Source organism: Leptolyngbya sp. FACHB-261 (assembly GCF_014696065.1).
GTDB lineage: Bacteria > Cyanobacteriota > Cyanobacteriia > FACHB-261 > FACHB-261 > FACHB-261.
The window spans coordinates 115343-230685 of the sequence record NZ_JACJPL010000022.1 but is presented as its reverse complement, the minus strand read 5'-3'; the positions used below and the strand labels follow the sequence as shown (position 1 = coordinate 230685).

Annotated in this window: 99 protein-coding genes (2 of these 99 running past the window's edge); 55 read left to right on the top strand and 44 right to left on the bottom strand. The window is 52.2% G+C overall.

Annotated elements, in window-relative coordinates; genetic code table 11:
* The 6 genes from H6F94_RS13940 to clpB form a co-directional block, all read left to right on the top strand.
* A protein-coding gene (locus H6F94_RS13940; protein WP_190802834.1) for a hypothetical protein crosses the window boundary here: on the top strand, nt 1–161 show its final stretch. The gene continues 487 nt to the left of window position 1, outside the view; only the last 161 of its 648 coding nucleotides appear in the window; its start codon lies beyond the left edge, outside the window; it ends in the stop codon at nt 159–161.
* Between the two features lie 235 nt (nt 162–396).
* Nucleotides 397–1605 (top strand): DUF2382 domain-containing protein, encoded by a 1209-nt coding sequence (locus tag H6F94_RS13935; RefSeq protein ID WP_190802833.1) that lies wholly within the window; start codon nt 397–399, stop codon nt 1603–1605.
* Between the two features lie 235 nt (nt 1606–1840).
* Nucleotides 1841–3115 carry a DUF2382 domain-containing protein gene (locus H6F94_RS13930; RefSeq protein ID WP_242041181.1) on the top strand — a complete coding sequence of 425 codons (1275 nt, stop codon included), beginning with the start codon at nt 1841–1843 and terminating at the stop codon, nt 3113–3115.
* 68 nt (nt 3116–3183) lie between these two features.
* Entirely contained in the window at nt 3184–4134 is a 951-nt protein-coding gene (locus H6F94_RS13925; RefSeq protein ID WP_190802832.1) for a DUF2382 domain-containing protein, read from the top strand.
* A gap of 116 nt (nt 4135–4250) precedes the next feature.
* Nucleotides 4251–4952: a DUF2382 domain-containing protein gene (locus tag H6F94_RS32370; RefSeq protein ID WP_313949288.1), complete on the top strand. Its 702-nt coding sequence runs from the start codon at nt 4251–4253 to the stop codon at nt 4950–4952.
* A gap of 349 nt (nt 4953–5301) precedes the next feature.
* A complete protein-coding gene (gene clpB / locus H6F94_RS13910; RefSeq protein ID WP_190802831.1) occupies nt 5302–7923 on the top strand; it encodes an ATP-dependent chaperone ClpB in 2622 nt (873 codons plus the stop codon).
* Nucleotides 7924–8154: 231 nt separating this feature from the next.
* Here the strand turns inward: clpB and H6F94_RS13905 are convergent, their stop codons facing one another.
* From H6F94_RS13905 to H6F94_RS13890, 3 genes are all read right to left on the bottom strand, one after another.
* Nucleotides 8155–8526 carry a bleomycin resistance protein gene (locus tag H6F94_RS13905; RefSeq protein ID WP_190802830.1) on the bottom strand — a complete coding sequence of 124 codons (372 nt, stop codon included), beginning with the start codon at nt 8524–8526 and terminating at the stop codon, nt 8155–8157.
* Between the two features lie 103 nt (nt 8527–8629).
* The gene (locus tag H6F94_RS13895; RefSeq protein ID WP_190802828.1) at nt 8630–9553 is read right to left on the bottom strand and encodes a PhzF family protein; all 924 of its coding nucleotides are present in this window, start codon (nt 9551–9553) and stop codon (nt 8630–8632) included.
* 28 nt (nt 9554–9581) lie between these two features.
* Nucleotides 9582–9815, bottom strand: coding sequence for a hypothetical protein (locus H6F94_RS13890; protein WP_190802827.1), 234 nt, complete (start codon nt 9813–9815; stop codon nt 9582–9584).
* 584 nt (nt 9816–10399) lie between these two features.
* On the opposite strand from H6F94_RS13890, the gene H6F94_RS13885 reads away from it, so the two are divergent.
* From H6F94_RS13885 to glgX, 9 genes are all read left to right on the top strand, one after another.
* A complete protein-coding gene (locus H6F94_RS13885) occupies nt 10400–10705 on the top strand; it encodes a hypothetical protein (protein WP_190802826.1) in 306 nt (101 codons plus the stop codon).
* Nucleotides 10702–11028, top strand: coding sequence for a hypothetical protein (locus H6F94_RS13880; protein ID WP_190802825.1), 327 nt, complete (start codon nt 10702–10704; stop codon nt 11026–11028). The genes H6F94_RS13885 and H6F94_RS13880 overlap by 4 nt, the downstream gene beginning before the upstream one ends.
* Nucleotides 11029–11093: 65 nt before the next feature.
* On the top strand, nt 11094–11672 hold the full coding sequence (locus tag H6F94_RS13875) for a TetR/AcrR family transcriptional regulator (protein ID WP_190802824.1): 579 nt from the start codon (nt 11094–11096) through the stop codon (nt 11670–11672).
* 232 nt (nt 11673–11904) lie between these two features.
* Nucleotides 11905–12540, top strand: coding sequence for an SRPBCC family protein (locus H6F94_RS13870; RefSeq protein WP_190802823.1), 636 nt, complete (start codon nt 11905–11907; stop codon nt 12538–12540).
* 224 nt (nt 12541–12764) lie between these two features.
* Nucleotides 12765–13328 carry a MarR family winged helix-turn-helix transcriptional regulator gene (locus tag H6F94_RS13865; RefSeq protein WP_190802822.1) on the top strand — a complete coding sequence of 188 codons (564 nt, stop codon included), beginning with the start codon at nt 12765–12767 and terminating at the stop codon, nt 13326–13328.
* Between the two features lies 1 nt (nt 13329).
* A complete protein-coding gene (locus H6F94_RS13860) occupies nt 13330–13776 on the top strand; it encodes a DUF6220 domain-containing protein (RefSeq protein WP_190802821.1) in 447 nt (148 codons plus the stop codon).
* 69 nt (nt 13777–13845) lie between these two features.
* A complete protein-coding gene (locus tag H6F94_RS13855) occupies nt 13846–15318 on the top strand; it encodes an efflux RND transporter periplasmic adaptor subunit (RefSeq protein WP_199320407.1) in 1473 nt (490 codons plus the stop codon).
* A 92-nt stretch (nt 15319–15410) separates the two neighbouring features.
* On the top strand, nt 15411–18647 hold the full coding sequence (locus H6F94_RS13850) for an efflux RND transporter permease subunit (protein ID WP_190802820.1): 3237 nt from the start codon (nt 15411–15413) through the stop codon (nt 18645–18647).
* A 275-nt stretch (nt 18648–18922) separates the two neighbouring features.
* Nucleotides 18923–21070: a glycogen debranching protein GlgX gene (gene glgX / locus H6F94_RS13845; protein ID WP_190802819.1), complete on the top strand. Its 2148-nt coding sequence runs from the start codon at nt 18923–18925 to the stop codon at nt 21068–21070.
* Between the two features lie 428 nt (nt 21071–21498).
* Here glgX and H6F94_RS13840 read toward each other — a convergent pair whose 3' ends face one another.
* A complete protein-coding gene (locus H6F94_RS13840) occupies nt 21499–21975 on the bottom strand; it encodes a hypothetical protein (protein ID WP_190802818.1) in 477 nt (158 codons plus the stop codon).
* A gap of 346 nt (nt 21976–22321) precedes the next feature.
* Here H6F94_RS13840 and H6F94_RS13835 point away from each other — a divergent pair, with 346 nt between their 5' ends.
* The 5 genes from H6F94_RS13835 (at nt 22322) to hpnI (ending at nt 27103) form a co-directional block, all read left to right on the top strand.
* Nucleotides 22322–23155, top strand: a complete 834-nt coding sequence (locus H6F94_RS13835; RefSeq protein WP_190802817.1) for a PD-(D/E)XK nuclease domain-containing protein — start codon at nt 22322–22324, stop codon at nt 23153–23155.
* Nucleotides 23156–23544: 389 nt separating this feature from the next.
* Nucleotides 23545–25017: a hopanoid biosynthesis associated radical SAM protein HpnJ gene (gene hpnJ, locus H6F94_RS13830; protein WP_190802816.1), complete on the top strand. Its 1473-nt coding sequence runs from the start codon at nt 23545–23547 to the stop codon at nt 25015–25017.
* Nucleotides 25018–25023: 6 nt separating this feature from the next.
* The gene (locus tag H6F94_RS32985; RefSeq protein ID WP_190802815.1) at nt 25024–25431 is read left to right on the top strand and encodes an EamA family transporter; all 408 of its coding nucleotides are present in this window, start codon (nt 25024–25026) and stop codon (nt 25429–25431) included.
* A gap of 4 nt (nt 25432–25435) precedes the next feature.
* Nucleotides 25436–25816, top strand: a complete 381-nt coding sequence (locus H6F94_RS13820; RefSeq protein ID WP_190802814.1) for a DMT family transporter — start codon at nt 25436–25438, stop codon at nt 25814–25816.
* 87 nt (nt 25817–25903) lie between these two features.
* Nucleotides 25904–27103 (top strand): bacteriohopanetetrol glucosamine biosynthesis glycosyltransferase HpnI, encoded by a 1200-nt coding sequence (hpnI, locus tag H6F94_RS13815; protein ID WP_190802813.1) that lies wholly within the window; start codon nt 25904–25906, stop codon nt 27101–27103.
* Between the two features lie 172 nt (nt 27104–27275).
* On the opposite strand, the gene H6F94_RS13810 is transcribed toward hpnI, so the two are convergent.
* Nucleotides 27276–27653, bottom strand: coding sequence for a ubiquitin carboxyl-terminal hydrolase 14 (locus H6F94_RS13810; protein WP_242041180.1), 378 nt, complete (start codon nt 27651–27653; stop codon nt 27276–27278).
* An 86-nt stretch (nt 27654–27739) separates the two neighbouring features.
* Here H6F94_RS13810 and H6F94_RS13805 point away from each other — a divergent pair, with 86 nt between their 5' ends.
* Nucleotides 27740–27964: a DUF4351 domain-containing protein gene (locus H6F94_RS13805; protein WP_199320406.1), complete on the top strand. Its 225-nt coding sequence runs from the start codon at nt 27740–27742 to the stop codon at nt 27962–27964.
* A gap of 54 nt (nt 27965–28018) precedes the next feature.
* On the opposite strand, the gene H6F94_RS13800 is transcribed toward H6F94_RS13805, so the two are convergent.
* Together H6F94_RS13800 and H6F94_RS13795 are read right to left on the bottom strand one after the other, a co-directional pair.
* On the bottom strand, nt 28019–28186 hold the full coding sequence (locus H6F94_RS13800; RefSeq protein WP_190802812.1) for a hypothetical protein: 168 nt from the start codon (nt 28184–28186) through the stop codon (nt 28019–28021).
* A gap of 79 nt (nt 28187–28265) precedes the next feature.
* Nucleotides 28266–29411, bottom strand: coding sequence for a hypothetical protein (locus H6F94_RS13795; protein ID WP_190802811.1), 1146 nt, complete (start codon nt 29409–29411; stop codon nt 28266–28268).
* Nucleotides 29412–29657: 246 nt separating this feature from the next.
* Here H6F94_RS13795 and H6F94_RS32360 point away from each other — a divergent pair, with 246 nt between their 5' ends.
* Entirely contained in the window at nt 29658–30491 is an 834-nt protein-coding gene (locus H6F94_RS32360) for an alpha/beta hydrolase (protein WP_199320405.1), read from the top strand.
* Between the two features lie 157 nt (nt 30492–30648).
* Nucleotides 30649–32034 (top strand): MFS transporter, encoded by a 1386-nt coding sequence (locus H6F94_RS13785; RefSeq protein WP_277878073.1) that lies wholly within the window; start codon nt 30649–30651, stop codon nt 32032–32034.
* 105 nt (nt 32035–32139) lie between these two features.
* On the opposite strand, the gene H6F94_RS13780 is transcribed toward H6F94_RS13785, so the two are convergent.
* Both H6F94_RS13780 and H6F94_RS13775 read right to left on the bottom strand, forming a co-directional pair.
* Nucleotides 32140–33306 carry a pyridoxal phosphate-dependent aminotransferase gene (locus tag H6F94_RS13780; RefSeq protein ID WP_190802809.1) on the bottom strand — a complete coding sequence of 389 codons (1167 nt, stop codon included), beginning with the start codon at nt 33304–33306 and terminating at the stop codon, nt 32140–32142.
* Nucleotides 33307–33381: 75 nt separating this feature from the next.
* Nucleotides 33382–35121 carry a serine/threonine protein kinase gene (locus H6F94_RS13775; protein ID WP_190802808.1) on the bottom strand — a complete coding sequence of 580 codons (1740 nt, stop codon included), beginning with the start codon at nt 35119–35121 and terminating at the stop codon, nt 33382–33384.
* 358 nt (nt 35122–35479) lie between these two features.
* On the opposite strand from H6F94_RS13775, the gene H6F94_RS13770 reads away from it, so the two are divergent.
* Nucleotides 35480–35953, top strand: a complete 474-nt coding sequence (locus H6F94_RS13770) for a TspO/MBR family protein (protein ID WP_190802807.1) — start codon at nt 35480–35482, stop codon at nt 35951–35953.
* A 70-nt stretch (nt 35954–36023) separates the two neighbouring features.
* On the opposite strand, the gene H6F94_RS13765 is transcribed toward H6F94_RS13770, so the two are convergent.
* From H6F94_RS13765 to trxA, 6 genes are all read right to left on the bottom strand, one after another.
* On the bottom strand, nt 36024–37022 hold the full coding sequence (locus H6F94_RS13765) for a response regulator (RefSeq protein WP_190802806.1): 999 nt from the start codon (nt 37020–37022) through the stop codon (nt 36024–36026).
* Complete coding sequence (locus H6F94_RS33570; RefSeq protein WP_190802805.1) at nt 37019–37351, bottom strand: Hpt domain-containing protein; 333 nt, start codon at nt 37349–37351, stop codon at nt 37019–37021. Before H6F94_RS33570 ends, H6F94_RS13765 begins: the two co-directional genes overlap by 4 nt.
* 468 nt (nt 37352–37819) lie before the next feature.
* Nucleotides 37820–38194, bottom strand: a complete 375-nt coding sequence (locus H6F94_RS13755) for a hypothetical protein (RefSeq protein ID WP_190802804.1) — start codon at nt 38192–38194, stop codon at nt 37820–37822.
* 176 nt (nt 38195–38370) lie between these two features.
* Nucleotides 38371–38628 carry a hypothetical protein gene (locus H6F94_RS13750; protein ID WP_190802803.1) on the bottom strand — a complete coding sequence of 86 codons (258 nt, stop codon included), beginning with the start codon at nt 38626–38628 and terminating at the stop codon, nt 38371–38373.
* 135 nt (nt 38629–38763) lie between these two features.
* A complete protein-coding gene (locus H6F94_RS13745) occupies nt 38764–39000 on the bottom strand; it encodes a ribbon-helix-helix domain-containing protein (RefSeq protein WP_190802802.1) in 237 nt (78 codons plus the stop codon).
* Between the two features lie 289 nt (nt 39001–39289).
* The gene (gene trxA, locus H6F94_RS13740) at nt 39290–39661 is read right to left on the bottom strand and encodes a thioredoxin (RefSeq protein WP_190802801.1); all 372 of its coding nucleotides are present in this window, start codon (nt 39659–39661) and stop codon (nt 39290–39292) included.
* Nucleotides 39662–40212: 551 nt separating this feature from the next.
* Between trxA and H6F94_RS13735 the strand changes: the two genes are divergently transcribed.
* The 4 genes from H6F94_RS13735 (at nt 40213) to H6F94_RS13720 (ending at nt 47310) form a co-directional block, all read left to right on the top strand.
* Nucleotides 40213–41013 (top strand): alpha/beta fold hydrolase, encoded by an 801-nt coding sequence (locus H6F94_RS13735; protein WP_190802800.1) that lies wholly within the window; start codon nt 40213–40215, stop codon nt 41011–41013.
* Nucleotides 40998–44324 (top strand): response regulator, encoded by a 3327-nt coding sequence (locus H6F94_RS13730; protein ID WP_190802799.1) that lies wholly within the window; start codon nt 40998–41000, stop codon nt 44322–44324. The genes H6F94_RS13735 and H6F94_RS13730 overlap by 16 nt, the downstream gene beginning before the upstream one ends.
* Before the next feature lie 4 nt (nt 44325–44328).
* Complete coding sequence (locus H6F94_RS13725) at nt 44329–46572, top strand: GAF domain-containing protein (RefSeq protein WP_190802798.1); 2244 nt, start codon at nt 44329–44331, stop codon at nt 46570–46572.
* Between the two features lie 162 nt (nt 46573–46734).
* A complete protein-coding gene (locus tag H6F94_RS13720; protein WP_190802797.1) occupies nt 46735–47310 on the top strand; it encodes an RNA 2'-phosphotransferase in 576 nt (191 codons plus the stop codon).
* Here H6F94_RS13720 and H6F94_RS13715 read toward each other — a convergent pair.
* Complete coding sequence (locus H6F94_RS13715) at nt 47307–48290, bottom strand: N-acetylglucosamine kinase (RefSeq protein WP_190802796.1); 984 nt, start codon at nt 48288–48290, stop codon at nt 47307–47309. The two genes, H6F94_RS13720 and H6F94_RS13715, sit on opposite strands and share 4 nt — an antisense overlap.
* Nucleotides 48291–48438: 148 nt before the next feature.
* Here H6F94_RS13715 and H6F94_RS13710 point away from each other — a divergent pair, with 148 nt between their 5' ends.
* On the top strand, nt 48439–48855 hold the full coding sequence (locus H6F94_RS13710; RefSeq protein WP_190802795.1) for an AbrB/MazE/SpoVT family DNA-binding domain-containing protein: 417 nt from the start codon (nt 48439–48441) through the stop codon (nt 48853–48855).
* Nucleotides 48856–49142: 287 nt separating this feature from the next.
* Here H6F94_RS13710 and H6F94_RS13705 read toward each other — a convergent pair whose 3' ends face one another.
* Entirely contained in the window at nt 49143–49910 is a 768-nt protein-coding gene (locus H6F94_RS13705) for an aspartate/glutamate racemase family protein (protein WP_242041179.1), read from the bottom strand.
* A 380-nt stretch (nt 49911–50290) separates the two neighbouring features.
* Between H6F94_RS13705 and H6F94_RS13700 the strand changes: the two genes are divergently transcribed.
* A complete protein-coding gene (locus tag H6F94_RS13700) occupies nt 50291–50662 on the top strand; it encodes a hypothetical protein (protein WP_190802794.1) in 372 nt (123 codons plus the stop codon).
* Nucleotides 50663–50689: 27 nt separating this feature from the next.
* Here the strand turns inward: H6F94_RS13700 and H6F94_RS13695 are convergent, their stop codons facing one another.
* Together H6F94_RS13695 and H6F94_RS13690 are read right to left on the bottom strand one after the other, a co-directional pair.
* Entirely contained in the window at nt 50690–51484 is a 795-nt protein-coding gene (locus H6F94_RS13695) for a pentapeptide repeat-containing protein (RefSeq protein WP_190802793.1), read from the bottom strand.
* A 213-nt stretch (nt 51485–51697) separates the two neighbouring features.
* A complete protein-coding gene (locus H6F94_RS13690) occupies nt 51698–51901 on the bottom strand; it encodes a hypothetical protein (RefSeq protein WP_190802792.1) in 204 nt (67 codons plus the stop codon).
* Between the two features lie 520 nt (nt 51902–52421).
* Between H6F94_RS13690 and H6F94_RS13685 the strand changes: the two genes are divergently transcribed.
* The 6 genes from H6F94_RS13685 to H6F94_RS13660 all read left to right on the top strand — a co-directional run bounded on the left by H6F94_RS13685 (nt 52422) and on the right by H6F94_RS13660 (nt 60384).
* Nucleotides 52422–52682 (top strand): hypothetical protein, encoded by a 261-nt coding sequence (locus tag H6F94_RS13685; protein ID WP_190802791.1) that lies wholly within the window; start codon nt 52422–52424, stop codon nt 52680–52682.
* A gap of 227 nt (nt 52683–52909) precedes the next feature.
* Entirely contained in the window at nt 52910–54280 is a 1371-nt protein-coding gene (locus H6F94_RS13680) for an SWIM zinc finger family protein (protein WP_190802790.1), read from the top strand.
* A gap of 13 nt (nt 54281–54293) precedes the next feature.
* Nucleotides 54294–55796, top strand: coding sequence for a DUF5691 domain-containing protein (locus H6F94_RS13675; protein ID WP_190802789.1), 1503 nt, complete (start codon nt 54294–54296; stop codon nt 55794–55796).
* Nucleotides 55793–56878, top strand: coding sequence for an ATP-binding protein (locus tag H6F94_RS13670; protein ID WP_190802788.1), 1086 nt, complete (start codon nt 55793–55795; stop codon nt 56876–56878). Before H6F94_RS13675 ends, H6F94_RS13670 begins: the two co-directional genes overlap by 4 nt.
* Nucleotides 56875–59193, top strand: a complete 2319-nt coding sequence (locus H6F94_RS13665; protein ID WP_190802787.1) for a DUF5682 family protein — start codon at nt 56875–56877, stop codon at nt 59191–59193. Before H6F94_RS13670 ends, H6F94_RS13665 begins: the two co-directional genes overlap by 4 nt.
* Nucleotides 59194–59199: 6 nt before the next feature.
* Nucleotides 59200–60384, top strand: coding sequence for a VWA domain-containing protein (locus H6F94_RS13660; protein ID WP_190802786.1), 1185 nt, complete (start codon nt 59200–59202; stop codon nt 60382–60384).
* A gap of 244 nt (nt 60385–60628) precedes the next feature.
* Here the strand turns inward: H6F94_RS13660 and ahcY are convergent, their stop codons facing one another.
* From ahcY to H6F94_RS13645, 3 genes are all read right to left on the bottom strand, one after another.
* A complete protein-coding gene (ahcY, locus tag H6F94_RS13655) occupies nt 60629–61906 on the bottom strand; it encodes an adenosylhomocysteinase (RefSeq protein WP_190802785.1) in 1278 nt (425 codons plus the stop codon).
* 85 nt (nt 61907–61991) lie between these two features.
* Nucleotides 61992–62204 (bottom strand): hypothetical protein, encoded by a 213-nt coding sequence (locus tag H6F94_RS13650; protein ID WP_190802784.1) that lies wholly within the window; start codon nt 62202–62204, stop codon nt 61992–61994.
* 247 nt (nt 62205–62451) lie between these two features.
* Nucleotides 62452–64821: an ATP-binding protein gene (locus tag H6F94_RS13645; protein WP_190802783.1), complete on the bottom strand. Its 2370-nt coding sequence runs from the start codon at nt 64819–64821 to the stop codon at nt 62452–62454.
* Between the two features lie 310 nt (nt 64822–65131).
* On the opposite strand from H6F94_RS13645, the gene H6F94_RS13640 reads away from it, so the two are divergent.
* Nucleotides 65132–65536 (top strand): response regulator, encoded by a 405-nt coding sequence (locus H6F94_RS13640; RefSeq protein ID WP_313949287.1) that lies wholly within the window; start codon nt 65132–65134, stop codon nt 65534–65536.
* Nucleotides 65537–65596: 60 nt separating this feature from the next.
* Here H6F94_RS13640 and H6F94_RS13635 read toward each other — a convergent pair whose 3' ends face one another.
* On the bottom strand, nt 65597–66076 hold the full coding sequence (locus H6F94_RS13635; protein ID WP_190802782.1) for a pentapeptide repeat-containing protein: 480 nt from the start codon (nt 66074–66076) through the stop codon (nt 65597–65599).
* Between the two features lie 13 nt (nt 66077–66089).
* Nucleotides 66090–67892, bottom strand: a complete 1803-nt coding sequence (locus tag H6F94_RS13630; protein ID WP_190802781.1) for a hypothetical protein — start codon at nt 67890–67892, stop codon at nt 66090–66092.
* Between the two features lie 74 nt (nt 67893–67966).
* Here H6F94_RS13630 and H6F94_RS13625 point away from each other — a divergent pair, with 74 nt between their 5' ends.
* Complete coding sequence (locus H6F94_RS13625) at nt 67967–70996, top strand: alpha-mannosidase (RefSeq protein ID WP_190802780.1); 3030 nt, start codon at nt 67967–67969, stop codon at nt 70994–70996.
* Nucleotides 70997–71408: 412 nt separating this feature from the next.
* Here H6F94_RS13625 and uvsE read toward each other — a convergent pair whose 3' ends face one another.
* A complete protein-coding gene (gene uvsE, locus H6F94_RS13620) occupies nt 71409–72362 on the bottom strand; it encodes a UV DNA damage repair endonuclease UvsE (protein ID WP_190802779.1) in 954 nt (317 codons plus the stop codon).
* 176 nt (nt 72363–72538) lie between these two features.
* A complete protein-coding gene (locus tag H6F94_RS13615; RefSeq protein WP_190802778.1) occupies nt 72539–73882 on the bottom strand; it encodes an aminotransferase family protein in 1344 nt (447 codons plus the stop codon).
* Between the two features lie 58 nt (nt 73883–73940).
* Here H6F94_RS13615 and H6F94_RS13610 point away from each other — a divergent pair, with 58 nt between their 5' ends.
* On the top strand, nt 73941–74771 hold the full coding sequence (locus H6F94_RS13610; protein WP_190802777.1) for a GNAT family N-acetyltransferase: 831 nt from the start codon (nt 73941–73943) through the stop codon (nt 74769–74771).
* Between the two features lie 131 nt (nt 74772–74902).
* On the opposite strand, the gene H6F94_RS13605 is transcribed toward H6F94_RS13610, so the two are convergent.
* Nucleotides 74903–75721, bottom strand: coding sequence for an SDR family NAD(P)-dependent oxidoreductase (locus H6F94_RS13605; protein ID WP_190802776.1), 819 nt, complete (start codon nt 75719–75721; stop codon nt 74903–74905).
* 261 nt (nt 75722–75982) lie between these two features.
* On the opposite strand from H6F94_RS13605, the gene crtW reads away from it, so the two are divergent.
* Nucleotides 75983–76786 (top strand): beta-carotene ketolase CrtW, encoded by an 804-nt coding sequence (gene crtW / locus H6F94_RS13600; protein WP_190802775.1) that lies wholly within the window; start codon nt 75983–75985, stop codon nt 76784–76786.
* 46 nt (nt 76787–76832) lie between these two features.
* Here the strand turns inward: crtW and H6F94_RS13595 are convergent, their stop codons facing one another.
* Together H6F94_RS13595 and H6F94_RS13590 are read right to left on the bottom strand one after the other, a co-directional pair.
* Nucleotides 76833–78449 (bottom strand): GH39 family glycosyl hydrolase, encoded by a 1617-nt coding sequence (locus H6F94_RS13595; RefSeq protein ID WP_190802774.1) that lies wholly within the window; start codon nt 78447–78449, stop codon nt 76833–76835.
* A 272-nt stretch (nt 78450–78721) separates the two neighbouring features.
* Complete coding sequence (locus tag H6F94_RS13590; protein WP_190802773.1) at nt 78722–80368, bottom strand: DEAD/DEAH box helicase; 1647 nt, start codon at nt 80366–80368, stop codon at nt 78722–78724.
* A gap of 34 nt (nt 80369–80402) precedes the next feature.
* On the opposite strand from H6F94_RS13590, the gene H6F94_RS13585 reads away from it, so the two are divergent.
* The gene (locus H6F94_RS13585; RefSeq protein ID WP_199320404.1) at nt 80403–81329 is read left to right on the top strand and encodes a histone deacetylase family protein; all 927 of its coding nucleotides are present in this window, start codon (nt 80403–80405) and stop codon (nt 81327–81329) included.
* Between the two features lie 98 nt (nt 81330–81427).
* On the opposite strand, the gene H6F94_RS13580 is transcribed toward H6F94_RS13585, so the two are convergent.
* A complete protein-coding gene (locus H6F94_RS13580; protein ID WP_190802772.1) occupies nt 81428–81916 on the bottom strand; it encodes a Dps family protein in 489 nt (162 codons plus the stop codon).
* Between the two features lie 104 nt (nt 81917–82020).
* Complete coding sequence (locus H6F94_RS13575) at nt 82021–83451, bottom strand: cytochrome P450 (protein WP_242041178.1); 1431 nt, start codon at nt 83449–83451, stop codon at nt 82021–82023.
* A gap of 183 nt (nt 83452–83634) precedes the next feature.
* Here H6F94_RS13575 and H6F94_RS13570 point away from each other — a divergent pair, with 183 nt between their 5' ends.
* Nucleotides 83635–85089 (top strand): aldehyde dehydrogenase family protein, encoded by a 1455-nt coding sequence (locus H6F94_RS13570; RefSeq protein ID WP_190802771.1) that lies wholly within the window; start codon nt 83635–83637, stop codon nt 85087–85089.
* A 57-nt stretch (nt 85090–85146) separates the two neighbouring features.
* Nucleotides 85147–86004: a diaminopimelate epimerase gene (gene dapF, locus H6F94_RS13565; RefSeq protein WP_190802770.1), complete on the top strand. Its 858-nt coding sequence runs from the start codon at nt 85147–85149 to the stop codon at nt 86002–86004.
* Nucleotides 86005–86259: 255 nt separating this feature from the next.
* On the opposite strand, the gene H6F94_RS13560 is transcribed toward dapF, so the two are convergent.
* Complete coding sequence (locus H6F94_RS13560; protein WP_190802769.1) at nt 86260–86514, bottom strand: GlsB/YeaQ/YmgE family stress response membrane protein; 255 nt, start codon at nt 86512–86514, stop codon at nt 86260–86262.
* A 462-nt stretch (nt 86515–86976) separates the two neighbouring features.
* Between H6F94_RS13560 and H6F94_RS13555 the strand changes: the two genes are divergently transcribed.
* The gene (locus tag H6F94_RS13555; protein ID WP_190802768.1) at nt 86977–87564 is read left to right on the top strand and encodes a CHRD domain-containing protein; all 588 of its coding nucleotides are present in this window, start codon (nt 86977–86979) and stop codon (nt 87562–87564) included.
* 599 nt (nt 87565–88163) lie between these two features.
* Here the strand turns inward: H6F94_RS13555 and H6F94_RS13550 are convergent.
* Nucleotides 88164–88367 carry a hypothetical protein gene (locus H6F94_RS13550; RefSeq protein WP_190802767.1) on the bottom strand — a complete coding sequence of 68 codons (204 nt, stop codon included), beginning with the start codon at nt 88365–88367 and terminating at the stop codon, nt 88164–88166.
* Nucleotides 88368–88815: 448 nt separating this feature from the next.
* Here H6F94_RS13550 and H6F94_RS13545 point away from each other — a divergent pair, with 448 nt between their 5' ends.
* The 4 genes from H6F94_RS13545 to cobA all read left to right on the top strand — a co-directional run bounded on the left by H6F94_RS13545 (nt 88816) and on the right by cobA (nt 94688).
* A complete protein-coding gene (locus H6F94_RS13545; RefSeq protein WP_190802766.1) occupies nt 88816–91620 on the top strand; it encodes a PAS domain-containing sensor histidine kinase in 2805 nt (934 codons plus the stop codon).
* A gap of 114 nt (nt 91621–91734) precedes the next feature.
* Nucleotides 91735–93000, top strand: coding sequence for an ABC transporter substrate-binding protein (locus H6F94_RS13540; RefSeq protein ID WP_190802765.1), 1266 nt, complete (start codon nt 91735–91737; stop codon nt 92998–93000).
* A complete protein-coding gene (locus H6F94_RS13535) occupies nt 93001–93630 on the top strand; it encodes a molybdenum cofactor guanylyltransferase (RefSeq protein ID WP_190802764.1) in 630 nt (209 codons plus the stop codon). It abuts the gene before it with no gap.
* Between the two features lie 308 nt (nt 93631–93938).
* Nucleotides 93939–94688, top strand: a complete 750-nt coding sequence (gene cobA / locus H6F94_RS13530) for a uroporphyrinogen-III C-methyltransferase (RefSeq protein WP_190802763.1) — start codon at nt 93939–93941, stop codon at nt 94686–94688.
* Here cobA and H6F94_RS13525 read toward each other — a convergent pair.
* Nucleotides 94685–97618, bottom strand: a complete 2934-nt coding sequence (locus H6F94_RS13525; protein WP_190802762.1) for a CHAT domain-containing protein — start codon at nt 97616–97618, stop codon at nt 94685–94687. The two genes, cobA and H6F94_RS13525, sit on opposite strands and share 4 nt — an antisense overlap.
* Nucleotides 97619–97922: 304 nt before the next feature.
* On the opposite strand from H6F94_RS13525, the gene H6F94_RS13520 reads away from it, so the two are divergent.
* The 4 genes from H6F94_RS13520 to cysK all read left to right on the top strand — a co-directional run bounded on the left by H6F94_RS13520 (nt 97923) and on the right by cysK (nt 103101).
* The gene (locus H6F94_RS13520) at nt 97923–98876 is read left to right on the top strand and encodes a LysR family transcriptional regulator (protein ID WP_190802761.1); all 954 of its coding nucleotides are present in this window, start codon (nt 97923–97925) and stop codon (nt 98874–98876) included.
* A gap of 42 nt (nt 98877–98918) precedes the next feature.
* Nucleotides 98919–100004 carry an anthranilate phosphoribosyltransferase family protein gene (locus H6F94_RS13515; protein WP_190802760.1) on the top strand — a complete coding sequence of 362 codons (1086 nt, stop codon included), beginning with the start codon at nt 98919–98921 and terminating at the stop codon, nt 100002–100004.
* An 86-nt stretch (nt 100005–100090) separates the two neighbouring features.
* Nucleotides 100091–102082 carry a tetratricopeptide repeat protein gene (locus H6F94_RS13510; RefSeq protein WP_190802759.1) on the top strand — a complete coding sequence of 664 codons (1992 nt, stop codon included), beginning with the start codon at nt 100091–100093 and terminating at the stop codon, nt 102080–102082.
* A gap of 59 nt (nt 102083–102141) precedes the next feature.
* Complete coding sequence (cysK, locus tag H6F94_RS13505) at nt 102142–103101, top strand: cysteine synthase A (protein ID WP_190802758.1); 960 nt, start codon at nt 102142–102144, stop codon at nt 103099–103101.
* A 447-nt stretch (nt 103102–103548) separates the two neighbouring features.
* Here cysK and H6F94_RS13500 read toward each other — a convergent pair whose 3' ends face one another.
* The 8 genes from H6F94_RS13500 to sufC all read right to left on the bottom strand — a co-directional run bounded on the left by H6F94_RS13500 (nt 103549) and on the right by sufC (nt 110719).
* Entirely contained in the window at nt 103549–103824 is a 276-nt protein-coding gene (locus H6F94_RS13500) for a hypothetical protein (RefSeq protein WP_190802757.1), read from the bottom strand.
* 59 nt (nt 103825–103883) lie between these two features.
* The gene (gene rpsU / locus H6F94_RS13495; RefSeq protein ID WP_190802756.1) at nt 103884–104063 is read right to left on the bottom strand and encodes a 30S ribosomal protein S21; all 180 of its coding nucleotides are present in this window, start codon (nt 104061–104063) and stop codon (nt 103884–103886) included.
* A 115-nt stretch (nt 104064–104178) separates the two neighbouring features.
* Nucleotides 104179–104484, bottom strand: a complete 306-nt coding sequence (gene rbp, locus H6F94_RS13490) for an RNA-binding regulator (protein WP_190802755.1) — start codon at nt 104482–104484, stop codon at nt 104179–104181.
* Between the two features lie 268 nt (nt 104485–104752).
* Complete coding sequence (locus H6F94_RS13485) at nt 104753–105697, bottom strand: GNAT family N-acetyltransferase (protein ID WP_190802754.1); 945 nt, start codon at nt 105695–105697, stop codon at nt 104753–104755.
* A gap of 41 nt (nt 105698–105738) precedes the next feature.
* Entirely contained in the window at nt 105739–106995 is a 1257-nt protein-coding gene (locus H6F94_RS13480; protein WP_190802753.1) for a SufS family cysteine desulfurase, read from the bottom strand.
* Between the two features lie 20 nt (nt 106996–107015).
* Nucleotides 107016–108290 (bottom strand): Fe-S cluster assembly protein SufD, encoded by a 1275-nt coding sequence (sufD, locus tag H6F94_RS13475; protein WP_190802752.1) that lies wholly within the window; start codon nt 108288–108290, stop codon nt 107016–107018.
* A 138-nt stretch (nt 108291–108428) separates the two neighbouring features.
* Nucleotides 108429–109859 carry a Fe-S cluster assembly protein SufB gene (sufB, locus tag H6F94_RS13470; protein ID WP_190802751.1) on the bottom strand — a complete coding sequence of 477 codons (1431 nt, stop codon included), beginning with the start codon at nt 109857–109859 and terminating at the stop codon, nt 108429–108431.
* A 107-nt stretch (nt 109860–109966) separates the two neighbouring features.
* Entirely contained in the window at nt 109967–110719 is a 753-nt protein-coding gene (gene sufC, locus H6F94_RS13465) for a Fe-S cluster assembly ATPase SufC (RefSeq protein WP_190802750.1), read from the bottom strand.
* A gap of 192 nt (nt 110720–110911) precedes the next feature.
* Here sufC and sufR point away from each other — a divergent pair, with 192 nt between their 5' ends.
* The 3 genes from sufR (at nt 110912) to H6F94_RS32355 (ending at nt 113634) form a co-directional block, all read left to right on the top strand.
* The gene (gene sufR / locus H6F94_RS13460) at nt 110912–111589 is read left to right on the top strand and encodes an iron-sulfur cluster biosynthesis transcriptional regulator SufR (protein WP_190802749.1); all 678 of its coding nucleotides are present in this window, start codon (nt 110912–110914) and stop codon (nt 111587–111589) included.
* A 238-nt stretch (nt 111590–111827) separates the two neighbouring features.
* Entirely contained in the window at nt 111828–113051 is a 1224-nt protein-coding gene (locus H6F94_RS13455; protein WP_313949286.1) for an AI-2E family transporter, read from the top strand.
* 292 nt (nt 113052–113343) lie between these two features.
* Nucleotides 113344–113634 (top strand): hypothetical protein, encoded by a 291-nt coding sequence (locus tag H6F94_RS32355; RefSeq protein WP_242041177.1) that lies wholly within the window; start codon nt 113344–113346, stop codon nt 113632–113634.
* Nucleotides 113635–113650: 16 nt separating this feature from the next.
* On the opposite strand, the gene H6F94_RS13445 is transcribed toward H6F94_RS32355, so the two are convergent.
* Both H6F94_RS13445 and H6F94_RS13440 read right to left on the bottom strand, forming a co-directional pair.
* On the bottom strand, nt 113651–115309 hold the full coding sequence (locus tag H6F94_RS13445) for a sensor histidine kinase (protein ID WP_190802748.1): 1659 nt from the start codon (nt 115307–115309) through the stop codon (nt 113651–113653).
* A gap of 17 nt (nt 115310–115326) precedes the next feature.
* Nucleotides 115327–115343, bottom strand: partial view of a response regulator gene (locus H6F94_RS13440; RefSeq protein ID WP_190802747.1) — the 3' portion only. It continues 643 nt past the right edge of the window; the window shows 17 of its 660 coding nt (coding positions 644–660); the start codon falls outside the window, past its right edge — the gene reads right to left on this strand; its stop codon occupies nt 115327–115329.

Below are 115343 nucleotides of genomic sequence, written 5' to 3'. Positions count from 1 at the left end.
CTAACCAAGTCCGCAATATTGCGAGTGCAGGGGCAACAACTGGTTGGTCTTTTGTGTTCGGCTCTCTGCTAGGTCTAGCAGCCTCTATCTTTGGCACACTAAGTGGCAACAAAAAGCGGGTCGTTCGTTCTCAAGTGATTGACAATCGTCCCTATAGCTAACTCTTTATCAGTGGGTTACCAACAGGGTCTTTAACAGAATCTTGAACTCGGAGAGAAATATCTAGCCAGGCTGTCGTAAGAACGTCTGGCTTTTTTGTTCTGTTTTTTAGGCCGTTTTTTTGGTAGACCTGCAAAGCAGAATGTATGTTATGCCCAGGGCAAGATGGAGCCAAGCCCCTGACTTCTTAGCATACAGGCATATTATTAGCCGATTCAGAAGCAGAGGGACTAGAACATGGCTCTACTTAAACTCAAAGATTTTGACCCCAATTATCGAGAATTTTTTGGTGGGGGCGACATCAAGGGCTTAGATGTCTACTCGGATGATACCCAGGAAAAGGTCGGCAAGGTCAATGATGTTCTAGTCGATGAAAACGGTCGGTTTCGCTACCTCGTCGTCGATGTCGGTTTTTGGTTTTTTGGCAAGAAAGTTTTAGTGCCTGTAGGCCGCTCCCGCATTGCGATTGACCACGATGCACGCCGAGTTTATGTGATGGGGCTCAGCAAAAAGCAGGCAGAAGATTTGCCTGAGTTTGATGAGCATCAGGGCATCAACGACGACTACGAAGAACGAGTGCGCGGGGTTTATCGCACAACTCCTGCAACGCCCGCTACTGAGCGCATGATTAGCCCAGTGGTGCCCATGGATGCATCGCCGGTCCCAATGATGGATAGCAGTGCCTTTCATGAAAACCCCCTGCGGGAAACCACCCTCCACAGCACCTCAGTTCAAGATAATTTCATCCAGCCCAGCCCAATTCAAAGTGCTCCAATTCCAAGCGAGCCTATCCAGCTCACACCAGTGCAAGCCTATTCAACATCTCCACGCAGTCTCTATCAGGAACGGCAGGATGGAATTGCAATTCCACCGCAAACCCTACCTCAATCAGCACCTACCACTCCTCAAGTAGATACGCTTTCTAGGGGAGAAACTTATGACTATCACAGTGACCCTGGGTTGTATAACCTCAATAGCCCCGATCATGAAGTGCTTAGACTGTATGAGGAACGGCTGATTGCCAACCGTAAGCGTCAGAAAGCGGGTGAAGTAGCAATTGGCAAGCATGTTGAAACTGAAACGGCGCGAGTTTCGGTACCAGTTGAAAAGGAGCATGTGATCATCGAACGTTCTACCCCAACTAACAACACTGTGTTTGAAGCCACTGACAATGATTTCGTGGATGGTGAAGTTGCGCGCATTGAAGTCTATGAGGAAACGGCCCGTATCCGCCGTGAGCCTTTTGTTCGTGAAGAAGTGAGGCTGAAGAAAGAGGTATATCAAGACACGGTCGAAGCCGAAGAAACCCTTCGCCGCGAGAAATTGGACATTGACACCCAGGGCCATCCAACTGTGGATAGAAGGATTGAAACTCAGGGTAACTCAGTTGTAGAGCAAAGAATGGATCGAAAAGTGAGCCGTTTTCCGGAAGACTGGACCAAATAGCCCTTTTAGATAACTCTTCGGCAAGGCGATTGCAACCCTCAAGATTGCGGCAAGCACTCAAATGCTAGCCCTTTGCGCCCTTGCTGTTGATCTTGATCTTGATACATTAAGATGCCTAGCCTACACCTCAGCCGTATCGGCTGGCTATGGCTTTTGTGCTTGCAGACCACAGCTGCAAGCAGCCTGTAAAACGGCAATGTCTCTGTTTCTTGTACCTTCAAAACTGGTTTAATCTATGTTCTCCCAAACACCTTCCAGGAGCCCACGAACCAGGAAGCATGAAGCTAATATTCTTGCTCTTCTGGCAAAATTGAGGCAAAAACTCCACAATTTTGCGGTTTTGGACCGCCAGGGTCGTTTAGTGGGTGAGGTTCGAGACTTAACTTTAGATACTGACCGTCGCCTCAACCTCATTGTCTCCCAGCCAGATCAGCACCAGGGCTCACGACTGTTCTTGATAGCTAGTCGCTTGATTCAGAACGTTGAATCCTCAACTCGTGCACTATCGGTGAATATGAGCCAGGAAGATATTCAAAATCTTCCGCCATACAGTCGGCTGGATGCATTAAAGGCCGAGCGTCTGGAATTGCCTCGTATTCCCATTCAACTGGCTCGCGAGGCGGTGGAGCAGGTTTCTACACAACCTCCAGCCCAATCTGCTGCTCCAGAGGCAACTAACCTAGAAACAGCCACCCTGAGAATAGCTAGCCCAGAAACAGCTAGCCCAGAAATAGCTAGGTCAGAAATAGGCAACCTTAAAACAGTTAGCTTTAAAACAGGGGCAACAGCAAACTCAACCTCTGTACTAGGGGCTAGTACAGTTCGCGCTGAAGCTAGAAACTCAGAAACTAAGAACGTAACAGAAATTACACCTGCTGCGGACACCACTGTAGTAGCAGCCGCTCAGGAGATCAACGAGCCGCGATCCCCAGAATCGCAGCTACCCGAACCAGTAATTCAGGCGACGCTTCTAGAAACTCCAGCTACCTCAGCTTTAGAAGCCACAGATGCAGCAGTTCCAGTTATAGAGCCTTTAACCGCAGAAGCGCCAAAACCTAAGTCGGAAATTGTCTCTGAAGAGATTGTTCGTCTTTTGGAGGAGCGCTTAGTCGTCAACTCCAAAAAGCGCAAGCTAGGTGAAGTTGTCGTTCGTAAGCAGATCGAAGTCCAGATGGTGCAAGTGCCTGTTCGGCGCGAGAAGCTGATCGTTGAGCAAATTAGCCCTGAACACAAGCAGTTAGCGACAGTAGATTTAGGGGAAGATGGCATTCCTGATCTGACACTGGCTGAGCTTAACAACTCAGAAGAAGCTAATTCAGAGACTCATAACAGCGTCATTGGTGAATTCTTATCCCCTAAGGCTGCTAGCTTGCTCTTGGACGCAATTGCTCACCGTTCTGACCATGGTTGTGGCAGAGTACGGGTTGAATTAATAATTGATGATCCTGAGCTTAAGAGAACTTATCAAGAGTGGTTCGATACCTGTTCTGCCCCTGGGAAGAGGGTCTAGTGCGATAAGTTTTCTACGATACTGAGTAAGTTAGTAAGAACAAGTTGATTTGGAGCTTCGGAGCTTATATGGCACTCGTAAAACTCTCGGATTTTGACCCGAATTATCGCGATCAATTTGATGGGGCTGATGTTAAAGGTCTAGATGTTTATGCAGAAACCACCAACGAGAAGGTTGGTTCTGTCAGTGACGTTCTGCTTGACGAAAACGAAGGCCGTTTTCGCTACATGATTGTTGACCTGGGCTTCTGGATTTTCGGTAAAAAAGTATTGCTGCCAGTAGGCCGCTCTCGCATTGATTACAATGCTCACCGGGTTTATGCCACTGGCTTTACCAAAGAGCAAGCCGAGAACTTACCTGAGTTCAAGGAAAACATGAAGATCGACTACGACCATGAGGAAGAAGTGCGTAACGTTTACCGCACCCCCATGGCCGCTAGCACCGCAGCGGTAGATCCGATGCTAACCAGCGGCACCGCTGTAGACCCCACCGCAACGTCGGCTTACACCAACTCTGACTTTGCTGGGGCTTCAACGACGGCTCAAACTGACTACACCAATTACGACCGCGATAGCTACAAGTACGACTACGACGCGGATCTGTACAACCTGAACGATCGTGACCACCAAACGCTTCGTCTCTATGAAGAGCGTCTAGTGGCGAACAAGCACCGCGCCAAGACCGGCGAAGTTGCTGTTGGTAAGCACGTTGAAACCGAGACTGCTCGCGTTTCAGTGCCGGTCGAGAAGGAGCGGGTTGTGATTGAGCGTGTGACCCCCACGGGCTCTACCGTAGTCAATCCTGGTGAAGCTGATTTCCGTGAAGGTGAAGTAGCTCGCGTGGAAGTCTACGAGGAAACTCCAGACATCCACAAGGAAGCCTTCGTCCGCGAAGAAGTGCGCATCAAAAAAGAAGTTGACCGCGATGTGGTTGATTCGGAAGAGCAGATCCACCGCGAAAAGCTCGACATTGATACCCAGGGCAACCCTGTTGTTGAGCGGACTGGCGACAATCTGTAAGTAGAGCAAAGCTTAGCTGGGGCTGAACCGTTCGATCGCAACTTTAAGTGATTGGGTTCAGCCCCGTGCTAGCCCGAAGTGAGCTAGTTCAAAGCTGAGTTAAAGGTACAGGTGGGGTGGTCCTTAGCTCCATCTGTACTTGCTCTAATCCGACTCAGTGCATCGACAAAGTAGCAGCAATTAACAGTGCGATTAATAGCACACCCCTGGTAGGCATGGAAGGCATAGCAGAAGAGAGCATTCGGTTGCTAGATGAGCGATTAGTAGTTAATCGCAGCAAGCGAAAGACTGGCGAGATCATTGTACGCAAAGAAATTGAAACTCGCATCGTCGAGGTTCCGGTACGCTACGAAAAATTGATTGTTGAACAAATCAATCCGGAATCTAACTCAGCACCTCAGCCCTTAGGGGAGGTTGCCCTAGGCCGATCTGAGCTTCACTCTAATAGTCTTCAGCCAGAAAGTTTCCAACCAGAGAGTTTCCAGGTTGGTATCGCTCAAGCTGCCAGTCCTCAAGTTGGCACTGCTCAGGTTGGTAATGCTCACGCAACACCGTTTGTTACTAGGACTGAAACCTCTGCACCTCTACCCATGAACGAAGAGGTCACTCGCCTACTCGGCGAACGCTTGGTGGTTGAGCGTGGCAGGCAAAAAGTGGGCGAGATCGTTGTACGGAAGCAAACTGAAACTCGGCTAGTCAGAGTTCCCGTGCGCTACGAAAAATTGATTGTTGAACAGCTCAGCCCTGAGCGCAAAATCTTGGCAGAAGTTGAGCTGGGGCAGGGTGAAGTCCTCGACGAAGATTTGCCCAACTTTTAAATTCTGGTCTAGCTCTCGTCTTCCTTGGCTTTTTGCCCATATTCCCGTATTCACCCTTCCCTTACTGACCTAGGAGGGTCGAGTACGGGAATCGCGCTTTTGGGCTACAAACAACCGAACTCTGAGCCTTGATAACTCTGATAATTTGGTCATAGAGGCTCGGAGGCAATAGATTGCCCTAGTTAGGCGGGAGCTGCTTCAGACTCTCAGCATTCCCGAATCAGCTTTGGCAGAAAATATCCACAGCGCTGCTTCTGCATTGGCTGTTGGTCTAGGGAAAACCTCCGGGGTAATTGACCTTAGGTTTGAAACTCAAGATCTAGGGCTTAAGGCTAACGGAGACTCTGACGTGCAACCCACTAACCCAAACCAATTTACAGAAAAAGCCTGGGCAGCAATTGTCCATACCCCCGATATTGTTAAGCAGAGCCAACAGCAGCAGATTGAAAGCGAACACCTACTGAAGTCTTTGTTGGAACAGGACGGCCTTGCTAGTTCCATTTTTACCAAAGCAGGGCTCAGTATTCAGAAGCTACGGGACCGAATCGACGACTTTATTAGTCGTCAACCTAAAGTTTCTGGAGCCAGTGATATTTCTGTCTATTTGGGGCGCAGTCTTGATACTTTGCTAGATCGGGCAGAAGGCTATCGCAAGCAGTTTGGCGATGACTATATCTCGATTGAACACCTGATTCTGGGCTACGCTCGGGATGATCGTTTCGGCAAGCCAATGCTGCAAGAATTTGGCTTAGACGAGAGCAAGCTAAAGGCTACGATTGAACAAATCCGCGGTAGTCAAAAAGTGACGGACCAAAACCCCGAAGGCAAGTACGAATCGCTGGAAAAATACGGTCGCGATCTGACCCAGCTAGCTCGCGAAGGCAAGCTAGATCCGGTCATTGGTCGGGACGACGAGATTCGGCGTACTATCCAGATTCTCTCGCGGCGTACCAAAAACAATCCGGTTTTGATCGGTGAACCGGGTGTCGGTAAAACAGCGATTGCGGAAGGTCTGGCTCAGCGTATTGTCAGCGGTGATGTGCCCGATTCTTTGCGCGATCGCAAGCTGATTGCCTTGGACATGGGCGCTTTGATTGCGGGTGCAAAATACCGCGGTGAGTTTGAAGAGCGGCTCAAGGCTGTGCTCAAAGAAGTGACCGATTCTCAAGGTCAAATCATCCTGTTCATTGACGAGATCCATACCGTCGTCGGTGCAGGAGCAACTCAAGGCGCGATGGATGCAGGTAACCTGCTCAAGCCGATGTTGGCGCGGGGTGAACTGCGTTGCATTGGGGCTACCACGCTGGATGAGTATCGTAAGTACCTCGAAAAAGATGCCGCCTTGGAACGGCGCTTCCAGCAGGTCTATGTGGACCAGCCTAGTGTCGAAGATACGATCTCGATTCTGCGGGGCCTTAAGGAACGCTACGAAGTCCACCACGGTATCAAAATCTCGGACAGCGCCTTGGTTGCGGCAGCCACACTCTCGACCCGTTACATTTCTGACCGTTTCCTGCCCGACAAAGCCATCGATTTGATGGACGAAGCGGCAGCACGGCTCAAGATGGAAATCACCTCTAAACCAGAGGAACTAGACGAGATCGACCGCAAGATCCTGCAAATGGAGATGGAGCGTCTGTCTCTAAATAAGGAGAGCAACGCGGCAGCTCGAGAGCGCTTAGAAAAGCTAGAAAAAGAACTGGCAGATCTTAAAGAGTCGCAGTCAGCGCTGAGCGCCCAATGGCAGTCGGAAAAACAGCTCATCGATCAGATTCGAACGATCAAGGCTGAGACTGAGCGCGTCAACGTCGAAATTCAGCAGGCTGAGCGCGACTATGACCTCAACCGAGCCGCTGAGCTGAAGTATGGCAAACTCACCGACCTCCAGCGCCAATTGGAGCAGGCCGAAGCTCGTCTGATGGAAAACCAGACCAGTGGTCGTTCGCTGCTACGCGAAGAGGTGACTGAGGAAGACATCACCGAAATCATCTCGAAGTGGACGGGCATTCCAGTTAGCAAACTCCTGGAGTCTGAGAAAGAAAAGCTCCTGCACCTGGAAGAAGTGCTGCATGAACGGGTAATTGGTCAGGAAGAAGCGGTGACAGCCGTGGCCGATGCGATTCAACGCTCTCGTGCTGGCTTAGCTGATCCCAACCGCCCGATTGCTAGCTTCATCTTCCTGGGCCCAACCGGTGTAGGTAAGACCGAACTGGCCAAGGCCTTGGCGTCTTACCTATTCGACACCGAAGAAGCGATGGTGCGGATCGACATGTCGGAGTACATGGAGAAGCATGCCGTCTCGCGCCTGATCGGTGCCCCTCCTGGCTACGTCGGCTACGAAGAGGGTGGCCAGTTGACCGAAGCGATTCGTCGTCGTCCCTACTCAGTGATTCTGTTCGACGAAATCGAAAAGGCGCACCCGGACGTGTTCAACGTCATGCTGCAAATCCTGGACGATGGCCGCGTTACTGATGCCCAAGGGCGCACAGTGGACTTCAAGAACACTGTGATCATCATGACCAGCAACATCGGTTCGCAGTACATTCTGGATCTGGCTGGCGATGATACCAAGTACGAGCTGATGCGCGACCGGGTGATGGATTCGATGCGGAGCAGCTTCCGACCGGAGTTCCTAAACCGTATCGACGAAATCATCATCTTCCACGGCTTACGCAAGTCACAGCTCCGCGAGATTGTTCGCTTGCAGGCGCAGCGTCTGGCGCAGCGGTTAGCAGATCGCAAGATGACGCTCAAGCTCTCCGAGGCTGCACTCGATTGGATCGCCGATATTGGCTACGACCCGGTGTATGGAGCTCGTCCGCTCAAGCGAGCGATTCAGCGCGAACTGGAAACCCAGATTGCCAAGGCGATTCTGCGGGGCGAGTTCAACGATGGTGATACAGTCTTCGCTGATGTTAGCAACGAGCGGCTGGTGTTTAAGCGCCTCTCCAATGAGTTGATCAATGTCTAATTAATAGCGTCCAGTTTCTGTAGAAGCGTAAGAAGGGGTAGCTCTAACAGGCTGCCCCTTTTTTTATCTGAAATTCGTCAGTATTGATTCAGGATTGGTAGAGATATGGCAGACCATATCGCTACGGTTGGTCTATCTTTTGGAGGTCAAGTTCTGCGCAGGCCCTAGACGTTAATCCGTAGAGAAAGCTTCAGCAGCGGCTTGTCCTACGCAATAGGTTATGAAATGGGATTACGAAATGGGTTGACCAACTCGAATTAGATTGCCACTGGGATCGACCACATAAAACTCACGCATGCCCCAAGGTTTTCCCTCTATAGTTCCCAGGCGAGGAATGCCTAAAATAGGCAGACACTGCTCAGAAAACTCAGAAAAAAGAGTATCAACATCAGACACACGCAGGTAGCAGCCGCCGTAAGATTCGGCTGGGACAATCTCAAGTAGCTGAAAGAAGTGCAGCTCAATTGTGCCCCGACGGAGAATAACATAAGGATTCAAAGGAGCCGGGTCAAAATGGACCTGAAAGCCAAGTTGGCTGTAGAACTCAATGGTCTCATCTAAGTCCCGAGAGGGAAGAGTCGGGATTGCAGTGTCGCTCAACATCTAATTGCCTATTTGTATTGCTTTGCAATGATTGCAAATGACTGTAAATTGGCCTCTACACTCCAGATCAGCAAACTGTTTGGCGCTGATTGTACTGCATGGCTCAATGATCAATTGCGGGGATTTCCAGTAGCCCTTCGCCTGTGAGAACTGAGGCTCCACCCACTCGAATTGCCACTATTTTACCTTGCTGTTTGTCAGCTTCCACTTCTAAAATGCTCGGGCGCTCCATCTCGAAGCCTTGCTCAACAATCCAGCGAAAAGTGCCATCTTCTACAGTTTCCTGGCTGTCTAAGTAACCTGCAAATGCGGTAGCCGCAGCTCCTGTAGCGGGATCTTCCTGGATGCCCATTGCCGGTGCAAACATGCGTGCCCGAAAATTAGAGCCTTCCAATTCTGGATCAGGCGTAAAAATATAGACATGGGGAGCCCAATAGGACGCAAGCAAGGTTTTCCATTTAGCAACATCCAGTTGGGCTTGCTGTAGAGCTTTGCGATCTCGCAGGGGAATAAACAGAAACGGCACCCCACAAGACACTGCCTGAGTTGTAAAAGTCTCTTCCAAAATCTGGTCTTCCTGGAGCGATAGTAGAGCTGCTAACTCAGCTCTAGCAGGAGGTTCGGGTCCAAATTCTGGCATTTGAGCGGCTGAGAGCTGAGCAAAGGTCGGCTGTCCCCCAGTCGCTTGCACCAGGACTTTGACCGGTCCAACACCTTCTTCAAAGACAATTTGTGTTTGCTCGCCGTCCAATGGAATTTCACCAATTGTCGTGAGGATATAGGCTGAGCCAATAGTGGGATGGCCTGCAAATGGCAGCTCTGTGCCTGGGGTAAAAATGCGTAGGCGACGCGTATGTGTCGACTCTTGGGCAGGAAACACAAACACTGTTTCGGAGAGATTGAGTTCTCTAGCAACTCGCTGCATTTGTTCAGTTTTCAGTCCTTCGGCTTTAGGAAAGACAGCTAACTGGTTCCCGCCAAAAATGGTCTGCGTGAACACATCAGCAGTGTAGTAGCGATAGCGCATTCATCTCTCCTGGCTATGTTGATTCTGCCTACCCTGGAAAGCTGGCAGCTTCCTCTGGAAGTTTAACAGCTCGCTCTGAGAGGCTAACAGTATCCTCTGGAAGCCTAACAGCAGACCCTGGAAGCCTTTCAGAGTTGATTGAAAACCTAACAGAATAGCCTGAGAGCTTTTCAAAGTTCATTGAAAGCCCAACAGAATAGCCTGAGAGCTTTTCAGCCAACTCTGGAAAGCTCTCAGCCGACTCTGAAAGCTTCTCAGTCAACTCTGAATCACTGAACGCTTATGTTGAATCAACCAATGCTTAAGCGCCGCTTATCTATAGCAAGGCTAAATAACTGCACATTTAGACCTTCCCCCTGCCTCGCTTGCACAACACCCGTTGCTCTGCTAATCTGGGCTGCATCGCGCTGAGCGGAGCTTTTGCCTATCGTCAATCACGGTTAATAAGCTGCAAAAATTTAGCGCTGCCGAGAAGTTCTACGACAACTCCTGGGCAGCTAACCCCTCAACTGGTACGAGGCCAGTCAGGAGGCTAACGGGTGATTTTAACACCCTCCTAGCCGCCCCGACTTTGCATGGTCAACGTTGAAACCAAAAGCAGGGTGGCTAATCATTTGGCGGTATCCCGGTAAGGGCGAGGCAACCTCGCCCCTAACCACGACCGCGAAATTTCAAACCTTTTGATTTCAACCACAAATCCCGGTAGGGGCAGGGTCCCCCTGCCCGGTGAAATACTCTCGCAACTTGCATCCCCATACGCAAACTTTTGCACGCCATCAATCCGCGTCAATTTCAAATCTCGCTCTCGTTCTTGCCACCTGCTTAGGCATTCCCCCGGACTGCATTTTGCGCTTCGAACAGTGGGCCAATGTCCTCTTTGTTCATCGCAAAGATCGCGGTGGTCAATTCATCAGCTATCGCAACTTAATTCATTGGCTCGAAGCCTGCGTTCAGGCCATTCGTACCTGCAAAACGCACCAAGCCTTACAAGAATTCGGCCAACTGCTCAAAACCAAAATCGAGCGGTTTACCTACGCGGCTGATGCCATTGCCTATCTTCGTCGCCTCTGGCAACAACGCAAAGCCCAATTGGATTTAGACCTCAATCTCCGCAGTTTCTATACCCCTAACCCTTGCCCAAATCCCCAATGACTTTCTCTCACTTATCTCCTTGTCAGCAACACCTAAAACTCTGGAACCACATCAGCCGTCAACTTAAGCTAATGCCCTCACTCAAACTCATTTTGCTGGTGTTAGCCAACTACACTGACTGCCACAGCCACAAAGCCAACCTTCCCGCTTCTTTGATCGTTCGAGATTCCGGTCTTAAAGATGAAGAGATAAAGCGCTTATTGGTGAGTTTAGAAGCCGCTAATTGGGTTGAAAGTGGGCGGGTGCTCTCAGATGCTGGACGTTCCGTTATCCTTTACAACCTCTCTGCTCATCTTGTGCAGCAAGCTCTGAGTTTAGTCTGAGGGTTACACAAGAGCTTGTCTCTCAGTTCCTTGACAGACCCGTCTACCTAATATAAGTTAGGTGGGTGAGTCAACGATCCGGTGAGGCATCATCCCGCGAACTCGTCCTTGAAGCAGCCGAGCAGTTATTTGCCTCTCGCGGCTATGCTGCCGTCACGCTCAAAGATATTGCCAAGCAGCTTGGTATTAAGCAGGCTTCCCTGTATTACCACGTCCCTGGTGGAAAGGAGGATTTGTTTGTTGAAGTGATGGTCCGTCACTTAGAGCGTCGTAGGGAAACTCTGGAGCAAATTATAGCGACAGGGCCACCAAGGTTAGAAGACTGCCTAACGCAAATTGCAACCTGGCTTTTAACCCAGCCCCCTCTCAATATCAGCCGCTTAGTTCGTACAGATCTGCCAGATCTGGCTCCGGAAAAAGCTGACCAAGTGGACCAGGCCATCCGACGTTGTGTGCTCACACCTATGGAACAATTCTTTGGTCAATATCAAGAGCAGTTACGAGGAGAGGCTGGTTTCACTGCCGGCATGTTCCTAACAGCCGTTGAATCCCTGCACGTCGTTAAACAGCTCGGTCCCTTAAATCAAGAACAGTTGATTGCAGGCGTTATTGACCTTTTGCTGTACGGTAGTCTCAAGCAATAACTTCTAATTTTTGCCTACCAGAAACAGGGACTAACTCAGGTAGATCAATAAGGTAGGCGACAACTGCCAAGGCTTACTCTATCCTGGATTGGGCTGTTCTTGGTTGAACTCTTTAGTTGAGCTTTAGTCTAGTTTGGTGATGGTCAGGCGTTGAGACTAGAAAGCCTTGATTTCCCTTGCTGTTGGTTGTTGCTCTCCTTGATTCGGATTGATGTTACCTAAAGGTTCTGAAATGATTCAGGCTCGCGTATTTTTAGGATTGTTGCTCAGTGGCAGCTGCTTGCTAGTGGGCATGGTTGAACCTGCCTTTGCTCAGTCCAGCTTATTCAATGGCCCAGTAGATGCCCTCCCTCTGCAAGAGCGAGTCACCCTACGCCAGGGAAGACCAATCATCACTGGTGAAAATGGTAGTTATGTTGCTCGCGTTTTAGTCAACACCACTCCTGCCCAGGCCTGGTCTGTACTCACAGACTACAGCCGTTATTCAAGCTTTCTGCCCAACATTGCCAGTAGCCAAGTCTTATCTTCTAAGGGCAACGAGCGAGTGGTTGAGCAAGTTGACCGGCGTCGAGTTGCTCTATTCACAATCACCTCTCGCATTCGCATATCGATCGTTGAGACCCCTCAGAGCAGCTACCGCTTCCAACTCGTTGAGGGCGACCTTCAGAATTTGCAGGGCAGTTGGACGATCCAACCAGTTTCTGCCTATCCCGGTGGCCCAGCGACTCAAGTTCTGATTACGCATCAGATTCAGGCTGAGCCTAAGTCAGGAACGCCAAGAAACATCTTCTATAATCTTTTCCAATCGCAGTTACGGGCTAACTTAGATGCGATTAGTCAAGAGATCCGGCGACGCGGCTCGGTATAAGCTCAGAAATAACCTCAACGGCAGTATTACTGACCTCAATCAAGAAATCCGGCCTATAACTCCGTACAAAAGCTAGGACAGTAGGCTTATGAGCAATCTTTTTGACCTTGGTTCCTAAGGTGTACTGAACCCAACGGTTTCACTAATCATTAGCATGAGCGTAATAGATTGACGGAAAAACGTTTCTCAAGCTAACGTTTTCTTATCAAACGTTTTTGCCATTAATGAAGCGTCGAACACCGTCAGCTCGGCCCTCGGCCTCCTCGGCCCCTTCGCCGGCTGTCGCCGAGGAGCTTCAAAAGGAGGTTGAGAAGGTTGAGATCGACTGGCAGCCCATCCCCGAGTGCCTCAGCCACTGCACTGGCTACGTTCTGCACTGGGTCTCGGATCTAGGTCACCAGGTCTTTGCAGGGGCACTAGCCACCCTGAACCTCATTCCTGACCAGTTGGCCATTCTAGAGGTGCTGAGATCAGAAGGTCCGATGGTGCAGTCTCGGCTCAGCGATTGGCTCCGGATCGACAAAGCGACGATGGTGAGCCTGTTGAACGGACTGGAGTCGCAAGGCTTGGTCGTACGGACCCCTCATCCAACGGATCGTCGGGCCTTCCAGGTACAGCTGCTGGCCGCAGGACAACAGCGCGTCGATGAGGCAGAGCAAGTTTGCACGGTTGTCACGAACCACTTCTTTGCCCCGCTCTCACCTGACGAGCAGCAAACGCTCCACGAACTGTTGAGGCGACTAGCTGCTAGCAACGCTCCACGGATTCAACCGGAGGGATACCCCTAGCGTGACAACGAACCTCAGCTCCGATGGCGTCCGGTTACCTGGGCGTTGGAGTAAGATTGTTTTTCTCTCAACTTCCGCGCTCTACACCTTTTGCTTGGTTGCCCAGCTCTTGACCGTTGGACTCGCAGTGTTCTACGGTCCTGAATGGTGGAACGTTCATGTTTGGCTTGTTCGTGGCTTCGGTGGTTTAGCAGCGGTCCTACTAGGATTGGCATTCCTAGGACCATTTCCTCAAAGAATACGGATCCTCACAGGTAGTTTGACAGTGCTGCTCGGCTTGCAATTCCTCACAATTCACCTGCACCCTGCGCTGAGCGTGCTGCATCCTCTCAGTGGGTTCTTACTGTTCACCGTTGCCACGACCCTAGTTCACCGGGCGTCCAATTTGGTATTTCCCAAGTCGGACGTGGTAGTCATTGGTGCCTCGCAGCCCTCACCCCAGGCTTGACACGGGTCTAACCCCTGACGAAGTAGAAACTAGTGACGATTCAGAGCCCGCGCCAACAGCAGTCAGAGTATGACCATGAACGTTGAAGATACTAACCGAGACCGTACTGTCAAGTCTTTACCTGAAGAAAAGTTAGACCTAGTTCACGAGACAGAACCTTCTGGCGATCATCGGCCTCCAAAGCGAGGTTTCGGTCGGTTCCTGGTACCCGCGTTGATTGTGCTGGCCCTTCTGGGAGGAGTCGGCTGGATTGTCTTCAACCGCGTCATCATGCCTATGATGATGGGCGGTCAGATGGCACCTCCGGCGACCCAGGTTCGGCTGGCTAGCCCGAAGAGCGGCACGATTTCGGACACGTCAGACTATGCCGCCACGCTTGATTCGCGTCAGGCTGTAACCCTACAACCCCGAGTTGACGGTCAGATCAGAGCCATTTATGTGAGAGCAGGCGCTCGCGTTCGGGCTGGGGAACCCATTCTTCAAATTGACGCGGCTGAGCAACGGGCTACTGTAGCCAGCAGCGCTGCTGCTGCTGAAACCAGTGCAGCCGATATCCAGACAGCGCGCGCAGATGTCACCACTGCCAGAGCCACGCTCAGGTCCCTAGAAGCTCGCCGTCAGTCCAATCTATCTACTGTGCAGCTTGCTCAGCGTGAATATGAGCGCTTTCAGGTGCTACTGACTGAGGGCGCAACCAGTCAACAGGTTATGGATCAGCGCTTAAATGCCTTGCAAGAGGCCCAGGCCGACCTAGCGCAGACTGAAGCAGAAATGCGTGCTCAGCAGGCAGCCATCACCAGGGCACAAGCCACTGTGGTTCGCAATCAACAGGCCCTTAAACAGGCTCAGGCCACTGTGAATGCAGGCTCAGCTCAGCTCAATTACTACACGATCACCGCGCCCTTCACCGGCGTTGTCGGCAATATCCCCGTGAAAGAGGGTGACTTTGTTAGTACGTCAACCCAACTGGCCACCGTTGCTCAGAACGAAGCTTTAGAAATTGAAATTCAAATCCCTCTAGAGCGGGCGTCTGACCTACGGCGAGGCATGCCGGTGCAACTGCTAGATAGCGAGGGCAAAGTCTTGCAAACTGGGCAGATCTTTTTCATCGCGCCCAACGTTGACCCTGCTAGCCAGTCTATTGAGGTGAAGGCATCTTTCAATAATCCAGGTGGTCAGTTGCGAACCGAGCAATTTGCTCGCGCCAGGGTGATTTGGGCTACTAGCCGCGGAGTGCTGGTACCGACTACAGCGATTTCGCGTTTGGCAGGCAAAGATTTCATCTTTGTTGCAATGCCATACCAAAACTCTGGGTGTGAGGCCGCCGGTCAGGCAGCAGGTGGTCCTCCAGCTCAGATTGAACCCAATCAAACTGTGGCCGTCCAAAAAGAGATCCAGCTCGGCAAGATTGTTGGCAACGATCAAGAGGTTGTAGAAGGTGTAAGCGCTAAGGATCAAATTGTGGTTTCTGGCATTCTGCAACTCCAGAACTGTTCGCCAATTGTCGGCGAGACTCAGGCCCCTGCACCCCAAGCGAAATAACCATTACGGGTCATCCGCCATGACTGGCTGATAGCAGTTAGCACTAGGCGCGATGACCAACAGCCAAACATCAACGAATTGGCACCTGACTTATGATTCTCTCCATTTCTGATTTCTTTATCAGGCGCCCCATCTTCGCGACGGTGTGCTCGATCATGGTCACCCTGGTGGGGATTGCCTGTATTCCAACCCTGCCGATAGCCCAGTACCCTGATATTGCGCCACCCCAAGTGAGCGTGACTTCCAACTACATTGGTGCCAATGCTGAAGTGGTGGAGTCTACCGTTACCAACATTCTGGAGCGGGAACTGAATGGCATCAACGGTCTGAAATACATCAAATCCACCAGTGCCAATGATGGCACCAGCAGCATTAACCTGACCTTCGATATAGGGCGCGACCAAGACATTGCCGCCGTTGACGTTCAGAACCGAGTATCAACGGTTGAATCACGATTGCCAGGCCCTGTGACTCAGACCGGTGTGCAGGTCACAAAAACCAACAATAACTTCTTGCTGGCGATTGGGGTTTATTCCGACCGAAATGAAAAAACTGGCCAGGACACCTACGACGACACCTATCTCAGTAACTACGCCGATCTCTACATTGTTGATGCGATCAAACGCCTCAATGGGGTCGGTGGGGTGCAAATTTTCGGTGAACGTAAATACGCGATGCGTCTCTGGCTTGACCCAGAGCGCCTTGCTGGTCGGCAGCTAACGCCCCAAGACGTTGTTGCTGCGCTACAACAGCAGAACCTGCAAGTGGGGGCTGGACAAATTGGTCAACCGCCCGTCAATTCTGAGCAGCAATATCAGTATTCAGTCACTGCTCAAGGGCGACTCAGAGACGCCCAAGAATTCAGTGAGCTGGTCATTAAAAGGACCGAAAATGGCACACTGGTCAAGCTGAAAGATATTGGCCGGGCGGAACTAGGCGCAGAAAACTATAGTTCTCTCCTGCGCTTTACAGCAGACGGAATCACGCACCGGGGCATTGGCTTAGGGATTACCCAACAATTCGGCAGCAACGCTTTAGACACAGCTAAAGTTGTCAAGGAAGAAATGCAGCGGTTAGCTGCAAACTTCCCACCGGGTGTTCGCTACGCTGTTGCCTTCGATACAACTACCTTCATTGAAGCTGGAGCTGAGGAGGTCTTGATCTCCCTGTTGCAGGCGATCGGGTTGGTCGTTCTGGTTGTTTTCATGTTCTTACAGAACTGGCGAGCGGCTTTGGTCACCTCAGTTGCCATCCCAGTTTCTTTGCTCGGTACCTTTATCTTTGTTAAGCTACTGGGCTTCTCGATCAATACTCTGACCCTATTCGGTCTGACCCTGGCAACGGGTCTGGTGGTGGACGACGCAATCGTGATTGTGGAAGACATCAGCCGTCGCATTCAGGAGGATGGGCTAAAGCCATTGGAAGCGGCACTCACTTCCATGAACGCCTTATTTGGTGCCGTCATTGCGACTTCGCTGGTATTGATCACGGTGTTTGTACCTGTGGCTCTTTTCCCAGGTACAACCGGTCAGCTCTATCAGCAATTTGCTCTTACCATTGCCTTTTCTGTTATCGTATCAACTTTCAATGCCCTGACCCTGACCCCCACTCTCTCGGCTATTTTGCTGAAGCGAGGACAAAATCCAGACAACTGGTTTTTCAATGGCATTAACTGGGGAATTGACAAAACCCGTCAGAGTTACGGTCGGACTGTTAGTCAACTAACTCGGCGCAAAGGCATTGTTCTAGTGCTATTTGCTGCGTCACTGGCTCTTACCTATTGGGTATACACAATTGTGCCAGCGGCCTTCATTCCAGAAGAAGACCAGGGCTATTTTATTACGGTTGTCCAGGGTCCTGAGGGGGTCTCACTAAACTACACCGAAGAGGTGCTGGAGCAAGCTGAAGCAATCTTAAAAGAGCGGCCAGAAATCCAGAATATCTTTGCGGTTGGTGGCTTTAGTTTCAGTGGTGCTACACCCAATAATGGCTTGATCTTCTCGACCTTAAAGCCTTGGGAAGAACGCAGAGGTGCCGATCAGTCTGTAAAAGCTATTATCGGTGGTTTCTTCCCGCAGCCTTCTGGACTATTTCCCAAGCTTCTGTCAATTAAAGAAGCAGCGGTAATTCCCTTTCCGCCTCCACCCATTCAAGGTTTGGGCAACTTTGGCGGCTTTGAGTTTCACCTTCAAGATGAAAGAGGTTTAGGGTTTGACACACTCGGTGAAACTCTAGGCAAGTTCCTCGGGCGAGCCAATACCTATCCATCGCCTCAAAAACCACAATTAGCTGGCCTGCGACCTAACTTTAACGCCAATACCCCTCAAATCACGGTAGAGGTTGATCGCACGAAGGCAACTTCGTTGCAGGTTTCCTTGGAGGACATCTTCAACACCCTGCAAATCTTCCTCGGCTCCGCTTACGTCAACGATTTCAACCAATTCCAAAGGGCCTATCGAGTTTACGTCCAGGCAGATCAACAATTCCGCTCTAACCCCGAGGACATCAATAGCCTGTATGTGCGCTCGCAAACCGGGGACATGATTCCTCTTAGTAACCTGGTCAAGGTTACGCAAACAGTTGGCCCCTCGATCATCAGTCACTACAACCTATTACGGGATGTAGAAATCAACGGTTCCCCGGGCCAAGGCGTCAGTTCCGGACAAGCTATCGCTGCAATGGAGGCCGTGGCGAGCGAAACGCTGCCCAAGGGATTCAGGTATGAATGGTCGGGTCTATCGCTTGAAGAAATTGAAGCAGGTGGACAGGCAGTATTCATCTTTGCTTTGGGCGTTGTCTTCGTGTTCTTGACCCTGGCTGCGCAATACGAAAGCTACATTGACCCATTCATCATCATGCTCACTGTGCCTCTGGCAATTCTGGGGGCTCTGATTGCGATACTTCTGCGTGGCTCAGCTAACGATGTCTACACCCAAATCGGTTTTGTCATGCTGGTCGGGATGGCCAGTAAGAATTCCGTTCTGATCGTGGAGTTTGCCAACCAGGCTCGGGATGAAGGACTGGGCATTGTCAAAGCAGCCGTAACTGCGTCTCGGGAGCGGTTGCGACCAATCTTGATGACGGCAATTTCTACGGCGATTGGTTCTTTCCCACTCTTGGTTGCGACGGGGGCGGGTGCCGCAGCTCGTCAATCTCTGGGTACGGCAATTGTGGGCGGCATGTTTGTGGCAACGGTGCTCAGCTTGTTTGTGGTCCCGATCCTATTCATCGTGATCAAGACAGCGGAAGCCCGTTTCCACCAGAGACACCACAAACCTGCTATGGCTGGAGAAGCGCCTGTGCCTGCTAGAGATAAGGTGTCTCCCTAGAGTGTGGGAAACATGATCTAAGATTCTGACCCAGCATCTAACCAAATCTGATGAAGCAAAGAGGCTGTAGTTCTTTCCAAACAGAGCTACAGCCTCTTTGCTTTTGGGGGCTCTCAGTTTTTAGGGCCTCCTTTTACGACCTCTCGGCTTTTACAGCCCCTCAGCTTTTAGGGCCTCTTAGCTTTTAGGGGCAAAACGTGAATTAGGTCATGGGCTGGTTTAAGGTGGGAATTGCATTCGCTGCTTGCCTTAAACCTCTTCTGCCTTAAACATTCATGACGGTCAAGGTATTACCCGGTCAGCCCTTTCCGCTCGGGGCAACTGTTGCTGCTGGTGGAGTGAACTTCTCAATTTTCTCCAATTGCACAGGGCTGGAGCTATTGCTTTTTGACCAGCCAGATTCGCCTCGGCCCAGTCAAACGATTCAATTTGACCCCCGGAAAAACCGAACTTTTTACTACTGGCATGTATTTGTGCCTGGAATTGGTGCTGGCCAAACCTATGCCTACCGTGCCTATGGAGCCTATGCGCCAGAACGTGGGCTGCGCTTCGACCCTAGTAAAGCGCTATTAGATCCCTACGCACGGGTGATTGTTAATTCAGAAAACTACGACCGGGAATCGGCCAAAGTGCTGGGCAAGGATAACTGCGCCCAAGCCTTGCGAGCTGTGGTTGCCGACCCGCATACCTACGACTGGGAGGGGGACCAACCCCTGCAAACCCCACTCGCTAGAACGGTCATTTACGAATTGCATGTTGACGCCTTTACCCGCCATCCCAACTCGGGCGTGACGCCTGAAAAGCGGGGAACTTATGCTGGCCTGATCGAAAAAATTCCTTACTTGCAGCAGCTAGGGGTCACCGCAGTTGAGCTATTGCCGATCCATGAATTTGATGAACAAGACGCGCCGCCGGGTCTAAAAAACTATTGGGGATATAGCACGATTGGCTTCTTTGCTCCGCACCAAGGCTACAGCTCTCGTCCTGAGCCAATGGGTGCGATGGATGAGTTTCGTGACCTGGTGAAGGCACTACATCGAGCAGGGATTGAAGTGATTTTGGATGTGGTTTTTAACCACACAGCAGAATCCGATCACAAAGGTCCAACGCTGTCATTTCGAGGGCTAGCCAATCAGGCCTATTACATTCTGGAACCGGACCCAACCTACTACAGCAACTACAGTGGCTGCGGCAATACCTTAAAAGCCAATCACCCAATGGCGTCGCGCATGATTGTGGACAGCCTGCACTATTGGGTTTCGGAAATGCATGTGGATGGATTCCGCTTCGATTTAGCGTCGGTTTTGTCACGCGACGAAATGGGCCACCCTATTCCCAACCCTCCAGTGCTCTGGGTGATTGAAACCAGCCCGATTCTGGCGGGCACCAAGGTGATTGCTGAAGCCTGGGATGCGGCTGGGCTTTATCAGGTGGGTGGCTGGTTTGTGGGAACTGCCGACCGTTTTGCCGAGTGGAATGGGCCTTACCGCGATGAAGTGCGCAGTTTCATCAAAGGCGACACGGGGACGATTAAGCGCTTAAGCGATCGCATTTTGGGCAGCCCAGATCTGTATCCTCGCTTAGATTACGAACCGAGTCGTAGCATTAACTTTGTGACCTGCCACGATGGTTTTACGCTGAATGATTTGGTCTCCTATAACGTCAAACACAATGAGGCGAATCGGGAGGACAATCGCGATGGCAGCAACGACAATCACAGTTGGAATTGCGGTGTAGAAGGGCCGACCGATGATCCAGAAATAGATGCGTTGCGTCTCCGACAGATCAAGAACTGCTTCACGATCTTGCTCTGCTCCCAAGGCACCCCAATGCTGTCGATGGGAGATGAGGTACGTCGGACGCAATTGGGCAACAATAATACTTACTGTCAGGGCAATGAACTGAGTTGGTTCGATTGGAGCGCTACCGAAAGACAGGCTGGTCTACTGCGTTTTGTGCAGGGTCTAATTCGCTTCACGCAATCGCTAGAGATCTTCCGGCAAGAAAGCCTGCTCACGGTGACCTACGGGAGTCATGAACCCCACATTGTCTGGCACGGTGTCAAGTTGGGGGAACCGGATTGGTCTGCGAATTCTCACAGTGTGGCCTTTAGCCTGCGCCATCCTCAGCAGGAGGAGCATCTACACATTATTCTCAATGCCCACTGGCAATCGCTCAAGTTTGAACTGCCGCTGCTGAGCGGGGGTGAGCGCTGGCATCGGATTGTGGATACCTCGCTGCCTTCACCCGACGATTTCTGTGAGCTGAAATGCGCTCCGCCCATTGGTGCAGAAGCTTACCATGCTGGACCACGCTCGGCGGTGGTGCTGATGGTGCCCACGCCAGCAACGATTAGGCGGCAGGCCGTTACAGCCAGCGACAGAGAGAAACTGGCTGCGGAGATGGAGGTGCGGCAAGGCTAAGCTCATGGCTTCGCGTCCTGCGCCTGTGTGTTTGGTGAGAAAGTTGGGAGTTAGCTGGAGGACGTGAATGAGGCTCAGAACCTCGTGAATGAACTTCCGAGCTTCTTTTAGAGAGCCTTTGATCCTCTTTAATGAACCTCAGAACCTCATTAAAGAGCCTTTGATCCTCGTGAATGAACCTTCCAAGCCTCTTTAATCAAGCTCGGAACCCCATTAATGAACCTTTGATCCTCATTAATGAACCTCAGAGCTTCATTAATGAACCTTTGATCCTCATTGATGAAGCTCCGAGCCTCTTTAATGAGTTCCTGAGCCTCTTGGGCGAGTATTTACGCTTAAGCACTCGTGTTTCGAGCATTTCGGAACTCAAAAAAGAACCCCTGATCCTCGCACAGAAGGATCAGGGGCTTGATGAAGGGTATTCAAGCTCAAACTGCGTCTTTGGCTTTGGCGGTGCGGCCTCGGATAGCTTTGAATCGCTCACCTAACTGCTCGGCCAGTGCTTTTAGGCCAGGTCTAGTTTTGGCTGCGGTCTTGACATAGTCATAAACAGTTAGGCTGCTGCGCATTGCTTCACTGCTGACGGCCATGAGGGTGTCGTCTACCTGTTCGGTCAACTGCCGCAAACCCCGCAATACTTCGGAAAGGGCAATGATGAGCTGGTAGTCGCGTTCAAATTCTTCCAGGTCAAAGCTAGCGGGGAGGATGTCTGGATTGTCTTGGCCTGCCGCCAGACTATTGTTGACAAAGGCAAGGCTTTTGTCGCCCATTTTAAGCAGGGCACGACGTTCTGCGGGCGAGAGGGTAATAAGGAAGGCCAGCTTTTTCTCGATGACCCGAAGGGCGGCTTTCATCTCTTGGCGGTCGGTGTCGGAGACGGAAGCACTAATGTTCTGATAACCCATGAGATTTCCTTGCGATAGTAGAGTCACTAACTGGCAGGGCTGCGACGCGAACGGTGCAGCCTTAAACCATTAGTTGCCAGAGTTCCCCTCCGGATTAGATGAGGCTCAAATTGACCGACATCCTGCTTACTGACTGCTAACGGGCGAAGAAGCCTGTACTTTACGGTCCTAAAATGCTTGCCCTGCATGAGCCAGCGTCTATACTGGCAGCAAAGAGACGGGGATTGGGTCAGCCAACGAGCGTTGAAGGCTTCGTCCGTGCTCATGAAGATGAGGGGCTACGCAATGAGCTGCAAACACCTCAGCACACTGCAGCAGGAGAGCGGGATCACCGCCTGACATGACGATGGAAGCAGAAGAATATCCAACTCTGTATTGGCACTGTGCCGTAAAACCATTTGGAGGCGAGACATATGTCGTTACCGACGATTTATGTTTCGAAGATCTGCAACAGCAGATTGTACAACCCTGGCTTCAGTCAAGATTATTTACAGTGGCTGGAACAGTTATTAGCTCTACAAACCAGTCTGTAGAAATTAGAATTAGCCACACAAGCCAGCCTCAGAAGGCTTTCCGCAAACGGGCTTATTTTGATCCACTGAACATGAGTAGCATAGAGCTTGCAAGCCTCTCTAATTATCGTTTGCTGCCAATTGTAGAAGGGAAAGACTACACTTTTGAGTTACTCTTTAGCCGTAACACTGGATCGGTGACCAATGCCGATACTATGCTTGTAGAAAAAGTCTGTAGGCGTATCTCACATTCAGCCCGAATACTGGCGAATAGACAGCGGAAAGACAAAGTTCCGTACCAGGTGCAAGATGAATATGATGTGCAAGACTTGCTTCATGCAGTGTTGCGTGCTCATCTAAAATACTCTGTGCAAGAAGACCCTTTGCAAAAAGTTGTCGGAACTCGTGCGGGAAGAGCTGATATCTCAATTGAGGACTTAGGCATTCTTATCGAGTTAAAATACGTGCGTGGACCTAATGATCAAAAAAAGATATCCAATGCCTTCTCTCAGGATCTAGTTCTTTATTCTCGATGGGTGCCTCTAAAGACACTATTGTTTGTAATCTACAATTCTAGTGATTTGCGAGATCCAGAAGCTTTGGAAGAACTTAGCCGTCCCTATGAAGTTAGTGGCAAAAGGTTTGACGTAAGGGTTATTCTTACATAGGTTCTGCTCATCGAGCAAATGATCGAGATGATTGTGCTGTCTCGGCTGTTCTGTGGAGCGGCCTGACAGATACTTGAAGAGAGAATAAGAGCGGTTGAAGTGCTGGGAAGCATTAACGAGTTCCCCATAGACTGCATATCTTAATGAAGAGATATCGCAGTATTCTCGTAGACATCTAGCCAATTGTTGAACCGCCGAGAAAGCAGTCAATGCATCTGCTAGACCCACTCATCCTTTTCTGGTGCTTTAAATTAATGATTTGACAAGTTTGAAGAATAGTTGTACTAGTCTTGTTGACACTAGTTCTGAACTTCAGTCCAAAGTTTCTCAACCTTGAACTGACTTTCTATTTTTATAAGTTTCGGCAGTACCAGCCAAGAGAGAGGTCAGTGAAAAAAACTCTATTCCTTAGCCCGCCTTCGTTTGATGGGTTTGATGGCGGTGCTGGCTCACGGTACCAAGCCAAACGTGAAATCACCTCTTTCTGGTATCCCACCTGGTTGGCCCAACCCGCCGCACTAGTGCCTGGGAGCAAACTAATCGACGCTCCGCCCCACAACCAGACCGTCGAAGACATTTTGAAAATTGCTCGGGACTACGAGCTGGTCATCATCCACACCAGCACCCCGTCCTTAGCCAATGACGTGAAATGCGCTGAAATGCTCAAGGCGCAGCAACCCGATATCCAAATTGGTTTTATTGGTGCCCATGTGGCAGTGCTGCCAGAGCAAACGCTGCTCGCTAGCCCCAGCATCGACTTTGTCTGTCGGCATGAATTCGACTACACCTGCAAAGAACTAGCAGAAGGCAAAGCCTGGGACCAGATCAAGGGCTTAAGCTACCGCGACCGACAGGGCAACCTGCACCACACCGAAGACCGCGAATTAATACACGACTGGGATGCCATGCCCAGCGTCCTGCCCGTCTATGCGCGGGACTTGGACATCACCAAATACTTCATCGGCTACCTGCTGCATCCTTACGTTTCCTTCTACACCGGGCGCGGCTGCCCCGCTAAATGCACCTTCTGTCTGTGGCCCCAAACCATTGGCGGACATCAGTACCGCACCAAAAGCCCAGAGGTAGTCGGACGCGAATTAGAAGAGGCCAAGGCCATCTTTGGCGACCGCGTGCGCGAGTACATGTTCGATGACGACACATTCACGATTGATCGCCATCGCGCCATCGAGATCAGCAAACACATGAAGCGGCTCAAACTCACCTGGAGCTGCAACGCCCGTGCCACCCTCGACTACGACACACTCAAACAATTGCGCGATAATGGCCTGCGCCTGCTGTTGGTGGGCTTTGAATCCGGCAATCAGGAGGTTCTGAACGGCATCAAGAAGGGCATTCGCTTAGAAGCAGCTCGCGAATTCATGAAGAACTGCCAGAAGCTGGGCATCACCGTGCACGGCACCTTCATCATCGGCTTGCCTCTGGAAACGCGAGAGACCATCGAAGAAACGATTCGCTTCGCCTGCGAGATCAGCCCGCACACCATTCAAGTTTCGATAGCCGCCCCTTATCCAGGCACCGAGCTTTACGAACAGGCAAAGGCGAACGGCTGGTTTAGCGATCAGGCCCTAATCGCCAGTTCTGGGATTCAAACCTCAACGCTGCAATACCCAGACCTATCCAGCGCCGAGATTGAAGATGCTGTGGAGCGCATGTATCGCCAGTTCTATTTCCGCCCCCAAGCGATCCTGCCCATCGTCCGCGAAATGCTCACCGACCGGCAAATGTTGGTGCGACGCCTGCGCGAGGGTGGCGAATTTTTCTCCTATCTCAAGGAGCGCCGCACTCGGGCCACGCACACCACACCGACAAGCCTAAAGGCAGGCCAAGGCGTAGGAGTCTAGAGCTGAGTGGCTAATCTAATCACGCTCTCCTTGTTGGTTGTCCTGCAAGTTTTAGGCAATAGCTTACTCAGCCACGGTATCCGGCAGTTGGGCGAGGTCAAAAATATAGCCAATCCACTGGTGCTCGTGCCCTTTGCCTTTCAGGTGCTCACCAATCCTTGGGTCATTCTGGGCATTGTCTGCTTAATTGCGGCGCTGCTCCTGTATTTGGCGGCAGTCTCCCGGCTTGATTTGAGCTATGTGCTGCCGATGATTGCGTCAAGTTATGTATTGACCACGTTGTCCGCTTGGTTGTTTTTGGGCGAACAGGTCGCTGTAACCCGCTGGGCTGGCACCCTGCTGGTGACCATTGGCATAGCACTAGTGGGCTTTAGCGAAAACCGCCGGCGTAGGCAGAGATCTTCGAAGAGGTGATGGGTTGAGGACGTGGCTTGCTCTGAGTGTGTTGGTATTAGCAGACTGTGCCGGTAGCTTACTGCTGACTCAGGGAATGAAGCAGGTGGGCGAAGTCTCCACGCTTCAACCGCGAGCGCTGTTGCGACTTGCCCGTCGGGCTATTTTCAATCCAAAGCTGGGATTAGGAGTCCTATGCATGACGGTTGCCTTTTTTATGTTTATTTCTCTGCTGAGTTGGGCTGATCTCAGTTTTGTCCTACCCGCGACAGCTCTGACCGAACCGATCAATATGTTGGGAACTCAGTACATCCTGAAAGAGAAGGTCACACCTGTTCGCTGGGTTAGTATCGCCTTTATCTGCGTCGGTGTTTTTCTGATCTCGCTCAGTAATGGAACTCGTTAGCTTGCTGCAAAAGTTCCACATTTCTTTGCTGTAAGCATCTCTCAAACAAGGATTTCTGATGCCTTTTTATCAACCATGAGTGTGTCTATGACTGGTTACAATACCTTGACCAAAGACACTGCCTACTATGTGCCGCTGCTAATCTGGTGCCTATCAGCAATTTGGTATTACTGTTACGGCATTTATGCAGCGATTACTTTCGCTGCGCGCCCAAAAAAGTTGGTCTCAGGCTTTCATCCACCCGTTACGATCCTGAAACCAATTTGTGGTCTCGACAACGAAACTTACGAGAATTTCGCCTCTTTTTGTCGTCAAGATTATCCGCAGTATCAGATTGTCTTTGGAGTCCATAATCCAGGCGACCCCAGTGTGGCAGTGGTCAAGCAGATCATCAATGATTTCCCCGAAATCGATGTGCAGCTCGTGGTCAGCGATCGTCTGATTGGCACCAACTTAAAAGTCAGTAATCTAGCCAATGCAGAGGCCGTAGCAAAATATGCCATCCTACTGCTGGCAGATAGCGATGTTCGAGTTGGACCCGACTATCTCAAGCGAGTCATCCAGCCGTTAAGTAATCCTGTAGTAGGGGTTGTCACCTGCCTATATCGTCCCCGGACTCAGGGATGGGTCGCGACCCTAGAAGCCGTTCGGATTTCAACCGAGTATTTGACGGGTGTTCTGGTTGCGAATCAGCTAGAGGGGATTAAGTTTGCGCTGGGTCCAACGATTGCCATTCGCAAGTCGGCCCTGGTTGCCGTGGGCGGTTTCGTCGCGATTGCCGATTATTTGGCGGATGATTACCAACTAGGCAATCTGCCAGCCCAGGCAGGCTATAAGGTGGTGCTGTCTGATTATGTGATCGAGCATTTCATTACAAGCGAGCGTCCCAGCGATTTAATTCATCGCCAGATACGCTGGGCTTTCTGCACTAGAGTTTCTCGGCCTTGGGGCTATTTAGCGCTTCTGTTTACACATGGAACAGTCGCCAGTCTCTTGTTACTGCTAGCGACTAGTGGTTCAGTGCTGGCATGGGTTGCCCTCAGTGCAACATGGACAACCCGGCTAGCAATGGCCTGGATTGTTGGAGCCAGATGTCTCAATGACCCAGTCACCAAGAAGTTTCTGTGGCTTGTGCCTTTGTGCGATCTGATTAGCTTTGCTCTGTGGTGCTACAGCTTCAGTGTCAACACGATCGAATGGCGTGGCCATCGATTCAAACTCAAAAAGGACGGCAAGCTCGTGCTACTGAAACCGAATCTCCCCAATCCAGCCTTGAGAACCGCCTGAGTGAGCCTAGCCCAATTAAATTAGCTATCTGCTGAGGGCAAATTTCCAAATTGCTCGCGATACTGTTGCAGCAGAGCCTCCATTTCTTGTGCCCGTTGCTCTGATTGCTCAGCTCGTTTTGATACCAACCAAAACTAGCCGTGAATCAAACGTGCAAAGCCTTAGACGAACGCTAGACAAATGTTTGATCGACATAGCACCAGCGCCAGTCTTCACCCCGCTCAAACGACTTCACAATCGGATGAGCCGTAGCCCGAAAGTGTTTCGTAGCGTGCTTGTTCTTCGACGAATCGCAACAACCCACATGACCACAGCTCTGACAGATCCGGAGATGTACCCATCTGTCTCCCATAGCCAGACATTCCTCACAACCCTGAGCACTAGGCGTGACCCCTTGAATCGAATCGGCATGAGTACAAGCTGGCATCGTGAGCTTCTCCTGAGATGGAACTTCGGGGGCGATGTTAGGACATTGCTCTGAAGTGTAGCGACTCAAGCCAATAGAAGAACTGATTTGTCTCAAGTTAGGACGGGATAAACAGCCCCTCATGCAAATTCTCTTGGCATTCTTTGCTAGTTTTTTGCTGGATGCCCCTGTTGTGCAGCAAATCATGAGGTGGGATATAGCTGTGTTACATGAGTCCCCCGGCATCAAGAGATTCTGCGAGAAGGAACCAGCAAGGAGCCGAGCGTCATTTATTGCAAGTGCTTCAATTTCGCTTTGGTGATGTCTCTACAGAAGTGGCTGTCGCATTTCAAGCCATGAACTTGGAGCAGTTGGAGGCTTTGATGGATGCCACTCTAGCTGCGCGTTCATTAAATGAGTTCAACTGCTCATTACAGTCCAAGACTGTAGAGTAAACCGGGCTAACCAACTGGCTATTCGCTTTGTCTAGGACCTCAGTAGCCGGACCCCTAATACTTTTCTATTTCCGGCTCTGCAGGCATGTCAATTGTGTCGGATAAAGTGGGATTGCCTTTGTCCCCAGCACCACCAAAATTAGTAGCAATGGGTTCATCAAGCGGTTCGCCCTTCGGTTGAAGAGAAATGCTTTTTGAGAAGCTTAAAAATGGACTTCGCATATCTAGTAAAAAACTGCTCCTTCCCAAGCTTGAGAAGGAGCAGTTTTACAGGATTCCGTGTTAAGCCGAGTTACGCATTTTAGGCTGATGGAGCAGTCAAATTGAGATCGCTAACCAGTTGTCCCAAGTCAAGCGTGCCTTGCAGAGGGCCTGTCGGTGTGGTGAGATTGCTAACCACTACACCATTACTGAGAGTCAGGGTGCCTGAGACTCCAGGAACATCTGAAGCCGCATCATTGACCAATTGCGCCAAATTCACTGTGCCGTTGACAGGGCCAAACGAGGTATTGAGGTTGCTGGTCAATAGCCCATTACCAAAGGTTAGGGTGCCGTTCGCGCTTTGAGTCGCGTCTACGACGAAATCACTGACTAGAGGAGTCAGGTTAATGGAGCTTTCAACCGGACCAACCGCCGTGTTAACGGTGAGGGCGGCTTGCCCATCATTGAGTACTAAATTCCCGGATAGGGAATTCAGAGGGACAGTCAGATCGCTGCCAGGAAACAGCGGAACTAAATCGATCACCACCTGCCCAGCTGCGAAGTCCAGAGTTCCAACTGCATTGCCAAAATTGGGAGGCAGATTGAAGGGAATCTGAGCATCATCAGGAAAATCGAACGTTCCCTGAATCGGGCCGAATGGTGTGTCAAGATTGCTGACCAACTGCCCATTGCCAAAGTCCAAGGTGCCTTCGATATCACCAAAGGCTGTCGGGAGATCAAGGCTGGCCTGCCCATTGGTGATGGGGATAGTCGCGTCGGTAGATTCTAGGGTTGTAACTATGAAGTTGCGGGCCAGTTGCGAGAAGTCCGAGTTGACAGACACCAAGCCATCCTCGGTGCTCAAATCGCCGACTAACACCCCGTTATTGATGTTTAAAGTGCCCTGCAACGTGCTCACAGAAGTTGCCAGATCACTAGTCAATTGTGACAGATTGAAGGTGCTGTCTAGAGGACCAGCAGGCGTATCCAAATCGCTAATCAGCAAGCCATTGCTCACGGTCAGAGTCCCCTGCACGCCTTCGATAAAAGTGGCAAGGTCACTACTGGATTGAGCGTCTGTCGTGAGAACTTGGAGAGGAGCCAGCAACAAGCTAGAACCAAGGGCTGCGGAATTTGTTTGAGAACCAGTTTCAGAGATCGTTTCGGAGATCAGGGGGCTGCTTCCAACCCCAGTTAAGCTAAGGGCTTCCAGGCTAAGGACTGGTGATAGTGCATCCGGCGACATGGTTGCTTCTCCTGTTCAGTGAATTGCAGCTCTTAGGACGATTAGGTTGCAAATAGATTGCGAAAGGGGTGAGTTGCCCTTGTCAGGCTAGCGCGCTTCTCGGAGCTAGGACCATAATGCCTGTCTTATCATCAGCTCGAGTTCCGAACTTTGTATCGCCCAGCACAGCTCCAGGATAGTTCTTGCGCTTGATGTAGCCTTCTGGCCACTTTTTGAAGGTAGAGAAGAAAGGCGCAGGACATTAGGGTGAAGCAGCACAGCATCCGTCGACGGCTGACTCGGCGACATCTACTGAGTCTTTGGCTGGGAGGACTGACTGCACCCGTTCTAGCCGCCTGTATTACCGAGGGCAGTAGGAGTACAGCGATGACTAGGGAGCAACCCAAGCAACAAAACCGAGACCAGGCTGCTGCGGAGGGACGTCTCTTAGCAAGGCCCAGTCAGCCTAGTGGAACGGCCCCACTCGGTTTGCAACGGCTAGATCTGGATGCAGGCCGTGACGCTCTACTCTATGTGCCTAAAGGCTATCGAGCAACGCAACCTGCCCCCCTTGTGTTGATGCTACATGGCGCGGGCGGTGATGCTCGCGGTGGCTTGGCGCCATTGCTCAATCTGGCCGATGCTGCTGGCCTAATTCTGCTCGCCCCTGCCTCTCGTCGCCAGACTTGGGATGTGTTGTTTGGTGAGTATGGCCCCGACATCGCTGCGATCGACCAGCTCTTGGCACAGACCTTTAGTCGTTACGCGATCGATCCAACTCACCTTGCTATCGAAGGTTTCTCTGATGGAGCCTCCTATGCGCTCTCGGTCGGCCTCACCAACGGTGACCTATTCACTCATGTCATCGCTTTCTCGCCTGGTTTTATGACTCCTGCCTCACAGCAAGGCACTCCACGTCTCTATATTTCGCATGGCACTCGCGATCGAGTTCTGCCCATCGACCGCTGCAGCCGCAGAATCGTGCCGCAGGTGCAACGTGCGGGTTATGACGTGCTCTATCGGGAGTTTGACGGCCCACATACGATTCCCCCTGAGATCACGCGGGAGGCGTTGGATTGGTTTACTGGGTCGCGGCAGTAAGGCTGCTTTCAGTCTGAGTTAACTCTTGGGTCCAGACACAGGGCTGCGTCCAAAGATAGGGGCAAAAGTCGCTGCCGAATTGCTAAGTTCTGTGAACAAGTCGCTCATCAGCTTGTTTTTCAATTCGTGCTTTGATGTGAATTCCTCCTCATAAACCTTGCTTCAATCCTCCTACAACCCGATTTTTGAACCTTGTTTCTCAAGCTCAGAAATCGGAATTATTGTTGTAGCAATTGTAAGTTTGGGCTCAGAAAAAACAAAGGGTAAGGTTGTGACTCGGAAGGAAGAGAAAAAAGGCCTGCGTCTGATGCTGCGGGCGCTAAGCTCTAGAAACTATCGTCTTTTTTTTGCAGGTCAAGGACTTTCTCTTATTGGAACCTGGATTACTCAGGTCGCCACGATCTGGCTTGTTTATCGTCTGACCAATTCAGCTTTATTGCTAGGCATTGTTGGTTTTGCCAGCCAGATTCCTTCGTTCCTGTTGACTCCCATAACTGGTGTTTTAGCCGATCGCTGGAATCGCCATCACATGCTGATTGTCACACAGGCGTTGGCGATGGTTCAGTCTCTGACTTTAGCTGCACTGGCACTGTCTGAAATCATTAACATCTGGCACATCATTGTCCTAGGTGTTTTTCAGGGTGTGATCAATGCTTTTGATGCGCCTGCTCGTCAAGCCTTAGTGCCAGATTTAGTTGAAAACAAAGAAGATTTGGGTAATGCCATTGCTCTCAACTCTTCGGTTTTCAATGGGGCCCGTTTGGTAGGACCAGCGATTGCCGGTTTGCTGGTTGCTACGGTTGGCGCTGGCGTTTGTTTTCTGATTGATGGTGTGAGCTACATTGCTGTGATTGCTGCTCTGTTGGCAATGAAGCTTCGTCCTACCAAGAGTGCAGCGGGAGCCAACCAACCCTTGCGCTGGTTAAAAGAAGGCTTCACTTATGCCTTCGGCTTTCCGCCGATTCGTGCCATTCTGCTGCTGCTCGCTCTGGTTAGCTTAATGGGTATGCCCTACACGATTTTGGTACCTGTTTTTGCTCAAGATATTCTCCACGGTGGTCCCAACACGTTTGGTTTCTTGATGGCCGCCTCTGGTTTAGGGGCTTTGATGGGTGGCGTTTATTTGAGTTCCCGAGCTACTGTCGTTGGCTTAGGCTATATCATTGTTTCCTCGCCCGCAATTTTAGGTCTAGGGCTAATTGCTTTTGCTCTCTCAAGAGAGCTTTGGCTTTCTTTAATCATGATGCTAGTGATTGGCCTTGGTTTAATTCTTCAAATCGCCTCTAGCAATACAGTTCTGCAAACCATTATTGAGGACGAAAAACGAGGGCGAGTCATGAGCTTGTACACCATGTCATTCCTTGGCATGGTGCCCTTTGGTAATCTGATAGCGGGTAGCTTAGCGGAGAGGATTGGAGTGCCTACCACACTGATCCTTGGCGGTGTGTTTTGTATTCTGGGTTCGCTCCTATTTTCCAGGCAACTACCAGCTTTGAGAAAGTTAGTGCTACCTATTTACAGACGGGCGGGCATCATTAGCTGACTTACCTCCTATTCTTTAGAGAAGAGCTGTCTAAATTCTGACGCCTGCTTCTCTAGGAGAAACAGGCATGTACTTGTGCGATTCTCAAGCTCAACTAGGGATATCTCAGACTCGGCTATGCACAAATGCTTCTAACCGGTCCATGCCTTTCTCGATTGTGTCTAGATCTGTGGCGTAGGAAAGGCGGATATTGGTGTCGTTGCCAAAAGCAATACCTGGAATAACAGCTACTTGCTTTTCCTCGAGCAGGGCATCGCAAAAAGCCATAGAAGTCAGGCCGGTTGCACTGATATCCGGATACAGGTAGAAAGCACCATCCGGTTTCGGGCATTTGACCCCTGGAATTGTGCTCAGCCGCCCATACATTACCTCACGGCGTTTAGCAAAGGCGAGACGCATTTCTTCAACGCAATCTTGCGAACTCGTAAGCGCAGCAACTGCCCCATATTGAGCGAATGTGCAGACATTCGAGGTGCTGTGTCCTTGCAGTGTACTAGTTGCTTTGATAATCGCTAAGGGAGCTGCTAGATAACCAATCCGCCAGCCGGTCATGGAGTAGGCTTTAGCGAAACCACTGCTGACAATCGTGCGTTCGAAGGCTTCAGGGCTAGCTGCTCCAATGCTTAGATGCTCAATGCCGTCATAGCGAATTTTCTCGTAAATCTCGTCAGAAACAACCCAAATACCCGCCTCAACCACAACTTCAGCGAGCGCCCGCACCTCATCAGGTGTATAGACCATACCCGTGGGGTTTGAGGGAGAATTGAGGATCAATAGCCTTGTACGCTCAGTAATGCTGCTGCGCAGTTGAGCCGGTGTAATTTTGTAGCCAGTTTCTTGCGTGGTTTGAACGATGATTGGCACGCCATCTGCAAGTTTGACCATTTCTGGATAACTCAGCCAGTACGGGGCAGGAATGATCACCTCATCGCCTGGGTCCAGCAGCGCCATCATCAGGTTGTAGAGGGAATGCTTCCCACCGTTGGTGACCAGTACTTGCTCTGGGCCGTAGCAGAGGCCGTTATCGTTCTGCAATTTCTGTGCGATTGCGGCTCGCAATTCTGGTTGCCCAGCAACAGGGCCATATTTAGTTTTGCCCTCGGCCAACGCCTTGGCTGCCGCTGCCTTAATGTGCTCGGGAGTATCAAAGTCAGGCTCGCCCGCACTGAAGCTACAGACTTCAATGCCCTCTCCCTTCATAGCTTTGGCCTTAGCCGAGATCGCGAGAGTCAGGGAAGGGGTAATCTGGCTGAGACGGGCCGCGAGTTTCATAGCTACTCAACAGACAATTCAGCCTACAGCTTAGGACACCTCAGCCAGTCTCGGCGCTAGAAAATCAGAAAGTGATCACTTCAGTTGTCGGGCCAGGGGTAGCAATAGATAGTGAGCCAGAGATAGGGATAGGCCCAGTGCGATGCCCATCACTGCGAAGAAGCTGCACACAGACAGAAACTCCTCAAATCGAAGGGCTGAAATATCTGGTTGGAGGAGCAGGGACTGCCACAGACCTACAGCCGTGGCAAACGGTCCAGCAAAGCTGGGGAACAGCAGTAGCATGCTACTGAACCCTGTCGTGCCAGCCGCTGCCAGAGCGCCATAACTGAGCGCATCACGCTTGAGTCCCAGACCCAGCACCAACAGCAGACTGGCAATAAAGGTAAAGGATGGTAGGGCAAGACCCGGCAGGCCCAGGGCTAGAAGTCCGTGCAGCGCTAGCAGCCCCAGTAGGTAGCCACTGCCACCAGTTAGCGCCGAGAGCAGATAGCGTCGGCGCTGCTGAAAGCCACCCGCTTCGGTTAAACCAATGGCCGTTGCAATGCCAGCTAACAGAAAAGGGGTGACCTCACGCCCGACCAGCAGCGCTGGATCGCCCAGCTGCCCTTGGAAAAGGGCCAGTACCCCATTGATCAATCGAGGCCCCACAGGAATGGCATAGGCTAGCAGGCAGCCTAGAGCACCGCCAGCTAAGCCACCAAAACCGCCTAAGAGAACGCTCCAACCCGTATCCGTAACCACTCGTGCCGCCTTCAGGAGCCCTCGACTGGCTTGGGCAAGAAACTCATGGGCGCGTCGGGGGGGTTTGGTTGCAGGCGCAACTGGGGGAGGTTGGGGCAGGGGAAACGGAGCAGAAGGACTGGGATGAGGGTTGGGGATAGAGGGCTGAGGCTTGGAGAAGAAGAATTGGAGCGGTTGTAGGCGCTGCCGGATCTCAGTGGCACTAGTCGGACGTTGGCGAACATCCAACCGAGTCATGTCTTCTAGCAAGTCCACGAGAGGCGCATCGAATTTTCCCCGGACCTGCCAGTCTAGACCTCCAGTGACAACGTCTTCTAACTCAGTAGGAAAGCGCCCTGTCAGCAAGTGCAGCATGGTGCGTCCCAAAGCAAAAAAGTCTGCTTGAGGTCGTACAGCAGCGCCAGTCACTTGCTCGGGTGGGCTGTAGCCGAGGGAGTAGAGCCGGGTAGATGCGGCCTGGTTTTCGGCTGAGTGCTCCGATGTGGTCTGCATAATCTGTTTGACGCCACCGAAATCGATCACAACCAGGCTGCCATCCTGTGAGCGCAGCATGAGGTTGGCTGGTTTGAGGTCGCGGTGAACGATATGGCGACTGTGAAGAACCTCCAGGATCTCGGTAGCCTGAAGTAGCCAGTCGATGATTTGCTCAGGTGAACAACCCTGAGGATGGCGCTTGAGGACTGTTTGCAGAGTCACCCCTTCAATTTTCTCCATCACCAGGCAGGGCAGCGACTGCGAGGGTGTCTTGACCACAAAGTAGCCGTCTGACTCAACCCGGGGTACCCCTCGGTGCCGGATGCTAGCCAAGACTTCGGCTTCCTGCTGAAACAGGGTCAGGGCTTTTGGTACCGAGTCGGTGAGCACTTTTAAGACTCTTTCGGTCTGGCCTTGTAAATCTAGTACGGTGTAGGTCAGAGCAAAGCCCCCCTCCCCCAACAGCTGAAGCGGCACGTAGCGCTCGTTCAAGCGCAGCGTCGTACCGCAACTTTGACAGAAGCGGTCTTCCCAAGGACGAGGAAAGGGCTGCCGACACTCAGGATTGATACAACGGGAAACTTGGGGAGAAGACATCGAGCAACAGGCAGCCAACGTCTGGTTCCCCTATCCTAGCTGTCGGCTGAGGTGGGGCTTGAATAGCAATAGGACGCGCTGGCCTTGCCCTGAGAGGCCTCTAGACATGTTCCATTCACGTGGAATTGTGGTGCAGATTAGCCATTGGATCCAAAGCAACTCACTGAAAATAGTTTTCTTCAAGCTCAGCGCAGCTCAACTTGCAGATCGAGCTGCGCAGCTGAGGACCTAACAAAGCACTCACTGTCATAGCTTGGCTGATCTAACTACAGGCTGATTAAAGCAGCTTTTTCAATTGCGAGTATTTGGATCTAAACACTTGATTTAAATACGCTTTTAGTAGGTTGAGGATAATTTTATGAGCACATCCGGGCTAACCATCGGAGCAATCACCTTCTTAGTTGCCCTAGGGGGAGTGTGGCTTAGATTGCGAGATGTGCAGTGGTTCGCGCACCTAAAACGGCCCGATTGGTTATCTTTCGAGCCTGCTATTCCTTTTATATGGACTTTTATCTTTGCCTGTGGAGCCTGGTCAGCAACCCAAGTTTGGGAAAGTGATCCGGGCAGTTTCGTCACCTGGCTACTGATGGGACTTTATCTACTGCTTGAGATCTTTACAGTGGCCTATATCCCTGTGATGCTACGGCAACGTAGTTTAGCAGTAGGAACTATCCTTGGGGCCATTGGGGTTGTTCTAGGAGTTGTTCTAACTCTGTCAGTTTGGCCGCTCTCGGGTTGGGCTGCGCTGTTGCTACTGCCTTACGTACTTTGGAGCCCAATTGGCACTTACACAACTTGGGAAATGATTCGCCTCAACCCTCAAGCGGTTTGATCTAGAACTCAGCACCACTGAATCGCTTGATACTTGATACTGGCAACTATTCGGCAATCCCTCACTGGTTCTAGATATTTATTTGGGTTTGCCACAGTGGGAGTGGAGTTAAAGGCAATCTTGGAGAAGCCCTGAGAATGGTTCGATTGCGACCCTCTGCTTTAGCTTGATAGAGACCTTGGTCTGCGGCAAGAATTAGCAGCTCAGGGGAAGAATTCGGTTGAGGCAGCAAGCCAGTAACTCCCAAACTGAGGGTTACAAACTCATTGACTTTAGAAGCCTTGTGTTTAAGCTGCAGGGATTGAACAGCCTTGCGAATCTCTTCGGCAACATGAACCGCTCCCTGCGCCTCTGTATTAGGTAGAACAATTGCAAACTCCTCACCACCATAGCGAGCTACTAAATCAGCAGGACGTTTAACAGCTTGTGCAATTGCCCTAGCGACTTCTTTCAAGCAATGATCACCCGCCTGATGTCCGTAGGTGTCGTTGTAGTTTTTAAAAAAATCGACATCAGCTAAAACTAGTGACAGCGGCTGCTGTTCTCTTGCTAAGCGCTGCCACTCTCGCTCCAAAATCTCATCAAAATAGCGACGATTAGCAACTCCTGTCAAGCCATCTGAAGTCACCATCCGTTGTAGTTCATGATTCGCCGCCTGCAACTGCTGGTGGAGTTGCGATTGTCGAAGCAGTCGTCGGACCCGCTGGCGTAGCACAGCCCAATGAATGGGTTTAGTCACATAATCAGCAGCCCCGGCCTCGAAGGCCAAATCGACAGACTTTTTGTCCTCAAGCCCCGTAATCATCAAGATGGGGGTATGCTCGCTACCGCTCACAGTTTGGAGCTGGGTACAGCAGGTGAAGCCGTCCATGACTGGCATAAGCGCATCGAGCAAAACGATATTTGGCTGCAGCTGTGAGTAGAGAGCCAGGCATTGCTCACCATCAACTGCCTCTACCACTCGATAGCCCTCTTGCTCCAGGCCCCGTCTCAGTTGAAGCCGCATAAACTTGTCATCATCAACAATAAGCACTAACGGGGAGCTACTGGAAAGAGGACAGGCGTTCATCGCTGCTCTCCTTGCAATTCTTCCTGTAGAGCTAACTTGACCCGTTCGTATTCTGTCTCTAGTTGGCAGATGGTTAAAAACACCGCAGCTTCGGATATACCCGTTGTGTTATCCGAGTGGGTCATAATTTCTAGCTCTTGGCATAGTCGCGAGAGTTGAATCGCTCCCAGGCTGCCACTACTAGAACGTAAAGAATGAGCTGTTCGGTTCAATAATATGTGATCTGAATTGATTGCGGCAGCCCTAATAGCTTGCAGCATTTTAGGCGTCTCTTCGAGGTAGCACTCAATCAGTTCTATCAGTAAATCGCTGCTACCATCGTCAGCCATTTGTCGAAAAGTTTCTAGCTCTTTCCTGTCAATCGCGCTGCTAGAGTTATTAGATGAATTTTTTGGCTGTATCATAATGTAGGGTTGCTCCACAGGCAATATGACTACTGCAGAATCAGCTTGGTCTAGATCTGTAGTATTCCCATCCCTAAACTTTGATAACCTAGCTGAGAGCCTCGTCTGTAAGGCTCTCAGCTAGGGAAATTTACGGAAGAACTGAGGAGAAACAGTTAGCAGATATACGTAGGTTAGTGGAGACAAAAATGACAAGTCATTCGACTGCCTAAGTGTGACCGAAGTGCGGCAGAATCACGGTCAAAATTGTGATTCAAAAGTATGTTTTGCTGAGTCAGTTGCTACTTCAGTGATCAATTGATTCAGGCTGGTCCAATCAGTAAGAGTAACGTCGAGACTGGAGTTGTTAATAGGCTACTGCACTAGCCAAGAGTCTCGAGTTCGATCTCCTTCTTAGTCGCCTTTGGTCGAGCTGTTTTTGCCAGTTAGATAACCCACCCCGCCGGAGACAATCAGAGTCAAGGTCGATGTCGCCCACTTTTTGTCATCAGCAGAGGCCTTAGGGTTGTTGAGGATAGGCAAGCACACGAAGCCAATGATCACACCGACGCCGCTTAGTACAGAAACGAAGAGCAAAAACTCCCGCAACCGCCCGAACCAAGCATCTGTAACTTCTCGGGTCAGACGAGCTTGCATCACTAATGGGTGTTCTGCACTTTTGATCTCAACGGTTAGATTCTGAGCGCTTGCTACCTCATTGAGATCGATATCTGGTGGGCTCGGGGGCGATTGGAGGTCTGGCTTGGACTGTTCAGAACTGAGGTTCATAATGAGAAGAAGCGACGGACTCAGGGCTTTTGAGCTAGCCGCAGTGCGGCTAGCAGAGCAGGCGAACCGAAGTTCGCCTGTGCCAATTCGGTAGTTCCAGTTGAAGCCGAAATTAAATCAAGTTCAACCCAGCCTGTAATCAAACAAGCCTACAGGCTGGGCCGCCTGGGTCTACCCTAACGACGCCCCATTGGCGTCCGAGTTCCGGGATTGAGTTCAACATCGAAGCCCAAGCGGTCAGCCTCTTCATCCAAGTTCAACGGCTCGCCCCTTTTAAGCTTCAGCCACCTGACTGCCTGAGTAAGCCTGAGCCGACTTGCAATTCTAATGAGGACCAAACTGGCTGTCGGCCCTCTCAGTTCGACCTTTAGGTTTAACCTATCGGCCACTTCGTTGAGGTCTAAGACCTCCGGATAGTCATTGTTGAGGGTCATCGATGCAACCGGCCTGGAGCCCGGACCAAAGCTAGGCTCTCCCTACGCTTTCCTAGACTCCACAACTGTTAACCGGAAGAACCGTGAGAAGTTGTAGCCTTCGTACCTTAAAGAATTTGATGAAGAATTCAGGGCTCAGATACCAACAATTTCAGTTACCAAATGCTGGTTCTCATCAACAATGCCAACCTTGAGACCTTTATCCCGAGCGTCCGTCGCCACTTTCATCAAGGTAATCGCCTTACGCAGCACATCACTCTTGGTCCCATTGCTTCTAGCTGCTAGCTCTTCGAGCACGTCGTTGAGTTCAGGAGATACGTCGAGACTGAGGCGAACCTTGCCTCTCTGCGAATGAGCAAGTTGGGCAGTCATGGGGGTAGTCCTTAAAGTGCGTTACAAAGGGATATGTGCAAGATTTACGTAAAATCTACTGCACTGTCATGACGAAAGTATCCTTGACCTCGCTGGAGTGAGGCATCCGTATTTATACTCATTTACGTAAAATCTACGTAAGCCACTCTTCAATCTAGCCCATGTGAGCAGGAAGCTCTAAGAAAAAGGTGCAAAACAGAAGAGCCCCCACAGTCGTGGTGAGGACTCTTGTATCAGAGGACAGTCTTAGGAGGATTTGAATCCTGGCTTAAGCTACTGGCGAGGCCCCTCAAGCAGCTTGACTAGATTTGGATTGGTCAAGTAGAGCGCTTAGCTTGTCCGCGAGCATGCGCTGAGGGATCAGACCAATTACCTCGTCCACGACCTGCGCATCTTTGAATAGCATCAGGGTTGGCACAGCTGTGATCCCATACTCACTGGCAACCTCTGGGTTCTCGTCTATGTTCAGTTTGCCAACTTTCACTTGACCTGCAAACTCCACTGCCAAGGCCGTGATTATAGGAGCAACCAAACGACAGGGACCACACCAAGGAGCCCAAAAGTCAACCAGCACAATCTGTGAACTCTCGAGGACCTCCTGGTTGAAGGTTTGAGCGCTTAAAGTAACAACTTCAGTGTTATTGGAAGTGTTATTGGACATGGCTTGCCTCCTAGAGGCTGATGAAATTAGAGCTAGTACAGCCTGACTGCCTCGAATGAAAGCTGTCTAGACGAGAAGCTATTCAGACGGCAAGTCATTGAAGCCATACAGCTGGACATCAAAACTATAGCATGCAAACAGTCTGAGCATCAACTGTCTACCTTTTCGTTTGTTCCTGACTAGGAACTCTGTTGATTAGCCATATTCCTTAGGGCTGAGGGCAGGCAACAGCCGTAGCTGAAAGACCGTGAGCCTCCTTGGGTATGGCAAGGCAGAATAAAGGAGTTTCGCTGTTCTAGAACTTGTGGAGTCGCTCCGGTTACATGAGTTGTCGCAACGCTCAGGTCTTCTCCTCGCGGTCCAAGCTACTTTGTCTCAGCACTTTTGAGAAAAGTGAGTGAGCCATTTTCTTCCGTTTTCCTTGATGCATTTCTGAAAAGAACACTCACGATGTCATAAAGCTTCATAACAGGAAGGCAGTAATGGATACTTCAAAAAAACTTAAGATATCGGCCTTTCTTTTGTGTGTTGCTATCCTAAAGGACTAGACTATGGCAACTTCCGTCCTGCGACGTAACAATGTACAGCTTCTAGGTCAGGGCGAGCAAACCATTGTCTTTGCTCACGGCTTTGGCTCAGATCAAACGGCTTGGCGACATCAAGTTGCAGCCTTCAAAGACAGATATCGGATTGTTTTGTTTGATCATGTAGGTGCTGGCAAGTCCGATTTTGCGGCCTATAGTCCGCGCCGCTACAGCAGTCTGTACAGCTATGCTGAGGACCTATTAGACCTCTGTGCTGAGTTGAAACTGAGGCAGTGCACACTGGTTGGGCATTCCGTGAGTGGCATGGTCAGCTTGCTAGCTGCATTGATTGAGCCGCAGTACTTCAAGCTGCTGATTTTCATCAGTGCATCTCCTCGCTATCTCAACGATGTTGGCTACATCGGTGGCTTTGAACAAGCAGATCTAGATAGCCTCTATGCGGCAATGTCTGCGAACTATCATGCTTGGGCTAGTGGCTTTGCTCCTATTGCAATGGGAAACCCCGAGCGACCAGAATTGGCAACTGAATTTGCCAATACGCTTGCTGCGATTCGGCCCGATATTGCCCAAGCCGTTGCTCGAGTCATCTTTCAGTCGGATCACCGAGCTGAGTTGCCACGGCTGAAGATTCCAACAGTGATCTTGCAAGCCAGCAATGACATTGCTGTGCCCAATGAGGTGGGAAAATACCTCGCCGCCCATATTCCTCAGAGTCAACTCGTTCCGATCGACGCGAAGGGTCACCTACCTCATCTGAGTGCGCCTGACGTTGTGACTCAAGCAGTTGCTACATGTCTCGCTGTTTAGCTCGCTGCCGCCTATGGTTGCTTTCTACTCGGCCTGATCGCCTGCCAACGTTCAGACCCGCCTTGCTGGGGCTGGTGCTCTTGCTGGTTGGCTTAGGTTGGCTGGAAGGCTGGAACGCAGAGTTGCTAGCCCTGATACTTTCGTTGTTGTGTGTCCTCCTACCAGCACCAGTTTCAGGCCTGTTGCTACTGTTTGGCATTGGCAGTTTAGGAATTGAACTCCACAGGATAAATGGTGGCTCAGTACGGCAGTGGGTTGAACTGACTGGCATATTGGCCTTTAGTCCATACACTCGCCAAGCACTGCTGAATATTGAATGGCGTTTGGCCTCCCAGTCAGTCCTAGCCAGGATGACCAACACCAGCTTAGGAACTACGCCTGACACGCTGATCACTTATGCGCTGAACTCACTGCGTAAGTTCACCTGTGCCGATGTAGCAGTCGCTTTACGTCAATTGGATGAGGTAACGGCTGAAGCTCTGGTTTCTCTGCCATCAGCTGCGTTTCCTGATCAGCTAACAACCCCTGCTCTGTTTACAGAAGCTCTGACGCAGAATCGCTGCCTTTACTACGAAAACTACAAGACTGCTCCAACGGCAGCTCGTACTTTATTGGCGAGAGGTGTTCGCTCTCTTGCTGTCTTGCCACTCCAGCATCTAGCGGGTGCAGAACTGAGCAGCTCAACCTCCGGTGCGATTTTATTGATCTGGAATCATCAAGTGATGATTCCGTTACACCTACGGCAGTTTATCGAATCACTGCTGGGCGAGTTACGCGCGCTGTTACAGTTCCATCACACAACTTTAAACCTAGATAAGCTACAAGTTCGCTTCGAAGCCATGCTCGAAACGATTCATCAAGGCGTGGTGTTTGTGGATGAAAGTGGTGAGCAAGGTTGGCTCAATCAAGCAGCTGCAGAACAACTAGGTCTACCTCCAGGCGCGGTAGAACCTTTGTGGCTGGCTCAAGCGATGGCTCAGCTACGAACTAATGCAGATAATCGTGAAGCGATTGCAGCGCAAGGAGCTGAATTGTTTTCACAACCTCAGGCAGAGATTCGCAACTGGAATTGGATTTTTAGCCAACCTCAACCCAAGGTGCTGAGTATTGCCAGCACGCCCACTCGCGTTCGCGATGTCCCTGGTCGCCTTTGGCTCTTGGACGATGTAACCGAACAATATTTCGGGCAGTTAGCTCTGGTTGAACGAACTCAAGAACTGTTTCAAGCAAATCAAGAACTAGAGCGGGCAAAAGCCGTTGCGGAAGCTGCAACCTTAGTCAAAAGTCAATTTCTGGCGAACATGAGCCATGAAATCCGTACCCCGATCAACGGCATTATCGGTATGACGGATTTACTTTTAGACACAGAATTAACTCCCCGGCAGCGCGATTTTGTCGGAACAGTTCAGAACTGTGGCAACACTTTGTTGGCTTTGATCAATGATATTCTTGATCTCTCAAAAATCGAATCAGGAAGGCTAGAACTAGAACGACGTTCTTTCGACCTCAGAAACTGTATCGAACATTCACTAGATCTAATCGCCCTCAAAGCTGCTGAGAAAGGCATCGAGGTTGCCTACTTAGTGCCTCTAGAAGTTCCTAACCTACTCACCGGGGATGAAACACGGCTACGCCAAATTCTTGTAAACCTGCTTAGCAATGCCATTAAGTTTACAGAGGTGGGGGAAGTAATTCTCTCCGTGTCTGCAGAACTGATGCCGGGTCCGAGTTCTGAAGCTGACTGCACGCTTTCGGCAGTAAAATACAAGTTTCAATTTGCGGTTAAAGATACTGGTATTGGCATCGCTGTAGATCGCATGGGGCGCCTATTCAAATCCTTCAGCCAAGCCGATGCCTCGACCACCCGGCAGTATGGTGGAACTGGTTTGGGATTAGCGATTGGCAAACAGCTAAGTGACATGATGGGTGGGCAAATGTGGGCCGAAAGCCGGGCTGAGATCGCAGGCAATCCTCCTCCTGACTGGCAACCCTCTAGCGATTCTGATAGTGTGGGATCCACCTTTTATTTCACTATCGTCACTGAGGCTCAGCCGGAGCTATTACCTAGTGACGCAGCCCAATCCTCCTCGCAGTTGTCTGAGAAACGGTTGTTGATTGTGGACGATAATAGAACCAGTCGTCAGATTTTGACCTTGCAAACTCAGGCTTGGGGGATGATTGCGCAAGCTGCTGCGTCAGGTAGAGAAGCCCTTGACTATTTGCGTCAAGATAAGTTCGATATTGCTATTTTGGACCTGCAAATGCCTGAAATGGATGGTCTAACTCTAGCTGTAGAAATCCGCCAGCAACCAGACTACCAGACGCTGCCCTTGGTGATGCTGACCTCTCTCAGCAGAGCGGGGTTTGAAGGGTCCAATTCGACGGTGAATTTCTCGGCCTTCTTGACCAAGCCAGTCAAACATTCCCAGCTCTACAAAGTTCTTCGGCAAATTTCAAGCAAAGCAGCTTCTTCTACCCTGCCGGTTCAAGCTGACCTACTTCAACCCAATTCAGAACTTTCTCGACATCATCCTTTACGGATTTTGCTAGTTGAAGACAATGCAGTGAATCAAAAAGTCGCTTTGCTGCTATTGAACAGCCTAGGCTACCAGCCTAATGTGGCAGGCAATGGCTTAGAAGCTCTAGCTTTGCTCAAACAGCAGCAATACGATGTTGTGCTGATGGATATGCAGATGCCAGAGATGGACGGTCTAACCGCAACACGTTGTATTCGGGCTCAATGGCCGGAGGCTGAACAGCCTCGAATCATTGCGATGACAGCGAATGCCATGTATGGCGACCGTGAAATGTGTCTGGAAGCAGGCATGGATGATTATATTACTAAGCCCATTCATGTAGAGACTCTAATTCGATCGCTCAGCCACGGCAAACCTGAGTCTCAATCTGAGCTTCAACCTGGAGGCTCAAAGCAACCGGCTTTGGTCCCAGTCAGCATTGACTTTAAGGTGATTCAATCGCTAAGGAAGGCTTTGGGTCAGGGCGCCTCAGAAGTTCTAGCAAGGGTGATTAAGCTGTATCTCAAGGATGCGCCAGAGCTGATTAAAGGGATGCATACTGCCATCACTCAACGCGATTCAGCAGGGCTCAAGCAGGCTGCCCATACCCTTAAGGCTAGCAGCGCGACTCTAGGTGCGGCGTTGCTAGCAGAATACTGCAAAGAGCTAGAACGGATGAGCCGCTCTGAGACGGTTTTCATAAATTTAGAGACTACTTTAGAGAAAATATTTCAGCTTGAGGCTGAGTACGAAAAAGTCAAAGAAGTTTTACAGAAGGAATATCAAAGTCCCTAAGAAGATGAACACGATTTCTAAAACTGATTTGCCCTTGATCCTGGTAGTAGACGACGACAGCGCTATGCGGCTGCTTTTGGTTCAAGTACTTAAACAGGAAGGATACCAGGTTGTTGAGGCTAGCAATGGAGAACAGGCCTTAGATGCTTTCACTCGTCTCAAGCCAGATATTGTGCTGTTGGATGCAGTGATGCCAGTGATGGACGGCTTCACCTGCTGTTCAAAGCTGCGCAATCTGACGGATGACGATGGCACACCTGTCCTGATGATCACTAGCCTTGAAGAGCAGGAGTCAGTGGACCAAGCCTTCGAGGTGGGTGCAACTGACTACATTACCAAACCCATTCATTGGGCAGTTCTTCGCCAACGTGTACGCCGCTTAACTCAGGCCAGACGGGCTACAAAGGATTTACGCCAGCAAGCTGAGCGAGAACAACTTATGGGCACTGTAGCCCAACGCATTCGTTCTTCTTTAAACCTGGAAGAAGTTTTAAATACAACTGTGGCAGAAGTTCGTCAATTTCTTCAAGTTGACCGAGTGCTTATTTACCAATTTGTGCCAGAGCAAAGTGGTGTAGTTGTTGTGGAGTCAGTTGAGAAACCCTGGCCATCCACACTCGGTCAAACTGTGGCTGGTCTTTGTTTTCCTCAAAATTGTATTCAGCTTCATAGACAAAATCAGGTTCAAGCCACAAAAAATATTTGTGCTGAGAGGTTCGATTCTGGTTACCCTGACTTTCTGGCTAAATTCCAGGTTAAAGCCAATTTGGTGGTGCCCATCTTACAAGAGGAAGAACCCTGGGGTCTTCTGATTGTTCATCATTGTGCTACAAATCGTCAGTGGCAACCACTGGAAGTTAATCTGCTTCAACAGTTAGCAACCCAAGTCGCGATCGCAATTCGACAATCTCAGCTTTATCAAAAGGTACAGCAGCTCAATACTGGCCTTGAGCAGCAAGTACAGCATCGCACTCTCCAATTGCAAAAGGCTTTGGAGTTTGAAGCAACCCTAAAACGGGTTACTGACAAGGTGCGGGACAGCCTTGATGAGAACCAGATCCTACAAACTGCCGTACGAGAGTTAGCGCTGGCGCTTAATGTCGATTGTTGTGACACTGGGCTGTATAACCTGATAGAAGCAACTTCTACTATTAGCTGTCAGTATACAAACTCACTTTCCTCCTCTCAGGGGCTGGTAACCAGAATGGCAGATTACCCTGAGATTTATTCTCAGTTATTGCAAGGGCAATTTGTGCAATTTTGCAAAACTTTTTACAGTCCTACTCACAAGCAAGTGACTGCACTGGCTTGTCCTATTTTTGATAATCAAGGAACCCTAGGTGATTTGTGGTTGTTTAAGCCAAAAGATTGCACCTTCGATGAACAAGAAACCCGCTTGATTCAACAGGTTGCAAATCAATGTGCAATTGCGATTCGCCAAGCTCGACTTTATGAAACGGCACAAATTCAGGTTAGAGAACTAAAAAAACTTAATCAACTTAAAAATGATTTTTTGAGCACAGTTTCTCACGAATTACGCACACCTGTTACCATCATTAAAACAGCACTTCAGATGCTGGAAATCACCATTGATCGAGAATATAAATCTTTCTCAGGGATGGCAAAGCCTACGGTGGAATGTGGCCCAGCAGCTCGTTATTTTGAGATTTTGAGCAATGAGTGTGAGCGGGAGATCAAATTAATCAATGATCTGCTGCGTTTGCAGGAACTGAACGCAGGCACTCGGTCTTTAGAGCATGCCGTTATTGACTTGCAAGATTGGTTGCCTCGGGTTGTGGAACCTTTTTTCAGACGGGCACAAAGCCAAAATCAAAGATTGCAACTCAATCTGTCTCCGAATCTGTCTCCTTTACTCTCGGATTCCTTTGGCTTGGAACGCATTCTGACCGAGCTACTGAACAATGCTTGCAAGTACACGCCACCCGAGGAAACGATTATTGTTGCTGCTTGCACCGAAGGGGGGGTTACGAAACTTAGTGTGAGCAATTCTGGTGTGCAACTTTCTCAACAGGAATTGAGCTGTATCTTTGACCAGTTTTACCGTATCCCTTGTGAGGAGCCAGGGAAGCATGGTGGAACTGGTTTAGGTCTCGCTCTAGTTCAAAAATTGGTGGCCTCTCTAGGGGGCTCGATTGACGCTGAAAGCACAACTGAGTGCACCTGCTTTCGGATCGAACTACCCCTGATTGCCTTGACTACCAGAAGTAATGGTACGGCAGCACTGTGAGCTTACAGGATGAGCATAACTCCTATTGAGCCCTTGACGAGTCCGTAGCAGTTTTGTAGCATGCCTGTAGTAGACAGCTTCTTTTGTGAACCAGCATGAACTAAACCTTTGCAGCGCAGTTTCTCTTTCTAATGGCCAGTCCATGCATTAATCACAAGTCCAGTGTCAGCTAACCCTCGACTGATCAAAATTAGTAGGTATCTGAGTAAGCACCTACGGCATCAGCCTGAGGCCCTCGGCCTTACCCTAGCCCCGGGGGGTTGGGCCAGCGTAGAACAGCTTCTAGCTGCTTGTGCACAGCATCATTTTCCAATTACGTACTCCGAGTTAGAGAACGTAGTCGCGACGGACGATAAACAACGCTTCTCATTTGATGCAACTAGGTCACTCATCCGAGCCAATCAGGGTCATAGTATTCCAGTAGATTTTCAGTTAGAGCCTGTAGTTCCTCCTGCGCTGCTTTACCACGGTACAGGGGCAAGTTCAGTAAAGCCCATCCTACGTTCGGGTCTGTATAAAATGTCGCGGCATCACGTCCATTTATCCTTGGATAAGGTAACAGCCCAAGCCGTAGGCGCGCGGCATGGTCAACCGGTAGTATTTGCTGTCGATGCGGCTGCGATGTACCAAAACGGCTTTCAGTTTTACTGCTCTGCCAATGGGGTTTGGCTGGTTGATCAGGTGCCACCTGAGTATCTGCAACTAATATCTGCAACTAATTTAAATCCTTCGCATTAGCCTGAAGGTTGTACTCCACGGTGCAGAGCTTGCAAGGCAAGTAATCCTGCTCCATAAGCAGGAGCATGCCGTGGCTGCACGATCTGAATTGTGGGTGTGAATCCAACCAGCGCAGCTTCAAATTGCTGCTGCATTTTGGCCCGTCCTTGCCAAACCTTGCCAGTCAGGACAACCTCACAACGGGCAGCTTCACTAAATAGATCTTTGACAACAACCTGAGTGGCCAGAGCTAGTTCTCTGATCGCTGCTTGGATGATATCTGTCGCAATTTTGTCCCCTTCAGCTGCTGCCTCATCAACAAGCGGTGCTAGGGCTGCAATCTCCTTGGCTCCCCAGCCTCGGCGATAGACAACTTCTACCAAGTCTGCCAAATTGCTTAAGCCTAGGTGCTGCAGTAGACGATTTTTAAGGCTGGTTGGGCCTAAGCGGCCATCCTCAGATTTAAGGACCGCCCTCAGACTAGCAATGGCAATATCATAGGCGCTACCTTCATCTCCCAACAGATAACCCCAACCTCCAACTCGCCGCGTCATTCCTTGCTGATTGCGCCCAAATATCGCAGAGCCGGTACCGGCGATGACCACGACTCCTACAGAATGGCCAAGCCCTCCCATCAATGCAATCTCAAAATCATTGCAAATGACCGTTGTAGACGGTTGGAGCGACCAGAGCAGTGGCAACGCACTATTGATCACTAATTGTTGTATCCAACAATGAGCTAGTTGGACATCTTGCCATCGCCCAACCCCTGCTAGGCCCAGGCAAAGAGCCTTAATTTCTATAGTACTGATTGACTGTGTAACAATTGGCTGTGTAGCTTGTTGCATTGCCGAAATAATCGAATTGCAAGCTATCTCAGCACCAACGGTCTGATAATTTGAAGGGCCTGCCATGCCTTGACCCAACAATTGACCTGTATCATTTAGCAGGAAGCAAGTGGTTTTGGTGCCTCCTCCATCAATTCCCAAGACATAGCTCATGGGCAATTTGGATTAAGCTAATAGCAGTAAATCTGTGGAATGGCCTTTGGCAACAATCCTGCTCATCTCTTGGGGTAGCCGCAAACTCTTCTGAGATGATGTCATCAATACTTCCAATAATTTCACCAAACCTATTACAACGTGAAACATGCCTAGAAAGAAAGCAGAACCAGAAACCTCCAAGCCTGAAACCGCTCAACCGTTGACCGGACGTGAGTTGTTAGACAAAGTCAAATCCCTCACAGGCTTATCGAAAAAGGAAAAAGCTCGTGCTTGTGGTTATGTTTCAACGACTCCCAGCCGAGGCGAACAGGTTAACCTCATTGAGTTCTACAAGGCACTGATTGAAGCAGAAGGAATTGTCCTTGATGACAGAGACAAAGTGGCTGGGCAGAGTCGCGGAGGACGCAGCGCTAGCTACAATCTGAAAGTGCAGAAAAATGGACAGGTAATGATTGGTGCGGCTCATACTCGTCAGATGGGACTTGAGCCAGGTGATCAGGTAACACTCAAGGTTGGGCGCAAGTACATTCAACTGCTGATCGATAACCAGGAAGAAGATTGACGTTGATTGTCGCTTGGGATATCGGCACAAACTGATTGCTTCTTCTGAGCCGGAGCTAGAGTGGTTGTGTTAGCAATACGGAGCTCCGGCTCCAGCATGTCTAAAGTTTGGAGACTATTACCGATCCAGGCTTGCTTGGCAAAGCTAAAAGCAGGCCAGAAATGGTTGGGTCTGATTGTGGTATTTGAGGTTACAGAAACGGAACGCTACCAGCACCCGATGATCGTGGTTTCAAAACTGGCTGGGTATTGCTCCACTAGCATGTTCATCGAAAGTAGGTTTTGCTCTCAGTGAAGTCCGACTGTAGATCGACGTGTTTGCATGTGTTCGGGGAAGCCCTTGATTAACTTAGTCTCCGGTGATTTATACGTTAACGCCTTGCTCGTTTGTTTACGAAGGGCGACCAGAGATTCAGCCATTTTGATCGCTGCAGCAACTGAATCGATCACTGGAACGCCTAAGCGTTGCTCTAGTTCGGTGTCTAGCCCACTCATGCCAGCACACCCTAGACAAAGAGCCTCAGCACCATCCTGAATAGCCTCTCGTCCAGCAACTTCCAACGCCTTGAGCGTAGCTTGCCGTGCCTGCTCGGTTTCGAGAACTGAGAGTTCGGTGGTGCGCACTGCAACACAGCGGTGACCAAAGCCTGTTTTGTGAATGGTTTTCTCAACCATGTCCCGAACCCGATGTAGGGTTGTCACTACGCCCCAACGGGCAGCTAGCATATTAGCCACATACATACTGGCTTCGGCAATGCCAACGACAGGCCGAGTAGTGAGCTCTCGGGCCCCTTCTAAACCCGGATCACCCCAACAAGCAATCACAAAGGCATCAGACTTGCCATTGTCTAGAATAATCTGCTCAAGAATGCCGGGAATGGCTAAATATTCATCGTAAAAACCTTCAATAGATTCAGGGCCGGCTTGGGGTTGAACTGTGATCACTTCAGTTCCAGGCAGCTTTGCCGCCTGAGCTGCTTGATCAATGCCGCGCGTCATTGGCTCAAACGTATTGCCATTAATGACTTTAATCCGCATTGGGCGCTCAGGCAGCATAGCCTTGTTCCTCGTTTTTTTGCTTTAGTAAACGGCAATTCAGAATTGTCCTCTGAGAACTTCGAAGATATTTTCTAGCACTCCACTCGAGTTCTCAAAAGGACGTGGCTTCATAACTGGGTCTATCCCTCATATCTGCTCTGCCTGAGTTCTGCTCTGCCTAAGCAATGTGTCCTTCATTAAAATGTTTCCCGAGCCGTAAACTGTATCTCTAGACACCTTGCTAGCCAAGACTACTTGCAAAGTAGCAGTGGCAAATGAATTTGTGGCCCAAACAGTGCCAAAAAGCGTATTCAACAAGGTCCAGATCAAGTACTATCTGCTCTAGTGGACCCTGACTGCGAACGTCACAATTAGCACACCGCACTACCTAAATTGCTTTGCTTCTGCCTACTAAACTCGACCCTCAGGTCAAAGCATTGATCGATGCAGCCTATGCTCTTAACCCAGAGCTAGAGGTTTGGCAACTCCTTCAATTTATAGAGCGCACACTTCGCGTCAAAGACCCGCTTAGGAGCAGTGCTCTCAAAGCCTACGTTGAGGAGGTCGCCTTTCTTCAACTTAGGGCAAGGACTCGGGAGCAATGGCTGATGAAGCAAAAGAGCCGTGCCAGCCTGCGCAAAGAAGTGCGTCTGTGGTTGGAGAGCTTTCTAGAAGATCCCTGTCCTGAAAGCCGAGAGGCTTTCGATCAGGCTCTCAGCTCCTACGTTCAGGCTTGCTACCCTCAACCTCAACAAGAACCTGCTCCCTAAAGTAGGCCCGTACAGCTACTGTCAAGCTCAATCGTGAACACTGCCATCGGGCATTGTGGCTCGATGTAGATTAGCGTCATCGAAGTCGGCATCAATCAAGTAAGCCTCACTCAAGTCTGCCTCTAGCAGATTGGCCTCCCTAAGATCGGCACTCCAGAGATTAGCTCTGTTGAGATTAGCTGCTTTGAGATCTGCCTCTCGCAGATCCGCTCGTCGCAAATTGCTGTTGCTGAGGTTGGCTTCTTGCAAGTTGGCTGCCATCAGATCCGCTTCAGTCAAATCCGATTGCCGTAAGTCAGCCTGTGATAATTCAGCCTGATTGAGTTTGACCCGCCGCAAATTAGCATTGTTCAGCTCTACCTGCTGCAATTCAGCATGGTTCAAGCTGGTTCGTCGCAAGTTGGCACCGTCCAAATTAGCCTGGGAGAGGTTAGCTCCGTCTAGCTCTGCATCAGTTAAATTTGCTTCTTGCAGGCTAGCCTGTTGCAGTTGTGCTTCGGGTAGTTTCGCCCAATTTAAATCCGCTCCTGCTAAACTGGCACTCTTCAATTGAGCCTCTGCCAATTCAGCACGATTCAGCTTAGCACCGCTGAGATTTGTTTGGGTCAAATCAGTATCAGTGAGATTGGCCTCGCGTAAATCAGCCCAACTCAGATCGGCGTGACTGAGATTAGCGCTGTGCAGGTTCGCCGCTTTGAGATTTGCCTCACAAAGATTAGCACCGCTGAGGTTAACGCCGCTCAAATCAGCTCCCTTCAGGTTAGCGGCTCGAAAATCGCGTTCCCCGCTGCTGTAACGCTCTAACAGTTCTCTAGCCAGCATTCCTGAAGCCTCACTTGCCTAAACTCTACAGGGCTCATCGTGGTCGCTGCCAATGATATTCACATCCCCTGCGGGTTTGAATCTATAAAAAATACGGCTCCAAATACTGGAGCCGCAACTTCGTTCTGTCGTTCTATCGGTCGTTCTATCAGATGTCGTCTCTTGTTCTCATCTCACAGATTCACTGGAGATTCACTGGAGGATGCACCAGGGTCAGAAGCTCATTGTTGTTAGATATTGGACGAAAGCATCACACTCAGCATCGAGCATTGCCGTCGCTAAGTCTCGGCCTGTACCTAGGCCCGCAGAATCTTCATCCAAATATTGCACCATCCACCAATTCTCCTCCTCCCGCTTCGCAAGATAGAGGGCATTGGGGTTAGCAAAGTCGTAGTCAGCCGTGTTGATCTTGAACATCACAATTCACCGTTGCAGGGTCTAGTGAGTGAGCTGGGCAAGGTCTATGCCTTGATGCAGCTCAGGTGGGAGATTGACCCTTGCTGTCCCAATCAGTTGCCATGCTTTAACTCTGTTCCCTACAGAGAAATCTAGAATCCGGGAGGTAACTGAAATTGCTTTGTTTATGTTGAAGACGTAATTACGTGTTTACACTTGCTTTGGCTTGCTTCTGGGGTAGTAGCGTTGCTTCGGGGTCCAATCCCCCATCTTCCAAACCCTGCCAAACCTAATTTTCCAAAGCTCCAACCTCCTCTTCGCCTTGTCTCAGGCTTCTGCTGACGTGCCAAGGACCGGTAGAGGGACCATGTCCCTAACCCAAGCTCGACACAATGCTTGACCAGCCGCTGCAATAGGTTCAAGGTCCAGTAGAGGTAGACAGGATTCTACCCATATACAGACGGGATCAACACCTTAGCTTAGCTAGACTATGTTTACAAAACTTAAAAATTGACTTAGTTCGCCCAAAAGAAAGACTGTTATGCCTCACTTATTAGAAGCAACAAAAGAGTACTGGAAAAAGCTAGATGAGCTAGAAACTGCCTATCAGCGTGGGGAAGTTTCGCTGGAAGAAGTAGATGCCAAGGTGCCCAAATTGATGGCAGAGCTGGGGCAGGAACGGCGGGCTGCATTGGCTGCGATTGTCAGTAGCTGGAGCCGACTTTGGGATGAGCAAAGAGAGACAGTAGTGGGTATGTCTCTGCTTGGAATCTTTACTTGGATTTGGCTTGTACTTCGCTAGGAAAACTTGAGAAATCTTAGCTACAAACACAGATGAGCAATAGTCATATTAGAAGCAGCCAAGCTAAAGCTAGCCTAGCTGGGACTCTAGGGTTCTAAACTTGAAAACTGTGAAATAGTGCAGCTGTCCTCGGCCCCATTGCCGGGAGCGATAAAGGGAGCCAGTTTTTGGGCACCCTTGTTAAAAGCAGGTGCCCAGAAACCTGCTGGTTGAAATACCTGACAGGTATGCCTGCAACTTGGACCACCGAACAAATTCTGGCCCTTGCTCCTGATGCCAGTTCTGCTAAGGCTGGCAAGAGTCTGGCAACTCTACGCAAGTGGCAGGTGCTGGGGCAGAACGAGCAAGTAATTTGGGGAGAGTGCCAGGGCAGCGGTAAGAATCCCTACCAAGCCCAAATTGAGCTAAGCGAACCAGCCTTCCGCTGTAGCTGTCCCAGCCGCAAGTTTCCTTGCAAGCATGGCCTGGGGCTACTTTTATTGTTTGAGGCTCAGACCAACGCCTTCATCTTCAATTCACCGCCCGCATGGGTCACGGCTTGGCTGGCCAGTCGCAGCCAGCGTGCCGAAAAGCAGGCTCAGAAACAGGCCCAGAAGGAGCGCTCCGATGCTGTTGCAGACCCTGCGGCTCAAGCTCGAAGGCTGGCACAACGGCAGGCCAAGCTGACAGCAGGCTTACAGGATCTCGAACGCTGGCTTCAAGATCTCATCCGGCACGGGCTAGCTACTGCTCAGAACCAGCCCTACAGCTTTTGGGATGGGCCAGCCGCTAGGTTAGTAGATGCCCAAGCCCCCGGTCTAGCCCGTCAACTGCGGGAAATGGCAGGAATTCCTCGCTCAGGTACAGGCTGGCCGGATCGGCTGTTGGAACGGCTTGGCCGTGTGCATCTGCTAATTGAAGGCTTTCGGCGTTTGGAAGCCCTGCCCCCCAATGTGCAAGCCGACATTCGCGCTGGCATTGGTTGGACCCAAAAGCTAGGAGATGGCGACCAAGGACCGAGTGATGGCGTCCAGAGCCAATCCCTAATCCCTAACCCTCAATCGCTTGTAGATCGCTGGTCTGTTTTGGGACAGCGCACCGAAGACCAGGAGCGTTTGCGGGTTCAACGCACTTGGTTGTGGGGACAAAACAGCGGGCAATCAGCACTCTCGCTACACTTTGCCGTTGCCAACCAACCCCTCGATACCAGCCTAATACCAGGGACTTGCTTAGAGGCAGAGCTGGCATTTTATCCCAGCAACTATCCCCTACGTGCCCTGGTTCAACAACGTCAGGGTTTGCCTCTACCTCTGGATGACTTGCCTGGGTATTCCAACCTTGGAGTTGCCTTGGCAGAGTACGCCAAGGCTCTGGCCTGCAATCCTTGGTTGGAGCAGTTTCCTCTCGCGCTCAACCAGGTAATTCCCCTACGCCAAGCCGAGACTTGGGCAGTGCGCGATGAAACCGGCCATCTACTGCCACTGGCCCCTAACTTTGTGCAGGGCTGGCAATTGCTGGCCTTGAGTGGTGGTCAGCCGCTCAGTCTCTTTGGTGAGTGGAATGGGGAAACTTTACTGCCCTTAAGCGCCTGGGCCGAGGGGCGATTCATACGGTTCTAGTGGGAGGACAAGCATGGGGCTGTGGCAGGAGATCATCAGCGTTGCACTAGTGGGTACCGAGCGGCAATCTTTAAGCTTGGCGGGCGCTGATGCTGCGCTTGGGGACTTTTTGAGCCACTTAGAGGCAAAGGAATCAGCGCCGCAGCTACTCAGCGCGGCAGCAGTAGTTGCTCATTGGCAGCGAGCAGGACAATTGCCAATGAGCGCTCCACCAGCTCTGCTAGAACCTTGTGAGCGAGAAGAGTTGCCTCACTGTAGTTCTCGGGCGGGGCAATACCTGACTTTGATGTTGCAAGGGCAGTACAAAGAGCTAATTCCCGAATGGTTAGCCAGAGTGGCTGCTGCAGGGCAACGTGTGCCCGAACAACATCTGCCGGAATTGCTGGAACTGGGACGTACCCGCCCTGAGTTGCACGAGCTGATCCCGAATGTGCTGGGCAAGCGGGGCCACTGGTTGGCAGCACAGAACCCGGATTGGAACTACGCAGTTGCAGGAGATGACGAAACCCTGTGGCAAACCGGTAGCCGAGCTGCTCGACTGTTGATCCTGGAACGACTGCGGTTGGCCGAGCCGGAGCTGGCCCGTGAACGGCTAATTACGACCTGGAGCCAAGAGCTTGCAGACGACCGAGCAGCGTTTTTGGGAACCTTGCGGGCTGGGCTGAGTTTGGCGGATGAGCCGTTTTTAGAACAGGTGCTGGACGAGCGAGGAAAGCAGGTACGGCGGATCGCAACGGATTTGCTGGCTCGCTTGCCAGAGTCACAACTGTGTCAACGGATGGCCGAACGAGTGCTTCCCCTACTCCAACTGACACCTGAGCCGAGACTAGAGGTGAGCCTGCCGGAGGCCTGCGACAAAGCCATGATCCGCGATGGCATTGAGCCGCAACCGCTTCATTCCAGCTTGGGAAAGAAAGCTGGGTGGTTGCGTCAAATGCTTGCAGCTACAGTACTTTCGCGCCTGGAAGTAAACTTAAATGCCACGCCTGCTCAGCTAGTGCAAGCAGCAAATGCAGGGGAGTGGGCACAAGCACTGCTAGAGGGGTGGGTTACAGCCGCAGAACGGCAGCAGAATCAGGTTTGGGCGGAAACACTGCTGCGTGAGTGGCTCAGTGGAAGAACACCAGGAATTGCGGTCGAGGGGCTGATGGCCGTGTTGCCACCTGCAACGCGAGAGGCAGTCTTGTTGCCTTTGTTGCAGAGGGATGGGGGCCAGCAGCCTAACAAGCGTTCGATTGCACTGCTCATCCAAGGCTGTCAGCATGCCTGGAGCCCTGAGCTGAGCCGCATCTACCTGCGCATCAGTGCGGACTCTACTAATGCAGAATTGTTCTCTTGGCTAGCCCAATCCCGTACTCAGATCATCCGCTGTTTGGATCCAGCCTTGCTTGAGGAAGCAGCTACTGCTTGGGCTCCAACCGACCAGACGCGACCGGCCTGGTGGCAGCGCCACCTAGATGAGGCCCTTGCTTTGCTGCAATTCCGCCACGACTTGATCAAGGAGATCACGCCATGACTGCAACTGTGCTGCGCCAACATGCCGAACAGCAGTTTGCCGAGGAACTACACGAACTCGTCCGAGCTGATAGCCGCCAACGTCCTCCTAGTTGGCAGCTTTCGCCCTGGGCGGTGTCCACTTACCTGTTGGGCGGCAAGCTCGACAACGGCTTTGAGATCTCGCCCAAGTACATTGGCAGTCGAAGGCTGATCGAGATTGCCGTGGCGACCCTGGCTACTGACCGAGCCCTGTTGTTGTTTGGTGTGCCTGGTACTGCTAAATCCTGGGTGTCTGAGCACCTAGCCGCCGCCATTTCAGGCAGTTCCACTCTGATCGTTCAGGGCACCGCAGGCACCAGTGAGGAGGCGGTTCGTTATGGCTGGAACTACGCCCGCCTGCTGGCAGATGGCCCGTCTCTACAAGCCTTGGTGCCTAGCCCCCTGATGCGAGCGATGGAAACGGGCAAAATCGCTCGGGTTGAGGAACTGACTCGCATCCCTGCTGATGTGCAGGACTCGCTAATCACGATTCTGTCGGAGAAGACCCTGCCCATCCCCGAACTCAATACAGAGGTGCAGGCAATCAAGGGCTTTAATCTGATCGCAACGGCAAACAACCGAGATAAGGGCGTCAACGAACTCTCCAGCGCCCTCAAACGTCGCTTCAATACAGTCATTCTGCCGGTGCCCAGTAGCGCTGATGAAGAAGTCGAAATCGTGCAGCGTCGGGTTGAAAGTCTAGGGCGAGCCTTAGAGCTGCCTGCCGAGCCGCCTGCCCTAGAAGAAATTCGTCGCTTGGTCACGATCTTCCGAGAGCTGCGCAATGGCATCACTAACGATGGCAAGACCAAACTTAAATCCCCCAGTGGCACCCTGAGCACGGCCGAAGCCATTTCCGTACTCGGCCATGGTTTGGCACTGGCCGCGCACTTTGGCGATGGTTGCCTGCGATCCGGTGATCTGGCGGCGGGCCTAATTGGCGCTGTGGTGAAAGAGCCTGTGCAGGATCGAGTGATCTGGCTGGAATATCTAGAAACCGTAGTCAAGGAGCGCGATGGCTGGAAGGCTCTGTACCGAGCTTGCCGGGAAGTCACTGAATGAGCATCCATCTCTTCGGCATTCGCCATCATGGTCCTGGTTCAGCTCGTAGTTTGCGACAGGCGCTAGAGGACTTGCAGCCGGATGTGATTTTGGTCGAAGGACCGCCCGATGCCGAGTCTGTGCTGCCTCTGCTGGTCCACGCTCAGATGCAGCCTCCTGTGGCGCTGCTGATCTATAACTCCGAGCAGCCAAAACTTGCGGCTTACTACCCCTTCGCTGTTTTCTCGCCTGAGTGGCAGGCCATCCAGTTTGGCTTGAGCCGAGGTCTGCCAGTCCGCTTCATCGATTTGCCCCAGATGCATCGGTTGGTTCCGCCAAAACCGCAAGAACTAGCGGAAGCGAACTCGTCTCTAGAGGCAGAACCCTCAGAATCACAACCTTCAGAACTAGCTCAGATAGAACCAACCCCTGAACGCCTCAATTCCCTTCGCCACGACCCATTGGCCTGGCTAGCGAAAGCCGCGGGCTATGGCGATAGCGAACGCTGGTGGGAGCATATGGTCGAGCAGCGCCAGGACAGCAGCGATCTGTTCGCTGCCATCCTCGAAGCCATGACGGCTCTGAGGCAGGAAGTAGAAGACGAGCCCTTGGAGCCTTTGGAGGCTCAGCGTGAAGCTTACATGCGCTCCTGCATTCGCGCGGCCCAAAAAGAAGGCAAACGCATTGCTGTAGTTTGCGGTGCTTGGCATGCCCCTGCGCTAAGCGAGCCTTTTCCCCCAGCAAAGGCAGATGCCGCTGTCCTCAAGGGCCTCGCTAAAGCCAAAGTGCAAGCCACCTGGATTCCCTGGACCTACGGGCGGCTTACCTTGAGCAGCGGCTACGGCGCAGGCGTCGCCTCACCGGGCTGGTATCACCATCTCTGGCAAACCGCCTCGCATTCTCTAACTCCGCACGAAACCCCATCTCCCAGCGCTCAAGCCACGATCCGCTGGCTGACCCAGGTGGCTCGGCTGCTACGGCAGGCAGATTTAGATGCCTCCTCTGCCCACGTGATTGAAGCCGTGCGGCTAGCGGACTCATTAGCGGCACTGCGAGGTCATCCCCTGCCAGGATTAACCGAGTTGAATGAGGCAACCCAGGCAGTACTCTGCTTCGGCGACGAGACACCGATGCGCCTGATCCACAGTCAACTGATTGTGGGTGAAAGGCTAGGCGAAGTACCAGAAGCAACGCCTCTGGTGCCTTTGCAACAGGACTTGCTCAAGGAGCAAAAGCGCCTGCGCCTGAAGGCCGAAGTGCAAGTGCGTGAGCTCGATTTAGATTTGCGCAAAGAGAATGACCTTGCCCGTAGCCATCTTTTGCACCGATTGAATCTCCTGACTATCAGCTGGGGAAAACTGCAGCGGGTCAGCGGCAAGAGTGGCACTTTTCATGAGCTGTGGCACTTGCAATGGCAGCCGGAATTGGCTCTGGGCTTGGTTGAAGCCGGGATTTGGGGCAACACGATCCATGATGCTGCTACTGCCTTTGCCTGTGATGCTGCCCAACGCACGGCAGACTTGCCCAGCCTGACTCGATTGCTTGACCAAGCGATGCTGGCCGATCTACCCCATGCCGTCACCGAACTGATGGCCCGATTTCAATCTGAAGCGGCGCTGGCCAGTGACATTATTCACTTGATGGGGGCGCTACTGCCTCTGTCCAATGTGCTGCGCTATGGCAGTGTGCGAGCTTACGACACCGATTTGCTGAGTCACATCGTTGATGGCTTAGTCGTGCGTATTTGTCTTGGTTTGCCGGGTAGCTGTGCCTCACTGAATGACGAGGCCGCAGCCGCAATGTGCAGCCATATCAATGAAGTCCACCAGGTAGTGAGCCTGCTGCAAAACAGCGAGCACCTCACCGCCTGGCATGGGATTTTGGCCCAATTGGCAGATCAGCAGCGCCTCCACGGTTTGCTGGCAGGGCGCTGCTGTCGTCTCTTACTAGATGTAGGTCAGTGGACTGTTGAAGAGGTCGCACGGCGGATGAGCCTGTCTCTATCCACAGCCAATGAACCGAGTCAGGCCGCCGCTTGGGTCGAAGGATTGCTCAAGGGCAGCGGCCTCTTATTGCTGCATGACGACAAGCTCTGGCAAGTCCTAGATGCCTGGGTTGTCGCGATTCCCGACGACATGTTCACAGCAGTTGTGCCTTTGCTGCGTCGCACCTTCAGCAGCTTCTCGGCAGCGGAACGGCGCCAGATGGGCGGACGAGTGCGCCAAGGGGCGGTTCGTGCCACCCGGTCTGTCGCCACTGCCGACTTTGATCCAGAACGAGCCAACGCGGTCTTGCCGCTCTTGGCTCAACTGCTCGGCGTAGCGCAAGTGAGGTAATGGAGCGTGCAGAACTTTGAGACCGAGCGGCTAAGACGTTGGCGACTGATTTTGGGTCAGGATGGGGCCAACAGTGCGGGTAGTGCGGCAGAAGACTGTGACGGGCTGGGGATTGCGTTAGAGGGAACTGATTTGGCGATGGACCAAGCACTGGCAGCACTCTATGGTTCGGATCCTGGCAATCGCAAGGGCAGCTTGGGCAGTTCTGCGCCCAAAGTCAGCCGGTGGCTAGGCGATATCCGTACCTACTTTCCCAGCTCCGTGGTGCGGATCATGCAGCAGGATGCCTTGGAGCGGTTAAATCTGCGGCAGATGCTCTTGGAGCCGGAAATGCTAGAGGCTGTGGAGCCGGACGTGCATTTAGTGGCTAATCTAGTCGCTCTGGGTAGCATTATGCCCAACCAGACCAAGGAAACGGCGCGACTCGTGGTGCGCCGGGTCGTTGAAGAACTAGAACGCAAGCTTGCTAGCCCAATGCGGCAGGCAGTGATGGGTAGCCTCAACCGGGCCAGCCGCAACCGTCGGCCGCGGCACAACGAAATTGACTGGCACCGCACGATCCGAGCTAACCTCAAGCACTACCAGCCCGAGTACCGCACGATTATTCCAGAGACTCGCATCGGCTATGGGCGTAAACGCTCGGCGCTACGAGACATTGTGCTCTGTGTAGACCAAAGCGGCTCAATGGCAACCTCGGTTGTCTACGCCAGCATTTTTGCGGCGGTGTTGGCTTCACTCCCTGCCGTGCAGACCCGTCTCGTAGTTTTTGACACCGCTGTAGTTGACCTGACGGAGCTATTGCAGGACCCGGTCGAGGTTCTGTTTGGCACCCAATTGGGCGGCGGTACCGACATTAACCAGGCGCTGGGGTACTGTCAGGGTTTAATTCGGCAGCCTCAGGAAACGATTTTGGTGTTAATCAGTGACCTCTACGAAGGGGGCAACCAGGAGGAGATGCTCAAACGGGTGGCTATGCTCTTAGGGTCTGGGGTGCAAATGGTTGCCCTGCTCGCCCTCAACGACGATGGAGCTCCATCGTTTGACCACAATGTCGCGGCGCAATTTGCAAGCTGGGGTATTCCAGCTTTCGCTTGTACGCCAGAACTATTTCCCGAACTGATGGCAGCAGCAATTAGTCGCCAAGACATTTCGCAATGGGCTTCAACTCACGACATTGTGACTAGGCGCTAAATAACCATGAGTTATACCAACCCACTGTTTAATCGCTACTCATTGATCCTTCCCAACCTCCCCTTAGCAAGGGGAGAAGCCGCAGGTAGTGGGGTTTCGATTGGTAGCTCTCATTTAGAAAATTGGTATTAGAACAAAACCCCCATCTCTCAAACAAGCTCTGACCAAATTTGGTAGAAGCAATCTGAAGAGATGGAGGTTTTGAGCCTAAAGGCGATGCTAGAGGCTTAGAAGGATTTCAGGCTCAGGTGCCAGAGGTCCAGCTATTCATGTATTCGATCTGGCCTGAAGTCAGGCTGTCAACTTGGACGCCCATGCTTGCCAGTTTGAGACGGGCAATGTCTTTGTCAATGGCTTCTGGGATCGAGTGCAGGCCAGGAGCCAGTTGGCCCTTATTCTTGACCAGATATTCGCAAGCTAGCGCCTGGTTAGCGAAGCTCATATCCATCACTGCTGAGGGGTGACCTTCAGCAGCGGCCAAGTTCACCAAACGGCCTTCGCCCAAAACCACCACAGACTTACCGCTACGCAGTCGATACTCCTGAGTGAAAGGACGCACATCGCGCACTTCGGTAGCCTGTTCGCCTAGAGACTTGAGGTCAATCTCGATGTCGAAGTGACCTGAGTTGCAGACAATAGCGCCGTCTTTCATGGCCGCAAAGTGCTCGGGCCGGATGACATGCTTGTTACCAGTTACAGTGACGAACAAGTCCCCCTCAGCCGCGGCGTCTGCCATAGGCATGACTCGGAAACCATCCATTACCGCCTCGATGGCCCGTACTGGGTCAATTTCGGTGACGATGACGTTGGCTCCCATGCCTCGACCGCGCAGAGCGACTCCCTTACCGCACCAGCCGTAACCTGCGATCACCAGGGTCTTGCCTGCCAACAAAAGGTTAGTCGCCCGGATAATGCCATCTAGCGTAGATTGACCTGTGCCGTAGCGGTTATCGAAAAAATGCTTGGTGTCAGCATCGTTAACATTGATGGCTGGGAAGCTCAGAACTCCATCCCTAAACATCGCCCGCAGACGAACGATGCCTGTGGTGGTTTCTTCGGTGGTGCCAATGATTTCGCTGAGCTGGTCTGAGCGCTCTTGAACCAGGGTGGCGGTGACGTCACTGCCGTCATCAATAATGATGTTGGGACGATGGTCCAGCGCAATCTGCACATGACGGTGGTACGTATCGTTGTCTTCACCCTTCAAGGCAAAGACAGGAATGCCGTGATCAGCAACCAGGCTGGCAGCTACATCATCTTGGGTTGACAGCGGATTGCTGGCGATCAGTAAGGCATCCGCACCACCGGCTTGCAGGGCCAGAGCCAGGTGAGCCGTTTCAGTTGTGACATGGCAGCAGGCTACTAGACGAATTCCAGCCAGCGGTTTCTCGGTTGCAAAGCGTTCGCGAATCTGACGCAGCACCGGCATCTCACGTCCAGCCCACTCAATGCGCTGCCTACCCTGGGCAGCCAGGCCGAGGTCACGGACTTCGGAGCGGGGCCGGAGGGGGGTGGTCGTCATAAAAAATCTTTCTCCACAGTCGTGTCAAGGGGTGCAATGACCTACTGTAACTGACTGTAACTGATGAACACGAGAGCGCAGAGGGTTACCAATCTGAGGAGCTGCCCCACTCAGGCTCAGAAGAGACGGAGGCTTGCACTGGGGCAGGCTTATAGCGTTCTAGAATTGCCGCTGTGCTAACCAGCGTCACCGATGCGCCACAAGCTGCCCAACAGGGGCTTGGACCTGAATCGGACAATAAAGTCAGGGCCACACCGCCAAAACTAAGACAGATTACTAGCAGGGTACTGCGGCTCATGCTAAATCCTGTAAGCGAACTTAAGGCAGTGGCAGATCGCCATGCGAATTATCAAGGCAAACAATAGCGGTTCAAGGTGCTGGGCACTACATATCGAAAGACTGAGTTTATTTAGTGTTGTGCATCTGGCGTTTAGGGTGAGCCTAGGCCAGTTAGGTGATGGTAGATACTATCTAATTAGTCGCTAACTGCCTGCGCCAATCCTTTGATAGTCTACCCTCAGAGTTACAAGACAGGACCAGGGATGTCAGCCTACACCAGGAGAGCGACTACCAGTCCAACGGTCAACCGCAGTCAGCAAGACCTGCGTTCTAATTGGTTTCATTAAATAATCTGAGGCACCTAAGGTGGCACCGAGGCCTGAGTTCTCGGCTTGGCTAATCAAAATCACCGGGATTTGCGCTGTTGGGGGGTTGAGCTTGAGACGGTAGAGAGCCTGCCAACCATCCAAGCCGGGTAGCGCCGGGTCTAACAGAACCAAGATAGGAGACTGGCTCTGCGCTAGCTGCAAGCATTCCTCAGCTGAGTCAGCCCTCAATACTTGATAACCCGCCTCGCACAGGATATTTACCAAATCTAGACTGTTATCCAGGAGTAAAACTTTGGGTGAGGCTGGCATTGGCGTTGCGGTGCTTAGGTTAAGCACTGGCAGGGATGGCAAAGCCGGGTCAAGCTCGTAAGGCAGACGGTAGGGTAGTCTGACTGTAAAAGTTGAACCCTGCCCTAGAGTGCTCTCGACCTCAATCGTGCCGCCCATCAGTACCACCAGCCGTTGGGTGATCGCTAAGCCTAAGCCAGTGCCGCCGTGACGCCGCGTTGAGGACTGGTCGACTTGGCGAAACTCTTCGAAGATGGTGGCTTGATGCTGCGGGCTAATGCCAATGCCTGTGTCCCGCACGGTCAGAATCACCTGCTCTGCCAAAGCTCCACTGGTCTCCAGACAGATCTCAACCTCGCCGGTATCAGTGAACTTGAGCGCATTCGATACCAAATTGGTGAGGATCTGCCGTAAGCGCAAGGGGTCATGGTAGAGCAGACAGGGTTCGCGCTCAACCGTGACCGTTAGCCGCAGTTGTTTGCTTTGAGCTAGGGCATCAAAGCTGTCACAAACGGAGCGTACTAGCCCTGCTAGACAAAAGTCTTGCGGTTGCAGTTCTAGCCGTCCTGACTCGATCTTGCTCAGGTCCAGCACGTCGTTGATCAGATCGAGCAAATGGTTGCCGTTGCGTAGCACTCGATCCAGTAGGTCTGATTGCGAAGGGGTTAGAGGGTCTCGACGCTGACGTAGTAGGACTTGAGAGAAACCAATAATCGCATTGAGGGGAGTCCGGAGTTCGTGACTCATGCTGGCTAGAAACTGGCTCTTCAAGCGGTTGGCTTCTACCAGCTGCGTGTTTTGAGCCTCGATTTGGGCGCGCTGACGCTCCAGTGCCAGGTTGCTGGCTTCTAAGGCATTGATCAGTCGGGCATTCTCGATGGCCGTTGCAGCCTGACCGCCCAAGGCGCACAACAGGCCGATCAATTCTTGTCGGTCCACATCTTGAGCGTCGCTGTAGCCTACTAATAAAACGCCCAAAGCTCCAGCATGACTAGATTCCACCGGTACACACAGAGCAGCTGCCACGGGTGGCAGCCCAGTCAGCTGGTTGTGCTGGGGACGCAACTGTACCGGCTCTCCTCGCTCAAAGACCTGGTATAGCAGGCTCTGTTGGTCATACTTCCAAACCCGGTCAATCCAAGCGGGCTCGCCGGGTTGCGGCTCGGGGAGACCCCGAGCCGCCGCTAGAGAAAGCTGGGCGGTTTCCTGGTTGTAGAGCAGCAACACCGAGAATTCAGCCCGGTCAGTAGCTTCACTAGCCGAATTGACAATGGCCTCTAGCAGAATAGCCAGGTTGCCTAAGTGTTGATTGAGCAGACTGGTGAGATTCTGCAAAATGGCCATGCGTTTCTGCTGCTGGGCCATGACCCGGTTGGCATCTCGAATGATGCGCTCCCGCTGATAGGATTCAGTCACCTCTCGGAAGGTCATTACTGCTCCCCAGATCTGACCTTTCTGGTTGATCAGAGGCGCAGCCCGAGAACTGATCACTCGGTTCTCCATCTCTGGACCTAGCAGCAGCCAGTCTTGCTCAATGGTGCGTCCCGTGCTCAACGCCTGATTCAGGGACAGTGCTTCTAAAGGCAGGGCCTGCTGATTGAGCGTGCGTAGGTTGCAGGAACCTAGCAGTTCAGTTAGAGGAATCGGCTGGGATAGTGGTTGAGCTTTGAAAGTGCTCTCGCTGTCGTTGAGATTGAGGATGCGACGCCCCACCGAGTTGAGACGCAACACCCGTCCCTGAGGATCGCTGAGCAATACACCATCGGCCAGTTGTTCAAATAGATCAGCTAAATCATGGGCAGGCTTGGATGAACCAAGCCCCAGCATTGACCAGGGAGCCATCATGCTCATACAGAGCAAACTGCCCGACAGGGATAGCAAAGCTATTTCCTGAGCAGCTGGATCGAGTAATAGGCTCCCAACTGCTAGAACAGACAGCAAAGAGCCAGCGCTCAACCCGAAGATCATACGTCCGCTGGCGTACTGCTGGCTTCCTGTGCCCACAAAAGCAGTCATCATAGTTCTTCGAGGGAATCGCAACAACCGAATCGAAAGCAGACGCTTTAGCGTCAATTCCCCAAGGACTTGTCCTTTGAATATAAATAAATGTATAAGAAGCATAATCTTCGTGACATATCCAGAACGATAGATCCTAGAGTTCTAGGCTCTATGTCCTTATGCCAATGTTTTTAGGCTCTAATGTTGTGGTTTAGCCTCTGCAACTATCCAAATCTAGAGGCAATTTGTTAACATCAAGTTTGCAATTCTGCCTTTGCAGGTACGCGATCTCTAAAACGATGATTGTAAAATTCACCCTCGTGCTGATCTAGTGACTACGCCCCGACAAATCCTGATTGTTGAAGATGCAATGGACAACCAGGTACTCCTGGAGCATGTCTTAAGGGATGCGGGGTACTCGGTCTCGGCTGTGGACGATGGCCTGTCCGCTCTAGCATGGGTGAAGCAGCAAACGCCGGATCTGATTCTGCTAGATTTATCGTTGCCAGAGATTGATGGCTGGGAGATTGCTCGCCGCCTTAAAGCAGATCAAGACACCGCCGCAATTCCGGTGATTGCAGTGACGGCTCATGCGATGAAGGGCGATCGAGAGCGAGCCTTAGCCGCAGGCTGTAATGACTATATTTCTAAGCCAATTGATATCGAGCAGCTAGAAGAGCGAGTCGCGCACTGGCTAAGTAACCATCCTTCGCCCACGCAGCCCAACGCCCACTAGGCTAGTTAGCCCTTACCTCCAGTAGCTTATTTAGCAAGGTAACCCTTAGCAGCGCAGCGACTATAAGTCAATCCGAGCGCCCTGCCGGCGTAGCATGGATTGTTCTGCGGCTGTCAGCCCTTTACCGGGAGATAGGTCAGCACCGCTTACTTGACACAAGTGCCAATCGATCTCATTCAGGGTTGCCTCCCGCAAGTTTGCCCCACGCAGATCGGCTCCCTGGAGGCTTGCCAAGATGATATCAGCTGCTTCTAAATTGGCGTTTTGAAGCAGCGCATTAGTTAAATTTGCCCGGATCAAATTTGCCCGACGCAAGTCTGCTCCAGCCAGATCGACACCACGCAAGTCAGGAAACTTTGCCCGTTGCGGCTGGAGCAGAAACCGTTCGAGGCAGGCCAAATTTTCTGGTGTAGGGCGACTGAGGGCAAGTAACAGCTGGGCATAGCGCCCCATGCCTAGCTCACGCAGAAGTTGTTGTTTTTGCTCAGCACTGCGCTCTAGAAAGGCGAGGCCCACAGCTCCATCAGGACTTGATGCCATCACTTTGCGTTGATTAAGGCCAGAACTGAGCACGTAGCCAGTCCAATAGGGTCAGCAGGCGCGACTCTAACTTCGCGATCCACTGGTCGATCCAGTCCAGTAAGCGACTAAAGGGGCTTTTGACATAGCCCATCAGGGTTGCTTGAGCCTCGATCCAATCAGGGGACCAATCGCGGTCGATCTCTGGGGAGGCTGTTTTGGTTTGAGTCGCGACCACAGGCTGTTGAACCTGTACTTTGGGACGCACCAGCGAGGTCTGCCGGGTCCGGCTAGTCTGGCTAGTCTTGTTTAGCGGTTGAGCAGCCTCACGCCGTTGCAAAGGAGCCGCAGGACGTTTGGTTGCCCGACCACTCAAGGCTGGCCTTTGCGGTCCGGCTAGCCGAGGTCGCTCTAGCGTCGCTGCACCAACTAGTACGGGTTGGGCTAGTACAGGCTGGGCGTTGGCTTGAGCCGTGGCCTGAGTTGCAGATGGTTCACCCCAAGCCACCGGTTCAGTCTGGAACCCTGGTTCAACTGGTTCAGCAACTGGCTCAACAAATAAATCCGCCATGCTCAACCAGGGATCTGGCTCGGCTCCCAAGGGCAAGAGCTTGGATCCACCCAGACCAGAGAGAGCTTGCTGAACTGAAGCTGCGAGGGTACGTCGTCGGGCAGCTAGACCCATGAAATAGCGCAGCGCAGCCTCTACTAGGCCACGGATGTAGCTGGCATCAGGCTGCTGTGTTCCCTGGCCTAGCTCAATCTCTAGCTCAGGGTTATTTTTGGGGTCAAGTTGAGTTAAGGGAGCCGAGGGATTAGGGGCTAGCCAAGCCGGTGCTTTAGGCAGTGCTAATCCTTGCACCCAGCCAGGCAAGTTCGGTTTGTTAAGACTAACTCTGGCAACTAGATTGGCTTTGGCTAAATGAGCTTTGGCAACCAGCTGGGGTTTAGCGACCTGTTCTACCCAGCCTCTGACCTTATGAACCAGTTGACCTCCAGGCACTTCCAGCTCGTTCTGATCTTGTCTTGGGGGCTCCTGGCCTGTGTGCTCCTGGTTTAAGCTCTGGTTTTGAGCGGAAAGAGCCTCAACTAGATGATCTTGTACAGGAACTTGCTGCTCCCCGAACAAATCCACAGCTCTGGCAACTGGCCCGCGTTGCATCCAGCTCATCAGTTGCTTGAAGACCTGAACTGGAACCTGAACTGGCATTGGCAGCGCAGACCTTATGGCGGCTATTGGGTTGCCGGAACTTGGCTCTAGTTCCGTTGATGTCTCCGTTGGTGTCTCTGGCAATGTCAGTGAGGTTGCTACCGGTGCCGAAACTTGCAAAGCTCGCCGAGCTGATTTTTGCCGCCGGTGGTACTCAGCAACTTCCAGGGCAATCAGCTGACGAAACTGCTGCTGCTGCTCGGGCGTCAGCAGGTCAAACTGCTTGCCCTCAGAAGATACCAGCACCAGTTGTCGCGTTTGCAAATCCGCCGCCAGGTTACAGGGGGTTGCACCAGATTGTTCTGGGGGCAAGCTTAGCGTCTCAAGCGCTTCAGTCTGGCACTGGACTTTTTTCAGCACACTATCTGCAGCGGGCAGAGCCACAGCTTTGCGGTCCTGAGCAGGCAGGGGAGTCAATTGCTGATACAGCTGACGACCGCCCTGGTAGACCAGGTAGACCGGGTAAAGCAGCACTTGAGCCGCAATGACGGTGGCTGTTTGAGCATGCCAGGCTAGCCAACGGCTTCCTGTTCGTAGTTGGTCAACCACGCGAGCAGGCCAGCGCCAGTGAAGGGCGTTGAATAATTTGCTCTGAAATCGGCCTGACGAAGAAGGCTGAGGAGTCATGAAGAAATTCGCAGCAAGCTAAGAAGCCGCAAGGGTTTGCAATACCGTTGAGATGCCCTCAATCTTAACGTCAGATGAGTTTTGAGTCTGTACTGCATCTGAAGCGCATGACCTATCAGGAAGCTGCTACGCGCCTCACGGCTCTGAGCCAGGTTTCGGTTCAACAGCATTGGCGACAGTGCCAAAAAGACTGCCCTGTGTATCCAGTGGTAGATGCCGCTTATCGAGACGCAGACTGGCCACTAGCGCTACCCAACGACCGAGAGCATCTTAGCTGGCCGAAAGCTCGTAAGCCCCTATGGTTGCGGCAAACGTTCATCTGGCCGACGGAGCTAGAGGGTTATCCTCTCAGCGGTTGCATGGCGCGGCTGTGCCTGGTTTGGTGGGCGGAACACGCTCAGGTCTACGTTGACGGTCGGTTGGTACAGGAAGGGGACCTGTTTGACAGTACCGTACGCATTCCTCTGGGGACGGTGCAGCCCGGACGAGCCGTTACTGTGGTCCTGCGCTTGACTAGCCCGGCACATGTGGATGGCGCTTTGGTGCGTTCTGAGCTTAATTTTGCTGCGTCTGCCCCTCAAGTCGATCCAGGAATGCTAGCGGCGGAATTGTCAGTACTGGGCAATTATCTTCAAGCAGCTGAGCCTAAGCGTGTGGCCGAGCTAGAGCGAGCTGTGCAGCGAATTGACTGGAAGTCCCTTCAGGCTGAACCGGAGCGTTTTCAGGCTTCACTTGCGACTGTGCGCCAACAGCTTGCTCCTTTCGGTGAATGGTTGAAGCAACGCACCTGTTCATTGTTGGGACATGCGCATCTAGATATGGCTTGGTTGTGGCCTGTGGCAGAAACTTGGGAGGCTGCCGAACGCACGTTCAAATCGGTTTTGAATTTGCAAAAAGACTTTCCCGAATTAATTTTTTGTCACTCTACGCCTGCTCTTTACGAGTGGGTGGAACAGCACCGTCCTGATTTGTTCGCACAGATCCAAGAGCAAATTCGTCAGGGCACTTGGGAACTGGTGGGCGGCATGTGGGTAGAGCCTGATTTGAACTTGCCCGATGGGGAAGCGCTGGTGCGACAGGTGCTCTACGGACAGCGCTATTGCCGGGAGAAGTTTGGCATTGAGGTCAAAGTGGCCTGGGTTCCGGATACCTTCGGCTTTACTTGGCAATTGCCACAGATTCTCAAGCAAGGGGGGCTCGATTACTTTGTCACGCAGAAGCTGACCTGGAACGACACGACCCAGTTTCCCCACACTGCATTTTGGTGGCAAGCTCCCGATGGCTCTCGCATTTTTAGCTACATGAGCCCATTGGTGAACCAGCAAATTGAGCCGGTCAAAATGGCCGAGTCGACCTGTCAACATGAGCAGCGACTAGGCTTTGCTGACACGCTCTGGATGCCAGGGGTTGGCGACCACGGCGGCGGTCCCACTCGGGACATGCTGGAGACGGCACGTCAATGGCAAGAATCGCCCCTCTTCCCCACTATTCAGCACACCACTGCCCAAGTCTTTTTAGATCGATTACAGCAGTCCCGCTCAGATTTTCCGATCTGGAATAGTGAGTTGTATTTGGAGTTTCATCGCGGCTGCTACACGACGCAAGCCGCTCAAAAACGAGCCAATCGCTCCTGTGAAGTGCTGCTAGCTCAAGCTGAGATCTTTGCGTCCCTGGCCTCACTAGTTTCTGGAAGAAGCTATCCGAAACAGGCTCTAGAAACTGCCTGGAAAAAGCTGCTGTTTAACCAGTTCCATGACATTTTGCCGGGTTCTTCGATTCCTCAGGTTTATCATGATGCCGACCGGGAATGGCAGGCAGTGGAGCAGACAGCCCAGCAAATTCTCTCAGATTCTCTAGCCTCGATTGCGGCTCATATTGCTGCCCCTTCTTCACGTCTGGTTTTCAATTCTCTCAACTGGGAGCGATCGGAATGGCTGGAGGGCAACCAAGTTTCGATTCCTGCAATCGGCTATGCAGCCTTATCGCCTGTTTCCTCGCATAACGAGGGCAACGAGAGCTTTGAGAACGCAACAAATCTAGCTCTAGAAGACTTGATTCTAGAAAACGAATTCTTGCGGGTCAGGGTTGATCCTGAAACCGGCAATTTGAGCAGTGTTTTTGACAAAACCCATCAGCGCGAGGTACTGAGCGGTCCTGGCAATCAGTTGCAAGCCTTCAAAGATGAAGGGCAGTATTGGGATGCCTGGAATATTGACCCTAACTACGAGCAGCATCCTTTACCGGCTGCCCAGTTGCTAGTACCGCCTCAGCGCCTGAGCCCTGAAAGCATTGAAGTGCATCGTGCCATTGGACAATCGCAGTTCTGCCAGCGCTACTATCTGGCTCCGGGTTCGCGTGGTCTGAAAATTAGTACGCAGTTCATTGATTGGCAGGAAAAGCACGTGCTGGTCAAAGCAGCTTTTCCCCTCGCAACTAGCAGTGACCGGGCAAGCTACGAAATCCCCTGCGGCGTGATTGAGCGCTCGACCAAGGCCGAGACCCCAGCGGAGAAAGCGCAATGGGAGGTGCCAGCCCTGCGCTGGGCTTCCATTAGCGACGGTAGCTACAGCGTCAGCCTGCTAAATAACAGCAAATATGGCTACGACTGCAAACCCAGTCAAATCCGGCTGACCTTGCTGCGGGGTCCAGAATGGCCCGATCCCCAAGCAGACCAGGGAGTTCATGCACCCTTTGACTATATGCTTTACCCTCATCCTGGGAACTGGCAAACGGCGCAGGTTGTGCAGCGAGGGCAGGAACTCAATGCACCTCTCCATCAAGCTGAAACTCCCGCTCAGTCCCAAGCAGTCGAAGCCTCTCTGACAGGGCAGGTGCAATTGCCAGATCAGGCTAGCCTGTTGGACCTAGGGGCAGATAACTTGGTCCTGATGACCCTCAAGCAGGCTGAAGATGACCCCAATAGCTTTATTCTGCGCTGCTACGAGAGCCAGGGGCGACCGGCCCGCTTGGTGCTCACTAGCCCTTTGCCGCTGCGGCTAGCCGAACGGGTGGACCTGATGGAGCGATCTCTGTATTCACTGGAGCAGGACCCAGGCATTCAACCCTGGCAGATTGCCAGTTACCGACTGGTTGCTGAAACCTAAATAGTCCAAAATCTGCCTAAGAGCCTAAACCCGGTAGAAGGCTACCGGGTTTATAGGGTTGGTGAAATCAAGAACTGGTTACTTATAGTTTTGGACAATCAGACGCCCACAGCGTTGAGTCTAGAACCTTAACTTTCATCCTCTAAGTCCAGTAACCTGGTAGCTTTAGTGCTGTAGCTAAATCCATAAGCCTAACTAGCAAGGATTCAACTTTTTAGGCACTCTACTGCTGAGGTATTAGGCTCTACAAGTCTAAGCTGCGAGTGGTTCAGGAGAGCGGGCACTGTCCTGAAACCGAGTTAACTTTGTGCCCACCCTTAGATTAGCAAACTCCTTAGCTGTTGCATTAGTCGTTAACAGAAATTGATACTTTAAAGAGGCTATTGCAATTAGCTCAATTTGTGTTATCGGGCTACTGCTGAGCTGCGTTCACTGCGTAAGGGGTGCTTAGTGTAGGCAACCAGTCTGTACGGAGTTTCTCGATCGCCTGCTCTTTAAGCTTGGCTTCTATTTCAATCCAGGGCGCATGACGGTAGGCGCTAGGCATGACCGTAATCAAATCACTGTGGCGCTGGTCATTGAAGGAATCGCTGCCATTAGAGATATGCACCAGCTGCCACTCGGGAACCGGCCAGGTATCGCGGGCGGCCAGCAGTATCTCGCTGACACTGGGGTCTTCGTAGCTGAGCAGCTGTTCGTGGATGACGTGGTGGTGGGCGTCGAACACCATCGGGACCTCAGCAGCCTGACAGACGGCCAAAATCTCGGTGGCGCTATAGGCATACTCGTCGTTTTCTAAGGCCAAGCGCGAACGAATAGCCTCAGGCAGATCCCGAATCACCTGAATCAGACGCTCGGCACGGCCAGACTTGCCGCCGTGGATTTCCATCATTGCCCAAGGGGAACGGGGCAGCCCTAACAGATCGAGGATGCGGGCCTGTGCCGCCAGAATCTTGATACTGTTCTCAATCACCTCAGGCCGGTCAGAGCTGAGCACCACAAACTGGTCAGGGTGCAGGACCAAGCGAATGCCTAGGGCAGTAGCGCGGTCGCCCGTGCTCCGCAGTTCGTCGCTGAACTCTGCCAGGATGGTCTCGCCTAGGGCATCATCAGCAAAAGGAAACAGCGCCGAGGTCATGCGGTACAGCCGAATCTGATGCTCAGCACAAAAATCAAGGGCCCTATTGAGCCGAGCCAGGTTCTCGGTGTACAGCTTACGCAGCGTGTTCTCCTGCTCCTCAGGACTAAGCTGCAACAGCCGTTTGCGGGTCACCGTGCGGTATCGCACCTGATCCGATGCCGTAATGCACACTAACCCCAGTTCGGGAAGCCTTTCGAGGTTGTCCTGCCTAACTGCCAGGTTCATATCCTGTCCCTTGCTGTGAACCTTCCCTTGTGATCATGGTGAGGTCAGGGGGAGCTTTACATCCCACCCGCAGCAGAAGGCATCGGCGCGAACCTGGGTCTACAGTACCGTCTATAGGTTTAGCTAAGACCGGTTGACCCAAGACTGTCTAGCAGAGATTGTCTACCCAAGACGATCTACCAGAGACGGTCCAGAGCTTTCCTGAGGCTGGTGAACAGGAAATCGACTTCGGTTTCTGTGATCGTCAGAGGCGGAGACAGCGCGATCAAATCTCGAATGCCCCGTACAATCACGCCTTCCTCGCGGGCCAGCACCGACAGCTTCACGCCCATTGGGTCTTTGGGATTCAAGGCTGCTTTGCCGCCGCGTGGCAGAACCTCCAGCGCACCAATCAAGCCATCACCTCTGGCCTCGCCGACCGCAGGATGTTCAGCCAAGGCTTTGAGCTGGCGCTGGAAGTAAGGACCGATCTGGTCACGCACCCAGGGCAGAATGCCTTCCCCCTCCAGGATGTCTAGGTTCGCTAGGGCGGCAGCGGCGGAAGTGGGATGACCGCTGTAGGTAAAACCGTGGGCAAAGTAGCCGTTGCGAATTAGTACCTCAGCCACTTCGTCGCTAACCATCGTGGCTCCCAAGGGCAAATAACCACTGGTAATGCCCTTTGCCATTGTCATCAGGTCGGGATCCAAATCCCAAATCGTGCTGGCGAACCAATCACCCAGACGCCCAAAGCCTGTGATCACTTCATCCGCCACGAACAAAATGTTGTGATCCCAGCAGAGTTGGCGGAGCGCTGGTAGGTAGCCTTCGGGTGGCACAATTACCCCACCCGCGCCTTGAATCGGCTCGGCAAATAGGGCCGCGATTGTATCTGCTCCCTCTCGCTCGATGATGCGAGCCGTCTCCTCGACACACCATTGACCATAGGCCACCGGATCTAAATCAGTATTGGCACCGTAATGGTAAGGTCCAGGCACCTGCAAGAAACCGGGGAGTGGCAGATCAAAGGGGCCGTAGCAAGCAGGCAAGCCCGTCATGCTAGTCGTCGCCAAAGTAACGCCGTGATAGGCGTAGGTTCGAGAGAGAATTTTGTATTTCTGCGACTGACCTTGTAGCTTGTAATAGCCCCGAATGATCTTCAGCGCTGTTTCATTGGCCTCTGAACCGGAACAGGTGAAAGTTGTATGGTTAAGTCGGGCAGGGGCCAAACGAGCTAAGCGTTCGGCCAGCAAAATTGGCGGTTGTGTAGTCGAATTTAAGAAGGAGCAATAGTAAGGAAGCTCCTGCATTTGCCGCGTCACCGCTTCAACAATTTCGTGACGCCCATAACCGACATTGACACACCAAAGACCAGCGATACCATCGAGCAAACGATTACCGTCCTGGTCAATCACAAAGCGCCCTTCTGCCGAGCGAATAATGTGAGTACCAGCGGCGTGCATCTCCTCATGATTGGTGAAAGGATGCAGATGGTATGCCTGATCTAGCTCTCTTAATTGTTCAGAAGGTTGAATAATCATGATGAGTTAATAACAACTTCGCTACTCTCTAAGGTGATTGCTAAGCTGACTTGCTGATATGTTCACCCCAACTCTAATCAAAAGTGATCTCAGTCCTGGAGATATCCTTAAGTCTACAACGCGGGACTGGTCGGACCTGGTTGTTCATTGTCTTGAGTCGACGGATAACCCGCGCTTTGAATTGGCGTATGACCAACTTTGGGCAGAATTTGGCCAGCAGCATGAAATGGAGCAGCGCGAAACTCTAAGCTCTCGCTTTCAATGGCAGCCCCAGCAACGGCGACGGGGCTACGCTCTGCTCTATCAGATGCTGTTGTTGAGCTTGAAGGATGAATTTGTAGGTGTGCGGGACCACACGGCAATTGCTGACGAAAACCAAGTGGTGGTCCATCTCTCCCATGCCCTGGTCAGCCCTCAATGGCGACGAACCGGCATTGCCGGTTGGTTGCGGGCGTTGCCGTTGCAAACTGCCCGCGAGTGCCTGAAAAGGGCTGGGCTGCCTCCCTTGCCGATCACCCTAGTCGCGGAGATGGAACCGCTGCATCTAGACCATCCAGGACGGCTAGTGCGGTTACTCGCCTACGAAAAGGCCGGTTTCCAAAAGATTGCTCTGCCTATTGCCTACGCCCAACCTGATTTTCGACCTTTTGCCGAAATTGATGCTACCGGACCTCAGCCCCGGCCCCTCTCCCTGATCGTGCGTCGGGTAGGCCGAGAGCACGAATCAACCATTACGTCAGCTGAGGTGCAGAGTTTAGTGCGAGCCCTCTACGAAATGTACGCAACGGAATTCCGCTCGCAAGACATGGCTGAGTTGTTTGCCCAACTCGACTGCTATCCACCTGCCTCGACTCCCGTTCCTTTAGTTGCACCTAGCCAGCCAGAGTAGATTAACCAACTAGAAAGCAGCTACAAATGGTATTGGCCCATTCATAGCTGCTTATTTGCTGTTACTTAAAGAGCCAATTAAAGAGCTACTTAAAGTTAATTGACTAAGACTAGCTTCTACCCTAAGCTTTCCTAAGCTTTGATTGGCTTCTTGAACGTTTGTCTAAATAACCATTGCATAAAGCCAGGAAACAGTTGATAAGAAGCTTTGGACATATTGGCAGAGCCAACCAAAACCTCAGCCCGCTTGTTCTCAACGGCGTCCCAAATTGCCTTAGCCACGTCTTCTGGCTTTTCGACAACAGGCACGGAGAGCACCTGCTCTAGTTGCTCACGGCGATCTTTTGCATCCTGTTCATCTTCGCCCCGGAAGATAGCCCGCTGCATAAAGTCACTTTTAATCAGGTTTGGATAAATACCAGCGACATGAATACCTTTAGGCTCTAGCTCCGAGTGTAAGGATTGGGTTAACCCGGCCACTGCAAACTTGCTAGTGCAATAGGGAACTAGATAAGGCACAGGTACTTTGCCACCAATCGAACTGAGATTAACGATTGTGCCCTTGCCTCGCTCTATAAAGTGGGGCAGCAGGGCCTGAATGGTATGGATGTAACCCCATACATTGAGATCGAGAGCCCGATGCCAATCCTCTAAAGAGAACTGATGGACTGGACCCGAAATGTATAAACCCGCGTTGTTGATCAGGACATCTATGGAGCCATAGTGGTCTAGAGACTTTTGGACCAAGGCTGCAACCTGATTAGGATCGGTTACATCAGTGGGAACGGTCAGGGCTGCACGACCCAGAGCTTCTATCTCTTGTGATACAGTTGCCAAGGGGTCAGCATGACGGGCGGCTAGCACCAGGTTATACCCCTTGCGGGCAAACAAGAGGGCAGTCGCTTTGCCAATACCCTGAGATGCGCCTGTGATCAGTACCGTGGAAGTCATACTGTGGGTTGGAAAAAGGGTTTGAAGAATGCGACCTTTGCTACTGTTAGTCTGTCCAACAAAAGGAGGGTTAATCCTCTAGCTTTTGCCAGATTTTGAAGCCGAGATCAAGCGCTGAGTTAGCGTTGATACAGCTAAGCCTGGGGAATCTTTCCTGCGAACGATTTAATCAAGCAGCACTTCTCGAAAAATGAGTAGTGTTAAATCTTGTGTTTCTATGCTTTTTTTGCTTGAGAATGAACGCTACGTAGGAGTCACGGTGTGGTTGAGTTAGAACAGGCTCTCAGTAGCAGGTGTTTGCAAACGGTGAGAGCTGAAACTAAAGCGTATGGTCTTACCATCGCCCTGACGGTTATCTTACTTTGGGCAGGTAGCCTCGCCTTCTTGCTCTCGTTAGATGTTCCTAGTGCTCAGACCTGGTGGGTGTGGCCTGCCATGCTCTGGCAAACGTTTTTATATACAGGTTTATTTGTAACTGCGCACGATGCTATGCACGGAGGGGTTTACCCTCAAAACTCTACAGTAAATCGGTTTGTAGGTTCTTTAGCAGTTCGGCTCTATGCCCTCTTTTCTTATGAGAAGTTGCTAAAACGGCATGGTTTACACCATCAGCATCCAGCCAGTCAGACTGACCCTGATTTCCATGATGGCGAAAATCAAAACGTAGTCATCTGGTACCTCCAATTCATGAAGCGATATTGGAGCTGGACACAGATTTTTGGTTTGATGATCGTTTTTAATATCTTCAGTCGTGTTTTACATGTTTCTGAACTGAATTTAACGCTGTTCTGGGTTGTTCCCTCACTCTTAAGCTCGGTCCAACTATTCTTCTTTGGTACCTACTTACCCCACCATGAGCCCGAGGGTGGATACCAAAATCAACAACACCGTACCCAGAGCAGTGGTTTCCCGATCTTTTGGTCATTTGTCACCTGCTACCACTTTGGCTACCACGAAGAACATCACGAGTATCCTCAAGTGCCTTGGTGGCGGCTGCCAACTGTCCACAAAGTGTTGAGTCAGCAGCCTGAGGTGCCTCTACCCGCTTACTCGGTTGAGGTATGAACCTAAAAACCCTAGTTCTGGTTCCAGAAGACTAAGCTAGATAAGCTCAATAGGCAAAACTGAGCAGGGTCACTGAGTTGTCCGGTAACTGGAAGGAGTTAGAGCTGACAGTAGCCCAATCAGTTGTTTTCTGGCTGTAGCCATTAGCAGATACTTCATATCGAGCCAGGGCTGATCCAGTAGGGGTCCAGCCCTGGAATGTTGTTTGCACTTGTTGAACCTGGTTGCTGCGATTGATTAACAGATAACTGTGCTGAGCCGAGGTTGGGTTGCTAACGGCAAAGGCGACTACGGATTGATTGTCACTGCTCGTAGTAGCTACCCGATTACCTACGAGTAACTGGTTGAATAGATGAAACATATGGGCGCTAGGGCGTAGGGCATTGCGGCTGTCTGTCTTGCCGTAAATTTCGTCCTTTTCGTTCCAGGCTAGAGTTGCATCAGCCCCATTGTTAATGGCTTCAACCATTGCCAGCGCATCGAAAACAGTGCCTTTGTTACCGGCCATGCGAGCATCACGAGTTTGCCAGGTCCAACTAATGTTGTACTCATCAAGAAACACAGGAATATGGCGATTAGGGCTAGCCTGATTTAAGGTATCCACAATCGATTTAGTGTACCGACCAATCGAGCGTGTACCGTCATAGACGTTAGTGTCTGGTGTATCCCGGCTGCCACTGGCATAGGCGTGGAAAGAGAAGAAATCCAAATTTTGGGTAGTAGCGTTAATGAATCGAGAATAAAAGGGCTGTAAATCTGGACGGGAGAGCGCTGGCCCACCGATTTTAATCGTGGGATCCATCTGGTGCATAGCGGTAGCACATTTGTTGTAAATGGTGCTCAGCTCGTCTAGACGGTCTGGTTTGCTAGGGTCTTTTAATGGTCCCCAACCACTGTTGTTGCGGAATTGGGTGAAATACTGGCCATCTTTTTCGTTAGTCACTTCCCAGTGAGTGACACCGAACTGATTGTCTCGATTGACGATCTTGACTAGCTCGGCACAGAAGGCTGCATAGTTATCGAACTGGTTAGTATCTAGAAAACCATCGCGGTTAGCATCCATCCAGGCCGGCCAATCAGGGATATTAATCAACCTCAATGGTTGATTAGTAAAGGCACCTAGAGAGGCACTGAGAGCCTGGGTAATTTTAGTCGTATCCCAGCGTCGATTAGCTACGTCAATTAAGCCATCAGGATTAATAGCTGAATCGTTCATCATCCCAGCATTGTGGTAACGAATGATGCCGGGATTCATATAAGCCAGGTTGCTGTTGTAAGCCGGATTAGTTGCATCTTGAGGATTGAAGCCACGGAAGGCGTTGAGGCCAAAATGCAACTGACTAGTTGTGCCTTGAACTGTGCCCCAGTCTACGTTAACTTGAACGGGAGTTTGAGCAGTAGCAGCTATTAATCTAGCGTTTGAATTGCTACTAAATTGTGAACTTCCAGATTGAATAGAAGCCGCAGAGTTGCTACCCTCAGCCGAGTTTAGCGGTGCAGCATTGGTAGAAGAACTGCGCGAAAGATTGCTGTATTGCAGCCATAATTGAGCATCGGCACTTAACTTGTTGACTAATGAGCCCGAATGACTTAAGTCACTAGAGTGCAAACTATAGCTTTGACCAAGGTAATTTTTGTCAGCAAGACCATTATTGCTCGACATTGTCTCCCCCATTTTGCAACCTCAAGTATGAGCCGTGACTGCACATTCGCTGCCCCTAGTACGTAGAGATCATGCAGAGCATTCACTCTCAGGAGTAAGGTGGTTAGCCCTTGACAAGTTCACTTAGGTCGAGAGAAATGTCAATCGTATTTTCACTGAGGTAGTTCAGAGTTACTTTCTTGAATTAGTGAAATTCTACAGAGAAATCTCGACCGTATGAAATTCATTTGGATCTAGTGACTGTATTGCTACTGAGATTTTAGCTCCCAACTTTACAGCAGTTTGCCAAATTCAAAATCCATATAAACCTGAATCCAGGCACTATTTTTACTCTCGCGTTGAGCTATTTCCTGTAAATAAGCGCGATAGGCTAACTGACTTTCATCAGATGGGCCGCTTTCAAACACTGCGTTCTGGCGAAATTCCTTAGGTGGCCACTCACCAAACTGTTCTTTAAAACGAATTGCCGCGTGATCGGGAATCCGACGTTTACGAAAGGCTTCTTTGGCTACTCTGCGATAGAACAGCAACTTCTTCTTCTGTTCCTTGGAAAGTAACTGGACAAAATCTTCGGTTGGCTCTGCCTTAGCCGAGGGCGGGAATTCGTAACCGCAGTTGGGGCAAGCGATCTGAAAGCCGTAAAGGGTTGCACCGCAGCCGCCTTGATCGATCGGGCAGTTTTTGGTGGAAGCCGGTTGGGCGCTAGCGTCACCGCCTCGGGTTAAGTGAATCTCTTTCAATTCTTCAATGAAGCCAAAGCGCTTGACGTTGCCAGCCTGATCGAGAACCAAACAATCGGTTTTTCCGGTCTCTGGTGAGAGGCGCATACCGCGCCCGACCATTTGAAAAAACAAAGCCTTCGATTGAGTGGGACGGCACAATACCACTGCATTTACCGAGCCAACATCAAACCCTTCAGTCAGGGCCATACAACTGGATAGCAACAGGGTTTGCCCAGTTGCCAAGCGGTTGTAAATAGCCGTGCGTTCCGTAATTGGCGTCGTACCATCGACATGCTCTGCCGTGATACCCGCTCGTAAAAACGCATCACGAATGTGCTTGGAGTGCTCCACATTGACGGCGAAGGCGATCGTGGTTCGACCAGCACAAAGGCGCTGCCACTGCTGCACAATGTGCTCAATCAATTCAGGTTTGTCGCAGGCAATTGCCAGGTCAGGCTCGGAGTAGTCCCCGGCAACCGTGCGCACGGCCGACAAATCCAAATCGTCATCGAAGCCGTAGTAGCACAGAGGCGCGAGATGCCCCGCCTGGATTAGCTCACAGGGGAGGGGAGCACAGACCAGGGCATCAAATTTATCGCCCATGCCCTCGCGTCGGCTAAGCCGCCAGGGAGTGGCTGTGAGACCCAAATAAAGGGCATCTGGGCAATCCTGCTCCATCATGCGCTCAATGACCGCAACCCAGCCGGTTAGATGGCTTTCGTCTAGGAAGACAACATCCGGGTCGAATTCTTTCCACCAAGGCCGCCGATGGAGCGTTTGCACGGAGGCAATTTGAACAGAGGCTTTGCGGTCTTCCTGCCAACCACTTTTGATAAACCCTGCCTGGAGACCAAACTTCTGAAACTTGTCCCAGGTCTGACCCACCAAGACATCCCGATGGACCAAAAATAGAACACGCTGGCCGCTTCTGGCGGCATAGGCCACCAGTTGGCTAGCGATGATCGTTTTACCTGATCCCGTTGGAGCCACGATCAGAATGCGCCTCGTTCCTGCCTGAATATGACCGTAAACCTCGCTGATCACACGCTGCTGATAGTCACGTAGCTCAGGGGTTTTGTGTGCAGGCGTTGGCTCAGAGGGCGTTTGAGCTGGGGGAATTTTGTCTGAGTTTGACGAGGAATCGGCGCGGATCTCCAACATGCACTGGCTCTGTTCGGCTGTTTGAAGGTTTAGCATACAAGCCTGTGGATCTCACGGGCCTGTCCTTGCTGTGATTACCGTCTTTCATCATCCTGGCTTTGCGGCTCCGATCGGGCAACACATCATGCCCATGCGCAAATTTGCCCTGGTTGCCGAGGCTATCCGCCATCGCCCAGAGGCTCGCTTGCTGGAACCAGAGCCAGTTTCAGAAGCCGATTTGTTGCGCGTCCATACTGCTGAATACATCGCTGCTATTCGCACGGGTGAACCAAGAGCTTTGGCTGAGTCGCAAAAATTTCCCTGGTCGGCGGCGCTCTTTCCCTCGGTTTGCCTCACCAATGGCGGCTGCCTAGCAGCGGCGCGTCAGGCACTGCAGGATGGCGTGTCTGCTTGCTTAGGCAGTGGCTTTCACCATGCTCACGCTGATCATGGGGAGGGCTTTTGTACCTTCAATGGTCTGATTGTGGCGCTTGAAGCCTTGCGCGCTCAGGGACTAATTCAGCGAGCTGCCATTTTGGATCTCGATTTGCACTACGGCAATGGCACTGCTTCACTGGTGCAAAATCGCCCTGGCTTCTTTGCCCTGTCAATCTACGGCAATGATTACAACAACAACACCGCCTACAAAGATGTGTCAATCAAGCAGCATGCTGACGGTGTCAATCATCGCTCTTTTGCTTTGTCTGCTGGCGCTACGGGTCAAGACTTACAAACCGTGTTGAGTCGTGCCTTACCTCTGCTGCTGAGCGAAGGCAAACCCGATTTGTTGTTGTATCAAGCTGGAGCCGATCCTTTCAAAGCCGATCCCTATTCTCCGCTCAATCTGGACCACGCTGATTTACGCGCTCGCGATCAATTGGTGTTTGAATTTGCCCATGAACACCACATCCCTATTGCCTGGGTGTTGGCCGGTGGTTATACCCCAGATATTACCCAGGTCGTTCAAGTGCATGTGAACACTTTTGAGGCTTGCGCTGAGGTTTTCGGGCCTCATTAGCTCGGGCTTAATCAACCTAAATTCTAGTGATTTCTATTGCCTAATTTAGAACCCAACTTGCATCTAAAAACTACCTTGCATGTAAAACTAAGAAATCGCTACTCCAGCAAGCTTCGCATCATCCAAGCTGTCTTCTCGTGAACCTGAAGCCGTTGTGCTAAGAGATTCGCAGTGCCTTCATCGTTAACTTGCCGCGCCTTGACCAGAAGCGCACGGACCGTTCTGGCAACAGCTTCTTGGCCAGCCACGATCAAACGAATCATGTTCTCCGAGTCAGGAACTCCTAAGGTTTCTGCGACAGAAGTGAGCTGAGAAAATTCGGTATAGGTTCCTGGGGCAGGAAAACCTAGAATCCTGATCCGCTCAGCAATCATCTCAATCGCTGTAGCGAGTTCAGCATATTGCTGTTCAAACATAAATTGTAAGATTTGAAACTGAGGCCCAGTAACGTTCCAATGAAAACAATGGGTCTTGAGGTAAAGAGAATAGCTGTCTGCAAGCAGATGAGATAGCCCATAAGCAATTTCTCGCCTTGCCACTTCGTCAATGCCAATGTTGATTTTTAAGGTTCTATCTTGAAGTTGCATAGGCTTCTCCTACGTCCCGTTTAGAATTGCGTGAGTCATCCGATGCACCAGCTTGGGCTCCAAACTGGCTTACCACTCAGTGCCTTGCCCAGGTCAAAGCCTGCTCACTTCTTGCTCACTTCTGGTTGCTCGCTTTTCAAGTGGGGACGTTTTCCCTTCACGACCATTTGCAGGCTGCTTGGGGGCGCCAGTGTCACGCCTCGACGCACGGGCCTCAGTGGCTGGTGTTGAACCAGTGACAACTGCCATTGCGACAACATCGTCGCTAGTACCAGCTTCATCTCAAATTGAGCGAAGGCTAAACCAATACAGCGACGATTGCCGCCACCAAACGGTAGGTACTCATAGGGTGAAAACTGCCGTTCCAGGAAGCGCTCTGGCTTGAACTGTTTGGGCTCAGGGTAGGTGTCCGGTCGCTGGTGGGCTAAGTAGATCGAGGCGATCAAAACCGTGCCGGGTTCCAGGTGATAGCCCATCAACTCCATGGGCCGTTTCACAATTCGGGGAAAGGCATTCAGCGCAATCGGGTAGATGCGCAGGGTTTCCTGGCAAACAGCACTCAAGTAGGGCAAGCGGGCAATTGCATTGGGCTCAGCGTTAGGGCCCAGGGTATCCAGTTCGACTAGCAGTTTGTCCCGCACCTCAGGCAGGTAGTCAATCCAGTACAGTGCCCAGGCCAAGGCTGAAGCTGTGGTTTCATGTCCCGCGAATAGCAGGGTGACTAACTCGTCGCGCAACTCGACATCGCTCAGGGGCTGCCCCGTTTCGTCCCGCGCAGCCAGCAGCAACGCCAAGATATCCTCACGCTCGCTCTGGCTCTGGGTGTGACTTTGAGCCCGGCGTTCAGCGATTTCAGCGTAGAGCAACTGGTCGATTGCTTGCCTGCGGCGCAAGAAGCGCCCCCAAGGGCTCCAGGCCCCTAAATCTTGCTGTAGCGAGCGATAAAAGAGCACTGCTGAACCCAGCGGAGAAGCAAAGCCATCCACCAATTGGCTGAGCAACTGTCGTAACTGTTCGTAACGGGCTCCCTCGCACAAGCCAAAGACGGTGCTGAGAATAACCTTGAGGGAAATATCTTGAGTTACAGAACGAACCGTAAAAGGCTGCCCTAGAGCGCACTGGCTCATCACTTCGGTTGTGATTGCGCAAATCAGCTCACCATAAGCGCGCATGCGTTCGCCGTGAAAGGGGGGCATCAGCAACCGTCGCTGGCGCAGATGTCGCTCGCCCTCCAGCAAAGTCAGGGATTGCTCACCAACCACCGGTTTGAGCACCAGGTTGCCCTTGCTGGTATCGAAACGCTCGGAGCGTTCCGTCTCGCTGCCTAAGATCTCTTGCAGTGCCGCCGGGTTACTGAAGTAGAGGATAGGAGGCCAGTGGGGACTGAGCACTCTAAAAGGGTCGCCGTAACGCTGAGCACGCTCGTCCAGATACTCCAGAGGACGGGCAATCCACTCGATCGTCTGCAAAAAAGGGGGCGTTTTGGGACCGTCAGGCAGCTTCATGGGGCGAGTCTCTTCGGAATGCTTTCTCATCTTGCCTCCCCAACTGAGCTACTGGATTGAAACCCGAAGCGCAGTGCTGCTCAGCACCAGGCAGTACAACCTGTAACAAGTACAACCTGTAACAATTGCCGACACCAGCAAGTCCAGCTCCGTTCCCTCCTAGCAATAGCGATACTGAAAAGCAGAGGTAACAGCAGGGGTATCGGTACCAGGATGGCAATGAATCAAGCCACGAATCAGGCGACAAATCAGGAGACCAATCAACCGATCACCTCGTGGGTCAACCGCAGTCCTGGTGATCTTCGCGTCGAACTGGCTGAAGTCGCAGCCACAGCCGTAGAGCCAGTCGTGAAAAGAGCAGTGCAGGCAGCGCCAGACTGGGCGAAACAGCCCCTTGCCGACAGAGTAGCCTGCTTGCGTAAAGCGCAAAGCGCCCTAGTGAATGCTCAAGATTCGTTGGCCTATGGCATCGCCCTGGAAACTGGCAAACCTTTGCGCGAAGCGAAGGGGGAGGTCGGAGCAGTCATTGCCAAAATTGACCTGACGATTGCTGATGCCGAGCGCTATCTGCCGCCGCGTGCAGTGACGGATGGCCCCCATCCAGCTCAGGTTCGTCGTCGGTCCAAAGGTCCAGCAGCAATTGTGGGACCCTTCAATTTTCCGTTGCACCTACCCCACGGTGCTGCCGTTGCGCATCTGCTGGCCGGTAACCCCGTTGTGTTTAAGCCATCGCCGCTGGCTGCCAATGTTGCCGCTCAATACAGCCAGCTCATCCAAGCCAGCTTGCCCGAGGGCGTATTTGGTCTGGTGCAGGGTGGCGCGCCTGAGGGAGAAGCGCTGTGTTTGCACCCCAAAATTCGGGCAGTTAGCTTCACTGGCTCGGTTCCAGTGGGACGGTCATTGGCACAGGCGTTGGCCGCTGATTTCTCTAAAGATCTGGCCCTCGAGTTGGGCGGCAAAAACGCCTTGATTGTCTGTGCTGATGCTGATCTCAGTGCAGCAGCTAAAGCCGCTGCTGAAGGTGCTTGCCTCACCGCAGGCCAGCGCTGTAACGCCACCAGTCGAGTGCTAGTCCAGCGGCAAGTTGCAGAGCCCTTCTTGGAGCTGTTTTTGGCGGCCTTGGCTCACTATCAACCTGGCGATCCACTGAACATTGAAACCACACTAGGACCGTTGATCAATCAGACAGCCGTTGAGCGCTTTCAACGGCTCCTGGCGCAAACCGGCGGACAGTGGCTGCTGCCTGGCGCGGTAGAGCCTGAGGTCAATGGCAAGCCAGGGTACTATGTGCGACCGGGCGTGATGCTCTGGCAGGAGCGTGCCGTTGGCTTAGCCTCAGCTCTGCACTGCCAAGAAGCCTTCGCACCCCTAGTGGAGGTGTTCATCGTGGAGGATCTAGAAGATGCTTTGGCAGTTCACAACTCCACGCCTTTTGGCCTGACGACCTCAATCTTTACCCGTTCTCAGGCGCAGTTTGAGGCACTGGCGGATTGCCTCCAGGTGGGTAACGTCTATGCCAACCTAGCAACCACCTTCTCGCCCTCAACCTTGCCCTTTGGCGGCTTGGGTGAGTCGGGTAACGGCAAGCCAGGTGGACGGGAATTCATTCGTTTTGTCACCGATGAGCAGGCGGTGCAAATTGCAGCTTCTAGCTTTAGCTCGCCCTAGCTTTAACGGGCCCTAAAATGATTGGAAAATCATTAGAAACTGCGAACCCATTGCCCTATGGCTCCAACTGTTGCATTCACGAAATATCACGGCCTCGGCAACGACTTTGTGATGATCGACAATCGGCACAGCCCGGAGCCGGTGCTAACGCCTGAACAAGCAGTTCAGGTGTGTGATCGCAATTTTGGTGTAGGGGCCGATGGTGTAATTTTTGCGCTGCCAGCTCAAGAGGGCGCAGACTACAGCATGCGGATCTACAACAGCGATGGTTCCGAGCCCGAGATGTGTGGCAATGGCATTCGCTGCCTGGCCAAGTTCCTGCACGAGTTGGGGGCCGAGGCGGAGCAAGGACGCTACCGCATCCACACGCTGGGCGGCCTGATTGTGCCTGAGTTGACGGCGGATGGTCAGGTGACTGTGGATATGGGAGAGCCACGCCTCCTAGCCACTGAGATTCCAACCACTTTGGCCTCCGAGAAGGTGGTTAATCTGCCGCTAGAGGTCGCAGGACAAACCTGGCAAGTGACCTGTGTGAACATGGGAAACCCCCACTGCATCACATTTGTGGAAGATGTCGATGCGATTTCCCTAGCTGAGATTGGGCCGCAATTCGAGCACCATGCCGTATTCCCTCAACGCACCAACACCGAATTTGTGCAGGTCGTTCGCCCCGATTATCTGAAGATGCGGGTCTGGGAACGAGGCGCAGGCCCAACCTTAGCTTGTGGGACTGGTGCTTGTGCCACGGTGGTCGCTGCCGTACTCAATGGCCGCAGTGAGCGACAGGCCACGGTAGAACTGCCTGGTGGCCCTCTACTGATCCACTGGTCAGCAGCAGACAACCACCTTCATATGAGCGGTCCTGCCCAGGCTGTATTTTCTGGGACATTAGCGAGTGACTTCCTCAAGAGTTAAATCTTAAAAGCTAGACCTTTCACTCTCTGCTAATCTCAACCGGCCTCACTCTAATCAGGGTGAGGCTGGTTGGCGATACTAGACCTATTAACCTATTCACTAATTCACTAAGGTTACTAAAGAAAAAGCCCTAGCTTCTCAAACCACTAAAAAGCCCAAAATAAAACCCCCGGCTGTGCCAGGGGTTACTTACTCACTCAGGGAAGAATACCCGTCAATTCACAAGACTACTCAGGGGAACTACCTAGCTTGGGCTTAGGCAGTCCGGGTTACCAAACCGTAAAGGAAGATAGCGATACAAGAGCCAACGATGGCGACTAACAGACCTTGGATGCTGAAGCCTGTGAAGGCAATCCCCAAGAGAGCGCTGCCGACGAAACCACCAATCAATGCACCGACAATACCTAAAACGATGGTTGCAATAATACCGCCGCCTTGGTGACCAGGATAAATGGCCTTAGCGATAGCACCAGCAATCAAACCAACAATAATCCAGGACAAAATATTCATTGTTTTTCCTCTTTTGCTATCAACGATTCAATTGATACAAGCATAAGCTGAGATACGAGGTCTGGTAGTCCATCTGTAGACCAGTGTTAGCCTCTGCCATAGGAAGGACTGCAGAGCTTAAACTGCTTAGCTTGAATTCAGTGAATTCGCCTCCCCACCTCACTTCAATGCCAAAGTTCTATTGTTTTTCTTTCTGCTTTTTTCTTTCTATATTTCTGCGAATAGTTGTGTAAACAATAGTGAGAAATCTCTTCCATTCAGAACGCCAGAGCTTCCGGAACTCCCTGCCACAACTTTCTACTACGACTTGGGACACTCATGTTCTCCAACTGAGCAGGCTGAACAGAAACTGAGCAGTTCTTAGCCTGGTGAATCTAGATCGCTTTCGCCACCCTTTAAGAGGCAACGGTTTGAATGCCGTTAAGTATGAGCCCCTCTTTAAAAGGCCCCAAGGACAACTCTATGCAACGACTTTGGACAGCTTCCCTACTCGGCGCAGTCTTGACCTTGCTGTCTCCTATCGCAGCCCATGCTGCAACGTTCACATTTTCCACACCTCTCAGCGGGGAGCAGCAGGTACCGCCCAATAGCAGCTCGGCTTCTGGCTTAGCCACCTCGATCCTGGATGGAGAACCGACTGCCTGGACTTTCCGTTACGATCTGAGCTTTTCTGGTCTGTCTGGGCCTCTTGCCCTCGCCCACATTCACGTCGCTCCGCTGGGTCAAGCAGGGCCAGTTGTGCACGACTTGGACAGCCCACCGATTGGCAGTACCAGTGGCCGAATTGCAGGGGATTGGACTTCTGCCGAAGTCGTCGCCGCTGGGGTTGATCCTAGTAAGGTCTTCAACCGCTTCTTAGCTGGTCAATACTATTTCAACATCCACTCCAATGCGCCTGGTACGACATTCCTGACTGGTGGAGAGATCCGGGGCCAGATTGAGGACCCAATGACCAGATCAGTCCCTGAACCGTCATCAATGTTAGCGGTGCTAGCCTTAGGGGCATTCAGCGCAGGTTCAGTGCTGAAGCGCGCCAAAGTAGCAGGATAAACCTGCAAACTGAGCTTTTCACACTGGCTTGATGTTGACCGCAAGCAGCTTGGTTCACTAATCGCTATACATAGCAAGTCCTTTACAAACGGCTAAGGGGCTTGTTATGTAGGAGTTAATATAACCCATGTGAGCTTGTTAGAACTTGCCAAACTTGCTTACCAAAATTGTCAAAGCATTATAAGCAAGCCTCAGAAATCTTCTAAGCTAAGGGTTCTTGGATCAGACGGATCAAACTCTTGGTTTCTCTCGGATAGAAGAGTATGGTCTTTCAGCTCAGCTAAGTCGTGATCTCTGGCCTCTAGTTCCACTGCGTACAGCAAGGCTTCTTGGCTATTCGCGCAAGCAACTTGATAAGCTCTATAGGTTCCGTCAATCTTCTCAAAAACAAGCCGATAAATATTCATCTAATACCTACTTCTTACTTAATCTTGCTCAGAGGCAAGAGTTTAATCCGAAATTTTGCTTTATGTTGTTCACTTTAGTAACTCAAGAGCCACATGTGACAGGCCCCGACCTCGTCTCTTTTACCAGCACTGGCGGAAGAGGCGGGGAGAGGGCCTGTAATGGTGACCATAAAACCGGACTGATGGAAACCTCTAGCTGGGCTGAGCCTGAACTGCGTTCACTGGTAGAAGAGAGGGTTTTGCAGAGGCACTCTGGATAGAAGATTGAGGCGAGGGAAGTTCTTCCAACAACCCTAGTAGCTGAGCTTCAACATCAGGGATTGTAATTTCTGCACCACCGGGGATATGTACGACGAGCCCCAAGCCTGGTCTGTGAACCAACTTACCGTAAGTCATTTCAGATGCACCTTTGTTATACGCGCTTGATGTTCCAACAGTGAACCTAAGCTGCTCGCTTCGACTCTGTCTAAAGATCAGGTCGGCAAAAATCTTTAGAGCGAGATTCATAAAAGTATGCATGAGAGGGTGAAAGAGATTAAGGCTTATTTTAAGTTTTGTTAAGAGGTGTAGCCAAAAGAGCGATTAGCTGCTGGGCTTAAACCCCCGCTCCCCACTAAAAGCAACAGTTAGAAGCAACAGAAATAACTTAATAAAACGGCAGCTTGTTAAGTGAAATTAATTTACAGAGCTGTGTCTTAGCAGAGGGTTGGCTAGCATAGCGGGAAGACTCCTAGCCTGCAACTATACCTGGAGATACTTGAGCCGGTCGCCATATTTCCGCTTCCTTTGGACGGTAAGTAGGTGCTGACCCACTGCATTCGACCTACTGTTTCTTGGCGCTCCTATGCCGTTATGGATTTGGCAACTCCCCATCATGCACCCCTATCGCCTGCGCCAGTACAGTGTTTCAGGGTTGACTGTAGGGCTGGCGCTTCTGGCACTATTACAGCTCGACCCCTGGCTTAACTGGCAAAGTAGGCCTTTTTTGGTTCTCTTAGCAGCTGTTTTGTTGAATGCCCATTTGGGAGGTGTAGGCGCTGGTTTGCTCGCCACTGTCTTATCAGGTTTGGGCTATGTCTTGTTTTTGCTGCCTGCCTCGATTGGTTGGTCGTCCAGTTGGCCTTCTACCTGGCTATCCAGCGAAACCTTACAACTAGGATTATTTCTCTTAGAAGGCGGGCTGCTCAGTATTTGGCTAGGGGGCTTGAATCAAAAACGGACCGAGTACAAGCAATCGGAACAGGTTTTACCAACTGCCCTATCTACTAGCGAAACCTCGGGTCGGCCCCAGTTTGTTGAACTCAACCAGATTTATAAAGCTGCACCGATTGGTCTGTGCTTCCTAGATACTGAATTACGCTTCATCTGCATCAATGACTGGCTAGCGGCGATCAACGGTAGATCGGTCGCTGAGCACATTGGGCGACGGCTAGGTGAAGTGGTGCCAGAGTTTGCCGACGCAGTAGAGCCGCTATACCGGCAAGTGTTGGCCTCGCGACTGCCCGCTTTAAATGTAGAACTTTGTAGCTGCACTGCGACAGAGCCCCAAGTTGAACGTACCTGGCTGGTGAGCTATTACCCAGTTATCGACGCTCAGGATGTCTTACTCGGCGTCAGTACAGTGGTCCAAGACATCACTGAGCGCAAGCAGGCTGAAGCAGCCCTGCGCAAAAATGAGGCTAAATTTCGTCGGCTGGTCGAAGCCAACATGTTTGGTGTTGCTTTCGGCGATTTCAGTGGTCGCATTACCTATGCCAATGAAGCGTTGCTACGCATGATTGGTCACACCGAAGCCGATGTCCTGAACGGCCAATTGCGCTGGGACAGGCTCACACCGTCCGAATACCTGCCCCTAGATGCGCACGCAACTGAGGAGCTGCGAATGCGGGGCGTCTCCACGCCATTTACCAAAGAGTACATTCGCCAGGATGGCAGTCGTGTTCCAATTTTGCTTGGGTCAGCTTTACTGGCTGAGCCTTATGACCAACAGGAAACTATCATCAGTTTCTATCTAGATTTGATCGAGCTGAAGCAAATTGAGTCAGCGCTACAGCGACAGCAAGAACGGCTGAATCTAGCTCAAAAAGCGGGCAAAATTGGCACGTTTGAGTGGGATATCGCAACCCATAAAATTACTTGGACTCAAGAGCTAGAAGCGCTCTATGGTTTATCTCCAGGTTGCTTTGGCGGGCAGTATCAAAACTGGCTCAAGGCGCTGCATCCCGCTGACCGGCTCAGAACTGGACAAGCGGTGCGCAAAGCCATGCGCACAGGCACTCCACTCGATACCGAGTTTCGGATCTACTGGCCCGACGGTAGCTTGCACTGGATGCTGGCTAAGGCGCATGTGTTTCAGGATGGCAGCAACAGCCGGTTGATCGGCGTAAACGTAGATATCACCGAACGGAAACAAGCTGAGGAAAGCCTTCAGGAAACCAATCAGACTCTGCAAGCGCTGATTCAAGCTTGTCCATTGGCGATCGCCGTTTTTAGCTTGGACAATGGGCAAGTTAAGCTCTGGAATCCTGCCGCTGAACTTATTTTTGGCTGGAGCGAACAGGAAGTATTGGGCTGTTTTTTGCCCTCGGTTCCACCTGATAAGCGCCAAGAATTTCTTGGTAATCTTGCTGCAATTCGCCAAGGGCAGTCTTTGGTCGGAATCGAAACTCGACGGCAGAAAAAAAACGGTCTTCCAATTGAGCTCAGTGTTTGGGCCGCTCCCCTTCAAGATGCCGAAGGCCGTTGCAACTGTGTGTCCATCGTGGCTGATATCACCGAGCGCAAACAAGCCGAGGTAGAACGCAGTCTGCTTCTGGCCCGCGAACAAGCTGCCCGAGCCCAAGCCGAAGCCGCTAACCGTCTGAAAGACGAGTTTCTGGCTACCTTGTCCCACGAATTGCGCTCGCCCCTCAATGCCATGCTGGGTTGGGCACAGTTGCTACGCACCCGCAAATTCAACGCTGCCACTACCGAGCGGGCCTTAGAAACGATTGAGCGCAATGCCCGCCTGCAAACGCAACTGGTCGAGGATTTACTGGATGTCTCCCGGATTATTCAGGGGCGGCTCGGGCTAAACCTAAGCCCGGTCGACCTGGTGCCAGTAATTGAGGCCGCTATCGAGACTGTGCGTCCCGCCGCTGAGGCCAAAAATATCCAGGTGCGAACTGAGTTGCCGGCTGAGGCCAGCCTATTAGCAGGCGATGCTGCTCGCCTGCAACAGGTGATCTGGAACCTGCTCTCCAACGCGATCAAGTTCACCCCAAGCGGCGGGCAAGTAGAAGTTCAGCTCAGCCAAAATGACGAGGCTGTGCAATTGCGAGTAAGCGACACGGGCCGAGGTATTAGTGCCGATTTCTTGCCCTACGTCTTTGACCGCTTTCGTCAAGCTGATAATTCCTCAACCCGAACCTATGGTGGTCTTGGCTTAGGATTGGCAATTGTCCGGCATCTCGTCGAATTGCATGGTGGCATGGTAGATGCCAGTAGCCCCGGTGAGGGCCAGGGGGCAACGTTTTCTGTGGTGATACCTTTACCCAAGGGTGCTCTGAGTAGCCGTTTGCAAGCGAATACGCAAACATCGCTACCCACTAATCCGGAAGCACCTCAAGACTTGCCTCAAGACCCAGGGCGTAAACCGCTCGAATCTTAATTGCTCACTGTAATTGCTCAGCTGGCAATCAGCAGTTAGTTAATCAGCACTTGAGACTGAAGGCAGACAGGGGTTACCTACGGGAGTAGCACAGCTGAACTCTAGAATAGGGGCATGATTGTACGCCGCCTATTTGTTGCGTTGTTGCTGTTGAGTTGTCTGCTGCTGGGCAGTTGTACCAGTCAACAGTCAGACGTGATTCGGTTAACGCTTTGGCAAGGGGTCAATCCGCCGCCTAACCGAGACGTGCTGAATGAGTTGGTCAAGCGCTTCAACGCCACTCACCCTGACATTCAAGTTGACTCGTACTACGCCGGTCAGGCCGACCAGCAAATTCCCAAGATTCTGGCGGCGGTTGTAGGCGGCGCCCCTCCTGATTTGCTGTGGTTCACGCCAATGTTGACTGGGCAACTGGTCGAGCTAAATGCCATTCGGCCTCTGGATGATTTTCTCAACACCTCAAGCACTGCCCAAGAGCTTGATCCAGCGCTACGCGAAAGCATGACCTTCCAGGATCAAGCTTGGTCTGTACCCTTCGGCGTCAACAATGTCGGTGTCTTCTATCGGCCTGACCTGTTTGCTGCAGCCGGAATTACAGAACTCCCCCAGACTTGGCAGCAATTCCGTGAGGTGGCTCGTCGGCTCAGCCGCGACACCAATGGGGATGGACGCATTGACCAACACGGTATTTTCCTGGCCCTGGGCAAACAAGAATTTGCTGTGTTTACCTGGCTACCTTTCCTATGGAGTGCGGGTGGAGAATTGCTCAGCAATAATCTGCCCAACCTGGAAACTCCAGAAGCTGCTGCCGCTCTGCAACTGTGGGTTGACCTGCTGCAAGACGGTTCGGCGGTTCTCTCGCAGCCTGAGCGCGGCTATGAGACCGACTACTTCTTTGCGGGTAAGGTAGCAATGCAGATTACGGGCCCCTGGACCCTGGGGCAGTTCAAACAGGTCGGCGTCGATTTCGGCGTGATGCCTATCCCTACGGGAACTAAGCCTGCGACTGCGATTGGTGGCGAAAATCTGTTTCTGTTCAAGACTGACGCCAAGCGTGAAGCCGCCGCCTGGAAGTTTGCTGAATATGTGATCAGCGAAGATTTTCAGACTTATTGGGCCACGCGCACCGGCTATTTGCCGGTCAATCTCAAGTCGCGTCAAAGCCCTGAGTACCGTGACTTCATTGCTCAACAGCCGGCCCTCAAGGTTTTTCTAGACCAAATGCAGGCCGGGCGCGTGCGGCCTTTGGCGCCCACCTATCCTTATCTCTCTAGAGCCCTGGGACGCGCTTTGGAAACCTCACTACTGCAGAAAGCCACACCGGAACAGGCATTGACCACCGCCCAAGACAATCTGAATCTAGTACTAGCAGGGCGTTAAATGCATTCAGCGAATGCTCAGGCTGCCTCCACTGCCTCCATCACCGCTCTGGTCTTAGCGGGTGGGCAAAGCTCGCGTATGGGCCAGGACAAGGCGCTCATTCCTATCCAAGGCGTGCCCTTGCTGCGCCGAGTTTATGATGTGGCAAGCCAGTGCAGCTCAGCCGTTTGGGTCATAACGCCTTGGCCAGAACGCTACCGGCCCCTGCTACCGCCCTGTCACTGGGTTCAAGAAGTGCCCTTGCCGGGGGAAACAAAGCCGCATGGCCCCCTGGTGGGCTTTGCTCAGGGATTGGCTCAAGCTGAGACCGAATGGGTGCTGCTGCTAGCTTGTGACCTGCCACGGCTGCAAGCTCCCGTGCTGCAAGCTTGGGCGCAGAACCTCAGTCCCGGCAATTTAGCCGTTGTGCCCCACGAAAAACAAGGCTGGCAACCTTTATGCGGCTTCTACCACCGAGATAGCTATCCTGCCCTTTGTAATTTTCTGGCCCAAGGCGGACGTTCGTTTCAGGTTTGGCTAGAGGAAATTCAGGCCAAGCCTTTGCCACCTCTCAGCTCAATTGCAGGTGCAGATCCTGATATGCTGCTGAACTGCAACTTGCCTGAAGATTTAGCCCGCGCTGAACAGTAGAGCTGAGCAATAGGGGAGTGTTAGGAGACCAGGGTCAGGCCACGCTGACCCAGAAACAAGCTTGACTGAATTTCTAGATGTATTTTCCTGGATCTATCGGAGGTCTCTTGCCTTTTTGTCATCGGTTTAATGCAAATTTGTAATATTCAATACGTTTGTAAGATTAAGCTTCGTTAGACTGGGAGGCTAAATTGAAGCGACAGGTAAGCTTTTTGCGACCTCAATCTCCCCCTACGTCTTTGCCGTCTACTGCTCCCGTCTCTCCCCCAGCTAACTCCCAAGCTACCTATCAAGACGCGTATTCGGATATGTCCTACATAACTCCGGGCAAGGTCTATCTAGTAGGAGCCGGTCCTGGTGATCCGGGATTGATGACCCTGCGAGGCAAAACGCTACTAGAGCACGCCAACGTTGTAGTTTACGATGCCCTAGTCAGCCCAGCGATCCTCAGCATGATTGGGGCTCAGGCTGTGCAAATTTACGGGGGTAAGCGTAGTGGCAGGCATTCTGCCCCTCAAGCTGAAATCACCCAGCAGTTGATTCAACTGGCTCAAGAACACGCTGTTGTGGTCCGGCTCAAGGGAGGAGATCCCTTTATGTTTGGGCGGGGTGGGGAAGAGATGGCCGATTTAATCGCCGCAGGCGTTCCGGTCGAAGTCGTCCCAGGGGTTACCTCAGGCATTGCGGCCCCCGCCTATGCAGGCATTCCCTTAACCCATCGCGACTATAGTTCCTCAGTTGCCTTCATCACTGGCCATGAAGCAGTCGACAAATATCGCCCTAGCGTTAACTGGCAAGCCCTAGCTAAAGGCGCGGAAACCCTCGTAGTTTACATGGGCGTGCAGAACCTGGGCCGGATTGTTGAAGAGCTATTGCAGGCCGGACGCTCTCCGGATACTCCTGTTGCTTTGGTCCGTTGGGGCACCCTGCCCGAGCAGACTGAATTGTTTGCAACCCTTGCTACGGTAGTGACTCAGATCCAAGTTCAGGACTTCCAACCACCTGCAGTTGCGGTCATTGGTGAAGTTGTCAACCTACGCCAACATCTCAAGCCCTAACGGGAGACCCAGCGTAGCCAGACGGGGCCCCGGTCGTAAACATACACGTCGGAGTTGCCTTGGCGGTTGGAGACGAAAGCAACATAGCGGCCATCAGCGCTGAGTGTGGGCGAGGACTCAACTGCTGGGCTATTCAATCCGGGTAGCCCCTCGGCGTTGAGCAGTTTTTGACGTCTCAAGTCGTAGAGGTAGATATTGCCCTGAGAGACGAAAGCCAGGGTTCGACCATCGCTGCTAAGGCTAGGCGACTGCTTAGGCACTCGGTTGTTCAGCCCGGGAAGGTCACTGGGCTCAGTCAGACGCTTGCGCCGCAGGTCATAAAGGTAGAGGTCAGGAATGCCGTTGCGCTCCGAGATGAAGGCGACTAGCTGCCCATCCCCACTGAGACTGGGCCCTAGCTCACGTTTAGGGCTGTTGAGACCTGGAAATTGGGTCGAGGCTGGAGGGCGTTGACCGGCTAGGTCGTAAATGTAAATATCAGCATTGCCAGTGCGGTTAGAGGTAAATGCCAGACGTTCGCCCTCGGCGTTTAGGCTCGGTTGCTCCTCAGTCGCGCTGGTGTTGGGTCCTCCTACCGCTGGAAAGTCTAGCAACTCTCCCTGACGCAGGTTGTAAAGGACAAGGTTTGGGTTGCCGCTGTGGTCAGTCACCAGGGCCTCGATGCGCCAGTTAGCGCTAACGGTGGCCTGGCTGCCCCCTGGTAGTGCTCGGTCGAGAAGCTGCTGTTGGGCTAGATCGTAGATGCGGGTTTGAGAGCCGCTTTGCCAGAGTAAGCGTTTGCCGTCCCCACTGAGTACGGGGGCAGAGTCATTGGCCGGTGTTTGCAGTTCCGGTAGGTCGGCTAGGCCAGGTTTGAAATGACGATACTGCCAGAGCGTTGCGATTCCAGCCCCGGTTGTGATCAATCCCAGCAACACCGCTAGCAGCAGTAGCGGACGGCCAGCGGTTCCCGACCAGTAGCGCAAGCTCCGCGGCTGCGTCCGCTCAACCTGAATCAGCTCCTCCCGACGGCGACGGGCAATCGACAGGCTGTTGCGGATTTCTGCGTTAAATGGGTCGAGTTCGATGGCATGGGTCAGAGCGTTAATGGCTTGCTCTAGCAAAGACAGCTCGGCGCTGCCATTGGCCTGCTCTAGCAACACCAGCCCCAGTTCTTGATAGGCCTGTGCCTTGGTTCCGTCCTCCGCCAGTAAAGTTGCAGCCCGACGAAAGGCAGCAGCAGCCTCGTCGAAGCGCTCGACTCGCCTGAGCGTCTGGCCCAGTTGCATCTGGAGCTCACCGTGGGTGGGAGCCAGCCGCAACGCAGCCTCTAAGCTAGCTAGGGCCTCCGGAAACTGACGGGCCTGGTTAGCTCGCTGGGCCTGCTCTAGTAACTGACCGAGCGTTTCCCGGTGGCGCTGTCCTGCTGTAATTGTTTGGCCATCGGCTTGAATGACCTCCACGGTGAGTGGGTAGCGCTGAGTTACCACCTGGCTCTCGCCGCGAACCGTGATCGTATGCTGAGCGATCAGCTCAAAGTGAGTAGTGTGGTCGAGCGCAAAGGCCATCTCAGAGCGTTGCAATGGCCAGGTGTAGCGGTCTCGCCCCATGTGCAATTCTAGGGAAGATGCCCCAGCAGGCTCAACCTGCAAGCGCACCGTCTGCCCTGGGCCAATCTGCAATTGTGAAGCGGAGAACGAACGCACCAAGGGCTTGAAGTAGCCCAGGCCCAAGTCAGTCGGGTCAGTGGTTTCCTGAAGAACTTGAGGGTGCTGAAAGACAGAAGGAATCAAGTGAACGCTGGGATACTCGCGCTCACAGTTGCGCAAAACCGCACAGGCCCGGCGGTTGGCGGCATGCAGGTCTTCGCCTTGAGCGAAATGAACTAAGAATTCTTTGAGAAAGACCTCGGCTAACTCGTTGTGGATCGGCTCGCGCATCACTAGAGCTTGCGGCAGCCCCAATCGAATTAAGCTGCGGGCAATATCGACGCCTGTGCAGGAGTTAAAAATGGCAACACGTAAGCCATTGCGACAAGCTACAGCAAACTGTTCAGCAATGCTCTCAAAGGGCACCGTTGTGTGCGGCGCAATCGCAATCTGTCCCCCCATGTTTTCAGAAGCATCACTGTGACCTGCAAAAAACAGCAAGTCCCAGCCCTGCGGATCGCATAAAGCCTCCCGAATCGCCCGCAGCATATCCTGTGGACGCAAAGGCTGTGGTGCCTCGCTGCTCTGCGCCAGGGTACGCAGACTCAGAAAGCGAATCTCCCCGTAAACCGTCTCCCGTAGAGCCTGCTCATCTCCAGCGAGGTTAATGCCAAAGTCATCGCCGAAAATCGCCAGAATCCGAACCGGTTGGCTCTCGTCTCGCCGCCGCGCTGGGGCTAACTGGCAATATTCCGGTTGGGCTCTGCTGACCCGTGGCAGGCGTTGGGAGCTGTGTCCATCCGGCCCCAGAACGTTCCAAAGTTCCCAGGGTAAGTATTGCAGCTCGCCAGCTAGCTCTAGTGAGAGGGTGAAATCGCCTGAATGTGAATGCCGCAACTGTTCGCGTAGCAAGTCACGAACGGGCACAAAGCTACTCTGTAGGAGCCATCGGTCAAACTGCTGTCGCAAGCGGCGTTCCGCCCGCTGCAGCTCTTGGCGCTGGTGGGCCATCTCCGCCTCGGTGGATGGCGGGGGTAGCGGTTGGCTAGCGGTTGATAGTCCGGGAACCGGCAAGGCGGTTGTGGTCAGGGTTCCTTGTCCAGCTCGTCGTGCTCTCGTGGTCGAGCGCACATCACGGTAATAGGTTGAGTAGAGTGCTCGCCACTGGGCGCAGGCTGCCATCAATTCTGGTGAGGATTTGAGGCGACCATGCTGAACGCCAAAAGGCGTGCGCAGGTTGAACGTGCAGTCTAAACTTCCCAGCTGAACCTGTTGAACAACGAGTGTGAAATGTTGACTCATGAATGTACGGAGCTACCGAAAAGGCAGGCAAGCTCTCAACGCTCTGACCAAGCTCAACAGGGAAGTTGTTTACGCCCGGTATTATAGCGGATCAAGTCGATCGACAAGCTCAGTGTAGCTCTAGGAATTTAGGCTCTGGCATTGTGACGCATATTCCTAGCGTTCCCCAAACGGATCTGTTAACGCACCTCGAACGGATCCAGTGTCCTGATCAGGGTTTTCGGTATTCTTCAGCACTAAAACTAGCCTCTTGTTACGTTAATTTCATAGCGTTCATGTAGAAATGTAATTAAGGGCACCGCCCATGCGACTGGAGCAGTTGCAGGCTTTTTTAGCAGTGGCTGAGTCTGGGAGCTTTCAACAAGCAGCTCGCAAGTGTGCTTGTTCTCAGCCGACCATAAGCCGCCAGATCCAGTCTCTGGAGGAGCAGTTGGGCCTGTCTCTGTTCCACCGCTCTAGTCAAGCGCGTCTGACGGTTGGCGGGGAGCGATTTCTTGCCCATGCCCGTCGCATTTGCCAGGAGTGGAGCAGTGCTTGTAATGAACTCAGTGATTTGCTGGCTGGTCGTCAGCCGGAGCTTTGTATTGCTGCCATTCACTCGGTCTGTGCTGGCTACTTGCCGCCTGTGCTGCAACAATTTTGTCAGAGTTACCCTGATGTGCAACTGCGGGTAACTTCCCTGGGTAGCGACCGAGCCCTCAAGGTACTGCGGGACGGCCTAGTGGATGTCTGCATTGTGATGCATAACCGCTTCTTGACCAGCAGCGCCGAGCTAGTGGTCGATGTTCTCTTTGAGGAGCCAATCCTGGCCTTAATGGCGGCTGACCATCCGCTGGCTCAGTCCTGGGCCTGGACCGACGGTTTGCCCTGGAGCGAGGTGGCAAACTATCCGCAGGTGGTCTTCAAAGATGGCTACGGGATGCGACGATTAATTGAGGAGCAGTTCGAACGGCTGAGGCTGACTTTGCACTCAGCGATGGAACTTAATACCTTAGATGCCTTTCGAGGGGTGGTGCGCCAAGGTGACTTGGTGGCTCTCCTACCCCAATCAGCGGTTAGCGAAGCGCTTAACGATCCAGGGTTAGCGGTGCGCAAGTTGGGAACTCCCGCACTCAAGCGACAAGTTGTATTGGTAACGACGCGGGACCGTCTTGCCATTCCGCCCATCCAGCACTTCCGCGAGCTGGCAAATCACTACATCCGTTCTCAGTTGCTGAATGCGGCCCTGCCACTCTCTGTGCCTCAGCTTGTCCGCTAGGAACTGCTGCTCTCTACAAGCTGTACCTGCGAGCCAAAGTCTATGAGCCAAGCATTTCGCGACCTGCTACGCAAGATTGGCAGCGGTCCCCATACCAGCAAAGACCTGACTCGCCAAGAGTCGGCGGCAGCGACTGAGATGATGCTGACAGGGGTAGCAACGCCTGCGCAGATTGGTGGTTTTTTGATCGCCCACCGCATCAAGCGCCCTACCGCTGCAGAGCTGGCCGGCATGTTAGATGCTTTTGACCATTTGGGACCCCGCTTGGCTGCGGTTGACAGTTATGAGCGTCCAGTAATGGTGTTCGGCATACCCTATGATGGCCGTTCACGCACTACTCCCCTGGGGCCGCTGACCGCGTTGATTCTAGCGGCCGCCGGACAGCCTGTACTGCAGCACGGCGGTGATCAGATGCCAACTAAGTATGGATTGCACTTAGCGGCTGTTTGGCGCGGCTTAGGGGTTGCCTGGGAGAACCTATCTCTGGAGCAAGCCCAAGTAGCTCTAGCCCAGACCGGCATTAGTTTTGTCCATTTGCGCACTCACTTCCCGTTGGCTCAGGAAATGGTGACCTATCGAGAGCAAATTGGCAAGCGGCCTCCCTTTGCCACGTTGGAGTTGTGCTGGTGCCCCTACGCGGGTCCAGCTCGCGTTGTATCTGGTTTTGTGCACCCTCCTACCGAAGCCTTAATTCGAGAAACGTTGCAATTGCGGCACGGTCCCAATCCGCCTAGCTACTTAATGGTCAAAGGCTTGGAGGGTAGTTGTGACTTGCCGCGGGAGCGCGTGGTGATTGCGGCAGCTGGGGAACCCTTCGAGCGCCTGTTGCTGACTCCTCGAGACTTCGAGCTAGCCGGGAACGATCCGCCATTGCACTCACCCGCTCAAGTCCAAACAGACCTGCTGGCTGTCCTGGCAGGGGAGGCAGGGCCATTGCTCGACTCTGCTGCTTGGAATGGGGGCTTCTACCTGTGGCAATCTGGTTTGGCGAAGGACATGCAGGCCGGTCTCACGCTAGCCACGAGTCTGCTTAGCGAAGGTCATGCCCTCGCTAAGCTGGAGGAACTGCGTGTCTTCACTGCCGAGGCGGTGAGTGGTGAGACACCTGTTGCCCTGATACCAAGCTGAGACTGGAGCAGACTGCTTGTAGAATAAGACGCCTAACTAAAAGCCTCAAAACAGTTCCTGCTGGTTGGAGCTGTTCCGTATTCACGATGAATCAGATCGCCCCGCAGACCTATCACCTGAGGGTTGAGCGTCAGGGCAGTCAATATCAGGTCACGCTTCAAACGCCGCATAAGACCCTAGAAGGCGTATTGGCGGAGCCTGCTGAGCTAGAACGGCTGCATGAACTTTGGCGCGAATGCTACCGCAACTATTACAGCCTGCTGGAGTCTGCCAGTTTGGCTGCATTTACCCAGAACCTTTACGCGCTCAATCTAGATGAGTACCGAACTGACCTCTGGGAGGCGGAGACGGTGCAGCGGCAGAGTTTTAATCAATGGTTGCGTCAGGCGGGTTGCGCTCAGGTGCGTGACCACCTACGTCATCTAGCTACTCAACAGGTAGGGAGCAGCCAGACCAGCCAAGCCAGTCAGACCAGTAGGCCAAGCTCCAGCCGCTCCACCCAGCCTATGCTTCTGGCTTTGAGTCTCAACGATCTGCTGCTACAGGCATTGCCCTGGGAAATTTGGGAAGTGCTGCGAGCCCCCAATGGACAACCAGCTTTTTCAGTTAGCCGTGTGCTGGATAACGGCCAGATTCCTCCTGCGCAATCTGGCCCAGCTCCCCCTTCACGCCTGAAATCTCGCCCTCTGCGCCTTCTATTCGTGGGCGATTGGGATAACTTGCCCCAGCAGATCCAGGCTCGACTGTATGGTCAGGTTTATGCCTTAAAAGCAGAAGCAAGCCTAGAGCAGATTTGCCGAGCCCTGCGTGCTCCCCAAGGCTGGGACTGGTTGGCTTGGCAAACACCTGAGTCTTCGTGTCTGACTGCGTTAAAAGGGGTCCTTGGGCAAGCTTTGGCTGAAGCGACTCAACGGGGATTGCGCTTAGCGTTACTGAACACAGCCGATGGATTGACGGCAGCAACTAGCTGGCTCACTGCGGGCCCACTTCAAGCGGTGATCTTGCAGGAACCAACCCCTGCGTCTGTGGCCACCGTTTGTTTAGGCGCGCTCTTGGCGAACCTTCTAGAAGGTAAAACCCTGTTGGCTGCTCTCTCGCAAGTGCGGCGAACTCTAGAGGAACAGGACCTGGAATATCCGGTATTGCATCGAGTTCCTACTTTGTTTCAGCATCCTACTTTGGCTTGGGAGGTTGGCGAGCTTGCGCCTGATTACCCTGGCCGCTTGGTGCAGACGTTCCGAGTCGAGCCTGTGCAAATTGCTCCCGGTGACAAAGTCGTCCTGACTGTGGAGGCTCCCCAAGCTGACGCGCTGACTCTACGCTTCGAACCGGCCGGTACGCTCCAACGTTGTCCGTTGCCCGTACACTCTCAAGAATTCACCTTCAACGAGACTACTCGTCTGAAATTGGTCGCTCAGCGCCAATGGGCGAATCGAACGATTGAACAGGTTTATAGTTGCCAGGTGTTGGTACAGCCTCAGGCTCAGCAAGCGGAAGCTGGGGCGGGTCAACCGCAAGTCATTAATGTGGATCAGTTGCTCGCTCAAGCTCAGGCGGCTAACGATCGTTTAACGGCGTTGGGCCTGTTGCAACAGGCGGTCACTCAAGCTCCCAATCATCTACAGGCACGGCTTGAACTGGGTCGTAACTGTCGAAAATTGGGTCGAATGTCAGAAGCGATTGCTGCATTCGAACAGGCTTGTCGTTGTGCTCCTAATGATGCTGAAGCTCATCGAAGCCTGGGACTGCTACTGTTGGGGCAAGGACAACTAGAGCGGGCTGAGGCCCACCTGCGCCGCACCTTAGCGCTCGATCCTGAGGATCAAGAAGCCCGACGTAATTTGCTGGTCATTGAACGCCGTTGGGCAACTGGTACGGCTTCTTCAACAGCACAGACTCACAGGCAGTGGCGTTCATTCTCCAAGGCCAAACGTAGACGCCAGGGATCGAGGCATTACCAGCAACGCTACATTTGGTTGACACTGTTGATCCTGTTGGCACTATTGGCTTGGGTCATTCAACAGCGGCCTCCAAACCCCTATTTTCCCAGCCAGCCGCCTGGGATCAAGCGCCCTTAATCTCTAGAATCTTGACCGAATTAACGTAGAATGATGGTGGAGAACAGGCTCAATTCACTATGAAAATCGCCCACGATATCACAGAGTTAGTTGGTCGCACACCCCTGGTGCAGTTGAATCGCATCCCTCAGAGTGAGGGGGCGGTGGGCCGAGTGGTTGCCAAGCTGGAGAGCATGAACCCAGCCAGCTCTGTGAAGGATCGCATCGGCGTCAACATGATCAAGACGGCTGAGGCTGAGGGACAAATTGCTCCCGGCAAAACTGTTTTGATTGAACCGACTTCGGGCAACACCGGAATTGCGCTGGCCATGGTTGCTGCGGCTCGGGGCTATGAGTTGATTTTAACGATGCCCGAAACTATGAGCACCGAGCGTCGCTCTATGCTCAAAGCCTTTGGCGCACGGCTAGAACTGACCCCTGGCAATCTAGGCATGCGGGGCGCGATTCAGCGAGCTGAGGAGTTGGTTCAGGACTTGCCCAATGCTTACATGCTCCAGCAATTCCGCAATCCAGCTAACCCTCAGGTGCACCGGGAAACCACGGCGGAGGAGCTCTGGGCTGATACTGATGGGCAAATCGACATCTTGATCTCAGGTATAGGCACAGGCGGCACCCTTACAGGCGTGGCTGAAGTGATCAAGTCGCGCAAGCCAGAGTTTCAAGCGATTGCTGTAGAACCCAGCAGTAGTCCAGTGCTGAGTGGTGGCACACCCGGCCCTCACAAAATCCAAGGCATTGGGGCTGGTTTCGTACCCGAAGTTCTTGACACCAAGTTGATTGACGAAGTGTTTGTTGTCCCAGACGACCTAGCAATCCAATACGGACGGCGGTTGGCTCGGGAGGAAGGCTTGCTGAGCGGTATTTCCAGTGGGGCTGCCGTTTATGCTGCGGTTCAAGTTGCCAAACGTCCTGAGAATGCAGGCAAGCTGATTGTGTTCATTCAACCCAGCTTCGGCGAGCGCTACCTGAGCACGGTATTGTTTGCTGATCTAGAGCGGGAGTTGGTGAGCGTAAACTAGCAAGCGTTAGTCCTAGAGCTAAAACCTCCAAGCAACATCTCTAAAAAACACAGCAGGGACTCTATCGCTCAGCTTTAAGGAGCAGACAGAGTCCCTGTTGTTATTGAGATTTCCTCGTTGTTCACTCACTCAATTCAACTCAATTTACCTCAGACAAATTGAGTAAGGCGAATTAAGTAGACTGCAAAGTTATCGAAGGCTAGCTATGAAAAATCATGCAACAATAGCAACAATAATTTAGTAATATCAATATCAGTTGACTGTAATGCTTTCTTGATTATTTCCAACTAATCTTAATTTATCAGGAGCAATTATCAAGAACGACTATTAAGAACAAGGGACTACTGTAGTGGACCACTGTAGGGACGAAGCGGTCTTGTCCCTACCTACAAGTTGCAGATACAGCTACGCCAATATAAATTAGCAACATTGTCCGTCAAGTCGAGCTCAAAGGGTGTTGGTCAAGCTGTATTTGAGCTCTGTGGCTGAGAGACCTTGAATGCAGGAGCGAATGACCAGCGGGTCACTACCGAGGTGAATGGTTGCCTTACCAGAGCGGCTGATGCAAGCAAGGATGCTGCTAACCTGATTGGCAGGCAGACTCGGCACATGTTGACTTAAGCAAGAAGCAACATACTTTGGACGATGGTTGTTGCCTTTGAAAATAGTCACATCAAAAGATGGCTCGGTTGAGGCGCTGGTTCCAGAAACTTGAGAAGGCATAGGTCTCCCGAGGCTCGTTGATGTTTGCTGACGGAACTGACTCAAAACTCTAATTCAAGTTAGCGAGAGCGCTTCTTACGCCTTCTGGCAATGGCCTTACGCTTGCTTTTCTCAGCAGGGGTTTCGAAATGACGCAGGCGCTTTAAATCAGCAAAGATGCCTGCTCGAATAACATTTCGTCTGAAGCGGCGTAAGGCTGACTCAATTCCCTCATTTTCGCCAACGAACACTTGAGTCATATTGTTTATTCCGTAGGGTGAACAATCAAACGACAAACAGCAGGGAACCCACATTGGAATCCCCTGCTGCACTTGCCGTTAGGATGCCATTAAGCGCTCAAAAGCCTTGTGAGCTTTAGTAGCGACGGCCCCCAGAGAAGTTACCGCCAAAGTTGCCACCGCCGCCACCACCACGTGACTCACGGGGTCTGGCTTTGTTTACTTTGAGGTCACGCCCCATCCACTCTGCTCCATCCAGGGCACTGATGGCAGCGTCCTCATTAGCTTCGTCTTGCATTTCCACAAAACCGAAGCCACGTAGACGACCTGTTTCACGGTCTGTGGGCAGTTGGACACGCTTGACCGTGCCGTATTCAGCAAAAATCTCGCTGAGGTTTTCCTCAGTAACATCGTAGGAAAGGTTTCCAACGTAAATACTCATTTGCGCTTTCTCCAAGCTAAGTAATGGGACTCAGATTCGGAGAAAGACTGTTCAAAAGTGAAATTGTGCAATCTACCGACCGAACTTAATCTGATCTCCATCATAGCCTCTGAGACTGAAATGCTCCTGCGAGTTCACTCTAGCCAGACGCTATAAACGTTGGCTGGAGGGACCTAGACCTGATTATTAAGTTTTTTAACGAGGTGATGCGTAGCGCCAGAAAGGTGTGCTTCTGCTGTCCCACCTTTTCATTGAGTGCGATTGAGTGCTAACGCCAATCATCAATCACAAAAACGTCCGCTCGATTGTGTCCGGGTTCATTGGGCTTATGCATCGCCAGACCTAATCTTTCGGTGCGCAGGCCATAGTCAAGTAGCTGCTGATAGGCGCCTTGGCGGCTAGTATTGACCCCCGCTAAAAGTTGCGAGCTGCCCATACTTAGGCAGAAGTTCTCACAAGCATTTAGCAATTGGCCAAAGATTTGAGCTGCACGCTGGACAGGACGAACGGCCCCGAACTTGATATAGGTTGATTGGCTACCAGCTTCAGTGTTGGAACCGCAGTGGCAAACAGCAAATGCTGACAGTTGTGCATCGTCCCACAGCAAAATAGTATCGCCTAGGTGATAAGTGGCAACTGCAACGATTTCGCGTTCTAGGTCTAAACCTGGATAAATTTGGTCAGTCAAGGTGCGACAAGCATGCAAACACTCAACTCGCTCAGGTTCAGATAGTTCCGAATATCGGATGCCTTGCATAGTTGGATTTGGTTGGGCTGGCTGCACTGTCTTGCACATTAGAGCCGTGAGGAATCGGGGCCAAAACCCGAATTTCTGATACAGATGAACGTGCATAGGGCTGTTGGGAAAGGTCATAAACCCTGCCTGTTGAATACCCTGTTGCTGTAGGTAATCTAGGGTTGGTTCAATCAACTGCTGAGCTACCCCTTTACCCCAATAATCAGGGTGAACCGTCAGGGGACCAAAGCCACCAAAGCTACCCCACGTAAAGGCAAAATTCGACCCTATTAACTGCCCATCCAGTTCTGCCTTAAATGCTGCTTTAGGATCAGTAGACCAGCGTTGCATGTAAGACCGATCGCCAAAAGCCTGGGACGGATCGCTTACACCGAGAAAAGTCCCGAAAGCAAGGCGAAAAATATAATCGGCCCGAGCAAGATCACTCTCTTGCAGCGGGCGAATTAAGATATTCATAAGCTGAGCAGTCTAGCAATTTGCAGTTAGGCCAGCCTACTCTAGCCCAACATACCGTTGAAGAACTCTAGAGTTTCCTTGAGCGTCTCGATGAAGGTATCGATTTCTTCACGCGTGTTGTAGAAGTAGAGGCTAGCGCGAGCCGTGGAACTGACGCCTAAGTAGCGATGCAATGGCTGGGTACAGTGGTGGCCGGTGCGAATCGCAATCCCAGACTGATCTAACAGAGTTGAGAGGTCTTGAGGGTGAACCTCCCCCGCGGTAAAGGAGGCCAGAGCAGCGCGATGAGCCTGTTTGGGATGAGGGCCATAGGTTTTAATCTGTGGGATCTCAGCCAAACGCTCGAACAGATAATGAGCCAATTCTTGCTCATAGGCATGGATGCGCTCCATGCCAAGGCCAGAGAGATAATCGACTGCTGCACCCAGTGCAATCGCTTCGCCAATAGCCGGAGTTCCCGCTTCGAACTTATGAGGCAAATCGGCATAAGTTGAGTGATCCAGATACACGTCCTGAATCATTTCGCCCCCGCCAAAGAAGGGCGGCATTTCGCGCAACAATTCCAGCTGGCCATAGAGGAAGCCAATGCCAGTTGGTGCGCACATTTTGTGGCCTGAGGCAACTAGCCAATCGCAGCCAATTGCTTGCACGTCTACAGGCATATGAGGCACCGCCTGACAGGCATCGAGCAGCACTCGCGCCCCAACTGCATGGGCTTCGCGCACGATATCTTCGACCGGGCTAACACAACCCAGGGCGTTAGAAACGTATACCGTCGTCACTAACTTGGTGCGATTTGAGAGCAAGCTCTTGAACTGCTCAAAATCGAACTCGCCCGTTTCAGTTAGCTCGACAAATTTCAGCACTGCGCCTGTGCGTTGCGCCACCATTTGCCAGGGCACCAAGTTGCTGTGATGCTCCATCACACTCAGAATAATTTCATCGCCCGCTTGCAGGCGGTTCATGCCCCAGCTATAGGCAACTAGATTAATCGCCTCAGAAGCATTGCGAGTGTAGATGATCTCTTTGCGAGAGGCGGCATTGACAAAAGCCGCAACTTTATCACGTGCAGCTTCGTAAGCATCGGTGGCCCGAGCACTCAGCGCATGCACACCTCGATGCACATTGGCATTATCGAATTTGTAATAGTGCTCTAGGGCATTGAGGACGGCAAGAGGTTTCTGCGATGTAGCCGCATTATCCAGATAAACCAAAGGCTTGCCGTTGACTTCCTGATGCAAAATTGGGAAGTCAGATCTGACCTGAGCTGCAAGCGTTTTTTGCTGAGTGAAGGTCATCAGAAAAAAGGGGGGTGAGATTAATAGAGTTTGCGGTTGATGGCTTGATCGGCAGCCGCTCGAATTGCCTCAGTCGGTGCTAGGTCGATCACTTTAGCTAGATAGCCTCGCACAATCAATTGCTCAGCAATGGCCTTAGGAATGCCGCGTGCCATCAAATACAGCACCTGTTCCGGATCGATTTGCCCCACTGTCGCGCCGTGGGAGCACTTTACATCATCCGCTTCAATTTCCAGAGAAGGCGTTGAGTCAGCCCTGGCTCCCTCGCTCAAGATCAAATTGTTATTGAGCTGGTAGGCATTAGTCAGCTGCGCTGCTTTTTTGACGAACACCGAGCCTCGATAAACCGAGCGAGCCTTGCCGGTGAGAGCACCTTTGAAATCTAGATTGCTAGTGGCGTGGGGAGCACTGTGGATTTGCTTGGTTTGGTGATCAAAATGCTGACGCTCACCTCCCAAGTAGGCGCAAGAAACCCGAGCGTCTGCCCCAGTTGCTTGCTCGGTGCTCAGCTCCAGCCTTGTAAAATCCCCACCTAAATTCAACAGCACAGCTTGCAGACGACTGTCGCGTTCGTTCTTAAAGAACTGATGGCTGAGATGGCTAGCTCCGCTACCCCACAGTTGCACCGGCGAATAGAGCACTTGGGCATTGTCCCCGGTGTCAATTTCAGCAGCATGACTGCAAATCAGTTCGGTACCCTCAGGCGACAGAAACCACTCGATCACTGTGACTTGAGAACCCTGCTCTGCTACCACATGCAGATGAGGCAACACCGTCGTGCGGGGACGATCTACCCAATGCACGATCTGGATTGGCTGCTCCAAATGCGTGTTGCGGGGCACATAGAGATGAACCCCACTGTGGGAAAAAGCGTAATGGAAGGCTGCCGCATGGCTTTGAGTAGGTGGAACGAGCTGCCCAAAGCTCTGCTCCAAAACATGCTTGGGGTGCTTGAGCGCTTGCTCAATGGGCAGCAGTTTCGCGCCTGCCTCATTCAGCTGCTCGGCGTCTAGTTTGGCGAGATGACCATTGATGAACACCACCTGAACGGCTTCCGGCTTCAGCTCTGCTGGCCATTGCACTTGGCTTAAGTCGGCGTCAGAAGCAGGCAGATAGTCAAACTCACGAAACAGCACACGCTCCAGACGACGATGGCTGTAGCGCCACTCCTCTGGCTTGCGCGTGGGCAAGGGGGTATTGTCGAAAAACTCAAAGCCCTGTTGCCGCACCGCCTGAAGCCACTGCGGTTCAGCGGTGTCCAATTCAAACTTCAGCGGTGCAATCGTCTGCGTCACGGCCAGTCCCTTCTGCTCACTATGCTCACTGCGTCCCTAACTCACGGTCTTAACTCGGAGTTCTAACTCACAACTCCACCCTCACCCCCTCTTAGCAAGTACTAGGCAAAGGGGGTGGGGGATAGGTTTCGGAGTTGTTTAGCCGATCGAGCCTTCCATTTCCAGCTCAATCAGGCGGTTCATCTCAACGGCATACTCCATCGGTAGCTCTCGCGTAATCGGCTCGATGAAGCCTGCAACCACCATACGCATGGCTTCCTCTTCGGTTAGTCCACGCGAGGTCAAGTAGAACAGCTTCTCTTCGCTGATCTTGGACACCGACGCTTCATGGCCGATATTGGCGGTGACGTTATCGATCTCCATGTAGGGGTAGGTGTCGCTGCGGGACTCGGAGTCCAGCAACAGAGCGTCACACTGCACGGTGCTTCGGGCATTCGTGGCTTCAGGCGTTACCTTGACCAGGCCACGATAGCTGGTGCGACTCTGGCTTCCGCGAGAGATCGACTTGGAAACGATGCGCGAGGTGGTGTTAGGCGCAACGTGGACCATCTTGGCTCCAGTGTCTTGATGCTGATCTTCGCTGGCATAGGCCAGACTCAGCACTTCACCGTGAGCCCCTTCGCCCATCAGCCAAACCGCTGGGTACTTCATGGTGAGTTTGGAGCCCATGTTGCCGTCGATCCATTCGACGGTGGCGTTTTCGTAAGCGTAGGCCCGCTTGGTCACCAGGTTGTATACGTTCTTGGACCAGTTCTGCACGGTCGAATAGCGAATCCGGGCACCGGGCAGAGCGACCAGTTCAACCACGGCGCTGTGCAGAGCATCTGCGGCGTAGACTGGAGCCGTACAGCCCTCGATGTAATGCACGTAAGCGCCTTCGTCAGCGATGATCAGCGTGCGCTCAAACTGACCAGCTTTGTCAGCGTTGATCCGGAAATAGGTTTGTAGGGGAATATCAACGTGAACGCCTTTGGGCACGTAGATGAACGAGCCACCCGACCATACAGCTGAGTTCAGCGCTGCAAACTTGTTATCGCTAGGTGGAATAATCGAGCCGATGTACTTGCGCACAATATCTTCGTGCTCGCGCAGACCGGCATCCATGCCCTTGAAGATAATGCCCTGATCTACTAAGTCCTGCTGCAGGTTGTGGTAGACCATCTCGGAGTCGTACTGAGCGCCCACACCCGCTAGAGACGCGCGCTCAGCTTCGGGAATGCCCAGACGATCAAAGGTGCGACGCACTGAGTCGGGAACATCTTCCCAGCTACGAGCCTCCTTAGTGGAGGGCTGCATGTAGTAGTAGATTTCGTCAAAGTCGAGCCCTGATAGCTCACCACCCCAGTTGAGCATCGGCATGTCTGCAAACAGCCGATAGGACTTCAACCGGAACTCCAGCATCCACTCGGGCTCTTGTTTGCGGGCAGAGATGGCTCGCACCACTTCCTCATTTAGCCCTTTGGGAGTCTTAAATAGATAGTTCTCTTCGTCGTGGAAGCCGAACTCGGTTTCGTAGTTTGCCTGACGCTCAAATTGAAGATCAGGGCGCTTCGAAGGAGTGCTAACCATAAGAATCGGGTCCGTTCGTGTTCTCTACTAGGGATTTTTGAAAGACTTGTGGCCGGAGTGTCTGGTGGGCTCGGCGGGGTGTGAAACCTATCTGAGTAGCTGTGAAATCAGGCTTCTACAGACACGCCAGCACGGATGGAATCGTAACCTTCGCGCTCGATTCGCTTGGCTAGTTCAGGACCACCTTCGAGCACAACCCGACCGTCAATAAACACCACCACGCGATCAGGGGTGATGTAGTCGAGAATGCGCTGGTAGTGGGTGATAACCAAAGCGCCAAAATCAGGACTCCGCAGGGAGTTCACACCTTGAGAGACAATCCGCAGGGCATCGACGTCCAAGCCTGAATCGGTTTCATCTAGGATGGCAATTGACGGCTCTAGCATCAGCATTTGCAACGCCTCAGCCCGCTTCTTTTCGCCCCCGGAGAAGCCGTCATTGAGATAGCGCTGAGCAAAGGAGCGGTCCATCTCCAACTGCGCCATCTTCTCTTCCATCAAGTCTTGGAAGTCAAAGATGTCCATATCCCGGCCCCTAGCTTTTAGCGTGGTGCGCAGGAAGTTAGTAATCGTGACCCCGGGAATTTCGTGGGGATATTGAAAGGCTAAGAACAGACCGGCACGGGAACGCTCAGAAGGGTCCATCTCCAGCAAATTGTCTTCTCCCAGGAAGACCTCACCGCTAGTGACTTGATATTTGGGATGACCCATCAGCGTGTAGGCCAGCGTAGACTTGCCGGAACCATTGGGTCCCATCAGGGCACAGATCTCACCCGGACGGACCTCCAGATCGACCCCCTTAAGGATAGATGCCCCCTCAACGGTGGCCTTCAGGTTACTGATGCGGAGCGCCTTGCTCACGAGCGATCTTCCTCCCCTGCCTGCAAGTTCATGCGAGTTGATAAAATTAAGGCAAACTTGAATATACTAAAGCAACAAAGCTGTTACTTTTCTCTAGTGTAGCCTACATTGGAAACATTGATGTTGTCAAAGTCCGGCTAGAGAACTAGAGAAAACATCGGAGTGAACGTGCACCCCTGGGGAGCCAAACCTGTGACAGCGACAGAACCCTCCACCAAACAGGACATCCTACGGCATCTGCGACAGCATCCGCAATCTACAGCACATGAGCTAGCGGAGCGCTTAGAGATTACCGTCCAAGCTGTGCGTCGTCACCTCAAGGATTTGGAGACGGAAAACTTGGTGCGCCACACGCCGGTCCAGGTAGGGATGGGGCGACCGCAGCATCAGTACTCTTTGACGGAAGAAGCAGGCCGAACCCAGTTTCCTCAGCGCTACGACGAGTTTGCGGTTGGCATGTTAGCAGTGCTGTCTGAGGAGATGGGGCCAGAGCAACTCGGCTCGCTGCTTCACAAACAGTGGCAACGCAAGGCTTTGAGCTATCGAGCCCAAATCGGGACCGGACCTCTGCAAGAGCGAGTTGCCATCCTGGCCCAACTTCGCCAGACCGAGGGGTACATGGCCGAATATCATGCTGTCGAGGGTGGACGGTTTCTCCTGGTCGAGCACCACTGTGCTATCTCGCAACTGGCTGAGTCTTTCCCGACCGTCTGCGGTCACGAATTAGAAATGTTTTCAGAAGCCCTCTCTGGGGTTGACCAGGTCAAGGTCGAGCGTACGCACTGGATGGTTGACGGTGAGCATCGATGTGGCTACCTAATTTCGGTGCGGGTGCCTGAATTGGAAGAAGGCCCAGTAAGTCAGCTCTAGGTAAGCCACCTCAGGCAAGTCAGCTTCAGTTGAGCCAGCTCTGAAGCTGAGGCATCTCTAAGTTGTAAATGGGTTTAGGGCTAGGTTAGATCCGCTTGGCTTAGAACCAACTGATAGTATCCAAGTGATTACTGTCAACCCAGTACCTAGGGAACAGTGATCCCAGTCTCTAGCACGAAGCGATGCTAGTTAAAGCTGGGTTGACTGGTAGAAGGCTTCTCCGCTCTGAGGGTTTCCTGTGGGCCACAACATACGTCAAAACAAACTGCTGAACTGGTGGGAAGCGCTTGCCCCCATATCGCGCTTCCTAGTGATTGCCCTGGCAATGCCACTGCTCGTGCTCAATGCTCTGGCCTTCTTTCTAACCTTTCGCTATTTCCACGAGCTGTTTGTCGTTGTAATTGCGGCATCGCTGCTGGCCTTTCTGTTGAACTACCCCGTGAGCTTTATGGAGCGGCAGGGTAACCGGCGGGGGCCTGCCGCTGTCCTGGTTTTTTTGGTGACGGTATCAATTTTGCTGGCCTTGGGCGTAACGCTGGTGCCCATTGCTCTGGCTCAAGCTCAACAGTTGGTAGCTCGTTTGCCGGAGTGGATTGATTCAGGCCAGCGTCAGTTGGTACTGCTCAACGAGCAAATCAATACACGCTTTGAAAACTTCAATCTGACGCTGGGTCCGGTGGATCTGCCGCTACAAATTACCAGTCGTTTGAAGGGGCAGTTGCAGGCGATTGCCGGTGAGGTTTTGAATCTGGCGGTGTTCACCCTTACCCGCCTGTTAGATGTCCTGCTCACTATCTTTCTGACTTTCTATCTATTGCAGTATGGGGACCGGCTGTGGACGAGTTTGACCGAGTGGTTGCCGAATGAAATTCGAGAGCCATTTTCGGAGACGTTGCGTCTGAGCTTTCAGAATTTCTTCATCGGTCAGTTTATCCTGGGCACTTGTATGGCCTCGGCGCTGATTCCCACCTTTTTGGTGTTGAAGGTTCCCTTTGGCTTGCTGTTTGGTCTGACGATTGGTCTGATGGCGCTTGTGCCCTTTGGTGGCTCAGTGGGCATTGCTCTGGTCACGCTACTAGTCACCCTGCAAGATGTCAGTTTGGGCTTACGCGTGCTGTCTGCAGCAGTGATTGTGCAACAGATTATTGAGAACTTGATCGCGCCGAGAGTCTTGGGCCGGGTGACAGGTCTTAACCCAGTTTGGGTCTTAATTTCGGTTCTAACTGGTGCTCGGGTGGGTGGCTTATTAGGGGTTGTGATTGCAGTGCCCACAGCCGTTGTGATTAAAGCGGCTTTGATTGCTGTGCGTTCACAAGGGGTTCTAATTTTGAAAAAAGAACCCTCCCCTACGGACTTACCTGCCAATACAGCAAATAGCGATCAGACACCCTCTCCACTTGAATTAAGCCATAACAAATCGAGCCAACCCAGCACAGCTGAAACCACCTCAGTTAGCCACTAAAGGCCGTAGTAGGGTCCATAGTCATAGATTGCAGAGTAGCCATACACACGAGACCTCTCTAGTGTCTATGGCTACTCTTTTGCCAGCAACTCAACAACCCTCAATTTTCTACTCCAGTTCTGACGGCAAGCCCGCGGCTGAGAGCTACGGCCACCTTTATGCTCTGCTAAGTACCTTAGAAGTTCTCAAATAATAGTTACAAGATTTGGGAAGAGCGGCAGGTTCCAGGGGTAGTTTTTGAGATTAGTTCCCAGGACACTAAAGATCACAATTGGGAGTGCAAGAGTATTGGTTGTTTGACCCGAAAGGAGAATGGATCAAAGAGCAGTTGCGGGGCTATCGGCTGCGAGGCGATTTTTATGAGCCAATCACGGACAGTCGGAGTGAACCCCTACAGCTTCGCTTGATAGCAGAAGGGCAACTGATTAGCTTCTATCGAGAAGATAGTGGCGAGAAACGACTGATCCCTGAAGAGCTAAACGCCGCACTCCAACGCGAAATCCAGGCTAGGCAGCAGGCAGAGCGAGCTGAGCGTCTAGCAACTCGGCTACGAGCGCTCGGAGTGGACCCAGACGCAGTTTAGCTTAGGGCTCCTTGCCTTAGGCAAGCTCCTGAGAGACTGGTCTATTGGGCAGAGTAAAGTTGAAAGCTGCCCCGCCCGTGGCCAATGATTCAGCCCAAATGCGGCCACCGTGGGCCTCTACAATTTGACGGCATAGATACAGACCCAAACCAGAACTGGCACTGCGCCAATTGTGGGTACCTCGACTGTGGCGTTCAAACAACTGCTCGCACTCCTCAGCCGTGAGGCCAACGCCATTGTCTTGAACCCGAATCCAGTAGGACTGCCCCCGTTGCTCAACCGAAAGCACAATGTTGATCGGCTCAGGGTTGTGGCGTAGCGCGTTGCCCAGGAGGTTTTCGAGCACCCGTTGCACCTGGTTGGCGTCGAACTCAAGCGGGGGCAAGTCCGTCGGAATAACCAGTTCTAGCTGAGATTGCTGCTCAATCAGTAAAGTCTGAACCGTTGCCACGGCTCCTTCTAAGCTGGGCTGAAGGGGCTGGATCTTGGGGTGGATGCTCGGTCCTCGAGTGTCGTTTTGGTGGACTTCGAGCAGCGTGTTGATCAAGTTGAGCTGTCGCTCGCCTGCGTGGATCATGCCTTCTAAGACAGCACCTTTAAGGGGCGCCAGTTCAGTGGCGCCGAGCGCACGGGTGTGGGTCAGCGACTTCAGGACCATCAACATGCCCATCAGAGGCGTACGCAGATCGTGGGTGAGGGTCGCGACGAATTCTTCCTGCCGCCGTTGGGCAGCTAAGGCGGCTTGCATTTGTTCAAATTGACGACGGGGCAACACAATCATCAGAGCTGGGCGATTGAGCACACCGTTGCGCAACTCATCTCGATTTTGGCGGAATAGCCAGCCAATATAAGTCATCACTACAATGCCGCTGACGATGCTGCCTCCCAACTTGGCAACGGTGTCGGTGTAGAAAAAGTCAATCAAGCTGGGTGAATCGAAGTGGCCGTAGAGTAGCCAAAAGACAATGCTGTCTAGCGCAACGGTAACCAAATAAGCACCAAACAGTGACAAAGGTAAGGGCACTGTTTTGAGCCGGTTCACCAAAAACTGATACAGCCCAACCAGCACCAAGCTATCCACGGTGAGCGACAGGCCCGCCGCCAAAAATTGCAAGGGGTCAGGAACTTTGAACCAGATTTTGTCAGCAAAATCAGGCGAGAAAGTCAGGGGATTAATGGCTTGCAGAGCACTCAAGGCTTGCAAGATGTAGATGGCCCCACAAGCTAGCAACAGGCTGGCAATCGCCTTGCGAGCCTCTGCTGTTCCTTCCAGGGTGTAGAGCAACACAATGCCATTGAGCAGCGCTGCCAGATAAAGCGCCGAGGAACGGTAGACGGCCCAGGTATCTGTGAGCTGTACTGCCAAGCCCGGCGGAAACAGCAGCAAGCAGATGATACCCAGATATAGATAAAGGGGCAGCAACCCCAACCAGACTTTGAGGCGGTGCAGCGCCACCATCAGCAGGCTGACCAGAGCCACCTCCCCAGTCAGTCCCAATATTTGTGCCTCCTGCAAGCTGTCACTTGCCAGTTGACTAACTGAGGTCTGGGCTAGCCCAACCTCGCGCCAAAGCTCGCCGCCTAAAAGCCAGGTGCCCAAGCAACTCAGGGCCCCCAGCAGGCTCAGTTGCACTAGCCGCTTTCTGTTGTGTCTACGCTTAACCGGACGCGCCATAAAGTTTAGCTCAACCGTTAGACCAAACCGGCCC

Excerpts from the sequence above, each read along its gene's own strand:
- H6F94_RS13745 (WP_190802802.1), bottom strand. The coding sequence starts at position 39,000 with ATGACTGCCCAACTTGCTCATTCGCAGAGAGGCAAGGTTCGCCTCAGT.
- H6F94_RS13570 (WP_190802771.1), top strand. The coding sequence starts at position 83,635 with ATGGCAATGAATCAAGCCACGAATCAGGCGACAAATCAGGAGACCAAT.
- hpnI (WP_190802813.1), top strand. The coding sequence starts at position 25,904 with ATGACTGGTTACAATACCTTGACCAAAGACACTGCCTACTATGTGCCG.
- H6F94_RS13670 (WP_190802788.1), top strand. The coding sequence starts at position 55,793 with ATGACTGCAACTGTGCTGCGCCAACATGCCGAACAGCAGTTTGCCGAG.
- H6F94_RS13835 (WP_190802817.1), top strand. The coding sequence starts at position 22,322 with ATGGAAGCAGAAGAATATCCAACTCTGTATTGGCACTGTGCCGTAAAA.
- H6F94_RS13485 (WP_190802754.1), bottom strand. The coding sequence starts at position 105,697 with ATGAATATCTTAATTCGCCCGCTGCAAGAGAGTGATCTTGCTCGGGCC.
- H6F94_RS13515 (WP_190802760.1), top strand. The coding sequence starts at position 98,919 with ATGAGCCAAGCATTTCGCGACCTGCTACGCAAGATTGGCAGCGGTCCC.
- H6F94_RS13595 (WP_190802774.1), bottom strand. The coding sequence starts at position 78,449 with ATGTCGAGCAATAATGGTCTTGCTGACAAAAATTACCTTGGTCAAAGC.
- H6F94_RS13560 (WP_190802769.1), bottom strand. The coding sequence starts at position 86,514 with ATGAATATTTTGTCCTGGATTATTGTTGGTTTGATTGCTGGTGCTATC.
- H6F94_RS13480 (WP_190802753.1), bottom strand. The coding sequence starts at position 106,995 with ATGACCTTCACTCAGCAAAAAACGCTTGCAGCTCAGGTCAGATCTGAC.
- H6F94_RS13715 (WP_190802796.1), bottom strand. The coding sequence starts at position 48,290 with ATGAGCTATGTCTTGGGAATTGATGGAGGAGGCACCAAAACCACTTGC.
- H6F94_RS13540 (WP_190802765.1), top strand. The coding sequence starts at position 91,735 with ATGATTGTACGCCGCCTATTTGTTGCGTTGTTGCTGTTGAGTTGTCTG.
- H6F94_RS13665 (WP_190802787.1), top strand. The coding sequence starts at position 56,875 with ATGAGCATCCATCTCTTCGGCATTCGCCATCATGGTCCTGGTTCAGCT.
- H6F94_RS13535 (WP_190802764.1), top strand. The coding sequence starts at position 93,001 with ATGCATTCAGCGAATGCTCAGGCTGCCTCCACTGCCTCCATCACCGCT.
- trxA (WP_190802801.1), bottom strand. The coding sequence starts at position 39,661 with ATGTCCAATAACACTTCCAATAACACTGAAGTTGTTACTTTAAGCGCT.
- H6F94_RS13750 (WP_190802803.1), bottom strand. The coding sequence starts at position 38,628 with ATGACCCTCAACAATGACTATCCGGAGGTCTTAGACCTCAACGAAGTG.
- H6F94_RS13580 (WP_190802772.1), bottom strand. The coding sequence starts at position 81,916 with ATGCAACTTCAAGATAGAACCTTAAAAATCAACATTGGCATTGACGAA.
- dapF (WP_190802770.1), top strand. The coding sequence starts at position 85,147 with ATGGCTCCAACTGTTGCATTCACGAAATATCACGGCCTCGGCAACGAC.
- H6F94_RS13850 (WP_190802820.1), top strand. The coding sequence starts at position 15,411 with ATGATTCTCTCCATTTCTGATTTCTTTATCAGGCGCCCCATCTTCGCG.
- H6F94_RS13525 (WP_190802762.1), bottom strand. The coding sequence starts at position 97,618 with ATGAGTCAACATTTCACACTCGTTGTTCAACAGGTTCAGCTGGGAAGT.
- H6F94_RS13935 (WP_190802833.1), top strand. The coding sequence starts at position 397 with ATGGCTCTACTTAAACTCAAAGATTTTGACCCCAATTATCGAGAATTT.
- H6F94_RS13550 (WP_190802767.1), bottom strand. The coding sequence starts at position 88,367 with ATGACTTACGGTAAGTTGGTTCACAGACCAGGCTTGGGGCTCGTCGTA.
- H6F94_RS13725 (WP_190802798.1), top strand. The coding sequence starts at position 44,329 with ATGAACACGATTTCTAAAACTGATTTGCCCTTGATCCTGGTAGTAGAC.
- sufB (WP_190802751.1), bottom strand. The coding sequence starts at position 109,859 with ATGGTTAGCACTCCTTCGAAGCGCCCTGATCTTCAATTTGAGCGTCAG.
- H6F94_RS13695 (WP_190802793.1), bottom strand. The coding sequence starts at position 51,484 with ATGCTGGCTAGAGAACTGTTAGAGCGTTACAGCAGCGGGGAACGCGAT.
- H6F94_RS13805 (WP_199320406.1), top strand. The coding sequence starts at position 27,740 with ATGAGTCCCCCGGCATCAAGAGATTCTGCGAGAAGGAACCAGCAAGGA.
- cobA (WP_190802763.1), top strand. The coding sequence starts at position 93,939 with ATGTCCTACATAACTCCGGGCAAGGTCTATCTAGTAGGAGCCGGTCCT.
- H6F94_RS13895 (WP_190802828.1), bottom strand. The coding sequence starts at position 9,553 with ATGCGCTATCGCTACTACACTGCTGATGTGTTCACGCAGACCATTTTT.
- H6F94_RS13880 (WP_190802825.1), top strand. The coding sequence starts at position 10,702 with ATGACTTTCTCTCACTTATCTCCTTGTCAGCAACACCTAAAACTCTGG.
- glgX (WP_190802819.1), top strand. The coding sequence starts at position 18,923 with ATGACGGTCAAGGTATTACCCGGTCAGCCCTTTCCGCTCGGGGCAACT.
- H6F94_RS13555 (WP_190802768.1), top strand. The coding sequence starts at position 86,977 with ATGCAACGACTTTGGACAGCTTCCCTACTCGGCGCAGTCTTGACCTTG.
- H6F94_RS13630 (WP_190802781.1), bottom strand. The coding sequence starts at position 67,892 with ATGACTCCTCAGCCTTCTTCGTCAGGCCGATTTCAGAGCAAATTATTC.
- H6F94_RS13680 (WP_190802790.1), top strand. The coding sequence starts at position 52,910 with ATGCCTGCAACTTGGACCACCGAACAAATTCTGGCCCTTGCTCCTGAT.
- H6F94_RS13755 (WP_190802804.1), bottom strand. The coding sequence starts at position 38,194 with ATGAACCTCAGTTCTGAACAGTCCAAGCCAGACCTCCAATCGCCCCCG.
- H6F94_RS13840 (WP_190802818.1), bottom strand. The coding sequence starts at position 21,975 with ATGGGTTATCAGAACATTAGTGCTTCCGTCTCCGACACCGACCGCCAA.
- H6F94_RS13575 (WP_242041178.1), bottom strand. The coding sequence starts at position 83,451 with ATGAGAAAGCATTCCGAAGAGACTCGCCCCATGAAGCTGCCTGACGGT.
- H6F94_RS13650 (WP_190802784.1), bottom strand. The coding sequence starts at position 62,204 with ATGAGCCGCAGTACCCTGCTAGTAATCTGTCTTAGTTTTGGCGGTGTG.
- H6F94_RS13510 (WP_190802759.1), top strand. The coding sequence starts at position 100,091 with ATGAATCAGATCGCCCCGCAGACCTATCACCTGAGGGTTGAGCGTCAG.
- H6F94_RS13675 (WP_190802789.1), top strand. The coding sequence starts at position 54,294 with ATGGGGCTGTGGCAGGAGATCATCAGCGTTGCACTAGTGGGTACCGAG.
- H6F94_RS13930 (WP_242041181.1), top strand. The coding sequence starts at position 1,841 with ATGTTCTCCCAAACACCTTCCAGGAGCCCACGAACCAGGAAGCATGAA.
- ahcY (WP_190802785.1), bottom strand. The coding sequence starts at position 61,906 with ATGACGACCACCCCCCTCCGGCCCCGCTCCGAAGTCCGTGACCTCGGC.
- H6F94_RS13625 (WP_190802780.1), top strand. The coding sequence starts at position 67,967 with ATGAGTTTTGAGTCTGTACTGCATCTGAAGCGCATGACCTATCAGGAA.
- H6F94_RS13855 (WP_199320407.1), top strand. The coding sequence starts at position 13,846 with ATGACCATGAACGTTGAAGATACTAACCGAGACCGTACTGTCAAGTCT.
- H6F94_RS13865 (WP_190802822.1), top strand. The coding sequence starts at position 12,765 with ATGAAGCGTCGAACACCGTCAGCTCGGCCCTCGGCCTCCTCGGCCCCT.
- H6F94_RS13590 (WP_190802773.1), bottom strand. The coding sequence starts at position 80,368 with ATGCTAAACCTTCAAACAGCCGAACAGAGCCAGTGCATGTTGGAGATC.
- H6F94_RS13605 (WP_190802776.1), bottom strand. The coding sequence starts at position 75,721 with ATGACTTCCACGGTACTGATCACAGGCGCATCTCAGGGTATTGGCAAA.
- H6F94_RS13870 (WP_190802823.1), top strand. The coding sequence starts at position 11,905 with ATGATTCAGGCTCGCGTATTTTTAGGATTGTTGCTCAGTGGCAGCTGC.
- rpsU (WP_190802756.1), bottom strand. The coding sequence starts at position 104,063 with ATGACTCAAGTGTTCGTTGGCGAAAATGAGGGAATTGAGTCAGCCTTA.
- H6F94_RS13615 (WP_190802778.1), bottom strand. The coding sequence starts at position 73,882 with ATGATTATTCAACCTTCTGAACAATTAAGAGAGCTAGATCAGGCATAC.
- H6F94_RS13710 (WP_190802795.1), top strand. The coding sequence starts at position 48,439 with ATGCCTAGAAAGAAAGCAGAACCAGAAACCTCCAAGCCTGAAACCGCT.
- H6F94_RS13925 (WP_190802832.1), top strand. The coding sequence starts at position 3,184 with ATGGCACTCGTAAAACTCTCGGATTTTGACCCGAATTATCGCGATCAA.
- H6F94_RS13705 (WP_242041179.1), bottom strand. The coding sequence starts at position 49,910 with ATGCTGCCTGAGCGCCCAATGCGGATTAAAGTCATTAATGGCAATACG.
- H6F94_RS13775 (WP_190802808.1), bottom strand. The coding sequence starts at position 35,121 with ATGTCTTCTCCCCAAGTTTCCCGTTGTATCAATCCTGAGTGTCGGCAG.
- H6F94_RS13500 (WP_190802757.1), bottom strand. The coding sequence starts at position 103,824 with ATGCCTTCTCAAGTTTCTGGAACCAGCGCCTCAACCGAGCCATCTTTT.
- H6F94_RS13780 (WP_190802809.1), bottom strand. The coding sequence starts at position 33,306 with ATGAAACTCGCGGCCCGTCTCAGCCAGATTACCCCTTCCCTGACTCTC.
- H6F94_RS13800 (WP_190802812.1), bottom strand. The coding sequence starts at position 28,186 with ATGCGAAGTCCATTTTTAAGCTTCTCAAAAAGCATTTCTCTTCAACCG.
- H6F94_RS13545 (WP_190802766.1), top strand. The coding sequence starts at position 88,816 with ATGCCGTTATGGATTTGGCAACTCCCCATCATGCACCCCTATCGCCTG.
- H6F94_RS13610 (WP_190802777.1), top strand. The coding sequence starts at position 73,941 with ATGTTCACCCCAACTCTAATCAAAAGTGATCTCAGTCCTGGAGATATC.
- H6F94_RS33570 (WP_190802805.1), bottom strand. The coding sequence starts at position 37,351 with ATGGCTGACGATGGTAGCAGCGATTTACTGATAGAACTGATTGAGTGC.
- uvsE (WP_190802779.1), bottom strand. The coding sequence starts at position 72,362 with ATGAACCTGGCAGTTAGGCAGGACAACCTCGAAAGGCTTCCCGAACTG.
- cysK (WP_190802758.1), top strand. The coding sequence starts at position 102,142 with ATGAAAATCGCCCACGATATCACAGAGTTAGTTGGTCGCACACCCCTG.
- H6F94_RS13765 (WP_190802806.1), bottom strand. The coding sequence starts at position 37,022 with ATGAACGCCTGTCCTCTTTCCAGTAGCTCCCCGTTAGTGCTTATTGTT.
- H6F94_RS13635 (WP_190802782.1), bottom strand. The coding sequence starts at position 66,076 with ATGGCATCAAGTCCTGATGGAGCTGTGGGCCTCGCCTTTCTAGAGCGC.
- H6F94_RS13445 (WP_190802748.1), bottom strand. The coding sequence starts at position 115,309 with ATGGCGCGTCCGGTTAAGCGTAGACACAACAGAAAGCGGCTAGTGCAA.
- H6F94_RS13905 (WP_190802830.1), bottom strand. The coding sequence starts at position 8,526 with ATGTTGAGCGACACTGCAATCCCGACTCTTCCCTCTCGGGACTTAGAT.
- H6F94_RS13520 (WP_190802761.1), top strand. The coding sequence starts at position 97,923 with ATGCGACTGGAGCAGTTGCAGGCTTTTTTAGCAGTGGCTGAGTCTGGG.
- H6F94_RS13690 (WP_190802792.1), bottom strand. The coding sequence starts at position 51,901 with ATGTTCAAGATCAACACGGCTGACTACGACTTTGCTAACCCCAATGCC.
- H6F94_RS13770 (WP_190802807.1), top strand. The coding sequence starts at position 35,480 with ATGAGCACATCCGGGCTAACCATCGGAGCAATCACCTTCTTAGTTGCC.
- H6F94_RS13730 (WP_190802799.1), top strand. The coding sequence starts at position 40,998 with ATGTCTCGCTGTTTAGCTCGCTGCCGCCTATGGTTGCTTTCTACTCGG.
- H6F94_RS13735 (WP_190802800.1), top strand. The coding sequence starts at position 40,213 with ATGGCAACTTCCGTCCTGCGACGTAACAATGTACAGCTTCTAGGTCAG.
- H6F94_RS13795 (WP_190802811.1), bottom strand. The coding sequence starts at position 29,411 with ATGTCGCCGGATGCACTATCACCAGTCCTTAGCCTGGAAGCCCTTAGC.
- rbp (WP_190802755.1), bottom strand. The coding sequence starts at position 104,484 with ATGAGTATTTACGTTGGAAACCTTTCCTACGATGTTACTGAGGAAAAC.
- H6F94_RS13645 (WP_190802783.1), bottom strand. The coding sequence starts at position 64,821 with ATGATGACTGCTTTTGTGGGCACAGGAAGCCAGCAGTACGCCAGCGGA.
- H6F94_RS13810 (WP_242041180.1), bottom strand. The coding sequence starts at position 27,653 with ATGAGGGGCTGTTTATCCCGTCCTAACTTGAGACAAATCAGTTCTTCT.
- H6F94_RS13685 (WP_190802791.1), top strand. The coding sequence starts at position 52,422 with ATGCCTCACTTATTAGAAGCAACAAAAGAGTACTGGAAAAAGCTAGAT.